Consider the following 82086-nt stretch of genomic DNA (forward strand, 5'->3'; position numbering starts at 1 on the left):
GCACTTTGTTTGAGATAAAGGAAACACAACGAGTATTACGAGTTGATGTTGACTTATCGTAAATAAAAAGTGTGAAGAATTGTAGGCGTTGGGAGCTGATGCTGGATCAGCTAAGAAAAGCGAGGCGAACGTTCAGCGACGTAAAACCTTATAACACTTTGAACTAAGATAAAGGAAACACGAGAAGCTATGCGAATCGATGTTGACTTATCGAAAGTGAAAAGTCTATAGGTTTCTAGTCGCTGTGAGCCGCAGCTGGATCAACTTAGAAAAGCTGAAGCAATTGGTTAACGGTGTAAAAAAAGAAACCCGATTTCGTTTAACGAAATCGGGTTTTACTTTGCCTCGTAACCATATTGCTCCATTTCTTTATAAATTGTTTTTAAACGCGGATTACCTTCTCCAACAATTTCTCCTTCAACTGTAACGACAGGATAAAATAAATCTTCTTCAACAATCCTTTCCGAAAACTCCTTATCCTTGTCCATTTCTGGATTAGTAAAATCAACGTAGCGAATGGTAAAAGGTTGCTCTGGATATTTCCTTTTTAATGCTGCCTCAAGCCACTCATAAGTTTCTTTAGATGAAGGTAGATGAATACAACTAGGACACAGTTGATTAGCACCATAAACGATGACTTCGACTTCTTTCTTCAAACAAACTCACTCCCAATTCAATTCATTAGAACTTATACTTCCATCATACATAAATATTAAGCATGACAATAGATTTTTTTTCACTTAACGCTTATAATAACAATATGAAAGGAGTCGATTTAACCATGAAAGAACAAGTAGCAGAAGTGTTAGATAAGCTCCGTCCTTTCCTTCTACGTGACGGGGGCGACGTAGAGCTAGTAGATATTGAAGATGGCATTGTAAAATTACGTTTATTAGGTGCTTGTGGAAGCTGTCCAAGTTCAACAATCACTTTAAAAGCTGGTATTGAACGTGCACTTCTTGAAGAAATTCCTGGAATTAAAGAAGTAGAACAAGTATTCTAATAATAATCCCTTCCTAATCTTTAATTAGGAAGGGATTTTTTATTCCACTATCGTTTTTCCTTTACTTCCTTGCAATACTGCTAAGATATTTTCAACAGCTAACTCCCCCATTTTCCATCTAGTTGCAACTGAGGCAGAGCCAATATGCGGTAGTGCAACTACATTTTTTAAAGATAATAATGGATGTGTTGTTTGTATAGGCTCTTTTTCGAAGACATCTAGTCCTGCCCCTGCAATTTCTTTATTAACTAATGCCTCATAAAGAGCTGCTTCATCAACAACAGCACCGCGGGAAACATTAATAAAAATTGCTGTGTCTTTCATTTCCTTAAACACAGTTGCATTAAATAACTTTACCGTTTCTGAAGTTAAAGGTGTTAAGCAAATAATATAGTCGCATGAAGAAATAAGATCATGAAAGGATAAATAAGTTGCACCATATTCCGCTTCTGCATGTTCATTTCGTGATCGATTATGATAATAAATATCCATGTCAAAGCCTTTTGCCCGTTTAGCTACAGCTTGTCCAATTCTTCCCATTCCAACAATACCAAGTTTTTTTCTAAATAAATCTTGTCCTGCTAGTAAAAATGGACTCCAATTTATCCACTTGCCCTCTTTTACATATTGTTCAGCTTCACAAATTCTCCTTGCAGTAGCAAGCATTAAGGCAAAAGTTAATTCTGCCGTTGAATTTGTAAGGACATCCGGTGTATTGCACACTGTAATATCATTTTTTTTCGCAGCTGCAACGTCAATGTTGTCATACCCAACGGCCATGTTTGCGACAACTTTTAAATGAGGTGAGGCTTCGAGTAGACTTGCATCAATTTGGTCTGAAAGCATTGTGAGCAAGCCACTCGCTTTTTTTGCCTTCTCTTTCAGCTTGTCATATGGTATTGGTTGATCGTCATGCGGCCACATTTCAATTGTTGCAACTTGTTTTAATGGCTCTAATAACTCTTCTGGTAGTTTTCTCGTAATATAGACAAACGGTTTTTCCAACGTAATGTTCACCTCAACTTTTAGCTTTTCATCCATTCAATAATTGGTATTTGTAATTGTTCCGACGGCAAACCAACGTCATCATAAAAAGACATAAGATTTCTTTCATAGTTTACCATTTCAGATAAATTTTCTCGAAGTAATGAAGCATACTTCTGTTTAGTTTCATTCGTTGTTGCACTATAATATCCTTCAATATATTGATAGTAATCTACCGGAAACAATAATCGAGCATATAAAAAACGCCAAGCAGCTTTTGATAATGGCATTTGTTTTTCATAATCATTAATAAAACGTAAACAATTATTTTTTATTCCATTCTCCTTATACATATCTTTTCGGATAAATTCAGCAATATCTCTCGTAGGTTGGTCTACAATCCATTTTGTAGGCAGTTTTACGTAATTGCCTCCGCAATTCCAAGTATCCGCTGAAAAACGCTCATGACATATTGTAGGAGGTGGGAAATTTGATACCCCTTCCTCTCTCTCAATTTCAGCAATGTATTGCAATGCATTTTCTGTTAATCCTAAAACATATGGAAATGTTTCAATGAAAATATTATCCATATCACCTTTAGATGATTCCTTCTTACACTCTTCGTACCAATTTTCCAATTGCTCCATACGGCGTAGCCAAAACGTTTTCCAACTTAAGTAGTAATTTAATGAAGTCTTAGCATAAGGATAGCCAATTGTACGTTTGTGAAAAATGCCCAATTCTCTCCCTATGCTCAGGTCATCCATTCGATTTCTTTTCTCTGGTAAACGTAATACGGCATAGTAAGTCTCTTCACCAGCAAAAAATAATTGACCTCTTATTGTCCGCTCTATAGGTGCAAAGCTACTATCACCTCGATTATAAAGCAAATGCATATACTGTGTTAGCTCCGTCATTTCTTTTCCACCTAATGGCGCAATTGGTGCTACTATATACGAATTACCATTGGCAACAAATCCATCGTAATTACCTACTTTGATACGCTTTTCACAATGCAATTTATATTGCTCATATAAGATTCTTTCAAGCATTAAATTTCCTCCTAACGAATAGAAGCATAATCTCTACACAAAATAAAATTATGGTACATAAATCTAATTACCTTATGAAAATATATGGATAGTTTCCATCATATATTCGTTTGCATAAGATAAATACAAGTCAAATAAAGATAGGTGAAAAATAAATGGAAGAAAAGAAAGTAACGTTAATTGATTCGAAAGCTAGGGAATGGTTAGAAGAGCGTGGTGTAAGCATAGATGATATTGCTGATTTAGTATATTTTTTACAAGTGAAATATCATCCCGAGTTAGATATTGAGACTTGTAAAGAAAACGTGGAACGAGTAATTTCAAAACGTGAAGTGCAAAATGCTATCTTAACCGGTATTCAACTTGATATTTTAGCCGAGAATAATAAATTAGAAGAGCCGTTACAAAGTATTTTAGCAAGAGATGAAAGTTTGTATGGTGTCGACGAAATAATTGCTTTATCGATTGTCAATGTGTATGGATCTATTGGTTTTACAAACTACGGTTATATCGATAAATTGAAGCCAGGCATCTTAGAAAAACTGAATGACAAAAACTCTGGTAAATGTCATACATTTTTAGATGACATTGTTGGAGCAATTGCTGCTGCTGCTTCAAGTAGGCTAGCTCATCGCCTCGGAACAGAGCGAGATGAAATGTTATAAGAAAAGCTGAAGCTCCCGCTTAGCGCCATAAATTTTGGAACACTTTGTTTGAGATAAAGGAAACACAACGAGAAGTTCGAGTTGATGTTGACTTATCGTAAATAAAAAGTGTGAAGAATTGTATGCGCTGGGAGCTGAAGCTGGATCAGCTAAGAAAAGCTGAGACGACTGTTCAGCGACGTATGAACTGGAATACTTCGATTGAGATAAAGGAAACACGGTGAGCTAAGCGAACCGATGTTGACTTATCGTAAATGAGAAGTATGAAGTTAACTAGTCGCTAGGAGTCGAAGCTGGATCATTGAAGAAAAGCTGAAGCTCCCGCTTAGCGCTATTAAAACTAAAACATTCAAAAAAATAAAGCCCCTTCATGGAAGGGGCTTTTTGTTCTGTCTATTCATCAAACTTCCATTCATTTAACGATTGAATTTCAAACGTTGGCATTTTTTCTACACTACTTAAATGTTCTTTTGTCGTTACACCTGTATAAACTAACAGTGTATCTACTCCTGCATTTATACCAGCCATAATATCTGTCGCATAATTATCGCCAACCATGATCGCTTCTTCTTTTCGTACGTTTAGTTGTTTTAATGCCTGCTCAATCATTATAGCTTCCGGTTTTCCAATGTAAGTAGGAGTTACTCCTGTTGAATAATGAACTACTGATGTAAGTGAGCCATTACCCGGTAAAAATCCTCGCTCTGTTGGTAAAGCTGCATCAGGATTTGTTGAAAGGAAAGTTGCTCCTTTTCTAACCGCTAAACATGCTTTCGCAAATTTCTCATACGTCACTTCGCGATCAATTCCCATAACTACGAAATCAGGGTTTTCATCATCGAATACAAGTCCCTTCGCAGTTAATGCATGCTCAAGCCCTTCTTCACCTATCATATAGACAGAAGCGCCCTGTTTTTGATCGGCAATGTAGCTAGCAGCTGCCATACTAGACGTAAGCACTTCTTGCTCTAATGCTGGAATATCAAAATCATTAAGCTTTTTAGCGACATTTTCAGGTTTAGCCGAAGAATTGTTTGTCACAAATAACAATGGTAAATTACGTTCTTTGATTAGCTTTACAAAGTCTGATGCTGCTTCTATTTGTTGTTCCCCTAAATACATCGTTCCATCTAAATCTATGAGATATGCTTTATATGGCATTATTCTTTGCCTCCATTTGCATCAGGAATAAAAGCAGAAACTGGACCGAGTTCATCCGTTAAATATCTTCTTACATCGACAGGAAAATCTGTCAACGCCTGTTTAACCTTGCTTAAAGTAGTTATAAGCTTCTCGTGGTTAATGCCATGATAACCATAAATGAGCTCTTTCCGTAATGAAATAAGTTCTTTTAAATGATCAGATGCATCACTTGATACAACTGACTCGTCACGGAGAATTTCTACAATATCTTCATAACTACCTGGGTCACGCATAATAAAACCATCAATCATCGCGTTACCTACATCAATGATTGCCTCAATTATCATATGAACCGCTCGTTCAATTGCTAATTTTTCAATGTTTGCATTCCACTCTTTTTTGCCATCAATCACTTGATTAATCTCTTCAATGTAAAGTAAACTTTCTTCAATTTTCTTTCGATCAACAAAGTACAAAGCTTTTCCTCCTACGTTGACATATTAGGCATTTTATTTGGTCTTGCATAATAAAAACCTTGGGCTAAAGGCACATTATTTCTTTTTAAGACAGCTGCCTCGGCTTTTGTTTCAATACCTTCAGCAACGACAATTGCTTGAAGTTCTTTTGCTATCCCTAGAAGTCCCTTTAACATTGTTTCTTTAATTTTATTCGAGTCAATATTTTCAATGACTGACCGATCGATTTTAATAATATCTGGCATTATTTCAGAAATCGTGTGCAAACTGGCATACCCAGCACCAGTATCATCAACAGCGAAGCGAAAGCCTTCTTTTCTTAATTGCTTCACATTAGTAAGTAAATTAGGGACTACATCGATTGACTCACGCTCTGTAATTTCAAACACGAATTGTTCTGGTTTAATATTTGAATACTTCTTAAATAAATTCATGACGTCCTTATAAAACCTATCGTCTCCTAAAGTAATTGGAATAAGGTTTATAAATACCGATTCTCTACAATTTTTATCAATAACTTGTTGGAAAGATTTTTCTAATACAATCAACTCTAGCTCATATAAAAGGTTCATTTGTTTAGCTATTGTGAAAAGCTTAAGCGGGTTAGTTAACTCTCCGCGTTCTGGACCTCTCGTTAAAATTTCCCATGCATGGATCGTGTCAGTTTGAATGTTTATTATTGGTTGAGCGAGAAGTTCTATATTTTTCTTGGAAATAAGATCATTTATTTCAAAATTCATTTCCGAGTACTCTGAACTTACTCTTTTTAAAGCAATTAATCTTGCTTGACTATATGCTTTTTGTATTGAAGCATTAATATCATTACTTTGTTCGACAAACATAAATCCTGGTTGTAAATCATAACCAGTTATATTTTTTATTATTTCACTTAATTTATTTAAGCGTTCATCTACTTCAATTAGAAATGTTTGCGGGGCATTTACTCTTAATAATAAAAGGAAGTCACTGCCACAAGCACTATTTACATATAAAATTTCATCTTCTGTAAAGTGTCGCTTAATGATTCCACTAAAAACATCTATGAATTCTTTATTCATTGCTAGCAATTGTTCTTCAATTATTTCATCAACAGTTAAATCATTATTACTGTGGACATTAAATACAACGGCTACAACGTTTTGCTTCTGTTTGAATGTAGATTTGACTACTTCTTCACTTATATTGCGGAATTGGAAATTAGGCGGAAAAAAGCGTAAAGAATTTTTACTTTTAAATATATTTAAGTAGTGCTTCAGTTGTTGCAAAATATTCACTCCAAAAAGGATATAATTACTTAATCGTATTTCATTTTACCACATCCTATAAATAAATCGGCATTACATAGTTAATTTAGTTTTATGCTTTCATGTTTTTTTGCTATCATGGATAAAGTAACAATTATTTATTAGGTAAATTCGAGAGGAATGAATATAAAATGTCGGAACTATTTTTTCTATATGATGAAGAGGAACAAAACAAAGTAAGGTATGTAAGTTTTATGGGGGACAATCATCGATTTGACTTAGCAATTGTTGAATCAACACGTCATTATGGTAAACGTTTAGTACTTGATATCCAAGGTGGTCGCTTTGCAATTATTGGCCGTGATGATTTAGAAGAGCCTGGTTATTTAGAACATGCTTATCAATTGAGTGAAGAAGATGCGGAAGAATTGCGTTCATTCTTGGAAGAAATTTGTTAATAGCATAATTGCATAGGTAAATGCCTCTGTCGAGAAACTAATGGTATCGATGGAGGTGTTTTTTTATGCCAAAAGAAACAAAAGAATATACAGACTTTTCTAATGTTGAGGATATGCGAAACTATATATTACCAGAGGATTTACCTGAAGGTCCTTATGGATCACCGAGAAATGAAAAGCTAGGAAAAAGTACGCCTTGGGAAGAAGGGCAACGTTATTACAGTGCCTTTAACTATGAATTTAAATCACTCCATCAAGACATCCCAAGAAAATTTCCTGGTGCGCACCCGACGCACGATGACCCTGAAAAAAATGAAGAACCACCATATACTTCGAAATAAGAAAAGCTGAAGCTCCCGCTTAGCGCCATAAATTCTGGAGCACTTTGTTTGAGATAAAGGAAACATCGAAAAGGAAAGGCGACTGATCATCAACGATGGAACTGGAATGCTACGAATGAGATAAAGGAAACACAAAGAGAAGTTCGAGTTGATGTTGACTTATCGTAAGTGAGTAGCATGAAGTTCACAAGTTGATAGGAGCCTTTTCTAGACATCACTTCACTGATTGATGTTGACTTATCGTAAATAAAAAGTGTGAAGAATTGTAGGCGTTGGGAGCTGAAGCTGGATCAGCTAAGAAAAGCGAGGCCGCTCAGCAACGTATAACCTTTGCTTAAACAGAAAGCCCTACCGTCTATATTTTTTACGGTTGGGCTTTTTCTTCTGTCTCTTCAATTGTCGTTTCTTTAGTATCTGCTTTGCCAATTTTCTTCAAAACAAAATAAGGACAACCAAAATTACAGTACTCATAAATGTACTCACCGATTGCATTTTTCTTATTCTCATAAGTAGAATTTTTGTTTTCATTTTCATAAAAACCACGTAAGCGAAGCTGATTATAACCCCAGTCACCAACTATATAATCATACTTATTTAAAATATCGGAGTATCTTTTTTGAAAATCTTCTTCTTTCCAACCATCACGGTAATCGTTAATTATTTCATATGTAGTACCGTTTATTTGAATCATCTCTTATCACCTCATCGTTCATTTCTATTTTATCATATCTCCTGCCAATATTTTGCACGTTAAAGGATTATTTTTGTGGAAAACCTAAAGAGGAGGAGGGATTATATTGAAATATGGTGCATTAAAACTATTTGGTTTATCTTCCGTCCTTTTAATCGCTGGCTGTAATGCAAACTTTTTAGATGCCAACGAGAGTGCTTACCATGACACTGGTGATGGATTAGTTTCTGTAGATGACCGTAATGAGGATTACAATCCAATTAATATTACCAGCATGGAAGACAAGGATAATGCGCGTTTTGGTTATGTAAGGGTGCAAAAAAGCCCTATCGCCAATGAAAATAACGCAGAAAATGTTATTCCATTTATCATTGACCGAGAAAAAGCCGCTTATGCGATAAGTAAAATGGCCACTTTACTCCCAAATGTAACTGATGCTGCAACACTTGTTACCGATGAGGAAGTATTAGTTGCATATGAAACAGAAGGTGAAGTAGACCGTTTCTTAGTTGCTGACCAAGTAAAGTTAACTGGTCTATCGTACCTACCAGGATGGTACCACGTATACGTTTCCGACGAGCCTGGGATGATTAAAGAAATTGAAAGTTATTCTCAGCTTGATGCATCAACTAAAAATATCGACGGCTATCTTCAAACTGTCATAAAATCCATGTTAAAAGCCCCACAAGGTCGAGATATGGATGATAACCGTGATGCAAATAACAGAAGCATGTATGAAATGGATGAAGACCAAGGAAATACCGATAATGGCTATATGGATATGGATAGATATTATCCTGGTATGACAGATAAAAATAAAGGGTATAACGATATACCTCAAAACACTAATAACTAATTTTGTTAACAAAAACCAGACTCTTTAGGAGTCTGGTTTTTCTTACATATTTTGTTGGGCAGCGCCGACTTGTTCATCAGCATGATACGAAGAACGAACGAGTGGACCTGATTCACAATGTTTAAACCCTTTAGAAAGAGCAATTTCTTTTAATTCTTGGAATTCATCAGGATGATAATATTTTTGAACTTTAATATGCTTTTTAGTCGGCTGTAAGTATTGACCAATAGTCATGATGTCGACATCATTTGCACGTAAATCATCCATTGTTTCAATAATTTCTTCTTTTGTTTCACCAAGACCAATCATAAGGCTTGATTTTGTAGGAATTGTTGGGTCCATTTCTTTTGCACGACGTAAAAACTCTAATGATCTCTCATATGTTGCACGTGCACGCACTCTAGGTGTTAATCGCTTCACTGTTTCAATATTATGGTTCATAATATCTGGTTTTGCATCCATTAGCATTTGTAAATTTTCAATTTTACCATGCATGTCTGAAGGTAATACTTCAATCGAACATGTAGGTAACTTTCTACGGATTGCTCGGACAGTTTCAGCAAATACTTGTGCACCGCCATCTTTTAAATCATCACGTGCAACTGCAGTAATTACGGCATGTTTTAAATCCATTAATTTAACTGAGTCGGCAACACGTTCCGGTTCTTGTAAATCTAGCTCTGTCGGAAGACCGGTTTTAACAGCACAAAAGCGACATGCGCGAGTACAAACATCTCCTAAAATCATAAATGTAGCAGTTTTTCTAACTGCCCAGCATTCATGAATGTTCGGACATCTTGCTTCTTCACAAACTGTATGTAAATTCTTTTCACGCATCATTTTCTTTAAGTCAGTGTAATTTTTATTCGTATTTAATTTGATTTTAAGCCAATCAGGTTTACGCAAATGTTCTTCTTTTTTAGCCATAATAAATCACTCCATTACGTATAAGCGAATAATGATTTCCACTCATAACTGTAACATAAACAGCTAATTACAACAAATAGATTGCGTTTTTCCAATTTTTAACCATAATGATTTTTTATTTCTACCACAAACTATAAATACGTATGAGACATTGAAGGGAGAATTCGCCTTGCTATATAGAACATGGATATTATTGCTTGCTTTTTTGCTAGTTGCTATTCCTTGCATACCTTCTCCGTCCTTTGCAGAGGAAGAGGATGATAAGCTACGCCTTCAACTTTATAAAACAGTAGGAGCATTCACTGCGGTTCCGTGGTATTATTTAGCCGCAGTCGATCGGTATGAGCGAAATGTTCGAAACTCTCGAAGAGATATACCAGATATAAAAGAAGGCATTAGTATTTATTACTCACCAGACGAATGGGCTGGTGCACTAAATCCTAACCAAGAGGATACAGATCCATTTTCAATTCAATTATTTGGTGGAGTTGGAATGGATGGAAATGGAGATGGAAAAGCCGATCGTACAAACAATGAAGACGTTCTTTACACATTTGCCTATTTTTTACAAGCTTATGGTGCAAATGAAGAGGATATAAAAATTGGCTTATGGGATTTTTATCAGCGAGATAAGACTGTAAGTATGATTGTTGGCTTTGCAAATATTATTAATCAAACTGGAAAAATCTCATTTGATGAACGCCGCTTTCCTCTCCCACTTCATGCGAATTATAGCTACCGCAGTACTTGGGGCGATCGTCGCGGGTTTGGTGGCTTAAGAATACACGAGGGTACAGATATTTTTGCTGGCTACGGTGTTCCAGTTCGCGCTACAACACACGGTTTTATTGAAATGAAAGGTTGGAACAAATTTGGTGGTTGGCGAGTTGGTATTCGTGATATGAACAATGTGTATCATTACTTTGCTCACTTAAGTGGCTTTGAAAAAGGACTTGAAGTTGGAAAAATAGTGAAACCAGGTGATGTCATTGGTTATGTTGGTAGTTCCGGATATGGAAAGCCAGGAACACAAGGGAAATTCCCTCCACACCTCCACTATGGTACGTATCGTGACAATGGGATAAGTGAATGGTCTTTTGATCCTTATCCATATTTACGATCATGGGAGCGAATGGAACGTAGATCAAGAAGATAATAAAAAAGGTATTCAGAGCACACACAATGCTCTGGATACCTTTTGTTATTAACTGAGTTTTCGTAGGATAAGAACAGTAAAGATAAATACCGCGAATGAAATTGCAAGTGCTAGCATTACTGATGCTGTGAATCCTAAAACGATGTATCCGACCATCGAAATTGCCGCAACCATTAATGCATATGGAAGTTGCGTAACAACATGGTCAATAAGCGGACTACCTGCTCCTGTTGATGAGAGAATTGTTGTATCTGAAATTGGTGAAGCGTGATCTCCAAATACTGAACCTGCCAACACAGCAGCAAGCATTGGGAGGATTAATTCTATATTTGTCGCTCCAGCAATTTCTCCTGCAATTGGTAACATAATCGCAAAAGTTCCCCAAGATGTACCTGTTGAAAATGCCATTACTCCTGCTAAAAGGAACACGATGACTGGTAAATAAGCAATATTTAATGAAGTTTTACTTACAAGCCCTGATAAATATTCTCCAGTACTTAAGTCACTAATTATTGTCACTAAAATCCACGCAAAAATTAGAATGATTGAAGTAGGAAGCATTGATAAAATTCCAGTATATAATCCTTTACCAACCTTATCGACTTTATTATCAGTAACAAGTAATAAAATAACAGTTAGAATTGTACTAACTAAGCCTCCAAACAGTAATGAACCAGTAACATCAATATTTTCTGCAACGTTTAACGCAGTAATTGGACCTTCTTCTATAGCATTAATCCCTGTCCAAATCATTGCTAATAGTGTAGTAACAATTAAAGAACCAAATGGCAGTAATAAATGAAAGACACGCCCGTTTTGATTTACCTCTTCTTGCGGCCTAGGTGCGTCAGCTTTTGAAGCGTCAAACATGATTCCTTCATTCAGTGCTTTTTCTTCATGCTTTTTCATAGGTCCGATATTTAAATTAAAAATTGCTACTGCAAATACAAACAAAATTGCATAAATGAAATAAAAGTTCATTGGAATCATTTCAATAAATGCTGAAAATGCTTTAATATCTGTTAAGCCTTGCGTTGTTAATACACCACCAATTGTACCGATAATAACTGCACCCCAGCTTGAAATAGGTGTTACAATACAGATTGGTGCTGCCGTAGAATCGACGAAATAAGCTAATTTTGCTCTAGAAATTTTATGCTTGTCAGTTAAAGGTCGAACTACATTCCCGACTGTTAATGAATTAAAATAATCATCGATAAAGATTATTAACCCTAAGAATATTGTTAAAAGTTTTGCACCTCGGCGTGTTTTCACACGTTCCATTGCCCAATCTCCGAATGCTCGAGCTCCTCCAGAAATTGTAATAAGTGCCGAGATAATTCCTAATAATAACAGGAATAATAAGATATATAAATACCAAGTGTCTGTTAAGATTGCATATGCTAAATCGTAAACATATTTAACTCCTTCGATTACACTAAAATCTTTTACTAATAAAAGACCTGCAACTACCCCTGATCCTAGTGATAGTAAAACTCTTCTCGTAATGACAGCCATCACTATTGCAATAACTGGTGGTACTAATGAAAAAATTGTTCCTTCCATGTTTCTTCCCCCTAAAAAATTTGTATCTGATCGTGATGTATGAAGGGTACTACGCTTTTTTGGCAAAAATAAAAAAGGTAAAGATAGAAAATAACTATCCATTACCTTTTGTAACGTCGTTATCCTCCATCTGATCAGTAGTGCATCATTACTAACACTTAACTTAGTAATGACAGTGTTGCACTTGTTCAATGCAACCCCAGCAAAGGTAGTGTGGACCACTAACTCACTTCGGCAAAGAAACCTTTCCGTGATGATCATCGTTGTCATTCTCACATCACTTACTCATTTTCATTGCGCCTCTACCTCATCAAGATGATAAGGCCTTTATTCAATTAGTTTTAAGTTTACATAGAGTATTAATAAAAAGCAATAGAAATGTTTAACAATTATTACTCATCTTTTTCTTTTTCTTTTTCTGTGTCAATAATAACTCCAGGCAAACTTGGTGAACCACTATTAGAGCCGTTGTTATAAAATTGTGGTACACGCCCTGAAACAATACGCATACCGACTGGTATATCTGTCGTTACTTTTGTTTCTTTCGTTGCAAACGGAATGACTATTTTAACTTTCACTTCAATATGAACGAATATTTCGACATAAACATTATTAATACCATATTCAGTAAGCTTTGCATATAAATCTGTATCCACACTTCCAATTGGAGTGAACTGAACAGGAATTCTTGGACCTAAGTTTGCTAGTAATGAGTTATTTGTAGCTTGACCAAGAGGTATTTCGTAAACAATTCCTTTTGGACGTGGTCCAGTAGTTTCTATATCAACATCATCTGCAACTCCTAATTGGTCTAACTCTCCATTCTCAACTCGTTTTAAGTTATTTTGCACACGAATGGTTGCTTCTGATAAAACCCGTTGAAAAGCAGTCGTGTTCCAGTCTATCGACGTGATCATTCCTTCATTGTCAGTTGATACTACCGTTAACTCTGCTGTATCAATACCATCAGCAACCTGCTTACTGATAGCATCATTAATCGCTGCTGTTGCAATCTGATTAATCCGAGATTCTGCTACTCTGATTAATGTTGGCTTTATACCTTTTTCTATTAGCCATATTCCTTGTGCAGTTAATAAAATAAAAACGACACACGTAAAAATAAATACATAACGAAACGGGATCGGTCCCCGCTGAGGCTTACCAAAGCGTCTCAAGCTTATCCCTCCTCTACATGCTATATGTATGAGGGATAAGACGAGATTATGGCTAATCCTAAAAATTTTGTAACGGTCATTCAAAATCAATCAAAGATCTAGTTATCAAAAAAAGCCTGAGAATTTCCTCAGGCTCCTTCTATGTTGTTTTATTTAATTACACCATTTTTAAAAGAGCGTCTTTTCCTTTCATTCCAACTGTTATGCCTAGTTCTTCAGCTTTATAAGTTACCGATTCTAGCGGCGCTTCAAGTAACTGCTCGATTGTCCGTACGCCAACAGCACGCCCTGCAATAATTCCTCGATCTTTCAACTTTTCATTTAATAAGCCAACATCTAATGCACCACACATAATGTAACCTTTATCATTTGTTACCGCCATGAAGTTTGTCTTTGGTAATTTTACAGTGATTGCATTAAACTGCTGTCCCTCAATGACAAGAGGACTTAATTGAATCATGCTTCCTTCCACGCTCCTTTCTCTCTTATCAACTTATGAGAGAAAGGGAAAATCGTTACTTATCAACTACGTTTTTCAACGCCCATTCTAAAACATCTCTTAATAGTTCCGGCATAAAATACTTTTTATGTTTCGCATGACGTATTTCAGGATATAGTCGCCCAAATGTAAACATATCAATCGTAGATAATGTATATATCCTTTTATAATCAATTGGTTCTCCTTCTACGAGGATATCTGTTATATGGCTCTGTCCATCCGCAAGAACTTCCGTTTTAACATCGACTCCTGAAAATGCCATTCTCCCCATTACTTTCCCGCGGAAACCAAGACCTTTTACTTCTAAGTTTTCCATTCTAGACGTTCTTGCTTGAGCAATAACTTCCTTTAATTCATATCCAGTTAATCTTACATTACATGGATTAATAGGATGTGGACAAATACGATGTAAATCTGCGGCAGACACGACACCTTTCGATAATGGTTCTAATAGTACTCCTGCATTAACCATGGCTATATCACCGTTACACCAATCTTTTAATGCATGTGCCAAAAGATCAGCAAAAGGATTATCGGCATACCAATCGAGTGATAAATCATTGTTTAACTGAAGAATTGGCTCATTTAGTTCCTTGGAACTTTTCTCAAGTAGTTTCTGCAATAAGTCATTTGCGAGCTTATTTACTTTGTACTCCGTTACATCAATTACAGAAGCTTTTTTTTGTTGAATCGATTTTGTCTTTTCATCTATAGTTAATGTCACATGTCCGACAAAGCTACCGTGTTTCCCACATTGTGTAATTAACGTTTCATTGACGCGTTCTCCTGTTTCTAAAAGTTGATGTGTATGTGCACCTAAAATCAGATCGATTTTTGGAAACTGAGCAGCTATTTTACGATCTTCGTCTAAACCTAAATGGGATAGAAGTATAAAAGCGTCCGCTTTATCTTCTAGCTCGTGTAACAATTCCGTCAATGCATTAATTGGATCGATAACTTTCATCCCAAGCAATTCATAAAAAAGGTAATAAGGTGCTGTTAAGCCAATAACAGCAACCTTTACATTTTGTTTTGTAGTGTGAATTGTATAGGTAGTAGTGTTAGGTAAAGGCATGTTTTCACTCGTCTTTACATTCCCTAATAAAACAGAAAAATTTGCATCATCATATAAAGTGAAAAGTGCTTCTTTACTAAGTGTAATACCTTCATTGTTCCCGATCGTTACTGCGTCATAGCCAGCATCATTTAATAAAGATACATTATCTTTCCCTAGTGTTGCTTCAGCGATTGGGTGTGAACGATCAATAAAATCACCAATATCAAAAACTAATACATCTTCATCGTTTTCTTCAAAGTAACTGCGTTTTCCTTTTAAAACGTAAGCAATCTTTGGCCAGTTATTAAATTGACTATGAATATCATTCGTATGAAAAATATGGAGTTTATGCATGTTTACCCTTCTCCTCTATGCTAAAACAAATCTAATTGCCTTGGCGCTAAGCCTTCATATTCAATATTTAACATATCGATAAGTTCTTTGGCATTGTCAGCAGCATCGCCGCCAGAATTATTGTTAAATACAATGTAAATGTCTTTCGATTTCTTTTGCAATTGCAAGATGTTTTCTTTCCATTTTAGAAGTTCTTCTTCATTGTAGCGATATAAAAACCGTACTTCTCGCCAATTCTCTTGTCCACTACTATTCCAACCGTGAACATTACGTCCATGGAAGCGAATAAGTGTTTTTTCTTTATTTGTAGGGTGTAAAACAGTAGGGATGGAACCCTTGCCGGCTTGCGGTTCATCACATATGCTATGAATCCACCCTGCCTCTTCCATAAAAGCGAGTGTACGGTCATAATACTTTGGGGTAAACCATGATTGATTGCGAAATTTAAGTGCTAATGGCAAGTCGTGTAAAGCTTTTTTATAAAATTTTAATGTATCAACATTTTTCTTTTGACAATCAAACCATGGTGGAAATTGAAATAATATCATTGCTAGCTTTCCACTATCAACTAAAGGCTGAATTGATTGCCGATAGGCATTCACCATTTCCTCTTTTGATGAAAAGGGTATATCCCCTCACATATGTTCAGTCATCCCTTGATATACTTTAGCGATAAACTTAAAGTTGTCAGGTGTTTCATTAACCCATCTTTCGTAGTTCCTTACTGGTTGGATAGCATAAAATGATGCATCAATTTCTACTATCGGAAAATGTCCCGCATATGTATTTAATTTATCACGTGGTGGGAGACCTTTCGGATATAAATCATCATGGTCGCCCCATCCTGTAACTCCTATAAAAATACTCATCGAAAAACATCCTTCATATTATGTATATATCTTCCTATATTATATACAGAAAAAGAAAAGAGTGAAAACGTTTGACGTTTTCACTCTTTTAACTTTGCTATTATCCGATAGAACCTTCCATCTCGAACTTGATTAGACGGTTCATTTCAACTGCATATTCCATAGGTAATTCACGAGTGAATGGCTCAATGAAGCCCATTACGATCATTTCAGTTGCTTCTTGCTCTGAAATACCACGGCTCATTAAGTAGAATAACTGCTCTTCTGATACTTTCGATACTTTAGCCTCATGTTCAAGTGAGATATTGTCATTGAAAATCTCATTGTAAGGAATTGTATCTGAAGTAGACTCATTATCCATAATTAACGTATCGCACTCAACGTTTGAACGTGCACCTTCCGCTTTACGACCAAAGTGAACGATACCACGATAAGTAACTTTACCACCATGCTTCGAAATTGATTTAGAAACAATTGTTGAAGACGTATCTGGTGCTAAGTGAATCATTTTCGCTCCAGCATCTTGGTGTTGTCCTTTACCAGCTAATGCAATGGATAACGTTAAACCACGAGCTCCGCGACCTTTTAGGATTACCGCTGGATATTTCATTGTTAATTTAGAACCGATGTTACCATCAATCCATTCCATTGTTGCATTTTCTTCACAAACTGCACGCTTTGTCACTAAGTTAAATACGTTGTTCGCCCAGTTTTGAATTGTTGTATAACGGCAATAAGCATCCTTTTTAATTACGATTTCTACTACTGCACTGTGCAGAGAGTTTGTCGTATAAACTGGTGCTGTACATCCTTCTACGTAGTGTACAGAAGAACCTTCATCAGCAATAATTAGCGTACGCTCAAATTGCCCCATGTTCTCTGAGTTAATACGGAAGTATGCTTGTAATGGTGTATCACACTTAATACCTTTTGGTACGTAAATGAATGATCCACCTGACCAAACTGCTGAATTTAACGCTGAGAATTTGTTATCCGCTGGAGGAATAACTGTTCCAAAATGTTCTTTGAAAATCTCTTCGTTTTCTTTTAGTGCAGTGTCAGTATCTTTAAAAACGATACCTAAGTCTGTTAAGTCTTGTTTCATGTTATGATAAACAACTTCAGATTCATACTGTGCTGATACACCAGCTAAATACTTTTGCTCAGCTTCAGGAATTCCAAGTTTGTCAAACGTACGTTTAATTTCATCCGGAACTTCATCCCATGATTTCTCTGAACGCTCTGACGGCTTTACGTAATACGTAATTTCATCAAAATTTAATTCAGCCATATCGCCGCCCCATTGAGGCATAGGCATTTTATAAAATAGTTCTAATGATTTTAAACGGAAGTCGAGCATCCATTGTGGCTCAGCTTTCATTCTAGAAATTTCTTCAACGATTTCTTTCGTTAAACCTTTTTTAGAACGGAATATAGATACGTCTTTATCATGAAAGCCATATTTATAATCTCCGATTTCAGGCATTTTTTTCGCCATGCTAATTCCCTCCTAATTGTATTAAGAGAAAGTTCTCTTATCTACATTATTCTTCGTTCGTATCAATACCTTTTTCCATTGCTTTCCAAGCTAACGTTGCGCATTTAATTCGAGCGGGGAATTTGGCTACGCCTTGTAAAGCTTCAATATCACCAAGGTCTATATCATCATTATAATCTTTTCCAAGCATCATGTTCGAGAATATATCAGATAAGGCTAAAGCCTCTTCTACTGTTTTCCCTTTTACTGCTTGAGTCATCATTGATGCAGACGATAAGCTAATGGAACAACCTTCACCTTCAAATTTCGCATCGGTAATTTTCCCGTCTTCTACTTTAAGTTGTAGCTCGATACGATCTCCACAAGTTGGATTATTCATTTCTATAGAAACTCCATCTTCACCGATTTTTCCACGGTTACGAGGATTTTTGTAATGATCCATTATCACTTGGCGATACAATGTATCTAAATTATTATTCAAAGACATGACCGAAATACTCCTTTGTTTTTATGAGGTTTTCAACTAATGTGTCAACCTCTTCCTCTGTGTTGTATAAGTAAAAGCTTGCCCTTGCAGTGGCAGTTACGTTTAACCACTTCATTAGTGGTTGAGCACAATGGTGCCCTGCTCTAACAGCTATACCTTCAGCATCTAGTACTGTTGCAACATCATGAGGATGGACATCATCTAAGTTAAATGTCACAAGACCGGCACGTTCTTTCGGCCCGTAATATTCAAACCCATCAATTGTAGATAGTCGTTCAATCGCATAGTTTGCTAAATGATGTTCATGTTTGGCAATAGCATCTAAGCCTACTTGCTCTAAAAAGTCTATTGCCGCTCCAAGTCCGATTGCACCAGCGATAATTGGTGTTCCACCTTCAAACTTCCAAGGTAACTCTTTCCAAGTTGACTCTTGTAATCCTACAAAGTCAATCATTTCTCCACCAAATTCAACTGGTTCCATCGCTTCTAAAAGCTTCTTTTTCCCATAGAGTGCCCCAATACCTGTCGGCGCACCCATTTTATGCCCTGATAACGCGAAGAAGTCACAATCTAAATCTTGTACATCAATCTTCATATGTGGCGTGCTTTGCGCTCCGTCTACAACCATTACAGCACCATTTTTATGGGCAATTGCAGCAATATCTTTAATCGGGTTAATACAACCTAATACATTGGAAACATGCATTACTGAAACAATTTTTGTCTTTTCTGTTACAGTAGCTTCCACATCTGGTAAAGCAATTGTTCCATCTTTTTGTAGAGGGATATATTTTAACGTCGCACCAGTAGCCCTTGCCACTTGTTGCCATGGAATAATGTTACTATGGTGTTCCATCGGGGTAATGACAATTTCGTCACCTTCAGAAAGATTTCCTTTCCCATAGCTTTGGGCAACAATATTTAAAGCTGTTGTCGTACCGCGAGTAAAGATAATTTCTTCAGTAGCATTAGCATTAATGAACTTTCGAACCTTTTCACGGGCACCTTCATAGCCATCTGTAGCTAATGTTCCTAATGTATGCACACCACGGTGTACATTAGAATTATATTTCTTATAATAATTTGAAATGGCATCAATAACCTCAATTGGCTTTTGTGAAGTCGCAGCGCTGTCTAAGTATACAAGTGGTTTTCCGTTAACCTCTTGATCTAAGATGGGAAAATGCTTGCGAATTTGTTTAACATCCATTACTTAACTTTCCTTTCGATTACTTCCACTAGTCGTTCACGAACTGAATCGATTGCAAGTTCTTTTACAACTGGTGCAAGGAATCCACGAATAATTAAACGTTCTGCATCATTTTTGCTAATCCCACGGCTCATTAAGTAATAAAGTTGCATTTCATCCACTCTACCTACAGAAGCTGCGTGACCTGCTGTTACGTCATCTTCGTCAATTAGTAAAATTGGGTTTGCATCTCCACGAGCTTTTTCACTTAACATTAGTACACGTTGCGTTTGTTCTCCATTCGCTTTTTGTGCACCATGCTCGATTTTAGTAATACCATTGTATATCGAACTAGCTGAATCCTTCATAACACCATGGTTTAAGATGTTACTATCAGAATTTTTACCGTAATGGAATACTTGTGAAGTAAAGTTTTGCTTTTGTTCACCACGACCTACAGTAACTGTTTTAGTATCTGTATGTGATCCATCACCGTGTAAATGAATTGTATTATCAGAAATAGTGTTGCCGTCATTCATTTGCCCAAGAGCCCATTCAATTCTACCGTCACGACTAACGATTCCACGACGATAAATTAAAGCAGTAACATCTTTGCCGAATGTATCAACCGCTCCGAATAATACGCGGGCATTGTCTCCTGCATAAACCTCAGCGATAATGTTTGCTACAGCAGATGTATCTGCATTTGAAGTGTAGTTTTCAATATAAGTTACAGAGCTATTAGCTTCAGCAACAATAATGACATGATTAAATAATCCAGCGCCATCTGTTTCAATACTGTAAATAGCTTGAAGTGGTACATCTACTTCAACATTTTTAGGAACATATAGGAATGTTCCACCATTCATTAATGCTGCATGGAGCGCAGTCAATTTATTCTCATCGACTTTTACGCCATCCATTAAGTACTTTTGTACAAGTTCTCCATGGTTCTGAACAGCTTCTGCTAGACTTGTAAAGATAACACCTTTATCCTGAATTGTTTTTGACACGTTCGAATAAGAAAGTGTTGTATCACGATGAACAAGTACATTTGTACTTTCATTTTCTTCACCAATTAACCCTTGAATATCTGTAGGAAGCTCAGATAGTGAACTAACTGTTGCGCTTTTGATATCATGGTTAAATTGTGTGAAATTCCAATTATCTATTTTAGTTTTTTCCGGTTTAGGTAGTGGAAGTGTTTCCGCTCCTTGAATACCACGATCTCGGAGATCAGTTAGCCAGCTCGGCTCATTGTTCTTCTTTGAAAGCTCCGAAACGTATGCTGCGTCGTATTGATTTTTTGTATCTAATGACATAATAATCCTCCTTACCGCTTACGCTTCTTGTCCTACTGTTTCATCTTCAATGCCGAGTTCTTCTTTCACCCAATCGTATCCTTCTGCTTCTAAACGATGTGCTAATTCTGCACCACCAGATTTAACAATACGACCTTGCATCATTACATGAACGTGGTCAGGAGTAATGTAGTTTAATAAACGTTGATAGTGAGTAATAATTAAGCAACCGAAGTCATTGCCACGCATAGCATTTACTCCATTTGAAACTAATTTTAATGCATCGATATCTAAACCAGAGTCAATTTCATCTAAAATTGCAAACTTCGGCTCAATCATCATCATTTGAAGAATTTCATTACGCTTCTTTTCTCCACCTGAAAATCCTTCATTTAAATAACGTTGTGAAAAAGACTCATCCATTTCTAATTCAGCCATTTTCTCATCCATTTTACGGATAAACTTCATTAATGAAATTTCATCGCCTTCTTCGCGACGTGCGTTAATTGAAGAACGCAAGAAGTCAGCATTAGTTACACCTGAAACTTCACTTGGATATTGCATTGCTAAAAATAGACCAGCTTTTGCACGCTCATCTACTTCCATTTCTAAGATATCTTCGCCATCAACGAATACTTTACCTGAAGTAACTTCATAACGTGGGTGACCCATAATCGCTGAAGCTAACGTAGATTTACCTGTACCGTTAGGCCCCATGATTGCATGGATTTCTCCACCTTTTATTTCTAAATTAAATCCTTTAATAATTTCTTTACCATCAATTGAAACATGAAGATCTTCAATCTTTAAATGTGGTGTTGTCATTCCAATACCTCCATAACATCTTTATACATTATTTTAAATAGATTTCCTATTTGTCCATTCTCAATCTATTCTCATTCTAATCTTATACTATATTAAAACTGTAAGCAACAGATTGAAATTATTATTAACAATAAGGATAGTTTTAGCTATATGTAATCCCTTTAAACTTCGAAAAATAAGAAAAAACCAGTTAAAAAACTGGTTTTTCCTTTTATAAACCAATACGGTTAAATACATTGCGTTCTAATTCGGAAACAATTTGGCGGCTTTTTTTATAGTCTTGTTCGCGTTCTCGCTCCACTTGCATTCGGACATCCAACTTTTGCTTGTACTCCTCATATCCAAATCCATGTGTTTGATGCATAGCTTTCTCCATATCACCTGTGTAATTCAGGTCAAGATCGCTGATAGCGAATCAATCCTTTCTTGTCTTTATATTTAATACATAAATATACTAACACGCTCCAATTTTTACCACAAACAGGAATAACAATTGTTTTGCTAAATGATTCATCATTGGTACGTTGTAACACTCACTACCACTTTTAGTCTTACAATTGCTATAAAATACAATCTAATACTTCCATATCCTTCATTATTGCTGAATTGCTTGTCCTAATTTTTCAATTGATTTAATTCAGTTATAGACTCTTGTACTAAAGTAACAGCTTGACTCATCGCTGCTCCCCCACCAAATGCAGCTGTAACGCCTACTGCTTCTAAAATTTCTTCTTCACTTGCCCCATTATCCAGACATCCTTTAGTATGATAAATAATACAATATTCATCTTGTGAGTAGATACCTATTCCTAATGCAATTAAATGCTTTTCTTTCTTTGATAATTTTCCTTCTTTAAAACAAGCTTCTGTAAATGCATTATACTTACTTGCTATGTCTGGCATCTTCTGTGTAAAAGTACCTAGTCCTTCTTTATACTCGTGTAATGCAAGCTCCGTTGAATTTCGAAATTCTTCCATACTAATTCACTCCTTTTGCAATGTTTACAACGATTAGTATTCGTTTCTCCTTCCAACTCTATCCGAAAATAAAAAAAGAGAATGCAAAATCGCATTCTCCTCTCTGCATTATTGAATTAATCTTCTTCTCTTTCATCATGTTCGTCATCATCTTCATCTTCATCTTCATCTTCATCTTCATCTTCATCTTCTTCATCGTGATCCGAATCATCATGCTCGTCATCTCTATCCTCTTCGTCATTAGAGTGACCTGAATCATCAACAGTTCCGTTTACAGGATCACTACCTTCATCTTCATTTTTTCCCTTTTTTTTATCTTTTTTTTCCTTGTCTTTATTATCATCTTCACAATATTCTTCAAAATATTCTTCTTGTTCTTCTGTTAGTTGAAGTAAATTACTTAATGCTGTGCAATTTATCGGCGGAGCTTGACCTTCGCTTCCATCATTTTCATGATTTTCTTCATTTTCTTCGTTATCGCTTTTATCTTTTTCTTTATTTTTATCTTTATTATTGTCTTTTTCTTTATTGTTACCTTCATTTTCACGATCAGCTTTTTCTTGTTCTTGCTTTTCCTTCTTAAGCTTCTCAAGTAAAGCTATACGGTCTTTTAGTTCTTCTTTTAGAAGTTTCACAGGCTTTGTTTTCGCTTCATTAAGAGTTAAATTACTTCCCTTTTTATTTGCTTCCACAAGCGCAATATATCTTCCTAAAGATAGTCCTTTTCCATTCGCTTCTTCAAGCGCCTTCTTTTCTGCATGAACATACGTTACTTGCATCTGTGCAGTATCAGGTATGTTCGTGACTTGCTCCATTAGATTGCTTTCAAAGTTAGTATTGTTAGGACTATCAACAACTGTCGTAGCAATTAATAAATCTTTGTTTGTATTCAAATAGCCTTTTTCTTTTGCTATAACTAGTATATTGGCCATGAAATCTTGAACATTCATTTGTTCATACTTCTTTGGATTAGTGATCAACTCACTAGCATCATCATTGAGCATCTTTATCGAGAGTACTTGCATATCTTCGTTAATTGACACTTCAATACTAGGATTAATATCAACACTAATAATTGCCATAACCTTGTTATTTGTAGAGACTAGTGGATAAAATTGTGTCGCTAACACTGTTATTAGTACCATCATTGCGGCTAATGCTACTTTTGGGAACAGGTGAATTGACCAGGCAGGATTCGTTTTCGTTTCAACATTCGGCAATAATAACTCTTCTCCGATTATCGGATTTTTCCCTTTTGGGAAAGTTATTTTCTCAAATGTTCCGTCTGGTTTTAAAATTACTGCTTTTTGTTTTTTAACTTCCATAACTATTCCGCGCTCCATTTTAGTCCTCCTTTCCTACTTATAATCGATATACGAAGCTAAGGCAGTAAACTTGCCGATATATATTAACGCTATCGCTATGATATATTTTCGATTACGTTCAATCGTTTTTCGACTGCAGTCGACGTGCTCTAATAAGTCTTTAATCGGCAACTGTTTTCGCTCTAATAAATAATTCGAAAACACTTCTGATTTTGCGACCATTTTAGCAATATTAATTGCATTTTCTCTTGCATCGATATGTTTTGGACATTCCTTACTTAAAACAGCAAAGGAAATTTTAAAGTCTATTAGCATATTGCGATATTCTTCAATTTCATGCATTCGCATCTCTGCTTGCTTTTCTTGGTCATATTGATCTAGTGCTGCTTTTTTCTCCGCATAACTTTCCTCACTACGATCTTCGTCCTCATTTTCATCTCGCTCTAAATAAATATTGCGATTTTGTCGCTCTTCTTTTCGGATATGGTCGATTAATCTGCGTTGAATTACCATGTTTGCAAATGTTAAAAACTTAGCACCTTGGTCATCTGTATATTGATCTATCGCTTCATTGAAAGCTAGTAAACCGATACTATATTCATCCATAGAATCATTAATGTATCGCTTACATACTTTGGAAGCAACCTTCTTAATAAAAGGTCGGTATTGCTGGATAAAATCATTTCGTAAATCTTCATTACCTTTTTGTATTTCTTTTATTTTATTTTCTACGGCTTTATCTTTTAAGCCACTTATAATTGATTTAATGTTGATTGAACTCATTTTTACACCTCAATTCCTCTCTAATGTCAGAGGATGCATTTATCAAAAGTATAACTAGTACAAATAGTTATATCATGAAAAACACTCAATTTATGATACATTTTATTTACAATTTGTATAATTGTTTTATTTTTGTAAAGAAAAATATATTTTCTTACTTTATATCTATAATTTACCTTAAACCAATAACTTAGGAAACTAATAAATATATTGTTATCATTTCTATTATAATAAAGATTACTCTAAACTTAATCATTAAATGCAAAAAAGCTTGGATCATTAGCCCAAGCCTTGTAGATTTTTTATACAATTATTCAACGATTAATTTTGCTGTCATTTCCATATGGCCTGTTCCGCAAGCAATGCTACAGCGGATGATATATTCACCAGGCTCTAGATTCGCACTGTCAGTACCTTCTCCTTGAATATTAATATCTGTTCCATCAATCGTAATCCCGTGGTGACCGGTTGTGTTTTTTAAAGCGATTGTGATATCACCTGCTTTTGCATGATATTCATCTTGATTAAAGTCCCAATTGCTTGCTTCAATCGTAACATCTGCTTCTTTGTTAGAATCACTACCTCCACATGCTGCTAAACCTAACGTAAACATCGAAATTAATGCAAATATTAAAAGTTTTTTCATTTTCTTTTCCCCCTAAAATTAATAATATTTTATTATTTTTTACCACAAGTTATTAAACCCTGGTGACCCTGGAGGAGCATGTTCAATCATATTTATCACTGGGATTGTATAGGCAACCAAAATTAAAAATACCGTTACCCCAATCCACAACTTCCAATTTTCTAATAATGCTGGAGCTTTTTCAGATTCTGCCGCAGCTTCACCAATTGGAAACTCTTCTGATCCTTTTGGAGCAAAAAATGCTAAATAGCTTAATAAACCTAGCAATAAGATGATTGCAATAAATAAGATCGATCCACCGACAGCCATTGCAACTTTATAGGACATCCAACCGACAGCATCTGGGTGATCGCCGTATGTTGTGTAAGCAGTTCGTCTTGGTGCTCCAAACAAGCCAACGACATGCATTGCACCGGACATAAAGAACATTCCTATAGCCCACAAAATGGTTTGGATATTTCCAAAAAGGTGTACCTTTTTCGGAAGTGTCCTTCCTGTTAAGTGTGGAATTAACCAATAGGAAATTCCGAAAAATGTTAAGGCAACGGAAGAAGCTACTGTTAAATGGAAATGACCTGTAACCCAAAGTGTATTATGAACAACTTGATTCATTTGGTTACTTGCATTAATGATTCCCCCAGCTCCTGCAGGGATAAAGATTAACATTCCAACCATTGGTGCAAAAAATCTTGCATCTTTCCACGGTAACTTTTTAAACCATCCGAATAATCCTTTTGCGCCTTTGGGTCGACCAGTCAATTCAAAAGTTGCAAACAGTGAGAAAGCCGTCATTAATGATGGGATAATTACCATGAATGTAAGTACTACTTGTAGGAACTTCCAAAATGGCGAAATTCCCGATTCTAATAGTTGATGATGAAACCCAACTGGTATTGAAAACAGTAAAAACATTACAAAAGATAGTCTTGCTAATGCATCACTAAAAATCTTTCCACCAATAATTTTGGGAATAATGACATACCAGCAGATGTATGCAGGTAATAACCAGAAATAAACTAGTGGGTGCCCAAAGTACCAGAACAGCGTTCGACTTAACAAAATATTAATCGTATCAACCCAGCCAAACGACCATGGAATAAATTGCAGAAGGACAGAAGCTGCAACTCCTAACGTTGCGATTAGCCATAACAGCATTGTAATTACCGCCATAAAGCTAAGTAATGGAGATATCTCTCCTTTGTTTTCCTTCTTCCAATGATAGTATTGTTGGAAAATAGCAAATCCAGATAACCAGCTTCCGACAACTAGTAATGTAAGTGCAACATAAAACCAAGGTGACGCTTGTAATGGCGCATAAAATGTATAGAGTACAGTCGCTTTATTCAGTAAAACTAAAATAACTCCTAAAATAGTTCCCGCTGTCATTAGTAAAAAACCAGACCAACCTAGTCGTCTTGCTTTTACTGTCAGCGTTCCTGTTGTTTTACTTAGCCCAGCAATTAAAAAACCAATAATAAAAAAAGTAGTAAAGACTAGGCCAAGCAAAACACCGTGTGCAGTTAATAGTTGATAATATCCAATTCCAGCGGGCAATGTGATGGATCCACTTCTAACTAGTGTTTGAAGTAAGCCAGCAACTGCGCCTAAAAATAATGCGACAAAGGCTATAACTAAGTGGACTAGACTTAGATGAGCATCTTGACGGCTTATTGCTTTTTCGATCATTGTTCAACCACCTCAATTCTTGCACTCATCGCTTGATGGCCAATGCCACAATATTCATTGCATAAAATGAGATATTCGCCAACCTCATTAAAAGTATGCGTTATTTTATTAACGTGTCCCGGTGTAATCATCATGTTTACATTCGTATGTGGAATTGCAAAGCCATGAACAACATCCTTACTAGTTACGATGAATGTCACCGTTGCACCTTTTGGTATCTTCACATTTCCTGGTGTAAAAGCAAAAGCTTCAGAAATCATGACAAGTTCATATTTCTTTTCCCCAACTTTAAAAAGACCTGGATTATTAAAAGGTGCTGTTTCATTTACTTTTTGTGGATCTAATGTTTCATGTGCACTTGGTGGAGCATGCCCTCCTGCAAACGCACTTACTCCGACAATGGTTAAAAATAGTACAAGTGCACTAATGCCGATGGTCAGCCATATTTTTTCATATTTATGAAAATGCATATCCTTTCCCCCTACTAACAACTACATTCTTGAGATAAACAAGAAATAGACGGTCAACCACGATAGAACAATAAAACCTCCTAAAGCTAAAACCGACAAAAATGTACCTTTCAATTTCTTGTCATTTTCACTTTTCACTTCAATATTTGTTTTCTCTGATAATTTAGTAAGCTTATTTTCCATTTCCTAGCTCCCTTCTTTTATTGCTTATTGTCATTGTAGGTGAGATAAAAGTTTTATTCTGTGAGGAAAATCACGCTTAAAGAATTAAATGAAAGAATTAAAAAAGCTTATGATGAATAATCATCATAAGCGGCATATACTTGCGGGACATCCTTCGCAATGGCAAATTTCTTTTAAATATTCTAAGTTTAATATTGTTAAGTAACCATTTTTATAGTCAATCGCTTTATCCTTTTTTAATTGGCTTAGCATTCTGTTAACTGTTTCTCTCGTAGAACCAATTAAGCTTGCTATTTCAATATTGGTAAAGCGTTTATTAATTACAATTTTACTACCTGTTTGTTCTCCAAACGTATTTGTCATCCGAATTAACGTAGATGCTAACGCTCCATTTTTCCCAAAAAACATTAAATCTCTTAGTTTTAACTGTGTAAATTTTTGCATATGGCCCATCCAACTAATAAACTCAATGGCCACATCACCGTTCTGCCAGAGGAGGGATTCTAAATCTTCTCTTTGAATAACACCTACTTCACACTCAGTCAAAGCTTCAGCACTAAAGGTACATACTTGATCTTTGGAGCGGTCCATTTCTCCAAACAAATCACCAGGTTGAAAATAATATAAACTTAAATCTTTTCCATCATCTGTCATTTTCGTTAATCTCACAGTTCCGCTTACTAAATAGTATAATTTCTCTGCCTTATCGCCTTCCCAGTATAAATATGAATCTTTCTCAACCTTTTGCTTATACATGATTAACTCTAACTTTTGAAATGAATCGTTGGAAAATGATAATGTATTATGTTTAAAGTTCTCTGCCTGATTTAATGGACATGGTGTACTCATATAAAACCCCTCCTCCGTATGCTTAAGTACAATTATACAGAAGTTCAGCATTATATATGTGACATAAATCACACAAATTATTCAACTCATATAAAAAAGGTGTGAGAAATGTAACAGAAGCTTAAACATTTATCCTATATGATTACATTATAAATTCTTTGAGAGGGGGTACATAAATGCTTACAGGTGTTATATTAGCTGGAGGGAAAAATGATAAGATAAAAGGTCGGTTAAAACCCTTGATACCAATGGGAAATACTATTTTATTATTCATTCAAATTAAAGAAATGCGCAAGATATGCAATGAAATTATTTTAGTAACGAATGAGCCGAGAAAGTATTTACCTTACTTGCCTAGTGATGTCAGGGTCATAACTGATTATTATAAAGACGTTGGTCCGATAGCAGGTATCCATGCAGCATTGAGTTTGTCAAAAAATGAAAACATATGGGTTGTCGGAAATGGAATGCCTTTTATCTCATTTAAAGTTGCTTTAATTATGATGAAACACAGTAATAACACCACAAACTTAGCTGTTATACCAACAAAGAATCTCCAACCGTACTTGCTTCATAGTATATGGAATAAAAACGCTTTATCATTGATCGAATACACGATTGAAGAATATAAGGGTGACTACACAAAATTAGTTTGCCATCAACATATTCACCCTATTTACGAAGCTACATTAATAAATGATTATAAATTGGATACTTCCTTTTTATATACGATTGATACTACAGGTGACTATAAGAAAGCGATGGATATCCTATTGCAAAGGAATTTAAATTTTATTAGTTCCTAAAAAAACAGCCACGACCGTCGTCGTGGCTTAATCTTTACTCTGCTTTTAATAAGCTATATAAATAATCGACAGATTGAAAGGCGTAAACTTTTTCTTTCACTGTACCTTCAGAAAAAACAATGAGACATGGAACACTTTCAATATTATATGCACTGGCAATTTCTGAAGCTGTATTTATATTGCATGATGCGATTTTCATATTTGGGAGCGTCATTTCAACTATTTCTAACATTCGTCTTCCAACTTTGCACGTTCCGCATAGTGGTGTATGAAAAAATATTGCACTTTTTTCTTTTTTCACATAGTCTAAAATTTCATTTGGTTCAATTTCATTCACTTATATTCTACTCCTTAACTAACCCTTCAATCATAATAAAGCGATCATCCTTTGGCGTTGGATTTCCTCGCCCGTCTTTATTACTCGTTATAATGTATGTTTTCTTATTTTCAATGTAAATATCTCGAATTCTTCCTACACCCGAGAAAAGTGATTCGACTGTTTTCTCCTCAACATTAAATGCAAGGATTTGCGATCCCCTTAACGTAGCGACATATAATTCTCCATTTTTATAAAACATACCTGCTGGCGCCCATGTTTTACTCCCAGAATGAAATAAAGGAGTTATCATTTTAGGTCTCTTTTCATTGCCTTTAATAATTGGCCAGCCATAGTTACCACCTGGAACTATTTCGTTTATTTCATCAAAACCAATTGGTCCATGCTCACTTGCATAAAGCTTCGTTCCCGTTTCATTCCATGCAAGACCTTGGGGATTACGATGACCATACGAATATACATATGATCCTCGGTATGGATTATCGTTAGGAACTTGTCCATTTAAAGTCATTCGTAGAATTTTCCCTGCAAGACTATTTAGATTTTGCGCACTATTTTTTTGCGCAGCATCTCCTGTTGTAACATAAAGCATGCCATCTGGACCTATTTTTATTCTACCACCATTATGAATAACCGCTCCAGGAATTCGGTCTAATAATGTAGCTGTTTCAATCCATTCATTTGCTCTTCTTTCTACTTTTGCTACAGAATTAAAGATACTACTTCCATCTATGTAAGTATAATAAATAAAACCTTCATTTGTGGAAGATGGCGCGAGCTGAAAACCAAGCAAGCCACCTTCTCCTTGTTGTGATAATTGTTTTTTAAAGTTAACTTTCAGCCGGCTTACATTGTTCCCGGAATTTTCAACAATAAAACCTGCTCGTTCTGTTATATAAAATGTATTACCGACCTTGGCTATTTCCCATGGTACTTGGAGGTTGGTTATTACATTTCTTTGTTGTTGTGGCAAAACATGATTTGGGAAGGTTGTTAGAAATAGTAGTGTAATCACTAGTAATTTTAGCTTCATATTATATCCCCTTACATGTAATAAGTTTTATTTACTAGAAAATTCGCAGATAAGAGCAAGCGTGCTAAATATTCAAATGGCGTTGTCGCTACCTCACGATACATTTTATCAATATATAAATGTTCCGCATTAGGAAACTCATGCAAAAGTTGTTTGCGGAGTTTTGCTCCCGCATCATCTGCATCTGTTAATATATAAACATCTTTACCTTCTAGTTCATCAAAAAGTTCCTCTAATTTATCTATGCTTAATGTACCGTTCGTACAGATAATTTTTACTGGTTCGTTGATCAGTTTCTCTAGTCGTTTTTTATCCGACTTCCCCTCGACAACGATTACTTTTTCTTCATGAGAAATCATAGAAAGCTCCCCTTAACGAGATAAAATTATGTTTTATTATTAGCTAGTGTATGCAAATTTATTGATGATGACTTACCATTTGTCTACAAAACAAAAAAACAGTGAGGAAGTCCCCACTGTTAACACCAGCCTTCATCACAGTTTTCAACATAGTGATCCACATTTTGCACTGGTTCTTCTTCTTTATAAAAACGATGGTTTTCATACATAAACCCTTTAGACATTTCACAAGTTTGCATTTTTCCATCCATTTTCATGTGACCAATCGGCTGATCGTCACAAAATAAGTGAATACAGTCTTCATCAAACTTTCCGTAAACATCTGCAGTAATATCTAATTTCGCCATCATTTCACTTCCTTTCGGTCAATTTTAATATAACCGAAAAAGAAATTTTCTATGATATGTGATTAATCTTCGCTAATCATTGTTTCATAAGCTTCAGCAGTCATAAGCTTATCAATTTCAGAAGGATCTGAAAGTTCAACAACGATCATCCAAGCTTTTTCATATGGAGATTCATTAACGAATTCTGGAGAATCTTCAAGGTTTTCGTTAATTTCCACTACTTTACCACTAACAGGTGCATAAAGCTCAGATACAGTTTTTACAGACTCAACACTTCCGAAAGGCTCATCTGCTTCAATATCGTCACCAATTTCAGGTAACTCTACGAATACAATGTCACCAAGCTCAGATTGTGCAAAATCAGTGATACCAATTGTTACTTTATTACCATCAACTTTTACCCACTCATGTTCTTCTGAATAACGTAAATCTTTAGGTGTGTTCATCGTAATCCCTCCACGTATGTAGTCATTTTTAAGAATATTCAAATATGATTTTATTTCAATTTCTATAGTAGTATATCCTGCTTAAGATGGCAAATTATGCTTTCCATTTTTCCGCAAAATTTTCTTCTTTAAATCCAACGGTTACATTTTTGTCATCTGTTACAATCGGTCGTTTCATTAACATCCCATCAGAAGCTAATATTTCAAGTAATTCTTCCTCGGAAGCTGTTCCTACTTTGTCCTTTAAGCCTAGTTCACGATATTTTTGACCACTTGTATTAAAAAACTTCTTCAACGGTAATCCACTTTTTTTATAAAGCTCCGTTAGTTGTGCTTTTGTTGGTGGATTTTCAACAATATGTATTTCATTATAATCTACATTATTATTTTCAAACCATTTTTTTGCGTTCCGACATGTACTACACTTCGGATAGCTATAAAAAGTTACTGCCATGGATGTCACACCTTTCTTTATCAATAATGCATTTATTATATCATTTTTTCATTTTGTTATTCACTTAAAAGAGATTGGGAATACAAAAAGAAGAGGCTGGGACAAAAGCTTTCTACTCATTGAAAAAAAACGAACTATTCAGATGTATATTCTGAATGAGTTCGTTTTTTATGTTGCTAACGAATAATATGATGCTCCGTCAAAATACTTCGCTTTCCACGGGCACGGCCTCAGCCTCCGCGTTCGTACCTCACTATGGGTCTTCGGACTCGTGCTTTTCCCGTAGGAGTCTACGTATTTTGACTACGATTACTTTCAATGTTCGGCTTTTGAATAGCCACTTTTGGTTTTGTCCCAGCCACTTTACTATTTCAAACTAAATATTTATTTGATTTTAAGAGTAATGAAGCAATTTCTCTTTTAGTGGATATGACATTCATCGGCTCATATCTTGTTAGTTTACGAAGTGCCGAAAGCATCATTCGCTTCATATCGCCTTCTTCTGTTGCCAAAATGATTTGTTTTGCAAATCGTTCGATTCGGTCCATTGATTCTTGGCAAAAGACTTCAGTATACTTTATTTTCAAGTCCGCATTTTCACCTTTATTTAATTCCTTTTCAGCACGTAGAAGGCAGGACTCCATTGCATAAATTTCACTAACAATGTCAGCGATGTTCGCCAGTACTTCTTGTTCTCTTTCTAGCTTTTCCCCATACTTTTGTACTGCTAATCCTGCTGCCATTAGGAATACTTTCTTTGACATCGATACAATCGCTTTCTCCCGTTCTAAAGGAGAATCTCCAGGTTGCTCTGGCATCATCATTAATAGTTCTTCTTGTAAGGCAGTTGCCTTTTCCATTAATGGTAATTCGCCTTTCATCGCTTTACGCATTATTGTAGCTGGAACGAGCAAACGATTAATTTCATTCGTCCCTTCAAAGATTCGATTTATCCGTGAGTTACGGTATATCGTCTCTACTTCATACTCGGACATAAAGCCGTAGCCACCGTGGATTTGCACCGCTTCATCAGCAACAAAATCGAGGGCTTCAGATGCAAACACTTTATTTAAGGAACATTCTAGCGCATAATCAGCGATTGCTTTAGCAGTTTCCTGTCCATCTTCTAGTTGTTCTTCACTTAAACGACTTAAGCTATCTTCAAAAAGGCCAACTGTCCGATAAACAGAACTTTCCGTTGCATACGTCTGAATCGCCATGTCTGCAAGCTTTTGTTGTATGATCGTAAACTTCGCAATCGGCAATTTAAATTGCTGTCTTTCATTTGCATATTGTGCGGATATTTCAATTGCTCGCTTGCAACCGCCGACACAGCCAACTGCTAGTTTATAACGACCAATATTTAAGATATTAAAGGCGATAATATGTCCTTTCCCTATTTCCCCTAGGACATTTTCTTTCGGGACAACGACATCTTCAAGGATTAGCGTTCTTGTTGACGACCCTTTAATTCCCATCTTCTTTTCTTCAGGTCCTGTAGAAACTCCTTGCAAATCTCTCTCGACGATAAATGCAGTAAATTTATCGCCATCTATTTTTGCATAAACAATGAAAACGTCAGCAAAACCTGCATTCGTAATCCACTGTTTTTCACCATTTAAGATATAGTGCGTTCCTTCATCATTTAATTTGGCTACTGTTTTTGCACCTAGTGCATCTGACCCTGACCCTGGCTCAGTTAGGGCATATGCAGCTATTTTTTCCCCACTCGCTAAATCTGGTAAATATTTTTTCTTTTGTGCTTCGTTACCGAAGAATACAATTGGCAGTGAGCCAATCCCAACATGAGCACCATAGCTTAGTGAAAAAGATCCTGCCAGTGCGAACTTTTCGGTAATGATTGACGAACTAATTTTATCTAAGTCAATTCCGCCATACTTTTCTGGAACATCTGCTCCAAGTAACCCAAGTTCTCCAGCCTTCTTTAAAAGCTTTAAGGATAAATCAAATTGATGGTTTTCAATCTCCTCTATATGTGGAGCTACATCTTTTTGTATATAATCTTCGGTCGTTTTGCCTATCATTTTATGTTCTTCAGTAAACTCTTCCGGAGTATATATTCTATCACTAGAAATATCTTCAACTAAGAAACTTCCACCTTTAATGACATTACTTTTTGTTTCAGCCATTTCCATTCCTCCCTCTTTCTCAAATTATGAAGGTAATAATTCAAACACTCCTGCTGCACCCATACCTCCACCAATACACATTGAAACTAAACCGAATTGAACATTTCTTCTTTTCATTTCATGAATAAGTGATAATGAAAGCTTCGTGCCAGTACAGCCGAGTGGATGACCTAATGCAATTGCCCCACCATTTACATTCACAATATTTTCATCTAAATTTAGTTCGCGCATAACTTGGATAGATTGAGATGCAAATGCTTCATTTAGTTCAATTAGCCCGATGTCCTCTAATTGCAAGCCAGCTAATTGCAAAGCTTTAGGGATTGCTTTCACTGGTCCAACGCCCATTATTTCTGGTGGAACACCCGCAACGGCAAACGAACGGAACTTCGCGATTGGTTTTAAGCCGATACCTTCTGCAAACGTTTTTTCCATGATTAATGTTGCTGCTGCACCGTCACTTGTCTGAGATGAATTCCCAGCAGTAACCGTCCCTTTTACATGGAAAGCAGGTTTTAATTTTGCTAATGCATGCATATTTGTATCTGGTCGAACCCCTTCATCAACAGAAACGACACGCTCTCTCTCAGTTAGTTTCCCGTCATTATTAAACGATCGTTCAATAACTGTTACCGGCACTATTTCTTCATTAAAAAGATTAGCAGCTATCGCTTTTGCCGCTTTTTGATGACTTCCGATGGCAAAAGCATCTTGCTCTTTTCGGGATATTTGATACCTTCTAGCAACCTCTTCTGCGGTATGCCCCATTCCCATATAGTACTCTGGCATTTCTTGTACAAGTGCTCTGTTTGGTTTAATGACATGGCCACCCATAGGAATTAAGCTCATCGTTTCCGTTCCACCAGCAATAATGGCATTTGCTTGACCGAGCATAATTCTTTCTGCACCGTAAGCAATTGTTTGTAAACCTGATGAACAATAACGATTGACAGTAACAGCTGGAACATCACTTTTTAGTCCGGCTCTCGCTCCAATCATTCTCGCAACATTTAACCCTTGTTCCGCTTCTGGAATTGCACAACCAATAATGAGATCATCAATCTTCCCATCATAGCCATCTGCTCTTTTTAAAGTTTCTCTGACGGCGATTGCTCCTAAATCATCCGGTCTCATATTGCGAAACGAACCTTTATTCGCCTTACCAACTGGCGTTCTACTTCCTGCAACTATGACTGCTTCTTTCATAGATTCTTCCCTCCTTACTCTAGTTTCTTAATGGTTTCCCTTTAACAAGCATATGGTGCATTCGTGCTTGTGTTTTCGGTTCACCTACTAAACTTACAAATGCTTCACGCTCTATATCTAATAAATATTGTTCATCTACTTCAGATCCTTCTGGGACATAACCACCAGCTATTACATACGCTAGCTTTTCAGCAATCTTTAAATCATGATCAGAAATGTAGCCAGAGTTGTGCATCGTTTTTGCCCCCATTAGCATGACAGCATATCCAGCTTCACCGACAACAGGTATTTTGTTTCGTTGTGGCGCCTGATATCCTGCCTCCACTAGAGAGAGTAGTTTACTTTTCGCATCATGGATTAAAAAATCATTGTTAAAACTTATGTCATCTCGTTCGCGAACATAGCCAAGCTTCCTCGCCTCATGACCCGACTTAGATACTTTCGCCATCGCGATTGTTTCAAACGTTTTATTAGCAGCTTCTTGGAGGAATGCTCCCGATTTTTTCGGCAAGTTTTCAATTTGTCGAATATAAAGTTCCTTATTTCCCCCACCACCAGGAATAATTCCAACACCTGTTTCGACAAGTCCCATATATGTTTCAACTGACACTTGCATACCAGCACAAGGTAAGGCAACTTCTGTTCCACCACCGAGCGTCATTCCGTAAGGTGCAGCAATAACTGGCTTTTCATTATATTTAACCTTCATTAGCGCGTTTTGAAATTGCCTCACGACTAAATCAATTTCAAAAAAGTTCATGTCTTGCGCTTCCATTAAGATCATCATAATATTTGCACCAACTGAGAAATTAGTGCCGTGGTTTCCAATTACTAAACCTTCATAGTTTTTATTTACTTCATCTAGTGATTTTGAAATCATTTGCATAATATCTAAGCCGATGGCATGGCTTTTTGTCGTAAACTGTAAGCAGGCAACACCATCTCCGATATCGACTAAATTTGCACCGGAATTTTTTTGGATGATTGGATTTCTTGTTAAGTAAACAATTTTCTTATTTTCTTTCTTTTGCTGCCATGTCCCCTCTGGAGATACGTGCTCTAATTGGCCATCTGTCTCACGGTAAAAAGAATTGTGACCATTAGCAAGCATTTCTTTTACCCATTTAGGAACGATAGCACCTTGTTCTTCCATTTTTGCAACAGACTTTGCAACACCTATTGCATCCCACGTTTCAAAAGGACCCATTTCCCAACCAAAGCCCCATTTCATCGCTTGGTCGATAGCTACAATATCGTCTGAAATTTCATTTACTTTTTTTGCCGAGTAAAGTAACGTCTGCATTAAAATATTCCATGTTAGCTGTCCAGCTCTGTCATCTGAGTAAATTAAAGCTCTTAACTTATCTTTTTTTGATCCGACCTTAGGTAAGTTTGCTTTTAACTTCTTTTGCGGCTCATACTCAAGTGTTTCAGGGTTTATTTCAAATATTTCTGAACCACTGTTTGATTTCTTTTTTAAATAAAAACCTTGACCTGATTTACTTCCGAGCCAATTATTTTCTACCATTTTTGTCATAAATGATGGCACATGAAATACTTCTTTTTCATCACCTTCAAGTGCTTCATACATGTTGTTAGCAACATGTAAAAATGTATCTAAGCCGACTACGTCAAGTGTTCGAAATGTTGCACTTTTTGGCCGACCTAATAGCGTCCCAGTGACAGAATCTACTTCACCGACAGAATAGCCGCCAGCAAGCATTTCTTGCACAGTAATCATTAAACCGTACGTTCCGATCCGATTTGCAATAAAGTTCGGTGTATCTTTACATATAACGACACCTTTTCCCAGGAAATTTTCTGCAAAATCCCTCATAAACTGAACTATTTCATGATCTGTGTCTTTTGTTGGAATAATTTCAAGAAGTTTCAAATATCGTGGTGGGTTAAAAAAATGTGTGCCTAAAAAATGTTTCTTAAAGCTTTCAGAGCGTCCATCAATCATTGCATTTACTGATATTCCCGACGTATTGGAACTAACAATCGCCGTTTCTTTTCGATACGCTTCAATATTTGCAAAGACTTTTTTCTTTATTTCCAGATTCTCAACAACCACTTCAATAATCCAGTCTGCATCTGCAAGCTTTTCCATATCGTCCTCAAGGTTGCCGACAGATATTAATGACACGTTTTCTTTTACTGTTAATGGTGCAGGATTTTGCTTTAATAATTTTTTCTTCGCATCATCCACAATTCTGTTCCGAACGCTTTTATCATCTAGTGTTAATCCTGCCTTTTTTTCTTCCGCTGATAATTCATTCGGTATGATATCTAGCAATAAAGTAGGAATTCCTGCATTTGCTAAATGAGCAGCAATACCCGATCCCATGACTCCCGAACCAATGACAGCTGCTTTTTTTATCGTTAAGGTCACCAGACACTCCTCCTTCACACAAAATGAATAGCCATTCATTTTTTATTCGGACTACTATTCCATACATATGAAGCAAGCTTCATATTTAGAAATAAAGATTGTAAAGGTTGGACAATTTAATTAATTTAATTTTTAAAACAAATAAAAAAGAGCTCGAAAATCAAGCTCTCCATTTCTAACTATTTCAACTGTCCAATATAAAGTAATTCATTTGGATCAGCATTGTCTAAATTACCATTCATGATGTTATTTAAGTCCTGTAACGCACTTTGCAAGGGAGTTACTTCCCCTTTTTGATTTGTAATTGGTTCTGCAATAAAAAACGGTTGTGTTAAGTACGCTTCTAAACGCACTCCTCTATAAAAAGTCTTTTTATCTTGCTCTGATAGCTTTTCCATTCCAAAAGCATTAATGAGAAAGCGCAGCTCACGATAACGGCGTAGTAGCTTTTTTGCTTTTTGCTGTGTGTCCATATGTATTTTATCGACATGCGCACCTTCTAAAGCAATGGAAGTAGAAAGAACGGGATTAATTGCAGGATAAATCCTCCGCGAAACTAATTCAGCATCAAATTGTAATAATGTATCTAAAGGTCCATAAGGTTCCTCTTCATCAACTGCATCTCCACGTGGATCTACAAGAAATGTAGTAATGGGCTGCAAGTTGCTCGCTTGTAACTTTTCTTGAAAAGAATATATCTCTCCTGTTAAAACAGTAGTACGGTCTGCCCCTAATAACACTTCTTTTTTCTTACCAATATTTTTAATGTAATCATACGCTTCATCTAATGATTTACATACATATTCCGCTTCATTTTCTACATCTTCCACACCAAGGCTGGCTTCCTTTGGCTTCACCCATACTGTTACAAATTTATCTTGTCTCATTCGATGAAAAATTTCGCCAAGTACTACTAGTTGTCCCATAGCAGGACGCGCTACAAAGCCTACCGTTCCTCCCTTAACAATTGGTGCAAAAACATCGATTAATTTAATTCCAGTTTCGATTATTTCTCCACCTTGCCCGCGAATTATTAATTCATCTAAACTACAATCCGCAAGTTCTGCAAGAGCTACTAATGTTTTCACTTCAGCTCGTTCGATTGGTATTTTTCCAGTAGTAAGGTTGGAAACCGTCGCTGGGCGAAGTCCAACTGCTTTCGCTGCAGATGTAATATTAGGCACTTTTCGCTTTAATAAAGCAACATTTAATTTAATATCATCCATTTTTTTCACTCCTAATCAGCCGTTACGTTACTTTTTATCGTAATACACCGTACGCTTCAATGCAAAATTAAAAAATCATTGTTCGGTGAGTTCTTGTTTTATTCTAATTTTGAAACTCAACTCGTTCATGTATAGCCCATTCGTTTTGATCTGGGTCATAGCGAAGGACATAAGATAAGTCGATATAATAGGTGATTCCTTCTCTTTCAGAAAAGTAGCTCTCTTTGACACTGACGACAGCACTATATTTTCCTTTAGCGTTAGAAAAAATTTGTGGAGGATTGTTTTTTATTTCGAAATTTACTAACTTCCAATTTAATCGCTTAATAGAGTTAAAGAAGATTTCAATATTACTATTAAACTCCTCTGTTATATTTTTAACTATGTTTAAGTCATGATTTTCTATCGCCTCTTCCCAACTGTTTAAAAATTTTATAAGCGATTCATTAATTTGTATAGCTACTGTGTCATTAACTGGGTCTATGCCAGCAAAAGTTTTCCACTCATGGTATGGCTTTCCTTCTGAAATGATAAACTCTTCTGTTTGAAAAGTTCCCCAAGGAAATTCTTTACTATAATAAATCGAAACAGAACCATCTAGCGGAATAGGATTAAGCGTTAACGCATTGTTTCCCACTTCGGCTTTCACTTCTTTTCCGTTTATGTAATAGGTGACATCCGACCAAACTGGCATTATATCAACACTACCTACTTTTAAATACTTTTTATATATTCTGTTTGCATCAACTTCTGATACATCCAGTTGGAAAGAGTGTGTAAACGATAAATAATCTGTCTCAAAGAACGCTTTAATAATATGAATTCCAGGCACAACAGGAATAGTTGTTTTTTTCTCATTTGGATTAATTTGAATTTCCTTTCCATTCTTAATCGTTATTTTCTTTAGACCTTCCGGGTAGGTTACTTCCATATAGTAAGGGTGAAAAACTAGAACATAGTTTTCAAAGAGGCCTAATTTAGTATCTTTAACTAATGAAAATAAATCATGCTTGCCTTCTTGTTTAATGGCCGAAATTATTTCATCTTGTAAACTATTATCTTTTATATATTGTAAAATTTCTTTTGTTGTTCCCTCATTTATAGAGAGATCTTTTTCACTCGAAAAAAGCAAGTCATTTAAGGCCTTTACATTCTCATTTTTTATTGCTTCTTCAAACTTGGAAATTGTTTCTTCTTTTCCATCATTAAAGGAAGTAAATAAAAAGAAAGAACAGAGTATTATTGCTAAAATTATGCTTGTCTTTATTTTCGGGCTATTTATATATGTACTAATCTTCATGGGAGCTCTCCTTTATTTCGAAAGAGAAAAAATTTAATTCCCCCTCATAATATTCCTTATATTACCATCATATAGAAGTCCTACTATTCCTTCAATGCAAAAGAAAAGAGCACAGCTATGCTGTGCTCTAAATAAAATTATATGAAATATAAATAAGGATAATTATACTAGAAATGACTGCAAGAATAATTACTAATGGTTTAGAAGCAGTAAAAGTTTGATTATTAATATCTCTTCGCTTCATTAAATAACTTATAGTGGCTAGAATGATAATACCTACACCTATTACGCCCGAAAATACACCAATAATAACTGCTATTAAATCACTTATTTTTGCTATTGAAGTACCCATAGTGAAGTGCAGATTTGAAAATAAAAAACCGACTCCTATAATTGCAATAGCTGTGCGGACCCAGGCTAAAAAAGTGCGCTCATTCGCCAAATGTTGTTGGATATATTTTGAATCTACGGTTGCCTTTTTCTCTTTCTCCATCCATCATCACCTCATATAACTAAAAAGGAGACTCGAATATAAGTCTCCTTCATTTATCTCTAGCTTACCAGTTCTTCCAATTCACCTGACTCTAAATGGAAAAGGTAGCCAACTACATCTACACCTTGTCCATACTTTTTGTAAATTGGATGATTTTTAACATTCTCCACTTGCTTTAAAACATTCAGTTTTGAAAGCTCTTCAGAAGTGAGATGTTCGTTGCCTTCTTTTTTTGCAAAACTTTCTTTAACTTTACTTAACCAATGAACTAATTCTTCTTCATCATTGTTATCCCAAGCTGCCGCTACACCGCCACAATTCGTATGCCCTTTAATGATTACTTTTTTCACTTTTAAATGAACAAGTGCATAATAAAGACCAGTTGCAAAACTTTCATCATCTTGCGAAACTTGATTAGCAACGTTACGATGAACGAATAAGTTTCCTAATGACATATTCGTCACAACAGATGGGCTCACGCGAGAGTCAGAACAAGCAAGGACAAAATAGTCTGGAGACTGTCCTTTACTTAGCTCATCAAAGTATTTCGAATCCTCTTACTTCATATTTTCTCTAAACACTTTATTACTTTTAATAATATCGCTCATGCAGTTAACCCCCTTTAGCGAATTGCCTCAATTGCTTGTTTTACACTAATAAAGCTAATTTTATCGCCATACTTTTTCGTCCAACCAGCTCTTTCAACAACTTCATGAACTGGGCGTTTCATTCCGGCAATAAAGAATTCAATGCCTGCATCTTCATATTGATGTACTAACTCTTCAAGTTCATGAATGGCTACTGCATCAATCGAGTTAACTGCTGTAAAGTCTAATAGAACTTTCTTTACAGATTTCTTCTCATTAATTGCAGTTCGTAATTTCTCTTCAAAGAACGCCATATTAGCGAAATAAAGTGATGCATCAAGTCGATAAATTAAAATGCCTTCATACGTTTTCGCATGTGGATAGTTTTTAATATTTTTATAAACATTTTCTTTTTCAAGATATCCAAGTTCTGCGGTATGAGGATATGCACTTCTCCAAATGAATAAAAGTAAAGATACTGCAACACCAACTAAAATTCCTTGCTCAATCCCGAGTGTAAGTGTTGCGATGAATGTAATTAACAATGTCCAGCCATCTGCTTTTTTCACTTTAAATAAATGTATTGCTTCTTTCACATCAATTAGTCCAAATACCGCAACCATAATAATTGCAGCTAATACTGCCTTCGGTAAGTAATAAAATAACGGTGTAAAGAACATTAAAGAAATAATTACAATTACTGCTGTAATAATTGTTGCAAGCCCCGTTCTCGCTCCTGCTTGGTAATTTACTGCTGAACGAGAGAAACCACCTGTGACAGGATAAGCTGAGAAAAATGAACCAATAATATTCGCTAATCCTAGACCGTTTAGTTCTTGATTTGAGTTAACTTTATATTTCTCTTTTGATGCAATTGCTTTTGCCACCGCGATAGATTCCATAAATCCGACAAATGAAATCGTTAAAGCTATCGGTAATAACGCCATAATCGCTTCAAGACTCATAGCTGGTAAGGAAAATTGCGGTAACCCCATTGGTACTTCTCCAACTATTTTTACTCCTTGATCTTTCAAGTTCAGAAAGCTGACAAGTAAAGTTCCTCCAACAACTACAACTAACGGTGCAGGAAACTTTTTCATTTTCATTTTAAAGAATAATAAGATTGCAATACTTGTGATACCAATAAGTAATGTAAGCACATTTGTGTCTGTAATATTTTTAGCAGCTTCACTTAACGTCAAAAAGACGGAACCTCGCGGAATGTCTATTCCTAGTAAATGTTTTAACTGACTTAAGCCAATAATTAATGCAGCTCCTGAAGTAAACCCACTAATTACTGCATGTGATAAAAAGTTAACTAAAAAGCCGAGGCGAAACAATCCCATTGCTAGTTGGATGACTCCGACCATTAATGCCAGTAACAGAGCTAAGGAAACAAATTCTTCTGTACCTGGGTCTGCTAATGCTGATACACCTGTAAATACGAGTAAAGAAACCATTGCTACAGGACCAACTGCTAATTGTCTTGAGGATCCAAACAATGCGTAAATGATTAGAGGAATTGTTGAAGCGTATAAACCGATTACTGGTGGTAATCCCGCAAGCATTGCGTATGCCATCCCTTGTGGTATTAACATAATAGCAACGATTAATCCAGCTGAGAAATCTCCTTTAAGATCTTGCTTTTGATAATTTTTTAGCCAGCCAAATGCTGGTATGAATTTTTTTAGCACGAGGAGCACTTCCTTTCAAACAATGAGTGAGAGGGTACAATCTTATCGTACCCTCTACCCTATATTTATTATCCTTTTTTTACCCAAAACTTTAGAACGCCATCTTCTTCAGTATCCTTTACTAATTCATGGCCGCCAGATTTTGTCCAAGCTGTTAAGTCATTCTTTGCACCTTTATCTGTTGCATGAATTTCTAAAATTTCACCTGTATTTAGTTCTTCAATTGCTTTCTTCGTTTTTACGATTGGCATTGGACATGCTAAGCCTTTTGCATCTAACACTTTTGTTGCTTCCATCATTAATGACCTCCTAAATTTTATTAACGTACCGCACAACGGTTTGGTCCGATTTCCATTTCACGTTGTTTTTCTGTGTCTGGGTTAATTTTCCCCATATTCGTTTCGCGAATTTCTTGATAAGCATTTGGTTGTGGTGGTAAGTTTTCTGTTACCATTTTTCTGAACTCATTCTCATCTTCAATATTTAATCCGTGGTTTTTCGCAAATAATGTTCCTAACTTTTCTGCAACAGTTCCATCTTCATTTAACTCGTCAATAATCATGAAATGTGCTGGCAGTACGATTAGTTCTTCTGAAAGTGCACGGTAGCGTTTGTATAATGATTCACGTAAGTCCGCTACCCAGTCTTCTGCTTTTCCTGCTAAATCAGGGCGACCGATTGAATCGATAAATAAAATGTCTCCAGATAATAAATAACTTTCATCGATTACAAATGATGTTGATCCAATTGTGTGACCTGGTGAGTATAGTGCATGAATATTAATCGTAGTGTTCCCTATTGTTACATCGTTACCATCTTCTAATGGTTCATATTCAAATACAACATCTGTTGCATCCTTCGGTGGTAACCAATATGTTGCACCTGTTTTTTCTGCAATGATACGTCCACCTGAGATGTGATCAGCGTGTAAGTGAGTATCAAATACGTGCGTCACTTTTAATCCTTTGCTTTCTGCAAAGTTTACATAAACATCAGCCATACGAGTAGAGTCAATAATTGCAGCTTCCCCATTTGAAACGACCATATAAGATAAGCAACCTTTACCGATACGTACGAATTGGAATAACTCGCCACCGTCCTTTAAGTCACCCACTTTAATTGGTTCTAAATGTTCACTCCATGCCTTCATTCCACCCTCTAAATAAGAAACATTTAAGCCTTTTTCTGCTAACATATCTGCAACCATCATTGATGACCCTTCTTTTGCACATACAACTAAAATTTCTTTGTCAGCTGGAATTTTATCCATAATACCTTCGACACCATCAAGTAATTCAAAATATGGAATGTTGTAGTAGTTAAAGTTTTCCCCTTCAATTTTCCAGTCTTTAAAATCACCTTCATTACGTACATCTAAAATGAATAATTCGTCTTTGTTAATTACCTTTTTCGTTACTTCTTTTGCAGTCATTGGTTTAATAGTCATATTCTTCTTACCCCCTACGGTATAATTTTATTTAAAAAAATTTGTTTTTATTTTTGCTTTTTTATTTTTATAATGACTTTTCTGTTGGACCTTCCCATTTAGCCATGCCTGGAAGGACATTTGAAACATTCGCAAATCCATTTTCAGCTAACTTTTGTGCTGCTAAATCACTTCTATTGCCAGTTCGGCATACAACATAAATTTCATCATCTTTATTTAATTCACTTAGTCTTTCTTCTAACTCACCAAAAGGAATAGAAATCGCTCCTGTAATATGATTGAACGCATATTCTGCTTGCTCACGAACATCAACAATTGTGATATTTTCGCTTGCTTCAATTTTTGCTTTTATAGCATCGTTATCGATGGTGCGATCAAATTTCTTTTCTTCTTTTTCTTCACTGTTACCTTTGCGTAAATAATGTTTTAAAATACCGTCTTCTTCGACTGTACCGATATATTCATGTCCTCCATTTTCAGACCAAGCTTTAATATCTGCTACAGAACCTTTGTCTGTAGCTTCTACTAACATTACTTTTCCCGGTTCTAAATCATTCATTGCCTTCTTTGTTTTAACGATTGGCATTGGACATGCTAAACCTTTCGCATCAACAACTACATTCACTTTAATTTCATCCATACTATTACCTCCAAGTTACCCAATATGGTATATTATTAATTAAAAAAATATTACTCAACTGATCCTTCCCAAGCAAGCATTCCGCCTGTCATGTTAATTACGTTAAAGCCTTGGTTCTTCAAAAACATAGTTGCTTGACCACTTCTACCGCCTGAACGACATACCATAATATATTCTTTTGATTTATCTAGTTCATTCATACGAAATTCAATTAAGTGTAATGGAATATTTGTGACACCAGGAATTTTACCTGCTGCAATTTCATCAACTTCACGAACATCAATAAGGTTTAGTTTCTTACCTTTTTTTAATGCTACTTCTACTTCTTTTGCTGTCATTTCTTTCATATAACAACACTCCTTCTAAGTAAGTTTTTTGAGGGAGAATAACTCCCTCATTTAAATTTAATTAGATAAATAAGTTTACGTTACCGTCTTCTGCATCCGCTAAATAAGCAGCTACACCAGCGAATTCAACGCCGTCCATAATCTCTGATTGGTCAAATCCTAGTAAGTCTACAGTCATTTGACATGCTACTAGTTTTACATCTTGCATTTTTGCCATATCTATTAATTCAGATACAGGCATTACATTATGTTTTTTCATTACTTTCTTAATCATTTTTGGTCCCATTCCAGCCATGTTCATGTTAGAGATTGCCATTTTTTCTGCACCTTTAGGCATCATTTTACCAAACATCTTTTCTAAGAATCCTTTTTTCACTGTAATTGGTTCATCTTTACGCAGTGCATTTAGTCCCCAGAATGTATGGAAAATTGTTACCTCATGATCGTATGCTGCAGCACCATTTGCAATAATGTAAGCTGCCATTACTTTGTCGTAATCACCACTAAATAAAACTATCGTTGTTTTTTTCTTTTCAGCCATTGTAATTCCCCCTGTTGTTTTTTATACCTTCATAGGTATTATTTTCCTCAAAAAATTTTATCCTTTGATAATCCAGAACTTTAATACGCCATCTTCTTCAGTATCTTTTACAAGTTCATGTCCACCAGATTTAGCCCAAGCTGATAAGTCATTTTTAGCACCTTTGTCAGTTGCATGGATTTCTAGAATCTCACCTGTGTTTAATTCCTCGATTGCTTTTTTCGTTTTAACGATCGGCATTGGACATGCTAAACCTTTTGCGTCTAATACTTTATTTGCATTCATATATATAACCTCCGATTTTTTTAATCATACCCACTAGGGTATAATACATTTGAAATTTTTTTGTGTCAAGTCAATTTATTATTGTCTTAACATCCTTATTCGATACCTGTGTAGGTATCTTAACATCTGTGATTTAGTTTGTCAAACTACTTTTTAATATAATTTTTATCTTGCTTTTACTAATAATTGAACTGCTTCTTCTACTAATCCAGAAGTTTCTTTTCCATTTGCAACTTGATCTCTAACACATTGTTCTAGGTTAGTACTTACGACAATACCAATTGTACGGTCAATTGCTGTACGAATTGCTGACAATTGCGTAACGACATCTTTACAATCTTTTTCGTCGGCCATCATTTTCAAGATACCTCTTAATTGCCCTTCTGCTCTTTTCACTCGATTTTGAATTTGAGCATTGTACTCCATAAAACCCCCTCCATTCATTTTATTTTAATTTTATCTATATAAGCTTTCTATTATTTAAAGTCAAAGTTTCGTGATGCTGTGCTGCTTACAATTCATAGTATATACCCCATTAGGTATATTGGTCAAATGGAATTTACAGGAAATTGCTGTTTATATATTTGTACTATATCAAAGTGTCTTCTATCTATATAAGGAATATAAAAAAGGCAGAGTATAATACCCTGCCTTCGAACGTTTTCAACTATTAACCTTTAAATACACCTTTTAAAACAAACAACACATTTGCAGGTCGTTCAGCTAAACGACGCATGAAATAACCGTACCAGTCTTTTCCGTAAGGTACATAAACACGCATTTTATAACCATCACGTAATAGCTCTTCCTGTTTCTCAACACGAATACCGTACAGCATTTGGAATTCAAATTGGTCATTTGGAATGTTGTTATCTTTTACAAACTGCTTTGTCCAATCAATTATTTGATCATCATGTGTTGCGACTGCTGTGTAGTTACCATTTAACATATGAATGCTAATAATCTTCTTAAAGTTTTCATCTACGTCTGCCTTTTCAGGAAATGCTACTTCAGCTGGCTCTTTATAAGCACCTTTTACTAATCGTAAGTTAGGTTTAAATTCATTTAAATCTCTTACATCTTGTTCCGCACGGTAAAGATAAGCTTGAATTACTGTACCAACATTATCGTAATCTTTACGTAGTTCACGTAAGATGTCGAGCGTTTTTTGACAACGAGGCTCATCTTCCATATCAATAGTAACGAACATGTCGTATTTTTTTGCAACATCTAAAATGCGTCTCATATTTTTAAGTACAAGCTCATCACTAATGTCTAATCCCATTGACGTCATTTTTAAAGAAAGCTGTGAGTTTAATTTGTGCTTGGCAATACCTTCGATCGCATGAATACACTCATCAGCCATTGCGTTTGCTTCATCTATATGGTTAACGAATTCTCCTAAGTGATCAACTGTCACCGCGAAGCCTTTTTCGTTTAACTTTTTAATTGAATCTACAGCCTCTTCAATCATATTACCTGCTACGAAACGTCCAGCCCCGAAGCGAAGTCCGTACCTTTTTGCTAATGCCGTAAAAAATTTGTTTTTAGATAAAAACAGAAAGAAATTTCTCATTAATTGTTCCATTATTTTTCCCCCTAAAAAAAAGATAGATATATAAGCGTTTTCAGTACATGCAAACTATCTGTATTTTAACACCTTTCGACTAATTATGATAATAAAAAAATTATTCAAAAAATAATACTTTTGTTGCTCCTTATTATAGAAAAAAAGTAATAGCTTCTAGTTTATCTATTTTTAAATATTTCTTCTAATATTTCCATTATATATTCATGCATAATTAATGTAGGAAAAGGTCAACTTAAATCTGATAAGGATTGTAAAGGAGGCTTACCTATGCAGCAACAACAGCAAAATATGAACGAGCAAAATCAACAAGGAATAATGCCACAACCACCGGCAATTATGACAGGAAAAGACCATTTATACTGTCAAGATATGCTTTCATGGAACCTTTTGGCTATGAAAAAAGCGCATTTTTTTGCAGAGCAATGTCAAGATCCAGAAGTAAAGCAAGCAATTGAACAAGCTGGACAAATGCATCAACGTCACTATCAAATGATACTTGGACACATCCAAAAGCATATAGCAACTAATAATACAGGTATGAGCCAGTAAGGGGGGAACGTAGTGAATAATCAAAACCAACAACAAAATGCGCAAAAAATACAAAATCCAGAGTCACAAGTACCTAAGACTCCGCAAATGAATGACCGTGATTATATTAATGATGTTTTAGCAACTGAAAAGTATATGACTTCAAGCTATAGTATCGCGTTAAATGAAGCTAGTCATGATCAGCTTTATCAAGACCTATCAACTATTTGTAATGAAACGCAACAATGTCAACGTGACTTATATAATATGATGTTTAAGAAGGGATGGTACGGAGTAGAAGCGGAGCAAACACAAAAGTTACAGCAAACGCAACAGCAGTTCTCCGGCTATTCAAGCCAGTTCCCTTACAATAATAACAGCAACATGCCAATGCAATAAGAATTAGATGATGTAAATGAAAAAAGACTGGGACAAAACAAGCCGCAAGAAACCTTTAAAAAGTTGTTCGGCACTTGTGTCCCAGCCTTTGTTTTTTAAGCAGGTTTAACAAAGCGAATCAATTCATCGATACTCCAAACGATAATGGAAGCTAACATAGAAGCTACTATATAAAAGTTTCCTCCTATTATGTAAGATAAAAGGATTCCGAAAAAGAAGCCAAAAAAGAGGTGAGAGGCAAGTGCTTTTAATAACCTTTCCTTGCCCTGTTTGTTTTCTAATATAAAATCCGAAAGAGCTGTTATAGGCATGCCTAATACAAGTAATATTGGGCTACTAAATGCAAGAATGAATAAAAACAAACCTAAACCGAAAACATTGTATCCACCATCTAACACTACTATTAAGAACGTTAATAATAATGCAGTTACGAAAGAACTAATAATAAAAACAAATAGTTTCCTTAGAAACATATACCCCAACCCCTAGTCTCCTCATTGATAATCTACTAAACTGCTTTATTATTGAAAATAATTTCCCACTTCTATATTACCACTAAATTACAATTACTATATTAATAATTTATTTTGAAAACAGGTGAATTTGTTTTGGTGTTGAATTATAGTAGAAATGGATTGGGTAAGGAGTTGAAAACATGGCAAAAGTTATTAAATCATCTAGCCAACTTATTAATGACTATCAAAGCCTAAGGAAAAGAAATTTCTTTTGGCTAATCGTTCTTATTGGATCTATTATTACTTTTCCGTTTATCCAATTTACTGGTTTAACAATATTTATTGCAATTATTATGCTAATGGTTCGCAATAAACAAACTCAAATTATGAAAGCTGGCGTTAAAGGGGAAAAAGCCGCAACAAAGGTTTTCAAGAAATTATCCGATGACTACACTGTTTTTCATGATCTTACTGTTACCTATAATGGAAAGCAAAGTCAGATTGATCACGTCATCGTAGGACCGACAGGAATATTTATTGTCGAAACGAAAAATATCAATGGAAAAATTACTATGTCAAATGTTGAAAATAAATGGCTTATTATGAAAACTGGTAGAAAAGGTGGAGTTTATTCAAAAACGATGTACAATCCTGTCAAGCAAGTAGGTACACATGTATATCGCCTTTCAAATATGTTACGAGATAATAACGTTCATGCTTGGGTGCAAGGAATTGTTTATTTTTCCAATGAGGATTCCATCGTTTCAATTGAAGGACTTGAAGAAATAGATATTCCTATCTTTAGCGCGAGGAATAAAGGGTCTAATAATCTATTAAAGTATATTAAAATGAATAGAACTGAAATTAGTAAGGCGAAACAAGTAAATGCGATAAACGTATTAAAGAAAGTAATCTCATAAGAGGCTCGGCACAAAGCACCGTGTATTTATATCCCAGCCTCTAATGTAGTTATACTAGCCATTATAATCAAAATACTCGTATAAAAGCCATTTATTTTGTGCCATATCATAATAAAAGCGAAGTTCAATAATATTTTCAATGCCATTTTCATACGTCTCTTTTATTCCTACACCTGCTTCGTAATATTCTTTCTGTTTTGGAAATGGGTACATATTCACTTGAACTGGATGCATGACAAAAATGTAAATTTCATAAAAATATACACTATTTAACGTACCAATTGCTTCATTTCTTATCTCCTCTAACCTCTCTTGTAATTGATTGTGAACGATAAAGGAAGTATTTTCAATGTTTGAAATATCATTTGTTTCGACGGATTTTAACCAACTTCTAACAAATGTGTTTGCTACTTCAGATACATCTTTTTTCACTTTATCATTTTCAAGATTTAGGTATATTTGCACATTTCTACGATCAACTGATACTTCTTCAGATGTAATCGTCCCCCATGGGAACTCTTTTTCAATAGCAATCATTATGCGTCCATCTGAAGGAAGACCGTGTACTTTTTGCGGTGACTCACTTATCGTAATATCTGTCGCTTGCCCATTAACTATTAATGAACTGTCGACACTATTTGTGTAAATAAAAATATAATCTGTACTTATAGTCAAGGGCATAACATTATTTTCTTTAGCTAACAATGGTATTGCATTAACACTAGTACTTTTTAAAAATTCCCCCTGATAATCGGTTTCATGCTTTGAAATTAATTTATAATTACCTGGCATTAACGGAACACTACGAATAACACTTTCTCCATCAACCTTTAACTTTCCCACACCAACAATTTCAATTTCTTTGACATATTCATCTTCAATGTCAAAATCTATGTAGATAGGTTGCACTGCAAATTCATACGCTTCAAAAAAAAGCCACTTTTTTTGTGTGCTAATTGAAAGCAATGGGTGATTCGTTCCTTGCGAAACTGCTTCTAGTAAACTGTCTTTATCTTTCGGTAAGGTGTCTAAGTGGGTAAGAAACCTTTCGACATTTTCTTTTGTCATTTCTAATTTAGAATCTTCCGATGTAAGGAGCTGTTGCAACACAGTGACATCTCCAGTTTCAATTGCATTCTGTAAGGATGTAAGTGACTTTTCTTTTTGTACCATTAAGCTCGATACTGAAAAGAAGAGAGAAAGCAATCCCGCAATTATTACTATAGGTATAATTTTCGTCTGTAAATTTTTAGCTGATTTAATTATCACAACTTCACCTTTTCTTTAATTATATAAATCGTATTCTCTGACTTCATCATACACGTACCATTTCCCATCTTGCATATCGTAGTGTAAATAGTATTGAAATACGGGATGATATCTATCTATGTTATACCTTTCAGATGTGAATCCAGAAGTATGATAATATTCTTTCTGCTTAAGTAACAAATCCTTTTTTTCTTCTACTTCTTCTTTGGATAATGTAATTAGTTCCCTTTCTGACACTGACAAATTCCACACATTTATTTCTTCTAATCTTGTAACTCCATAACTATAAAATTCTTTTATCCTTCCCCCTAAATGCTCTCTCATTTTCGGAGTTACGTGCTTCAAACGGGTTGGATCATTGTTATTAAATGCTACTTGCCAGCTTTCTCCGAATTCAACCATCACCGAGTGAATTTCCTGAACCATTTCTTCATTTAAAGGATTTAAACGTACGCGTTCAATATTACTAAGTATCTTTACTTCAGCTGAAGTATATTCTCCCCAAGGAAATTTCTTTTTCACTGAGATGGCATACGTTCCATCAGTAGGAATTCCATAAATTTTCTTCACTCTATCATTTGTATCGACGATAATATTAGTCGGTTTGCCATTAATTAATAATGTTCCTCCGTATGCATCATAAGCTTGGAACTCAATGTATCTAGTTTTCACTTCTTGCTTCACTATATGATGTTGATTGGCAGTTGTTCTAAATACTGGAATTGACAACTTACTTTTATACACTGGTCCATATTCCGTCACATGTGTCACATATAATTGATGAGCTCCTGGCATTAATGGGCTACTTCTAACTTTATCTGCCCCATTAGGTATTAAGTTTTCTATCCCGACAATTTCTATTTCTTGAATGTGCGGGTCAATTGCCATTTCAATATAAAATGGTTTAATGGCAAAAACGTACTCTTCAAAGAAATACCATTTTTTCTTCGTGGTAATAGCGAGTAAATGGTGTTCTTTTCCCTCTCTTATCGCTTCGAGTAATGTCTTTTCCTCAATTTTATATCTCTCTAAGTAGCCTAAAAACATCTCGATATTCATTCTAGACATCTCAAGTTCTGAATCCGTTGAAGTAAGTAGCTTCTGAAGCACCTCTACATCATTATTAAGAAATGCTTCTTCAATTGTTGCTAGCGACTTTTCTTTCGCAACAAAGAGTGAAGATACAAAAAAGAAAATGGATAGTAAAAAGATAACAACGATTGAATACAAAAGCGCGTTCTTTCGTTTGAAATTACTCCTTGCAGTTATCAAAATTAATCTCCTCCAAAGTAGACTACTGTGCTTGCGAAGCTAGGTTAAATACCCTAAATACATACCATTGTTTTTGTGTTAAGTCATAATACATCGTGCACGCATATAATCCCATTCCATTTTCGTCTATAATATGGCCAGCGAATGTACTATAGTATTGTTCTTGCTTTGGTAAGCCGTATTCATTGTTTATTTCATGATTAGTAAATTCGTGAATATTTATATCATTGCTTTGGTCAAATAATCTAATAACTATCTTCCCTTTACCTGCATAATCATTAATAATTTCCTGAAATGTAGTTCTCATATATGGGGTAACATGTTTTAATATCGATACATCTTTCTTTTGAAAAGCTTCATTAAAACTTTCACTAAATTCTTCTGTTGCTAATTTGATATCACTTTTCACTTGTTCATTAACTGGAGAAAAGTAAAAACCTATTCTTCTTCTGTTGACTTTTTGCTCTTCTGAGATAACTTCTCCCCATGGGTATGATTTTTTAAAAGCAATTTTTGTTGTTCCATCAGTCGGAATACCATATATTTTTTTGTTTGGTTCATCTAATATAATGTCTGTTTCTTTTCCATTTAGTAAAACAGTTGCCCCTAGTCCATTATATATATCTAGCGTTACAGATTGAGTTTGAACTTTCGCATTTACAATTCTCTGATCATTCGCCAGTACCGGGGTAACGACAATCTCTTTTTTTGTTTTATAGTTTGATATATATTCTGTCTTGTAAGTAACGTTAATTTCATATGTTTTTGGAAATAATGGACCACTTTTAACCTTGCCGTCTGTTTTAATATATAGCGTTTCCACTCCTGTAATTTCAATCTCTTCTATATACTCATCTACTTCGAATTCAATATAATAAGGGTTTATTACAAAGGCATATTCTTCAAAGAAGAGCATTTTTTTCTTAGTTTTTATCGAAAGTAATTCGTGATTTTCTTTTTTAGTAATTGCGTCTAGTAAACTTTCCTTGTCTTTCTTAAAATTATCTAAGTATGATAGTAGAATCTCTACATTTTCCTTCGTGATTTCCATATTAGGATGTTCTGATGATAACAAGCTTTGTAACTGATCTACATTACTTGTTATTAATGCTTCTTCTAACATGGTCAATGATTTTTCTTTAGCATTCATCATCGTAGTAATGAAAAAGAAAACAAGTAATAGGAAGAGGGTAACAAAGATTTTAACGATTGTTTTATTTGAAATGCTTTTTTTTATATAGTTAATCTCTATCATTCCTTTTTGTTTTTATTATGAGAGAATTTTTGAAGGTGGTAGTAATTTTGATTATTGACCAAGCAGACTCTAATCAAAGAAGTAGCTATATAATGGTAAGCTTTCATAATTAACGACATACCAAGTTTCTTCTTCTTCATTAAACACGAGGTAATAACGCTCATATCTATCTATTTTTTTGCCAGCATATTTATACTTTTCATTTGTTCTCACTATAGCTGCAATTCCTTGTTCGGCAAATTGATAATCTTGTATTACTCTTACATCTTCAACTGAAAAACGATCAAGCTCTACATCGGTAGGGATGTCATGCTGCTCCATTAAGCTTTCTTCTGCAAGAATACTTTCTTGGTACATATGTTTTAACATGGTAGCGTCTTTTTTCTGCCATGCTTTCAAGACACTTTCTGCGTATTCTGTAATGATTGAAGTTATTTGACTAGTAATCTGGGTATTGGCTGCTTCGAGATTAATATATTCTTTACGATTAATGATTGGAATTTCAGGAGATACTACTTCTCCCCACGGAAACTTTTTTCCTACTGCAACAGTAACAGAACCGTCAAATGGAACAGGTCCATATAGTTTTCCTGAATAATTACTAAATTTTATTTCTTCTCCAGTATCTTTTCCGTTAATGTAGATGGTTACATCATCAAAATTACTATCAAGTGTAATAAAGCTTGTCGATTCAAGGTTAATATAAAAATGCTTTGATCGATGTGTTGGATCTAAGTTAATCGTTTGTTGTTCGGTAAAACTAATATCATCGTTCGTAAGAATATGAAGCTTAACTACTATTATTGCTGGAATCATCGTTATTTTTTTATTTGGTGCTAAAAGTTGACCATTCCATTCTATCGCTTCTATGTAATCTTCCACTCTAAAAGTCACTTCAATAGGTTTAATTTTTACGACATATTCCTTTTTAAAAGTTGATTTTTCTTCTTTTATTATTGTAAATGCGGGGTGGTCTAACGTTGCTGTATCGCGTTTTTCATTTACTTCTTTAATAAACAGTTGAAAGTCCGACTCACTACTGTACAAATAATCGATAAACGCAAGTAGTTCAGCATCAGAGTATATTTGACTTGAAGAAGCTAAAACAGATTGCAACAAAGTAACATCTTTCTTTTCGTACGCTTCAATAAGTGTATCAATCGCTTTATCTTTCGAAACAAAACTACTTGTCATTGTCATTATTATAAAGAAACTACTAAGTATGATAGCTACCATTACAAATCTATTATTTCTAAAATGTTTCATTTATTCTTCCTTTCCATGTATCCCTAGAAATTAGACGACATAACGTGATGTTAAGTTTCAATAACATGTTTTTACACTTCGAGTATCTTTTTATCTTAAAAGGTAAAAAAATAAGTCACATAATATGTGACTAAAGAATCTTTGTGTATATTTTACCATATTTTAACTATACTAGTTTGCAATTATTTGGCTTTATTATTTCGATGTTCTTGATTTAGTTTTTGAATTTCAAGAATCGCATTTTTAATATTTTCTTTCCCTTCAGGATATTGCTCATTCCAATGCTTCACTAATGCTGGCATAGACTTTGAAATATACGTATAAAGTACCCAACTTTCAACTTTCCTCTTTAACTCTGGGTTAGCTTCTCCTAAAAGTAACTCCGTATATTTTTCAACTAAACCATCCATTTGCTCTTCTAGTTGATCTGTCATAATTATCCCCCTCCAAATTCAATTCCACCTTATTTACAATAGCACTAATTGAGGTAGGAAACAAAAAGAAAACAAGGCAAAATTCTACCTTGCTTTCCTATTTCGTATTGTTTTCCGCTAATTTCAAATAATGCTCTGCAGCTTTTTGCCACTGGATGATTTGTCTCAATTGATTGCGAGATTTTCTTGGTATATTTCTTTCCATAATCTCTATGCCATCAACAACACCTTTATCTTGTCTTTGCGCGTTATTAATACAAGAGGTTAACGTTTTGACAACCGTATCTGATTTATCACCATTTAATATCCGAATGACTGATCCGACCGCTGTAACACGATGATAAGACGCAGGAACTAAATGCTGATGCATCTTCCCATTTCCTTTTAAATCCTTCGTTTCGTCAATATGAAAAAATTCACTACTTAAAGCACAAACCATCTGCTCCGCATAAAGACTGTAGTATAAGTTCATATAGACTTGTTGCCACTTTGGTGCTCGGTAGTCATAACTTTGAGGTGCATAGCTATTATATCCGTAATACAAATTCTTAACCTCCATTTCAATACATAGTCAACTGCCTATGTATTAATGTATGCAAAGGTAAAAAAACGGTTAATCTTTTAAAAATTTATGTTTTCTTTGTTATATTTTATTTCTGAAAACAGATAGAAAAGCCTTTCCATTTACTTTAATTACTTCAACATCTGTTAAGCACGTATAGGTTTTGTTTGAAGCTTTCTTTGTTATCACACCTAGTCCACCAAATCTATCCTCTTCGCTAAATATCTTTAATATTCTTTCCCTACCATTTCTCTGTTTACGGGATTGCTTTATTAAGCCAGTAGTAATTATATATAAGTTCTTATCATTGTCTCCCTCACATAATATGACATCCCCTTTTTTGTATTGAATAACTTTATGATGTTTTGATATTTTAAATAATTGTTTTTCTGTAAACATTGGAAATGATGTTTTAAGCCAATCATTGTAAGAGGATCTTAATTGAAGAATGAAAGCGATAGTTAAAGGGAGTGTTTCTAAAATATTATAGATAAAATGGATTTCAGCTCGTATAAAAGGTAACCCCCCGAGTATTAATCCACCTTGGGAAAGTAAACCAGGATCACCACTTACACCGGTTGTTAAGTAAACCCACATAATATAAGAATGTTCGAATTGGTGCCATAACACTGCCACTGCGTTTATCCATAAGAAGATGTTTTTAGGAAACTTTTTTATTAAAAGAATGTTAAAAATTAATAATGCCGTATTCCATATAAAATGTATCCATTCTTGATCAAGTGCTCCAAAAATGCCATGGGCGTGTTCAGGTGGATAATATAAAAAATGAATTTGAATTATTTGTGCAATATGCTCCACAAAATGTCCACCTTGCATAAGGACAGTCATGTAAAATATCGTATACCATTTGTAATGTTTGTAACACCACTGCGCTTCAAACGCAAAGATAAATATCCATGGTGCTATCATCGTTAAAGCAATAAGCCATAAATGCCAACCATCTATTATACCTATTACTAATGCTCCAATTGTTGAAATTACAGATAAAATTAATATATTTAACGGAATACGTTTAAATTTCACAAAGTCTAGTAAAGTTTTTATATTCAATCACTCATTTCTAGTTAAATTTTCAATCCTCCTTTATTTTATTAGTCGGACAAGCCCTATGTTCGTCCAATTTTCTCCAAAAAACCAGCAAATTCATTGATTCTTTACATTTCTTTTAAAACTATTACCTTTTTGACAAAAGGAGAAATTAGATATCCGAAGGCAACTCCTATAACATTTAGTAGAAGGTCATCAATATCCAAACTTCCTCTTCTTGTGAAAAATTGCATGCATTCAATCAGCCCAATTACGCCGGTCGCTGTTAGTAACAGTTTTGTCATTGTTGCTTTTCCACTTACGTAGTAATAGTAAATGCCAAATGGAATAAATAATCCAATATTCGCGCTTATATTATAAAATGAAATTAAAAAATCTTGCTGTTCATACATGTAATAACGAATCGTATTAAACGGATATAAGTTATACATCCGCTCGCTATGTAGCGATGGCCTAAAAAATAGTAGAATGAATAGCCCTAAGGAATAAAAGGTAAATAAAGCATGAAAAACTTCTTTTGATAAAGTAATCTTTTCCTTTTTCAGCAAGTAAATAAAAAATACAACTAGACTAGAATAACAAAACCAGAGTACGAGCAAAACAGTATAGTGTAGGTACAATGTTAGTTCCGTCAGTACTGGTAAAAATCCGAGGAATACAATTTGAGATAGTATTATAATAAGTAAAATCCCTTTATTCATAGCTTTCATCCTTACTTAGCAATTTTATATATGTACGTTTTCACTACTGATATTCGCATTCTCTTTTTTTATTAATAAGACAAATGAACTCGCTAACAAGCAAAAAATTCCAGCAAGAATAAATGCCCATGTGTATGAATTAAAAAGCTTATAAAATAATCCACCCGCAAAAGCAGCTACCGCTCCTCCGACTTGATGAGACGCAAAAATCCAACCGTAAACAATTCCACTCTTTTCAACTCCAAAAACTTGTCTTGTAATATTAACTGTTGGCGGAACTGTCGCAATCCAGTCTAATCCATAAAAAATTGAAAAAATGATTAAAAGCGTGAATGAACCTTTCATCAGTGCGAATGGAAGTAATACGAGAGAAGCTCCTCTTAATAAGTAATACCAAAATAATAGCCAGCGGTTATCATAACGATCAGAAAGCCAACCAGAAATTGTTGTTCCGATAATATCAAAAATCCCCATAAAAGAAAGTAAGGATGCTGCAGCTACAACTGTAATACCAAAACTAAAGCAATATGCTATAAAATGTGTCCCTATTAAACCACTTGTCGATAAACCACAAATAAAAAAACTTCCTGCCAATAACCAAAATTCCTTCACTCTTAACGCGTCTTTTAATGTTTTAAAAGCAATGGTTATTGGATTATTTTTATTTGTTTTTGCTGATCTATTGCTTCCTTCTGTACGTCCATACGGAAGAAGACCAATTTCCTGTGGCGTGTTTCTCATAAAAAGTATAATGATAATAAACATGAAACTACTGACTATTAAGATTAAGCTAATAGCCCAACGCCACGAATAATTTTCTACGATATATGCTAGCAAAGGTAACAATATTAATTGCCCTGTCGCAGTACTTGCAGTTAAAATTCCGAGTGCCAAGCCTTTTCTTTTTTCAAACCAGTAATTTGCAACATACGGACTTAACACTGTTAAAAAAAGACCCGAGCCTAATCCGATAATAATGCCCCATATAATAATTAGATGCCAAGATTGGTCCATAAAATATGTGAGAAAAACACCAACTATCAATGTCATCATGGCATAGACCATCATTTTCTTTAAACCAAGCACTTCTATCAAAGCTGCCATAAATGGTCCTGAAAATCCATATAAAAATAAACTTAAGGCAAAAGCCAAAGAAATCATTGAACGGTCCCAGCCAAACTCTGCTTCAAAGGGGACAATAAAAACTCCAGAGGAAGAACGTATAATCCCTGCAATTATTATTGAAAAGAATGTTATAACTAATATAAACCAAGAAAAATGAATGCGCTTCAATTCAATCACCAACAATTCAAATGGAATAATAATTTATTAACCTACTAAGTACTATGATTAAAACAGAATAAAAAGACAATAGTAAATTTAATAAATTCCCTTTTTAAAAATTGAATGGTAATTAACAGGATATAGGGAGTCGAAAATTGAATTGGTGAGATAAGAAAGGTGATTTGTGTTTTAGTAAAGTAATAATTGTTTATTATAGCGGAGTACTATGTTAAACAAACGGAACAGAGGGACTGTTCCGTTATTGCGAAGTCTTTTCAAAACGAATTTCATACACTTCTTCTGTCTTTGGGTTAAATATAACGTGCACAATGATATCTTCTTTTTTACCATTACTTTTCAGTTGAAAAGAGAAAGATTCCTCGACCTTTTCAGAAGAGATTTCTTTCCGACCATTATAGGTATATTCAGTAACTCCACTGTCCTTATAAACAATTTGCGTTACTTTAATGGCAATTTCACCCCATTTTGCATAAGGCTTTTGAGCCTGAACAGCATTAGGAGCTATAACTGCAAATAATAATATACTTAATAAACAACATACTTTAAGTAATTTCAAAGTGAACTACCTCCTTTTTTATAAAGTTCATATCTGTCTTTTAAACGTTAATGTTAATATTGGATTATATAAGATAAATTATACAATTTGTATCCTCTCATTAATAAATTAAGAAAAAGAGGTGAGGACTTGGTTTGGGATAAAAAGACGTTACTACTTAGCTTACCCTATAAGTGTATTGCTTTATTTATAACATCTATCCTCAGCATTACGCTGTTGAAGGTTTTTAATTGGGACGTTCCAATATCAACAGAAACTTATTTGGGCTCTGTCCTCTTCGGAATGTTTTTCGGTGTATTTTTAGGCATTCCTTTTTCTTACATCATTGAATTTATTTTATATTTTATTAAAATTAACGATAAACTTTTCTATAGTATAATACATGTATTTCTCCACACTATTGCAGGGTCCTTTTTACCGATAATCGGTAACATGTTTGGCTTCTTAACCGCTCTTCTTTATATATTATTACTTCAGAAATACTATAAAGCCTTTGCAGTCATCATCCTATTAAATGTTAGCACTACCATTATTCTTTTACTAATTTAGACCATTCAAAAGTTGCTGTTTTATCAGCAGCTTTTTTCATTATTTTTTGACGGCTAAATACCATTAAATACCACCCGTAATCAAGACTAAAAATAGCCCATTAAAACAATATTAACTAATGATTGAACTAATTTTATAAAAGGAGGGAAGACGATGAGTAAAAAATGGGTAAGTTCTATCTTAGTTGGATCTTTAGTAGCCCTAAACTTAGTAGGATGTAATATGGGCGATGATGATATCGGTCCAGACGATGATCACATTACACCTGTCAGATATAATAATGATGACAATCTAATGGATAATGATCTAATGGATGATGATTACCAAAGAGATATTCGTCAGCCTGGTGAAATGGATACGCCATTCAACATGGATGAAGAAGAGCCTGATTTAGATGAAGAACCTTCTGAGCAAAGAGAAGATAGAAGAGATTATTAATATAACAAAGCCCTCCTTTAGCAATGCTTTTAGGAGGGCTTTATTTTATTATTTTTTCAATTCTGGATTCATGTTATTTAAGTTATTCATGTTATTCGTGTTATTCATGTTAAGATTTTTAATTGGTTGCTTTTGTTCTGGCGTTATTTCGTTAGCAAATTCATTAAATGACGGTTTTAATGGTTTCAAATTCATGTTGCCATTTTGTATTTTGTTTTGAACATTACTTGCGATTTGTTGTATAGGATCAAAAATTCGATTCTGTTTACTTTTATTCGCTTTATATGCGGTAAAAGCTGCCGAAGCAAGGAGACCAATGATGGAGTATATGATTGTATTTCTATTGCTTTTTCTTTTAGTAAACATGTTTAACATTGACAAGGAATTTCTTTTATTAAATAACGCTGATAACCATCCTATATAATTCATTTTAACTAACCTCCTAATAAAATTTGCGTCACTACTCTTAGTGTCTGTAAAGATAACCGCATTATTATTGGAAATTTTTAAAATAAAAAAGAACTTACCAAATGCGGTAAGTTCCTATATCTTTCATTATTTGCTTATGTATGGTGGAGACGGTGGGAGTCGAACCCACGTCCAAAGGCATTGCCACTTAAGCTTCTACGTGTGTAGTCGATATATTGGCGTTTCGCAATCGCATTTGCCTATCGACAGGCGTCAGCGATGCTAGCCTGATTGAGCTCTTCCTTAATCCTCAGGCGGAGGATGTCCGGCGTATCCCACTGAAATGGGCCCTGACCCCGACTACATGGGCGATAGCGAGAAGGGCAGCTACGTTTATTAGGCAGCTAAAGCGTAATTATTTTTGCCAGTTATAGGCTTTGACGTTTTAACGAGGCCGATCCCCTCGACACGCAACTTAAGCTCAAACTACCCCTGTCGAATCCGTAACGCCCCCAGGATAGTATATAAGCTGTAATCGCTTATGAAGTTGTGATGTTGCTGACTTACAAACTTATTATAGCATATGCATTCGCGAAAGTTAAATGACAATTTTTGTAATTATTCTTTTTGACGATCGCGGAATGCACGTTCAATTTCACGTTTTGCATCTTTTTGTTTTAGGCTTTCTCGCTTATCGTAATTCTTTTTACCTTTAGCTAAGCCAAGTAAAATTTTTGCAAAACCATTTTTAATATACAGTTTTAATGGTACTAATGAATAGCCTTTCTCTTTTGTAACACCTAAAAGGCGGCTTATTTCTTTTTTCTTCATTAGTAATTTACGAGTTCTGAGCGGCTCATGGTTATGAATATTTCCTTGTTCATATGGTGAAACGTGCATATTGTGCAGAAATAGTTCCCCATTTTGAATTCTTGCAAAGGCGTCTTTCAATTGCACTCTGCCACCGCGAATTGCTTTAATTTCCGTACCTTTTAAAACGATCCCCGTCTCAAACGTTTCTTCTATAAAGTAATCGTGGGATGCCTTTTTGTTTTGGGCAACCACTTTCGATTCATGCTTTGCCATCGGCTCTCCCCTCCTCTAGTAGCGCATTGTTCATAATTTTACATAATAATTCTAAGAGCGTCAAATAGAAGCTCTATAATAGAGCTTCTATTGTTTACCGCGCTTTCTTCGTTTCTTCTTTGCTGCTTTATAAAATGGCTCTTTGCCACCTTTTTTCGGACTATTTTCCCCTGGCTTATTGCCTTGTTTATTTCCTTTGTTTCCATCCTTATTGCGGCCTTGGCTTTTTCCACGTTTTCTGGAATCACCTTTCGTTTGAATTACTTTCGGGCGATCCTCTCGTTTTTTGCGGTTACTACCTTTCATGCCGACTACTTCAAAATCAATTGCCCGCTCTTCCACATTAACATTCGTGACACGAACAGAAATTTCATCTCCAATACGGAACACATGTCCAGTTCTTTCACCGATCATTGCATAACTTCGCTCATCATATCGGTAATAGTCATCTGTTAATTCTGTAACATGTACAAGTCCTTCTATTGTATTCGGAAGTTCAATAAACATACCGAAATTCGTTACAGAACTTATTATTCCGTCAAACTCTTCACCAACTTTATCTTCCATGAACTGTGCTTTCTTTAAGTCATCTGTTTCTCGTTCTGCATCAACAGCACGGCGTTCCATTAAAGATGTATGACGTGTAATATCAGGAAGCTTCGCTTTCCAATAGCTTTGCGTCTCTTCACTCATCTTTCCTTCAAATAAATACGTTCTAATCAGGCGGTGAACGATTAAATCTGGATAACGGCGAATCGGCGATGTAAAGTGTGTATAAAACTCTGTTGCTAAACCAAAGTGACCTAGGCTTTCCGGATCATACTTTGCTTGTTGCATAGAACGTAGCATCACTTTACTAATGACAGCTTCTTCAGGTTCCCCTCTCACTTCCTCTAACATTTGTTGAAGTGAGCGTGGGTGAATTTCATTCCCTTTCCCTTTGATCACATAACCGAAGTTTGTAATAAATTCTAAAAAGCGTTGTAGCTTCTCTTCCTTCGGATCTTCATGAATTCTATATAAGAAAGGAACTTTGAGCCAATGGAAATGTTCAGCTACTGTTTCGTTTGCAGCTAACATAAATTCTTCAATTAAACGCTCAGCTACTGATCTTTCACGAAGGACTATATCAATTGGGTTACTATCGTCATCAACCATTACTTTTGCCTCTGTAAAATCAAAGTCAATTGCACCACGGTTCATGCGTTTGTTCCGCAATACTTCAGCTAGCTCTTCCATTAGTTGAAACATTGGAACTAACGGTTCGTAGCGCTCGATTAATGCCTCATCTTTATCTACTAGAATAGCTCTTACATCACTGTAAGTCATACGCTCAGTCGTTTTAATGACACTAGCAAAAATATCATGGTTTACGACTGTTCCACTACTATCTATTTCCATTTCACAGCTTAATGTTAAGCGATTTACTTTCGGGTTTAAACTACAAATTCCATTGGAAAGGCGGTGAGGAATCATCGGAATAACACGGTCGACTAAATACACACTCGTTCCACGTTCAAAAGCTTCTATATCAATAGGTGATCCTTCCTCAACATAATGAGTTACATCAGCAATATGAACACCTAGCTTGTAATTACCATTTTCAAGTCGCGAAATAGAAATTGCATCATCTAAATCCTTTGCATCTGCACCATCGATTGTGACAATAGTTTCGTCGCGCAGATCGCGTCTACCTTTCATCGCTTCTTCAGGCACTTCATCAGGAACATTATTTGCTTGCTCCATCACATCCTCAGGGAATTCCCTCGGTAGACCATGTTTATAAATAACAGAAAGTATATCAACTCCCGGGTCATTTTTATGACCAAGAATTTTAATAACTTCCCCTTCAGCACTCATCTTTCCTTCAGGATATTTTGTTATTTTCACAACAACTTTATGACCTTCCATTGCCCCATTACTTGCTGCTTTTGGAATGAAAATATCATTTTGTATTTTTTTATTATCAGATATAACGAAACCAAAATGCCTACTATCAGAATAAGTACCGACGACCTCAGTAATCCCTCGTTCAATTATTCTTTCGATAGTCCCCTCAGGTCGAGCACCTGAAGATTTTATACTTACCCGAACTAAAACAATATCACCATGCATTGCACTTTTTAATTCTGAAGCTGGAATAAAAATATCAGAATGTCCTTCTTCCTCAACTTCAACAAAAGCAAACCCTCTAGCGTTTCCGATTACTCTCCCACGCATTAAACTCATTTTTTCTGGTAATCCATAGCGGTTGTTTCTTGTACGAACGATATATCCTTGTTCTTCCATATGTACAAGTGTTTGTACGAAATCTTTAAATTCATGTGAGCCTTCTATCCCAAATGCTTCCTCAAGCTCTTGTACAGTTAGGGGCTTATATGTTTCTTCTTTCATGAATTTTATTAATTGTTGAATTCTTTCATTTTCCATCTATAATCTTCCCTCCTTACTAATTATCAAATCACTATTTTGTCCAATCTAAGCTTTCTAAGAATGAGTAAACATCTTCATGTAATTGCTCTTTTTCTTTACCTAATGTAATGACATGTGGAGATTGTTCATACCACTTTAAATCCTTTTTCACGCTTTCAATGTTTTTATAAATAAAACTTGCGTCATCAGGATTAATCATTTCATCATGTGTAGATTGAACGACAAAAGTCGGACCATAAATTAAATCAATTGAATTACGGACTTCTTTTAGAAGATTTGCCAGTAAATGTAACGTTCTCAATGGCGTTTCTTTAAAATGTTTCAATTCTTCATTTATTTGTTCCGAGCTTTTCTTTTCACGAGATTTATATTCTCTTGCATATTCCGTTACTCCATTTTGCATTTTTTCGATATCTAGGTTCATTGGGGCACACATCGGCACAATACCTTTTATAGGTACAGTGTATCCTAATTTCAAGGAAAATACCCCTCCAAGAGATAGGCCGACTACAGCTATTTCCTCATATCCCAACGACTTTAAATAGTCATACCCAGCCATGACATCTTGCCAATAATCATCAGGTCCTGTAGTAACTAATTGTTCTGGTGGCACACCATGCCCTTTATATTGTGGTGCATGACATGTATAACCTTTTTTTTGCAAAAATCTACCGAGCATACGAACATCAGCTGAACTACCTGTAAAACCATGTAAAAGTAACACCGCTCGATTTCCTTCTTCTGCCGAAAATGTAAATGGCTTAGGTGCAATAATTTTCATAGATGACATATACCTCTCTTTTAGCTAAATACGTTTATTTTATTAGTTTATGCAACTAATGCACACACTATCTATAATTTAAACTTTGCTATAATTACAAAATAGTAAAGGTAAAACTTTCCATATTATTTAACCAAAAGAAAAACAGCAAGAATAAATCTTGCTGTTTCTTTTACTGTTTACGCAAAATATGCGACAGCGATTGCAAATACAAAGAATAAGACAGCTAACACTGTTGTAACACGGGCAAATACCGCGTCAATTCCGCGAGCTTTCTTTTGTCCGAAAAGCTGTTCAGCTCCACCGGAAATTGCTCCAGATAGTCCAGCACTTTTTCCTGATTGCAATAAAACAATTGCGATAAGTGCAAGTGAATCAATAACTAAAAGCGTTGCAAATAATGTATACACTATGGCTCCTCCTTATGAAAAGAAACACTTTACGATAATACTAATTTACCATACCGTGCCATTCCTTACAAGATAAAAAATCCTCCGTAAGGGAAACGGAGGATTTTATTATTACTTAATATTGTAAAATGCACTCATTCCGCCATACTTGCTAGTAAGACCTAAGTAATCTTCAATACGTAATAATTGATTGTACTTAGCTACACGATCAGTACGTGAAGGAGCACCCGTTTTAATTTGGCCTGCATTTGTTGCAACAGCGATATCAGCAATCGTGCTATCTTCTGTTTCTCCACTACGGTGTGAAATTACCGCTGTATAGCCAGCACGTTTCGCCATTTCAATTGCATCGAATGTTTCCGTTAACGTACCAATTTGGTTTACTTTGATTAAGATAGAGTTTCCTACTCCGTTTTCGATACCTTCAGATAACTTCTTCGTATTCGTAACAAATAAGTCATCACCAACTAATTGTACTTTATCTCCGATACGTTCTGTTAGTAATTTGAAACCATCCCAATCATTTTCATCTAAACCATCTTCAATTGAGATAATTGGATATTTCGCGCAAAGCTGTTCATAGTAGTCAACCATCTCTTCAGAAGTGTAAACAACACCTTCACCTGAAAGGTGGTATTTTCCGTCTTCTTTATTAAATAGCTCAGAAGCTGCAACGTCCATTGCAAGTTTAACTTCTTCACCTGGTTTATAGCCAGCACCTTCGATGGCTTCCATAATTGTTTGAAGAGCCTCTTCATTTGATCCTAAGTTCGGCGCGAAACCACCTTCATCACCAACTGCAGTGTTATAGCCTTTATTCTTTAAGACTGCTTTTAAGCTATGGAAGATTTCAGTTCCCATACGAAGTGCTTCTTTAAAGTTTTCCGCACCTACAGGCATAACCATAAATTCTTGGATGTCTACATTGTTGTCTGCATGTTCCCCACCATTGATGATGTTCATCATTGGTACTGGAAGTGTTCTAGCATTAAAGCCACCTAAGTATTGATATAAAGGAATTTCTAAGTAATCAGCAGCAGCACGAGCAACAGCCATTGAAACACCTAAAATTGCATTGGCACCTAAGTTACCTTTGTTTTCTGTTCCATCAAGTTCAATCATCGCTTGGTCAATTGCAGCTTGATCAAAAACTTCATAGAAGTCTTCAATTTCAGGAGCAATCTTCTCATTTACGAAGTCAACCGCTTTAAGAACTCCTTTTCCTAAGTAACGAGACTTGTCGCCATCACGTAATTCTACCGCTTCATATTCTCCAGTAGAAGCACCGCTTGGAACTAATGCGCGCCCAAAAGCACCTGATTCTGTATAAACTTCAACTTCAACTGTTGGATTCCCGCGAGAATCTAATACTTCACGTGCATAAACATCTGTAATAATTGGCATAATTTCTTCTCTCCTTTTAATTTTCCTTAATTAATGAATTTCCTGTCATTTCCTTCGGTTTCTCTACTCCAAGTAAAGAAAGGACTGTTGGAGCTAAATCACCTAAAATACCATCTTCTCGTAAAGTGATACCTTTTTTAGTTACGATGACTGGTACTGGGTTAGTCGTATGCGCTGTCATCGGCTTATCGTCATCAGTAATGACTTGATCGGCATTACCGTGGTCAGCAGTGATGACGGCAATTCCACCTTTAGCTTCAAGAGCTGCCGTTATTTTTCCTAAACATTCATCGACAACTTCAACAGCTTTAATTGTCGGTTCTAGCATACCAGAGTGCCCAACCATATCAGGATTAGCAAAATTTAAAATTATTGCATCATGGTTATCGTTTTCAATTTCAAATAACAATTTATCTGTAAGTTCATAGGCGCTCATTTCAGGTTGCAAGTCGTATGTTGCAACTTTCGGCGAGTCAATTAAAATTCTTTCTTCGCCAGGGAAGGCATCTTCTCGACCACCACTAAAGAAAAATGTCACATGAGGATATTTTTCAGTTTCAGCAATACGTAGTTGCTTTAACCCGTTTTGTGAAAGAACTTCTCCTAAAGTATTATCTAAATTTATAGATTTAAACGCTACATATCCTTTTACCGTCTCACTAAAATGGGTCAAACAAACGAAATGTACATTTTGTGGGACGTTCTCGCCGCGATCAAATTCCCTAAAGTCTTCATTTGTAAAGACGCGAGAAATTTGGATTGCACGATCAGGACGGAAGTTAGCAAAGATAATTGCGTCGTTATCTTTAATTGTAGCAACTGGCTTATCACTATCATCTACAATAACTGACGGAAGAACGAATTCATCATAGATACCTTTATCATATGAATCTCTTACACATTCTGTAGCACTTTTGTATGTAAGTCCTTCTCCATGAACCATGGAATCATACGAACGCTTCACTCTATCCCATCGTTTATCACGGTCCATTGAATAATAACGTCCAGATATTGTAGCAATTTTCCCAATGCCTAGTTCATCCATTTTCTTTTCCAATTGATTAATGTACGTTTGTGCAGATTGTGGACCAACATCTCGACCGTCAAGAAAACCATGAATGAAAACATCTTTTAAGCCTTGGTCTTTCGCTAACTTTAAGAGAGCAAAGAGGTGGTTAATATGACTGTGAATACCGCCGTCCGATAACAACCCAAACAAATGTAACGCCGATTTTTTTTCTTTTGCTGCATTCATTGCTTCAATAAACGTCTCGTTGTCAAAAAAATCTCCATCACGAATCGATTTATTTACTTGCGTTAAACTTTGATAAACAATGCGGCCAGCTCCGATATTTAAATGACCAACTTCAGAATTCCCCATTTGCCCTTGAGGAAGGCCTACAGCTTCACCACACGCCGTTAATGTTTCGTGTGGATATTCATTCCATAGCTTATCGAAGTTCGGCTTTTTCGCTTGTGCGACAGCGTTGCCTTTTGTGTTTTCACGCAGAGCAAAGCCATCTAAAATAATTAGTGCAACTGGCTTCTTAGCCATGGTTTACCGCCTCCAACAATTGAAGGAAGGATTGTGCCTCAAGACTTGCGCCACCAACTAGTGCACCATCGATATTTGGCATAGCCATATATTCTTTAATGTTTGCAGGTTTTACACTGCCACCATATTGGATTCGTACCTTGTCAGCAACTTCTTGCGAGTATAAGCTTGCAACTTTTTCGCGAATTTCTCCGCATACGTGATCAGCATCTTCAGCTGTTGAAGACTTGCCAGTTCCAATCGCCCAAATTGGTTCATAAGCAATAATTGTTGTTGCAACTTGTTCTTCAGTTAACCCAGCAAGGGCTTGTTCCACTTGATTTGAAACTACTTCCGTCGTCTTGTTTTCTTCACGTTCTTCAAGTGTTTCACCTACACATGCAATTGGGTTAAGGTTGTATTTAAATGCTGCATGTACTTTTTTATTTACTGTTTCATCAGTTTCTGCAAACATTTCTCTTCGCTCAGAATGTCCAATAATAACATAAGGAATTTTGCAATCTTGTAAAGCTAGTGGACTAATTTCACCAGTAAATGCACCGCTTTCTTCGAAGTGCATCGTCTGAGCTCCAATTTTCAATTCACTGCCTTCAGCTTCCATCACAAGCGATGGTAAAAATAGCGCTGGCGCACAGATGACTGAATCTACTACTTCACTTTTAGGCATAAGTCCCTTCACTTCTTCTACAAATTTCTTAGACTCTCCTAATGTTTTATTCATTTTCCAGTTTCCCGCAATAATCGGTTTACGCAATTTTGTCACCTTCCTAATTCAAGCTTACTTATCATTTAGTGCTACTACACCTGGTAATTCTTTACCTTCCATAAACTCTAAGGAAGCCCCACCACCAGTTGAAATGTGATCCATTTTATCTGCAACATTGAATTTCTCAACTGCAGCGGCTGAATCTCCACCGCCAATTACTGTATATGTATTTGTAGCATTCGCTAATGCATTTGCAACAGACCTCGTACCATTAGCATAGTTACTCAGTTCAAACACGCCCATCGGTCCATTCCAAATAACTAATTTTGATTCTGCTATAACTTTTTCGTACGTTTCGATAGTCTTAGGTCCAATATCTAATCCCATATAGTCTGAAGGTATATTTTCGATATTAACAACTTTTATGTTTGCATCATTTGAGAACTCGTCAGCTGCAATAACATCTTCCGACATTAAAAGCTTAACCCCGTTTTCTTCTGCTTTCTTAATAAAACGTAAAGCTGTTTCAATTTTATCTTCTTCAAGCAATGAATTTCCGACTTCGTATCCACGTGCTTTTATAAATGTATAAGCTAAACCGCCACCAATAATTAAGTTATCTACTTTATCAAGCAAGTTATCGATAACGTCAATTTTATCTTTTACTTTTGCTCCACCGATAATAGCTGTAAACGGTCGGTCAGGAGTTGATAATGCACGACCTAGTACATCTAACTCTTTTTCCATTAAAAGTCCAGCTACCGCAGGGATATATTGTGCTATACCAGCAGTAGAAGCATGGGCACGATGAGCCGCACCGAATGCATCATTCACATAAATGTCAGCTAAGTCAGCAAATTGTTTCGCTAGTTCAAGATCATTTTTTTCTTCACCAGCATAAAAACGAACATTTTCTAACAGTAAGATTCCACCGTCAGACAATTGGCCAATGGCTTCATTTACTTCTGCGCCATAAGCTTCATCCGTTTTTAATACTTCCACATTTAACAATTGACTTAGTCGCTCGGCAACTGCATCTAAACGCAATTCTTCAACAACTTGTCCTTTCGGGCGACCTAAATGACTTGCTAAAATCACTTTTGCTCCACGTTCTGTTAAGTACTGAATTGTCGGCAATGCCGCTCGAATTCTCGTATCATCAGTAATGTTTCCATCTTTCATTGGAACATTAAAATCTACTCGACAAAATACCTTTTTCCCACTAACATCTACGTCACGAATCGTTTTCTTGCTCATTAAAAGGACCCCCTATCTAGTATGTAAACATGAAAGAGAGGAGAAAGGAATGTTTCCCTAGTCTCCCCATTATATTCCAAACTTATTATAACCCTTTTTGAGCAATAAAGTCGACTAAGTCAACTACTCGATGTGAGTATCCTGATTCATTGTCGTACCAAGATACAACTTTAACCATATTACCTTCCATTACTAATGTTGAAAGAGCATCAATCGTTGAAGAATATGGTGAACCATTGTAGTCACGAGATACTAATGGCTCATCACTATAAGCCATAATTCCTTTTAAGTTTCCTTCTGCCGCTTCTAGTAAAGCTGCATTTACTTCTTCTGCTGTAACATCTTGACCAACTTCAGCTACTAAATCAACAAGTGATACATTAGGTGTCGGTACACGCATTGCCATTCCATTTAATTTACCTTTAAGTTCAGGTAATACTAATGAAACTGCTTTAGCTGCACCCGTTGTAGTTGGGATAATGTTTTCTGCAGCAGCACGTGCACGGCGGTAATCTTTATGTGGTAAATCTAAAATTTGTTGATCATTTGTATATGCGTGAACAGTAGTCATCATTCCACGACGGATACCAAATTTATCATTTAATACTTTAGCAAATGGTGCTAAACAGTTTGTTGTACATGATGCATTAGATATCACATGATGGTTTGCTGCGTCATATTGCTCATGGTTAACACCCATAACAACTGTAATATCTTCATCACTAGCTGGTGCCGAGATAATTACTTTTTTCGCTCCTGCTTCTAAATGCTTTGCAGCATCTGCGCGTTTTGTGAAACGTCCTGTTGATTCTACAACAACATCTACACCTAAGTCTCCCCAACCTAATTGTGCTGGATCTCTTTCTGCTAAAACACGAATTTCTTTCCCATCAACTACTAACGTGTTTTCATTTACTGTTACATCTACTGGTAATGTACCGTGCACAGAATCATACTTTAATAAGTGTGCAAGCATATTAGCATCTGTTAAATCATTTACTGCCACAATTTCAATATTTTTATTCTTTAATGCTGCTCGTAATACATTTCTACCTATACGTCCAAAACCATTAATACCAACTTTAACTGTCATAACTAATTTCCTCCTATTTTTAAAAACATTTATTTTAAGGCTAATAATTGTGTAGCAACGCCTTCATCGATTACTAGTACATCCGTATATCCCATCTTTATGTAAGCCTGGATAGCTGCAACTTTAGAACTTCCACCAGCAACAGTAATGACTCTTTTTTCTTTTGTAAGATCATCCAACTGGATACCAAATGTATTAATTCGATGAATCACATCACCATTTCCATCAAAGTAGTAACCAAACGCCTCACCGACCGCATCTTGTTTTTCAAGAATTTCAATCGTTTCATCAGATGCTTTCCTTCTCTTCGCCATTTTTTTTGCATCACCAATTCCATGTATTATGATTGTTGATGATTGGATAAGGGAAAGTATTTCTTTCACATGTTTTTCTTTAATTAACATGTCATACGTTTCATCACTTACTTCGTCAGGAACGTGAAGTAAATGGTACTCACTTTCTGCACCGTTAGCCATTTGTGAACAAATCGTATTCGCTTCAAATTCGACTCGCTCTCCAAGACCACCTCGTGCAGGAACAAAAACCATTTTTCGATGTTTAGGATCAGGCTTCACCATTTTAGAGACATTACCTAGCGTTGTCCCACCAGTTACTGCAATAATGTTTTCTTCTTTTAAAGAACGCATTAACGCTTTAGCTGCAGCTTCGCCTAACTCTATTTTCACTTCATCGCTTTCGTCACAATCGCCTTCTACTATGTTGACTTCTTTTACGTTTAATTTGTCCTTTAACCTATTTTCTAACCCTATTATTCCCGTTTGTTCTTTAATAATTTGTTCAAATACATAAAGAACTTCTTTCCCTGTTTCTGTCATAGTCATTCCTGATGGCGCAATTTTAATTAACCCTTCATCTCTTAACATCTCTACATCTTTTCTTAAAATACGCTCTGTTATATCTAATTTTTGAGCTAAACTTCTTCTCCCAACAGGTTGCATTGAACGAATGTACTTTAGTAATTGATGTCTTCGATATAAAGTTCCGATATGCTCGGGTAATAATTTTTCTATTGCAGAGAATAATTTCATATAAAGCTCCTTTACAAAAAAGGGTTGGTCACTTTTTGTCCCATAGGTTAAATTATGTCCCATTTAACGCAAAAAAATACAACCTTTTGGCTACCTATATTGTAGCAAGGTTGTATAGAATATGCAATGAAATAGACTGAATTTTCACAGTAAGCGCTTTCTTAGCGTATTATATGAAATGATTCCACAATCGATTTCATCTTCACCAACTGCAATAACTGGTATCTTTATTTGATACTTCGCCAGCAGTTCGTCATCTTGATAAATGTCTATTACCTCTATTTGAAAAGGTTCCTCTAATTGTACTTTCTCGAGCAGCTTCAACCCCTTTTCACAAAGCGGGCAATTTTCTTTTGTGTAAAATGTTACTACTTTCATTACTTTGAACTCCTATCTTTCTTTTCTCATGGACGAAGATGATATGCCAAGTTGATTGCGATATTTAGAAATGGTTCTTCTAGAAATATCTAACCCTTCGAGCTTCATAACATCAACTATTTGTTGATCAGAAAGTGGGTTTTCCTTATTTTCTTCTGCTATCAACTTAATTAATTGCTTTTTAACAACAAACGAAGAACTATCTTTTCCTGACATGTTCTTTATTTTAGAAGTAAAAAATGTCTTTAATGGATATACTCCATGATTTGTTTGTACATATTTATTCTTAACAGCCCTACTTACTGTTGATTCATGGATTGAAATCACTTCTGATACTTCTTTCATTGTTAGAGGAACTAATATATTTGGGCTTTCTATAAAAAACGTCCTTTGTTTTTGAACAATTATTTCCATGACATTTTGAAGCGTAGTTTTCCGTTGCGAAATACTTCTAGCAAGCCAGCGATAATGCTGTAATTGTATTTTTATATAGTCGGAAGCTTCAGGGTGACTTGTTAAATCCATCTCATAATGCTGATTAACACTTATTTTGGGCAGTAGATGATCATTTAAAACAATAATTGGATCTTCTGAGTCAGCGATTACTTGAAAATCCGGAATAATATAATTAGGTTTTTCACCATAGCCACTCGCGGGGTTTGGATTTAATGTTTTAATAATAGCAAACGAATGTTTAACTTCTTCAACTGAAACAGCTAAGTCTTTAGCAATTTTATCCCAATTTTTCCTAGCTACATCTTCTAAATGATCTTTGACCATTATTTCCGCGATCGGGAATTTTCTATTTTTCCTTTTAAGTTGCAATAGGAGACATTGTTGCAAGTTTTCCGCACCTATTCCAGCTGGATCGAATTGCTGTAAAATTTCTAATGCTGCTTTTATTTTTTCTATCGGATACTTTAATGTTTCAGCGATTTCTGTAAGCGAATCAACAATATATCCTTTATCATTTAAACTCATAATTAAGTAGTTTATAATTTCTTTTTCTTCCAGTTTGACATTGAAGTCTATTAATTGTTGAAGCAAATAAGAACTTAATGTTAAATCTTCAGAATTAATGCCATCAATATTTTTATATTTCGACGTGCTAGTTACATACGTTTCGCTTATTGCTGACATCCGGGGTTCTTCAATATCTATTAGTGGATTATCCATGGCTTGTTCTTTAATAAATTGTGATAAGTCCATCGTAGAATATTGTAGTAACTCAATTGCTTGGCGTAATTGATTTGTTAACGCTAACGTTTGCCTTTGCGTTTGAAATAAACCAACTTTCATCTTTTTCACTCCCCCTATTATCATACACTATATAAGGATAGGAAGTAGAGTGGTTAATGATTGGAAAACTAAATCTTTACGATTCGTTTGACGAGACGAAAAACCTTGAAACTTAGGTCGGTAATAATTATAATAAATGAAGTCACTTAACATTTGCGCTCGTAGCTCAGTCGGATAGAGCGGTGGTTTCCGGTACCACGTCTGCCGGGGGTTCGAATCCCTCCGAGCGCGCCAATTACTTAGACTTAATAGGCTTTCCTAATGGAAAGCCTTTTTTATATTACTAGAAAAAAGGTGAACGGCGACTTTGAAGAGTGCTATAGTTAATCTCTTAGTTTTAATCATAAATTTATTATTTACTATTACGATTGGACTCTTTTTATTATGGAGTACATTATCTGTGTATACTTTGTTTTTCTGGTCGCTTATAGGAATTGTTAGTTCAATCTATTTTGCATTCTTCTTGAGAAGGTTTTCAAATTGGTCTGAATTTATGTATAAGATCCTATTACACGGCTGTTTCGTATTTTTTCTTTTATTTCTTTTAATCTTAATCCAAAATTTCACTTCATTTTTAAGCAACTTTTTTTGATTGAAATATAATAAATAAAAGCTCTGAGTTTTTTAACTCAGAGCTTTTTGTATTTATTATAATGATTAATTTATTCTTCTTCTTGTTCTTCTTCTTCTTCTTCGTCTTCTTCTTCATCATCTTCGTCTTCGTCTTCGTCTTCGTCTTCGTCTTCATCATCTTCATCGTCTTCTTCGTTATCGCTATCTTTTTTCTTTTTGTCTTTATTTTTGTTTTTGTCTTTATTTTTGTCTTTACCTTTTGCTTTTCCGTTATTTTCTTTTCTTTCTTCGCTATCTTCTACTTCTTCTTCTTCTTCTTCTGAACTATCGTCATCTTCTGATGAATCTTCTTTATTTTTATTTCGCTTTTCTTCTTTTTCTAGTGCTTTATTAGATTTTCTTTCTGCTTTCTTTTGTTCTTGCTCAAGCTTTTTAAGAAGCCACGCTTTTGCCTTAGCGTTATCTTCTTCAAGTTCCGTTAATTCTTCCATAAGCTCATCTTGTAACTCTTCTTTTTCTTCGTTAAATTTTTCTTCTAACTCTGCCATTTTTTCTTTGAATTCTTCTTCAGTTAAATCTCCAGCTTCATACTTAGCTTTTAGTTCAGCAATTTTATCCTCATACTTCTCATAAAGTTCTTCAGACTTTTCAACTGCTTTTTCTTCTAATTCAGCACGCTTTTCTTCTAAGTCTTCTGTTCTCTTCTCATATTGAGCTAAACGTTTCTCTACTTTTTTCATTGCTTTTTCAATATTCTTTGCAATTTCCTCTTTAGCTTTTTCACTTTGTACTGTTGCCATAACAGCTGTTAATGCTTCCATGTTTGTTGCAATTGCAACATCTATAACGTTTACATCATCATTTTCTTCTTCCGTTACAACTTCACCGTTCTCGTCAGTTGTTTCTTCTCCACTATTTTCTTCGGTCTCTTCAGTTAATGCCAATACTTCATCTTGTGCTTTTAACGCTTCATCAATTACTTCTTTCGCTAACTCTTCTTCGCCTTCTTTAATTAACTCTCTTGCTTCAGCAATACGTTCTGCTGCTATTTCTGCAAGTAATTTAGCTTTCTCCATATCATCAAATGTAAGAGCTACTTGAATGTTTTCAAAAACTTTGTCTAAGAAGTAAAATAAGTCCCCAGGTTTTAAACCACTATCCACATTTTCGTCTTCTGTTGTTTCTGTATCAGTCTCTGTTGTTGTTTCTGTATTCGTATCAGTCGTTGTTTCAACTGTAGTATCTTCATTTGTTTCTGTCGTTGTATCATTACTTTCCTCTGTCGTCGTTTGACCGTCTTCATTGCCATTTGCAAACGCTTGAGGGACACCACCAAATCCTGTTGATAACGCTAGTGCTAATGCTGTTGTAATTGAAATTTTCTTAATCTGCTTTTTCAATTTCTCTCACCCCATAATTTTTTTGTTTTTTTGCCTGTTACTTTATGTTTCGGAAATTATTCATTTTGTTTGGGGGTGGGAGTAAATTATTTTTACAAAAAGATAATTCATTGCGCTTTCATTGCATAACATAATATGTAGTTTAATTTTTTGGATACTAGGGAAAGATGTATAAAGTTTGAAGAAGGAAATAAAGGTAGATCAAAAGAATATACATAAAAACAGACATATAATTTGACCTATCTTGACCTTAAAAGGTATGATAAAAAATGAAAGTATTAGTATTTATGAGGAGGTTATATACACATGAACTTAATCCCTACGGTTATTGAACAAACAAGCCGCGGAGAACGTGCTTACGACATTTATTCTCGTCTATTAAAGGATCGCATCATTATGCTTGGAAGTGCAATTGACGATAATGTTGCGAACTCAATTGTTTCACAATTACTTTTCTTAGCAGCAGAAGATCCTGAAAAAGATATTAGCTTATATATTAATTCACCTGGTGGATCAATTACAGCAGGTATGGCAATATATGATACGATGCAATTTATTAAACCTAAAGTATCTACAATTTGTATCGGAATGGCTGCTTCAATGGGTGCATTCCTTCTTGCAGCTGGTGAGCCAGGAAAGCGAATGGCATTACCGAATAGCGAAGTAATGATTCACCAACCATTAGGTGGCGCGCAAGGTCAAGCTACAGAAATTGAAATTGCTGCAAAGCGTATTTTGTTCCTTCGTGAAAAGTTAAACCAAATTTTAGCTGATCGTACTGGTCAATCAATGGACATCATTCAAAAAGATACAGAACGCGATAACTTTATGACAGCTGAAAAAGCAAAAGAATACGGATTAATTGATGAAGTAATTTACCCATCAAAATAATGATTAAATAAAAAAAGTTCGAGAGCTACTTATTGCTCTCGAACTTTTTTGCTTATTTATTCTCATTTAAAAATGCTACTAATTGTTCTAAAGCTTGGTCTTGATCTTCACCATCTGCAGCAATTGTTACTTCTGTTCCTTTACTTACTGCAAGACTCATAATTCCCATAATACTTTTCGCATTCACTTTTTTACCATCTTTTTCTAATGTGATTTCTGCCCCAAAGCGATTTGCTTCTTGTACAAACATTGCAGCTGGGCGTGCTTGTAAACCTGTCTCTAATCCAACAATTGTTTTTTGTTCTACCATGTGTAACAACTCCTTTTAATATGGTTCTATTTTCTCACCTAAACGAATCTTTTCAGCAAGTTCATCGATTTTGCGTAGTCGGTGATTGATACCTGATTTACTTATTTTAGTTCCTGTAACCATTTCTCCAAGTTCCTTCAATGTAACATCCTGATGCTTGACTCGCAGCTCAGCGATTTCTCTTAAACGTTCAGGAAGAACTTCTAAGCCAACTTCTCTTTCAATAAAACGGATATTTTCCACTTGTCTTAAAGCAGCACCAATTGTCTTATTTAAATTAGCAGTTTCACAATTAACGAGTCGATTAACCGAGTTACGCATATCGCGGACTATTCGAACATCTTCAAAGCGTAGTAACGCTTGATGTGCTCCCATAACGTTTAAAAACTCAGTAATTTTTTCGCCCTCTTTTAAATATACAATGAATCCTTTTTTTCGTTCTAATGTTTTTGCATTTAACTCAAATGTGTTCATCAGTTCACAAAGTGCTTCATTGTGTTCTTTATATAAAGAGAAAATTTCTAAATGGTATGAAGACGTTTCCGGATTATTTACTGAACCACCAGCTAAAAATGCTCCTCGCAAATAAGATCTTCGACAACACTTTTTCTTTGTAAAGGAAGGTGATATTTTACGATTAAATATAAAGGTTTCATTCATTATTTCCAAGTTAGAAAGCATTTTTCTAGCGTCATTAGATATCCGAACAATATATACGTTATTTTTCTTCAAGCGCATTTTTTTACGAACTAATAACTCTACATGTATATCATACACTTTTTTTATTAAAGTATAAATCCTTCTAGCTATCGCGGCATTTTCAGTTGAAATATCAAGAACAATTTGCTGGTTACTAAAGGAAATAGAGCCATTCATCCGTATTAAAGCTGCCAGTTCGGCTTTAACGCAGCACTCTTTCACTTCTATATTTGTTAACTCTTTCTTTGTTTCTGAAGCGAAAGACATCTCCTCCACCTCCCTTATAATTTTATATTAAGGACAGTAGTATACTTGAAAGCTTTTTTGCATCATGACGGATTAATCCATCATGATAATGCATAATTTTATCACTAATAACTTCTACTGAAAATGATTTAAGTCTATTTTCATCATATGTTACAGCACGTTGACCCTTAGCACCATAAACATCAATTAATTCATGAGGAATATCTCCACTATTTACAATAATTGCATCAATGAAGTTTGAACCAAGATGATCTTGTAATGCTTGCAAATGGTCACTTGCTTTATAACCAATTGTTTCTCCAGCTTGAGTCATCACATTACATACATAAACTTTTTTTGCTTTTGCCTTCATAATTGTATCTGCAATTTTTGGCACTAGAAGACTAGGTAAAATACTTGTATATAAACTTCCTGGTCCAACGACAATTAGATCAGCATCATTTATTTCACGCAAGCTTTCTGGAAGTGCTTCAATTTTATTAGGCTTTAAAAATACTTTTTTTATTTTCTTTTCTACTAAAGGAATTTTAGATTCACCTTCAACAATTGTCCCATCGTCCATTTCTGCACATAAAACAACACGTTGATTGGCTGCCGGAAGCACTTTTCCACGTACATTCAGTACTTTACTTACTTCCTGTATTCCCGTAACGAAATCACCAGTAATGTTTGACATTGCAGCTAATAATAAATTCCCTAATGAGTGCCCTACTAGACCTTCACCACTTTTAAAGCGGTGTTGGAAAAGCTCTTCAACTAGAGGTTCAACTTCTGATAATGCTGCTATGACATTTCTAATATCTCCTGGTGGCGGAATTTTCAACTCTTCTCGTAGGCGTCCTGAACTACCTCCGTCATCAGCTACTGTTACAATTGCAGTAATATCAACTGGTAATCGCTTTAAGCCCCTAAGTAAAACTGATAATCCCGTTCCCCCACCGAAGACAACAACTTTAGGGTTTTTAAAGTTTTCCATTTACTCTTTCAACCCTTTTTCATGATCACGGTGGGCAATTTCCGTATGATATTCATTTCCAAAATGTTTGTAGATGACTTCAGCTAGAGTAACGGAGCGGTGCTTCCCTCCTGTACACCCAATCGCAATGACGACATTACTCTTCCCTTCACGTTGGTATTGCGGTAGGACAAAGGCTAGAAAGTCGAGTAACTTATCAAGAAATTTTTGAGTCTCTTGCCAACGAAGTACATAGGAAGACACTTCTTCATTTAATCCTGTTAATGGACGTAAGTGCTCTATATAGTGTGGATTTGGTAAAAAACGAACATCAAATACAAGATCAGCATCTATCGGAATACCATGCTTGAATCCAAATGATAAAACGTTCACTGTAAATGGTGGTGCATCATCAATTTCCTTATAGTACTCAATAATTTTTTCTCTAAGCTGAATTGGCTTTAAGCTTGTTGTATCAATGATTCGATTAGCTTTACCTTTCAAATCTTCCATTAGTTCTCTTTCTAAGCGTATACCTTCTAATGGTGTTGATGCTAATGGATGTGAGCGGCGTGTTTCTTTATAACGGCTTACTAGCTTTTCATCTTTTGCATCTAAAAACATAATTTGCGGTGTCATTCGCTCGTTTAATGAAAGTTCACTTAACACTTGGAATAACGAATCAAAAAACTCTCTGCCACGAAGGTCCATTACAAGTGCAACCTTATTCATCGATTGGCCAGATTCGCCGACTAATTGGACGAATTTTGGTAAAAGCGACGGCGGCATGTTATCAATACAAAAGTATCCTAAATCTTCAAAACTTTGGATAGCTACCGTTTTACCCGCACCTGACATTCCTGTAATAATGACAATTTGAATATCGTTTGTTTCCATTTCTCCATCTCCCCCATTGCCAATTAATTCTATCTATTTATGAAGTTGGATCTAATCGATAACTAAGTAGTTTAAAGTCAGATGTATACGTGAAATTACCGTAAATAATTCCTGTTCCTTTAAGTACATAATCAATTATATGATAATCTCCTGGAGCCATAGGTAAATCTTTAATATCTTCAATCGAATGCCAAGAAATTTTCCCTTCCGATGACTCACTTAGATTTTCTCCATCATGGTCTTCAGCCAAAAATGTGAACATCATCCATTCAGAAATGAATTCATCATTATCTTTTATAGTAAAGGTGAACACACCTTTTAATTGTGGATTTTTCAAATATATCCCTGTTTCTTCGCGATATTCTCTAATAACAGTATCACGAACCGACTCACCAGTTTCCATTTTCCCTCCAGGGGCAACGTACCAACCACGGCGAGGTTTTTGTAACATCAAAACTTCGTTTCCTTTTTTCAATACACAATTCGTAACTCTTTGCACGTTCTTCACCTCTTCTTATAAAGTATACTATTATTTCCAACCATAGAAAAGAAGGAAAGGCTGAAGCTTTCGTTTAGCGACGTATGAACTGGAGCATCTTGAATGAGATAAAGGAATCACGAAAAGTGGCACTTTTCGATGATGACTTATCGTAAATGATAGATGTGAAGTTGCAATAGTCGTTGTGAGCTGTAGCTAGACAATAAAGAAAAGCGAGGCGAACGTTCAACGACGTATAAGCTGGAACACTTTGTTTGAGATAAAGGAAACATCGAAAAGGAAAGGCGACTGTTCATCAACGATGGAACTGGAATACTACGAATGAGATAAAGGAAACAC

General features: G+C 35.3%; 91 protein-coding genes, 1 tRNA gene, 1 other RNA gene, 1 pseudogene and 1 riboswitch. Of the genes and pseudogenes, 13 read left to right on the plus strand and 81 right to left on the minus strand.

Going from position 1 to position 82086, the window contains the following annotated elements:
* Positions 1 to 335: 335 nt before the first annotated feature.
* Complete coding sequence (locus CIB95_RS14020; RefSeq protein ID WP_094926170.1) at positions 336 to 656, minus strand: YuzD family protein; 321 nt, start codon at positions 654 to 656, stop codon at positions 336 to 338.
* Positions 657 to 718: 62 nt separating this feature from the next.
* On the opposite strand from CIB95_RS14020, the gene CIB95_RS14025 reads away from it, so the two are divergent.
* Positions 719 to 1003 (plus strand): NifU family protein, encoded by a 285-nt coding sequence (locus CIB95_RS14025; RefSeq protein WP_233144151.1) that lies wholly within the window; start codon positions 719 to 721, stop codon positions 1001 to 1003.
* Positions 1004 to 1042: 39 nt separating this feature from the next.
* Here CIB95_RS14025 and CIB95_RS14030 read toward each other — a convergent pair whose 3' ends face one another.
* Together CIB95_RS14030 and yutH are read right to left on the minus strand one after the other, a co-directional pair.
* Positions 1043 to 2008 (minus strand): 2-hydroxyacid dehydrogenase, encoded by a 966-nt coding sequence (locus CIB95_RS14030; RefSeq protein ID WP_094926172.1) that lies wholly within the window; start codon positions 2006 to 2008, stop codon positions 1043 to 1045.
* A 20-nt stretch (positions 2009 to 2028) separates the two neighbouring features.
* The gene (gene yutH / locus CIB95_RS14035) at positions 2029 to 3039 is read right to left on the minus strand and encodes a spore coat putative kinase YutH (protein WP_094926173.1); all 1011 of its coding nucleotides are present in this window, start codon (positions 3037 to 3039) and stop codon (positions 2029 to 2031) included.
* Between the two features lie 155 nt (positions 3040 to 3194).
* Between yutH and CIB95_RS14040 the strand changes: the two genes are divergently transcribed.
* On the plus strand, positions 3195 to 3704 hold the full coding sequence (locus CIB95_RS14040; RefSeq protein ID WP_094926175.1) for a phosphatidylglycerophosphatase A family protein: 510 nt from the start codon (positions 3195 to 3197) through the stop codon (positions 3702 to 3704).
* Between the two features lie 393 nt (positions 3705 to 4097).
* On the opposite strand, the gene CIB95_RS14045 is transcribed toward CIB95_RS14040, so the two are convergent.
* From CIB95_RS14045 to CIB95_RS14055, 3 genes are read right to left on the minus strand one after another with little or no spacing between them, the layout of a single operon-like run.
* Complete coding sequence (locus tag CIB95_RS14045) at positions 4098 to 4865, minus strand: TIGR01457 family HAD-type hydrolase (RefSeq protein WP_094926177.1); 768 nt, start codon at positions 4863 to 4865, stop codon at positions 4098 to 4100.
* Entirely contained in the window at positions 4865 to 5323 is a 459-nt protein-coding gene (locus CIB95_RS14050) for a DUF86 domain-containing protein (RefSeq protein ID WP_094926179.1), read from the minus strand. Before CIB95_RS14050 ends, CIB95_RS14045 begins: the two co-directional genes overlap by 1 nt.
* Before the next feature lie 11 nt (positions 5324 to 5334).
* Entirely contained in the window at positions 5335 to 6588 is a 1254-nt protein-coding gene (locus CIB95_RS14055; protein WP_094926181.1) for an EAL domain-containing protein, read from the minus strand.
* A gap of 170 nt (positions 6589 to 6758) precedes the next feature.
* On the opposite strand from CIB95_RS14055, the gene CIB95_RS14060 reads away from it, so the two are divergent.
* The gene (locus CIB95_RS14060; protein ID WP_094926183.1) at positions 6759 to 7025 is read left to right on the plus strand and encodes a DUF3055 domain-containing protein; all 267 of its coding nucleotides are present in this window, start codon (positions 6759 to 6761) and stop codon (positions 7023 to 7025) included.
* Between the two features lie 65 nt (positions 7026 to 7090).
* Entirely contained in the window at positions 7091 to 7366 is a 276-nt protein-coding gene (locus CIB95_RS14065) for a cytosolic protein (protein ID WP_094926184.1), read from the plus strand.
* A gap of 364 nt (positions 7367 to 7730) precedes the next feature.
* Here CIB95_RS14065 and CIB95_RS14070 read toward each other — a convergent pair whose 3' ends face one another.
* A complete protein-coding gene (locus CIB95_RS14070) occupies positions 7731 to 8057 on the minus strand; it encodes a YutD family protein (RefSeq protein ID WP_094926186.1) in 327 nt (108 codons plus the stop codon).
* A gap of 106 nt (positions 8058 to 8163) precedes the next feature.
* Between CIB95_RS14070 and CIB95_RS14075 the strand changes: the two genes are divergently transcribed.
* On the plus strand, positions 8164 to 8913 hold the full coding sequence (locus CIB95_RS14075; RefSeq protein ID WP_158217646.1) for a YhcN/YlaJ family sporulation lipoprotein: 750 nt from the start codon (positions 8164 to 8166) through the stop codon (positions 8911 to 8913).
* Between the two features lie 42 nt (positions 8914 to 8955).
* Here CIB95_RS14075 and lipA read toward each other — a convergent pair whose 3' ends face one another.
* Positions 8956 to 9840: a lipoyl synthase gene (gene lipA, locus CIB95_RS14080; protein ID WP_094926189.1), complete on the minus strand. Its 885-nt coding sequence runs from the start codon at positions 9838 to 9840 to the stop codon at positions 8956 to 8958.
* Positions 9841 to 10009: 169 nt separating this feature from the next.
* Here lipA and CIB95_RS14085 point away from each other — a divergent pair, with 169 nt between their 5' ends.
* Positions 10010 to 10996, plus strand: coding sequence for a M23 family metallopeptidase (locus tag CIB95_RS14085; RefSeq protein WP_094926191.1), 987 nt, complete (start codon positions 10010 to 10012; stop codon positions 10994 to 10996).
* 48 nt (positions 10997 to 11044) lie between these two features.
* Here the strand turns inward: CIB95_RS14085 and CIB95_RS14090 are convergent, their stop codons facing one another.
* The 19 genes and pseudogenes from CIB95_RS14090 to CIB95_RS14180 all read right to left on the minus strand — a co-directional run bounded on the left by CIB95_RS14090 (position 11045) and on the right by CIB95_RS14180 (position 28736).
* Positions 11045 to 12562 (minus strand): Na+/H+ antiporter NhaC family protein, encoded by a 1518-nt coding sequence (locus tag CIB95_RS14090; protein WP_094926193.1) that lies wholly within the window; start codon positions 12560 to 12562, stop codon positions 11045 to 11047.
* Between the two features lie 130 nt (positions 12563 to 12692).
* Positions 12693 to 12875: riboswitch (Lysine riboswitch) on the minus strand.
* A gap of 79 nt (positions 12876 to 12954) precedes the next feature.
* Positions 12955 to 13737, minus strand: a complete 783-nt coding sequence (gene yunB, locus CIB95_RS14095) for a sporulation protein YunB (RefSeq protein WP_094926195.1) — start codon at positions 13735 to 13737, stop codon at positions 12955 to 12957.
* A 157-nt stretch (positions 13738 to 13894) separates the two neighbouring features.
* Positions 13895 to 14197, minus strand: a complete 303-nt coding sequence (locus tag CIB95_RS14100; RefSeq protein ID WP_094926197.1) for a YunC family protein — start codon at positions 14195 to 14197, stop codon at positions 13895 to 13897.
* Between the two features lie 55 nt (positions 14198 to 14252).
* The gene (locus tag CIB95_RS14105; RefSeq protein WP_094926198.1) at positions 14253 to 15647 is read right to left on the minus strand and encodes a bifunctional metallophosphatase/5'-nucleotidase; all 1395 of its coding nucleotides are present in this window, start codon (positions 15645 to 15647) and stop codon (positions 14253 to 14255) included.
* A 20-nt stretch (positions 15648 to 15667) separates the two neighbouring features.
* Positions 15668 to 16516: pseudogene (locus tag CIB95_RS14110) on the minus strand (DUF72 domain-containing protein).
* A gap of 100 nt (positions 16517 to 16616) precedes the next feature.
* On the minus strand, positions 16617 to 18014 hold the full coding sequence (sufB, locus tag CIB95_RS14115) for a Fe-S cluster assembly protein SufB (protein ID WP_094926200.1): 1398 nt from the start codon (positions 18012 to 18014) through the stop codon (positions 16617 to 16619).
* A 46-nt stretch (positions 18015 to 18060) separates the two neighbouring features.
* Complete coding sequence (sufU, locus tag CIB95_RS14120) at positions 18061 to 18501, minus strand: Fe-S cluster assembly sulfur transfer protein SufU (RefSeq protein WP_094926202.1); 441 nt, start codon at positions 18499 to 18501, stop codon at positions 18061 to 18063.
* The gene (locus CIB95_RS14125; protein ID WP_094926203.1) at positions 18488 to 19711 is read right to left on the minus strand and encodes a cysteine desulfurase; all 1224 of its coding nucleotides are present in this window, start codon (positions 19709 to 19711) and stop codon (positions 18488 to 18490) included. The genes sufU and CIB95_RS14125 overlap by 14 nt, the downstream gene beginning before the upstream one ends.
* Positions 19711 to 21012 (minus strand): Fe-S cluster assembly protein SufD, encoded by a 1302-nt coding sequence (gene sufD / locus CIB95_RS14130; RefSeq protein ID WP_094926205.1) that lies wholly within the window; start codon positions 21010 to 21012, stop codon positions 19711 to 19713. The genes CIB95_RS14125 and sufD overlap by 1 nt, the downstream gene beginning before the upstream one ends.
* A gap of 18 nt (positions 21013 to 21030) precedes the next feature.
* Positions 21031 to 21816, minus strand: a complete 786-nt coding sequence (sufC, locus tag CIB95_RS14135) for a Fe-S cluster assembly ATPase SufC (RefSeq protein ID WP_094926206.1) — start codon at positions 21814 to 21816, stop codon at positions 21031 to 21033.
* A gap of 211 nt (positions 21817 to 22027) precedes the next feature.
* Positions 22028 to 22180 (minus strand): hypothetical protein, encoded by a 153-nt coding sequence (locus CIB95_RS14140; protein WP_332893361.1) that lies wholly within the window; start codon positions 22178 to 22180, stop codon positions 22028 to 22030.
* Positions 22181 to 22431: 251 nt separating this feature from the next.
* Positions 22432 to 22794, minus strand: coding sequence for a carboxymuconolactone decarboxylase family protein (locus CIB95_RS14145; protein ID WP_094926210.1), 363 nt, complete (start codon positions 22792 to 22794; stop codon positions 22432 to 22434).
* A gap of 116 nt (positions 22795 to 22910) precedes the next feature.
* Positions 22911 to 24137, minus strand: coding sequence for an anti-sigma factor domain-containing protein (locus tag CIB95_RS14150; protein ID WP_094926212.1), 1227 nt, complete (start codon positions 24135 to 24137; stop codon positions 22911 to 22913).
* Positions 24138 to 24152: 15 nt separating this feature from the next.
* Positions 24153 to 24902, minus strand: a complete 750-nt coding sequence (gene sigI, locus CIB95_RS14155; RefSeq protein ID WP_094926214.1) for an RNA polymerase sigma-I factor — start codon at positions 24900 to 24902, stop codon at positions 24153 to 24155.
* Positions 24903 to 25212: 310 nt separating this feature from the next.
* On the minus strand, positions 25213 to 25548 hold the full coding sequence (locus CIB95_RS14160) for a cupredoxin domain-containing protein (RefSeq protein WP_094926216.1): 336 nt from the start codon (positions 25546 to 25548) through the stop codon (positions 25213 to 25215).
* A 39-nt stretch (positions 25549 to 25587) separates the two neighbouring features.
* A complete protein-coding gene (locus CIB95_RS14165) occupies positions 25588 to 27234 on the minus strand; it encodes a b(o/a)3-type cytochrome-c oxidase subunit 1 (RefSeq protein WP_094926218.1) in 1647 nt (548 codons plus the stop codon).
* A complete protein-coding gene (locus CIB95_RS14170) occupies positions 27231 to 27704 on the minus strand; it encodes a cytochrome c oxidase subunit II (RefSeq protein ID WP_094926220.1) in 474 nt (157 codons plus the stop codon). Before CIB95_RS14170 ends, CIB95_RS14165 begins: the two co-directional genes overlap by 4 nt.
* A 21-nt stretch (positions 27705 to 27725) precedes the next feature.
* The gene (locus CIB95_RS14175) at positions 27726 to 27887 is read right to left on the minus strand and encodes a cytochrome c oxidase subunit 2A (protein ID WP_094926222.1); all 162 of its coding nucleotides are present in this window, start codon (positions 27885 to 27887) and stop codon (positions 27726 to 27728) included.
* 123 nt (positions 27888 to 28010) lie between these two features.
* Complete coding sequence (locus CIB95_RS14180) at positions 28011 to 28736, minus strand: Crp/Fnr family transcriptional regulator (RefSeq protein ID WP_094926224.1); 726 nt, start codon at positions 28734 to 28736, stop codon at positions 28011 to 28013.
* A 176-nt stretch (positions 28737 to 28912) separates the two neighbouring features.
* On the opposite strand from CIB95_RS14180, the gene CIB95_RS14185 reads away from it, so the two are divergent.
* Positions 28913 to 29542, plus strand: coding sequence for an NTP transferase domain-containing protein (locus CIB95_RS14185; protein ID WP_094926226.1), 630 nt, complete (start codon positions 28913 to 28915; stop codon positions 29540 to 29542).
* A gap of 34 nt (positions 29543 to 29576) precedes the next feature.
* Here the strand turns inward: CIB95_RS14185 and CIB95_RS14190 are convergent, their stop codons facing one another.
* From CIB95_RS14190 to CIB95_RS14300, 22 genes are all read right to left on the minus strand, one after another.
* Positions 29577 to 29879: a thioredoxin family protein gene (locus tag CIB95_RS14190; RefSeq protein WP_094926228.1), complete on the minus strand. Its 303-nt coding sequence runs from the start codon at positions 29877 to 29879 to the stop codon at positions 29577 to 29579.
* Positions 29880 to 29886: 7 nt separating this feature from the next.
* Positions 29887 to 30912: a PQQ-dependent sugar dehydrogenase gene (locus CIB95_RS14195; RefSeq protein ID WP_094926229.1), complete on the minus strand. Its 1026-nt coding sequence runs from the start codon at positions 30910 to 30912 to the stop codon at positions 29887 to 29889.
* 11 nt (positions 30913 to 30923) lie between these two features.
* Entirely contained in the window at positions 30924 to 31271 is a 348-nt protein-coding gene (locus CIB95_RS14200; protein ID WP_198949211.1) for a toprim domain-containing protein, read from the minus strand.
* A 119-nt stretch (positions 31272 to 31390) separates the two neighbouring features.
* Positions 31391 to 31621 carry a DUF2553 family protein gene (locus CIB95_RS14205; RefSeq protein WP_094926230.1) on the minus strand — a complete coding sequence of 77 codons (231 nt, stop codon included), beginning with the start codon at positions 31619 to 31621 and terminating at the stop codon, positions 31391 to 31393.
* 59 nt (positions 31622 to 31680) lie between these two features.
* Positions 31681 to 32064 carry a glycine cleavage system protein GcvH gene (gene gcvH / locus CIB95_RS14210; protein WP_094926232.1) on the minus strand — a complete coding sequence of 128 codons (384 nt, stop codon included), beginning with the start codon at positions 32062 to 32064 and terminating at the stop codon, positions 31681 to 31683.
* 94 nt (positions 32065 to 32158) lie between these two features.
* Entirely contained in the window at positions 32159 to 32518 is a 360-nt protein-coding gene (locus tag CIB95_RS14215; protein ID WP_094926234.1) for an arsenate reductase family protein, read from the minus strand.
* A gap of 371 nt (positions 32519 to 32889) precedes the next feature.
* Entirely contained in the window at positions 32890 to 34668 is a 1779-nt protein-coding gene (locus CIB95_RS14225) for an acyl-CoA dehydrogenase family protein (RefSeq protein WP_094926237.1), read from the minus strand.
* A 24-nt stretch (positions 34669 to 34692) separates the two neighbouring features.
* Positions 34693 to 35874 carry an acetyl-CoA C-acetyltransferase gene (locus CIB95_RS14230; RefSeq protein WP_094926239.1) on the minus strand — a complete coding sequence of 394 codons (1182 nt, stop codon included), beginning with the start codon at positions 35872 to 35874 and terminating at the stop codon, positions 34693 to 34695.
* Positions 35875 to 35893: 19 nt separating this feature from the next.
* A complete protein-coding gene (locus tag CIB95_RS14235; protein WP_233144158.1) occupies positions 35894 to 38224 on the minus strand; it encodes a 3-hydroxyacyl-CoA dehydrogenase/enoyl-CoA hydratase family protein in 2331 nt (776 codons plus the stop codon).
* A gap of 224 nt (positions 38225 to 38448) precedes the next feature.
* Entirely contained in the window at positions 38449 to 39495 is a 1047-nt protein-coding gene (locus CIB95_RS14240; RefSeq protein WP_094926243.1) for an ATP synthase beta subunit C-terminal domain-containing protein, read from the minus strand.
* A 103-nt stretch (positions 39496 to 39598) separates the two neighbouring features.
* Positions 39599 to 40795: a TcaA 3rd/4th domain-containing protein gene (locus CIB95_RS14245; protein WP_094926245.1), complete on the minus strand. Its 1197-nt coding sequence runs from the start codon at positions 40793 to 40795 to the stop codon at positions 39599 to 39601.
* Positions 40796 to 40922: 127 nt separating this feature from the next.
* Positions 40923 to 41288, minus strand: coding sequence for a YidH family protein (locus tag CIB95_RS14250; RefSeq protein WP_094926246.1), 366 nt, complete (start codon positions 41286 to 41288; stop codon positions 40923 to 40925).
* A 59-nt stretch (positions 41289 to 41347) separates the two neighbouring features.
* Positions 41348 to 41743 (minus strand): carbonic anhydrase, encoded by a 396-nt coding sequence (locus CIB95_RS14255; protein WP_233144152.1) that lies wholly within the window; start codon positions 41741 to 41743, stop codon positions 41348 to 41350.
* Positions 41744 to 41910: 167 nt separating this feature from the next.
* Positions 41911 to 43569 (minus strand): SulP family inorganic anion transporter, encoded by a 1659-nt coding sequence (locus CIB95_RS14260; protein WP_094926248.1) that lies wholly within the window; start codon positions 43567 to 43569, stop codon positions 41911 to 41913.
* A gap of 68 nt (positions 43570 to 43637) precedes the next feature.
* Complete coding sequence (locus CIB95_RS14265) at positions 43638 to 43865, minus strand: sulfurtransferase TusA family protein (protein WP_094926325.1); 228 nt, start codon at positions 43863 to 43865, stop codon at positions 43638 to 43640.
* Between the two features lie 23 nt (positions 43866 to 43888).
* The gene (locus tag CIB95_RS14270) at positions 43889 to 45016 is read right to left on the minus strand and encodes an MBL fold metallo-hydrolase (protein ID WP_094926250.1); all 1128 of its coding nucleotides are present in this window, start codon (positions 45014 to 45016) and stop codon (positions 43889 to 43891) included.
* A 67-nt stretch (positions 45017 to 45083) separates the two neighbouring features.
* Positions 45084 to 45656, minus strand: coding sequence for a sulfurtransferase TusA family protein (locus CIB95_RS14275; protein ID WP_094926252.1), 573 nt, complete (start codon positions 45654 to 45656; stop codon positions 45084 to 45086).
* Positions 45657 to 45706: 50 nt separating this feature from the next.
* Positions 45707 to 46003, minus strand: coding sequence for a rhodanese-like domain-containing protein (locus tag CIB95_RS14280; protein WP_094926254.1), 297 nt, complete (start codon positions 46001 to 46003; stop codon positions 45707 to 45709).
* A 61-nt stretch (positions 46004 to 46064) separates the two neighbouring features.
* A complete protein-coding gene (locus CIB95_RS14285) occupies positions 46065 to 46544 on the minus strand; it encodes a DsrE/DsrF/DrsH-like family protein (RefSeq protein ID WP_094926256.1) in 480 nt (159 codons plus the stop codon).
* Between the two features lie 57 nt (positions 46545 to 46601).
* Positions 46602 to 46829: a sulfurtransferase TusA family protein gene (locus CIB95_RS14290; RefSeq protein WP_094926258.1), complete on the minus strand. Its 228-nt coding sequence runs from the start codon at positions 46827 to 46829 to the stop codon at positions 46602 to 46604.
* A gap of 165 nt (positions 46830 to 46994) precedes the next feature.
* The gene (locus CIB95_RS14295) at positions 46995 to 47255 is read right to left on the minus strand and encodes a metal-sensitive transcriptional regulator (protein ID WP_094926260.1); all 261 of its coding nucleotides are present in this window, start codon (positions 47253 to 47255) and stop codon (positions 46995 to 46997) included.
* A gap of 244 nt (positions 47256 to 47499) precedes the next feature.
* The gene (locus CIB95_RS14300) at positions 47500 to 48417 is read right to left on the minus strand and encodes a proline dehydrogenase family protein (RefSeq protein WP_094926262.1); all 918 of its coding nucleotides are present in this window, start codon (positions 48415 to 48417) and stop codon (positions 47500 to 47502) included.
* Between the two features lie 270 nt (positions 48418 to 48687).
* On the opposite strand from CIB95_RS14300, the gene CIB95_RS14305 reads away from it, so the two are divergent.
* A complete protein-coding gene (locus CIB95_RS14305) occupies positions 48688 to 48969 on the plus strand; it encodes a hypothetical protein (protein WP_094926264.1) in 282 nt (93 codons plus the stop codon).
* An 87-nt stretch (positions 48970 to 49056) separates the two neighbouring features.
* Positions 49057 to 49347: a spore coat protein gene (locus CIB95_RS14310; RefSeq protein ID WP_094926327.1), complete on the plus strand. Its 291-nt coding sequence runs from the start codon at positions 49057 to 49059 to the stop codon at positions 49345 to 49347.
* Between the two features lie 95 nt (positions 49348 to 49442).
* Here CIB95_RS14310 and CIB95_RS14315 read toward each other — a convergent pair whose 3' ends face one another.
* Positions 49443 to 49820, minus strand: a complete 378-nt coding sequence (locus tag CIB95_RS14315) for a hypothetical protein (protein WP_142296520.1) — start codon at positions 49818 to 49820, stop codon at positions 49443 to 49445.
* A gap of 182 nt (positions 49821 to 50002) precedes the next feature.
* Between CIB95_RS14315 and CIB95_RS14320 the strand changes: the two genes are divergently transcribed.
* Positions 50003 to 50722, plus strand: coding sequence for a nuclease-related domain-containing protein (locus CIB95_RS14320; RefSeq protein WP_094926268.1), 720 nt, complete (start codon positions 50003 to 50005; stop codon positions 50720 to 50722).
* Positions 50723 to 50776: 54 nt separating this feature from the next.
* Here CIB95_RS14320 and CIB95_RS14325 read toward each other — a convergent pair whose 3' ends face one another.
* The 10 genes from CIB95_RS14325 to CIB95_RS14370 all read right to left on the minus strand — a co-directional run bounded on the left by CIB95_RS14325 (position 50777) and on the right by CIB95_RS14370 (position 60410).
* Positions 50777 to 51991, minus strand: a complete 1215-nt coding sequence (locus tag CIB95_RS14325) for a TcaA 3rd/4th domain-containing protein (protein ID WP_094926270.1) — start codon at positions 51989 to 51991, stop codon at positions 50777 to 50779.
* A 15-nt stretch (positions 51992 to 52006) separates the two neighbouring features.
* Positions 52007 to 53263 carry a TcaA 3rd/4th domain-containing protein gene (locus CIB95_RS14330; protein WP_094926272.1) on the minus strand — a complete coding sequence of 419 codons (1257 nt, stop codon included), beginning with the start codon at positions 53261 to 53263 and terminating at the stop codon, positions 52007 to 52009.
* Between the two features lie 22 nt (positions 53264 to 53285).
* Entirely contained in the window at positions 53286 to 54518 is a 1233-nt protein-coding gene (locus tag CIB95_RS14335) for a TcaA 3rd/4th domain-containing protein (RefSeq protein WP_094926275.1), read from the minus strand.
* A gap of 69 nt (positions 54519 to 54587) precedes the next feature.
* Positions 54588 to 55784, minus strand: coding sequence for a TcaA 3rd/4th domain-containing protein (locus CIB95_RS14340; protein ID WP_094926277.1), 1197 nt, complete (start codon positions 55782 to 55784; stop codon positions 54588 to 54590).
* 182 nt (positions 55785 to 55966) lie between these two features.
* Positions 55967 to 56218, minus strand: coding sequence for a DUF2573 family protein (locus CIB95_RS14345; RefSeq protein WP_094926279.1), 252 nt, complete (start codon positions 56216 to 56218; stop codon positions 55967 to 55969).
* A 97-nt stretch (positions 56219 to 56315) separates the two neighbouring features.
* The gene (locus CIB95_RS14350) at positions 56316 to 56762 is read right to left on the minus strand and encodes a hypothetical protein (protein ID WP_233144153.1); all 447 of its coding nucleotides are present in this window, start codon (positions 56760 to 56762) and stop codon (positions 56316 to 56318) included.
* A 99-nt stretch (positions 56763 to 56861) separates the two neighbouring features.
* Entirely contained in the window at positions 56862 to 57851 is a 990-nt protein-coding gene (locus CIB95_RS14355; protein ID WP_094926281.1) for a Crp/Fnr family transcriptional regulator, read from the minus strand.
* Between the two features lie 104 nt (positions 57852 to 57955).
* Entirely contained in the window at positions 57956 to 58549 is a 594-nt protein-coding gene (locus CIB95_RS14360; RefSeq protein ID WP_233144154.1) for a VanZ family protein, read from the minus strand.
* Positions 58550 to 58573: 24 nt separating this feature from the next.
* Positions 58574 to 59842, minus strand: a complete 1269-nt coding sequence (locus CIB95_RS14365; protein ID WP_094926285.1) for an MFS transporter — start codon at positions 59840 to 59842, stop codon at positions 58574 to 58576.
* Between the two features lie 250 nt (positions 59843 to 60092).
* Positions 60093 to 60410, minus strand: coding sequence for a DUF3889 domain-containing protein (locus CIB95_RS14370; RefSeq protein ID WP_094926287.1), 318 nt, complete (start codon positions 60408 to 60410; stop codon positions 60093 to 60095).
* Between the two features lie 702 nt (positions 60411 to 61112).
* Here CIB95_RS14370 and CIB95_RS14380 point away from each other — a divergent pair.
* Complete coding sequence (locus CIB95_RS14380; protein ID WP_094926291.1) at positions 61113 to 61397, plus strand: hypothetical protein; 285 nt, start codon at positions 61113 to 61115, stop codon at positions 61395 to 61397.
* Positions 61398 to 61445: 48 nt separating this feature from the next.
* Here the strand turns inward: CIB95_RS14380 and CIB95_RS14385 are convergent, their stop codons facing one another.
* The 14 genes from CIB95_RS14385 to rpoN form a co-directional block, all read right to left on the minus strand.
* Positions 61446 to 61826 (minus strand): hypothetical protein, encoded by a 381-nt coding sequence (locus tag CIB95_RS14385; protein WP_094926293.1) that lies wholly within the window; start codon positions 61824 to 61826, stop codon positions 61446 to 61448.
* Positions 61827 to 61967: 141 nt separating this feature from the next.
* Positions 61968 to 62319, minus strand: a transfer-messenger RNA (tmRNA) gene (gene ssrA / locus CIB95_RS14390).
* Positions 62320 to 62423: 104 nt separating this feature from the next.
* Positions 62424 to 62891, minus strand: coding sequence for an SsrA-binding protein SmpB (gene smpB, locus CIB95_RS14395; RefSeq protein WP_094926295.1), 468 nt, complete (start codon positions 62889 to 62891; stop codon positions 62424 to 62426).
* 87 nt (positions 62892 to 62978) lie between these two features.
* Positions 62979 to 65321, minus strand: a complete 2343-nt coding sequence (gene rnr, locus CIB95_RS14400) for a ribonuclease R (RefSeq protein WP_094926297.1) — start codon at positions 65319 to 65321, stop codon at positions 62979 to 62981.
* 34 nt (positions 65322 to 65355) lie between these two features.
* Positions 65356 to 66105 (minus strand): alpha/beta hydrolase, encoded by a 750-nt coding sequence (locus CIB95_RS14405; RefSeq protein ID WP_094926330.1) that lies wholly within the window; start codon positions 66103 to 66105, stop codon positions 65356 to 65358.
* 179 nt (positions 66106 to 66284) lie between these two features.
* Positions 66285 to 66515, minus strand: a complete 231-nt coding sequence (secG, locus tag CIB95_RS14410; RefSeq protein ID WP_094926298.1) for a preprotein translocase subunit SecG — start codon at positions 66513 to 66515, stop codon at positions 66285 to 66287.
* 111 nt (positions 66516 to 66626) lie between these two features.
* Positions 66627 to 67919: a phosphopyruvate hydratase gene (gene eno / locus CIB95_RS14415; protein ID WP_094926300.1), complete on the minus strand. Its 1293-nt coding sequence runs from the start codon at positions 67917 to 67919 to the stop codon at positions 66627 to 66629.
* Positions 67920 to 67935: 16 nt separating this feature from the next.
* Positions 67936 to 69474: a 2,3-bisphosphoglycerate-independent phosphoglycerate mutase gene (gene gpmI, locus CIB95_RS14420; protein ID WP_094926302.1), complete on the minus strand. Its 1539-nt coding sequence runs from the start codon at positions 69472 to 69474 to the stop codon at positions 67936 to 67938.
* Positions 69467 to 70228, minus strand: a complete 762-nt coding sequence (tpiA, locus tag CIB95_RS14425) for a triose-phosphate isomerase (RefSeq protein WP_094926303.1) — start codon at positions 70226 to 70228, stop codon at positions 69467 to 69469. Before tpiA ends, gpmI begins: the two co-directional genes overlap by 8 nt.
* 24 nt (positions 70229 to 70252) lie before the next feature.
* Positions 70253 to 71437 (minus strand): phosphoglycerate kinase, encoded by a 1185-nt coding sequence (locus CIB95_RS14430; RefSeq protein ID WP_094926304.1) that lies wholly within the window; start codon positions 71435 to 71437, stop codon positions 70253 to 70255.
* 85 nt (positions 71438 to 71522) lie between these two features.
* Positions 71523 to 72530: a type I glyceraldehyde-3-phosphate dehydrogenase gene (gene gap / locus CIB95_RS14435; protein ID WP_094926305.1), complete on the minus strand. Its 1008-nt coding sequence runs from the start codon at positions 72528 to 72530 to the stop codon at positions 71523 to 71525.
* 29 nt (positions 72531 to 72559) lie between these two features.
* Positions 72560 to 73579 (minus strand): sugar-binding transcriptional regulator, encoded by a 1020-nt coding sequence (locus CIB95_RS14440; RefSeq protein ID WP_094926306.1) that lies wholly within the window; start codon positions 73577 to 73579, stop codon positions 72560 to 72562.
* A 144-nt stretch (positions 73580 to 73723) separates the two neighbouring features.
* The gene (locus CIB95_RS14445) at positions 73724 to 73957 is read right to left on the minus strand and encodes a glutaredoxin family protein (protein ID WP_094926308.1); all 234 of its coding nucleotides are present in this window, start codon (positions 73955 to 73957) and stop codon (positions 73724 to 73726) included.
* Positions 73958 to 73969: 12 nt separating this feature from the next.
* A complete protein-coding gene (gene rpoN / locus CIB95_RS14450; protein ID WP_158217647.1) occupies positions 73970 to 75256 on the minus strand; it encodes an RNA polymerase factor sigma-54 in 1287 nt (428 codons plus the stop codon).
* 155 nt (positions 75257 to 75411) lie between these two features.
* Here rpoN and CIB95_RS14455 point away from each other — a divergent pair.
* Positions 75412 to 75490: transfer RNA gene (locus CIB95_RS14455), tRNA-Arg, on the plus strand.
* A 428-nt stretch (positions 75491 to 75918) separates the two neighbouring features.
* Here the strand turns inward: CIB95_RS14455 and CIB95_RS16260 are convergent.
* Complete coding sequence (locus CIB95_RS16260; protein WP_158217648.1) at positions 75919 to 77229, minus strand: DUF5667 domain-containing protein; 1311 nt, start codon at positions 77227 to 77229, stop codon at positions 75919 to 75921.
* A gap of 306 nt (positions 77230 to 77535) precedes the next feature.
* Between CIB95_RS16260 and clpP the strand changes: the two genes are divergently transcribed.
* Positions 77536 to 78120: an ATP-dependent Clp endopeptidase proteolytic subunit ClpP gene (clpP, locus tag CIB95_RS14465; protein ID WP_094926311.1), complete on the plus strand. Its 585-nt coding sequence runs from the start codon at positions 77536 to 77538 to the stop codon at positions 78118 to 78120.
* A 52-nt stretch (positions 78121 to 78172) separates the two neighbouring features.
* Here clpP and CIB95_RS14470 read toward each other — a convergent pair whose 3' ends face one another.
* The 6 genes from CIB95_RS14470 to CIB95_RS16465 form a co-directional block, all read right to left on the minus strand.
* On the minus strand, positions 78173 to 78430 hold the full coding sequence (locus tag CIB95_RS14470; RefSeq protein WP_094926313.1) for an HPr family phosphocarrier protein: 258 nt from the start codon (positions 78428 to 78430) through the stop codon (positions 78173 to 78175).
* A gap of 15 nt (positions 78431 to 78445) precedes the next feature.
* Complete coding sequence (whiA, locus tag CIB95_RS14475) at positions 78446 to 79396, minus strand: DNA-binding protein WhiA (protein WP_094926315.1); 951 nt, start codon at positions 79394 to 79396, stop codon at positions 78446 to 78448.
* 22 nt (positions 79397 to 79418) lie between these two features.
* Positions 79419 to 80372 carry a gluconeogenesis factor YvcK family protein gene (locus CIB95_RS14480; protein ID WP_094926317.1) on the minus strand — a complete coding sequence of 318 codons (954 nt, stop codon included), beginning with the start codon at positions 80370 to 80372 and terminating at the stop codon, positions 79419 to 79421.
* Positions 80373 to 81248: an RNase adapter RapZ gene (gene rapZ, locus CIB95_RS14485; RefSeq protein ID WP_094926319.1), complete on the minus strand. Its 876-nt coding sequence runs from the start codon at positions 81246 to 81248 to the stop codon at positions 80373 to 80375. It lies immediately after the preceding gene.
* 37 nt (positions 81249 to 81285) lie between these two features.
* Positions 81286 to 81756 carry an 8-oxo-dGTP diphosphatase gene (locus CIB95_RS14490; RefSeq protein ID WP_233144155.1) on the minus strand — a complete coding sequence of 157 codons (471 nt, stop codon included), beginning with the start codon at positions 81754 to 81756 and terminating at the stop codon, positions 81286 to 81288.
* A gap of 137 nt (positions 81757 to 81893) precedes the next feature.
* Positions 81894 to 82086: hypothetical protein (locus CIB95_RS16465; RefSeq protein WP_233144156.1), on the minus strand; the 193-nt coding region annotated here is incomplete at its 5' end.

Source organism: Lottiidibacillus patelloidae (assembly GCF_002262935.1).
GTDB classification, from domain to species: Bacteria; Bacillota; Bacilli; order Bacillales; family SA5d-4; genus Lottiidibacillus; species Lottiidibacillus patelloidae.

Excerpts from the sequence above, each read along its gene's own strand:
- CIB95_RS14025 (WP_233144151.1), top strand. The coding sequence starts at position 719 with ATGACAATAGATTTTTTTTCACTTAACGCTTATAATAACAATATGAAA.
- yutH (WP_094926173.1), bottom strand. The coding sequence starts at position 3,039 with ATGCTTGAAAGAATCTTATATGAGCAATATAAATTGCATTGTGAAAAG.
- CIB95_RS14040 (WP_094926175.1), top strand. The coding sequence starts at position 3,195 with ATGGAAGAAAAGAAAGTAACGTTAATTGATTCGAAAGCTAGGGAATGG.
- CIB95_RS14045 (WP_094926177.1), bottom strand. The coding sequence starts at position 4,865 with ATGCCATATAAAGCATATCTCATAGATTTAGATGGAACGATGTATTTA.
- CIB95_RS14060 (WP_094926183.1), top strand. The coding sequence starts at position 6,759 with ATGTCGGAACTATTTTTTCTATATGATGAAGAGGAACAAAACAAAGTA.
- CIB95_RS14065 (WP_094926184.1), top strand. The coding sequence starts at position 7,091 with ATGCCAAAAGAAACAAAAGAATATACAGACTTTTCTAATGTTGAGGAT.
- CIB95_RS14070 (WP_094926186.1), bottom strand. The coding sequence starts at position 8,057 with ATGATTCAAATAAACGGTACTACATATGAAATAATTAACGATTACCGT.
- lipA (WP_094926189.1), bottom strand. The coding sequence starts at position 9,840 with ATGGCTAAAAAAGAAGAACATTTGCGTAAACCTGATTGGCTTAAAATC.
- CIB95_RS14090 (WP_094926193.1), bottom strand. The coding sequence starts at position 12,562 with ATGGAAGGAACAATTTTTTCATTAGTACCACCAGTTATTGCAATAGTG.
- CIB95_RS14100 (WP_094926197.1), bottom strand. The coding sequence starts at position 14,197 with ATGATTCAATTAAGTCCTCTTGTCATTGAGGGACAGCAGTTTAATGCA.
- CIB95_RS14105 (WP_094926198.1), bottom strand. The coding sequence starts at position 15,647 with ATGCATAAACTCCATATTTTTCATACGAATGATATTCATAGTCAATTT.
- sufB (WP_094926200.1), bottom strand. The coding sequence starts at position 18,014 with ATGGCGAAAAAAATGCCTGAAATCGGAGATTATAAATATGGCTTTCAT.
- sufU (WP_094926202.1), bottom strand. The coding sequence starts at position 18,501 with ATGTCTTTGAATAATAATTTAGATACATTGTATCGCCAAGTGATAATG.
- CIB95_RS14125 (WP_094926203.1), bottom strand. The coding sequence starts at position 19,711 with ATGGATGTTAAACAAATTCGCAAGCATTTTCCCATCTTAGATCAAGAG.
- sufD (WP_094926205.1), bottom strand. The coding sequence starts at position 21,012 with ATGTCATTAGATACAAAAAATCAATACGACGCAGCATACGTTTCGGAG.
- sufC (WP_094926206.1), bottom strand. The coding sequence starts at position 21,816 with ATGACAACACCACATTTAAAGATTGAAGATCTTCATGTTTCAATTGAT.
- CIB95_RS14140 (WP_332893361.1), bottom strand. The coding sequence starts at position 22,180 with ATGCATCAAACACATGGATTTGGATATGAGGAGTACAAGCAAAAGTTG.
- CIB95_RS14145 (WP_094926210.1), bottom strand. The coding sequence starts at position 22,794 with ATGGAAGAATTTCGAAATTCAACGGAGCTTGCATTACACGAGTATAAA.
- CIB95_RS14150 (WP_094926212.1), bottom strand. The coding sequence starts at position 24,137 with ATGGAGCGCGGAATAGTTATGGAAGTTAAAAAACAAAAAGCAGTAATT.
- sigI (WP_094926214.1), bottom strand. The coding sequence starts at position 24,902 with ATGAGTTCAATCAACATTAAATCAATTATAAGTGGCTTAAAAGATAAA.
- CIB95_RS14160 (WP_094926216.1), bottom strand. The coding sequence starts at position 25,548 with ATGAAAAAACTTTTAATATTTGCATTAATTTCGATGTTTACGTTAGGT.
- CIB95_RS14165 (WP_094926218.1), bottom strand. The coding sequence starts at position 27,234 with ATGATCGAAAAAGCAATAAGCCGTCAAGATGCTCATCTAAGTCTAGTC.
- CIB95_RS14170 (WP_094926220.1), bottom strand. The coding sequence starts at position 27,704 with ATGCATTTTCATAAATATGAAAAAATATGGCTGACCATCGGCATTAGT.
- CIB95_RS14175 (WP_094926222.1), bottom strand. The coding sequence starts at position 27,887 with ATGGAAAATAAGCTTACTAAATTATCAGAGAAAACAAATATTGAAGTG.
- CIB95_RS14180 (WP_094926224.1), bottom strand. The coding sequence starts at position 28,736 with ATGAGTACACCATGTCCATTAAATCAGGCAGAGAACTTTAAACATAAT.
- CIB95_RS14185 (WP_094926226.1), top strand. The coding sequence starts at position 28,913 with ATGCTTACAGGTGTTATATTAGCTGGAGGGAAAAATGATAAGATAAAA.
- CIB95_RS14195 (WP_094926229.1), bottom strand. The coding sequence starts at position 30,912 with ATGAAGCTAAAATTACTAGTGATTACACTACTATTTCTAACAACCTTC.
- CIB95_RS14200 (WP_198949211.1), bottom strand. The coding sequence starts at position 31,271 with ATGATTTCTCATGAAGAAAAAGTAATCGTTGTCGAGGGGAAGTCGGAT.
- CIB95_RS14205 (WP_094926230.1), bottom strand. The coding sequence starts at position 31,621 with ATGATGGCGAAATTAGATATTACTGCAGATGTTTACGGAAAGTTTGAT.
- gcvH (WP_094926232.1), bottom strand. The coding sequence starts at position 32,064 with ATGAACACACCTAAAGATTTACGTTATTCAGAAGAACATGAGTGGGTA.
- CIB95_RS14215 (WP_094926234.1), bottom strand. The coding sequence starts at position 32,518 with ATGGCAGTAACTTTTTATAGCTATCCGAAGTGTAGTACATGTCGGAAC.
- CIB95_RS14225 (WP_094926237.1), bottom strand. The coding sequence starts at position 34,668 with ATGGCTGAAACAAAAAGTAATGTCATTAAAGGTGGAAGTTTCTTAGTT.
- CIB95_RS14230 (WP_094926239.1), bottom strand. The coding sequence starts at position 35,874 with ATGAAAGAAGCAGTCATAGTTGCAGGAAGTAGAACGCCAGTTGGTAAG.
- CIB95_RS14235 (WP_233144158.1), bottom strand. The coding sequence starts at position 38,224 with ATGGGATCGGGTATTGCTGCTCATTTAGCAAATGCAGGAATTCCTACT.
- CIB95_RS14240 (WP_094926243.1), bottom strand. The coding sequence starts at position 39,495 with ATGGATGATATTAAATTAAATGTTGCTTTATTAAAGCGAAAAGTGCCT.
- CIB95_RS14245 (WP_094926245.1), bottom strand. The coding sequence starts at position 40,795 with ATGAAGATTAGTACATATATAAATAGCCCGAAAATAAAGACAAGCATA.
- CIB95_RS14250 (WP_094926246.1), bottom strand. The coding sequence starts at position 41,288 with ATGGAGAAAGAGAAAAAGGCAACCGTAGATTCAAAATATATCCAACAA.
- CIB95_RS14255 (WP_233144152.1), bottom strand. The coding sequence starts at position 41,743 with ATGTCATTAGGAAACTTATTCGTTCATCGTAACGTTGCTAATCAAGTT.
- CIB95_RS14265 (WP_094926325.1), bottom strand. The coding sequence starts at position 43,865 with ATGGAAGCAACAAAAGTGTTAGATGCAAAAGGCTTAGCATGTCCAATG.
- CIB95_RS14270 (WP_094926250.1), bottom strand. The coding sequence starts at position 45,016 with ATGACTATTAAACCAATGACTGCAAAAGAAGTAACGAAAAAGGTAATT.
- CIB95_RS14275 (WP_094926252.1), bottom strand. The coding sequence starts at position 45,656 with ATGGATGAAATTAAAGTGAATGTAGTTGTTGATGCGAAAGGTTTAGCA.
- CIB95_RS14280 (WP_094926254.1), bottom strand. The coding sequence starts at position 46,003 with ATGAAAGAAATGACAGCAAAAGAAGTAGAAGTAGCATTAAAAAAAGGT.
- CIB95_RS14285 (WP_094926256.1), bottom strand. The coding sequence starts at position 46,544 with ATGGCTGAAAAGAAAAAAACAACGATAGTTTTATTTAGTGGTGATTAC.
- CIB95_RS14290 (WP_094926258.1), bottom strand. The coding sequence starts at position 46,829 with ATGAATGCAAATAAAGTATTAGACGCAAAAGGTTTAGCATGTCCAATG.
- CIB95_RS14295 (WP_094926260.1), bottom strand. The coding sequence starts at position 47,255 with ATGGAGTACAATGCTCAAATTCAAAATCGAGTGAAAAGAGCAGAAGGG.
- CIB95_RS14300 (WP_094926262.1), bottom strand. The coding sequence starts at position 48,417 with ATGGAACAATTAATGAGAAATTTCTTTCTGTTTTTATCTAAAAACAAA.
- CIB95_RS14305 (WP_094926264.1), top strand. The coding sequence starts at position 48,688 with ATGCAGCAACAACAGCAAAATATGAACGAGCAAAATCAACAAGGAATA.
- CIB95_RS14310 (WP_094926327.1), top strand. The coding sequence starts at position 49,057 with ATGAATGACCGTGATTATATTAATGATGTTTTAGCAACTGAAAAGTAT.
- CIB95_RS14315 (WP_142296520.1), bottom strand. The coding sequence starts at position 49,820 with ATGTTTCTAAGGAAACTATTTGTTTTTATTATTAGTTCTTTCGTAACT.
- CIB95_RS14320 (WP_094926268.1), top strand. The coding sequence starts at position 50,003 with ATGGCAAAAGTTATTAAATCATCTAGCCAACTTATTAATGACTATCAA.
- CIB95_RS14335 (WP_094926275.1), bottom strand. The coding sequence starts at position 54,518 with ATGATAGAGATTAACTATATAAAAAAAAGCATTTCAAATAAAACAATC.
- CIB95_RS14340 (WP_094926277.1), bottom strand. The coding sequence starts at position 55,784 with ATGAAACATTTTAGAAATAATAGATTTGTAATGGTAGCTATCATACTT.
- CIB95_RS14345 (WP_094926279.1), bottom strand. The coding sequence starts at position 56,218 with ATGACAGATCAACTAGAAGAGCAAATGGATGGTTTAGTTGAAAAATAT.
- CIB95_RS14360 (WP_233144154.1), bottom strand. The coding sequence starts at position 58,549 with ATGAATAAAGGGATTTTACTTATTATAATACTATCTCAAATTGTATTC.
- CIB95_RS14380 (WP_094926291.1), top strand. The coding sequence starts at position 61,113 with ATGAGTAAAAAATGGGTAAGTTCTATCTTAGTTGGATCTTTAGTAGCC.
- CIB95_RS14385 (WP_094926293.1), bottom strand. The coding sequence starts at position 61,826 with ATGAATTATATAGGATGGTTATCAGCGTTATTTAATAAAAGAAATTCC.
- smpB (WP_094926295.1), bottom strand. The coding sequence starts at position 62,891 with ATGGCAAAGCATGAATCGAAAGTGGTTGCCCAAAACAAAAAGGCATCC.
- rnr (WP_094926297.1), bottom strand. The coding sequence starts at position 65,321 with ATGGAAAATGAAAGAATTCAACAATTAATAAAATTCATGAAAGAAGAA.
- CIB95_RS14405 (WP_094926330.1), bottom strand. The coding sequence starts at position 66,105 with ATGAAAATTATTGCACCTAAGCCATTTACATTTTCGGCAGAAGAAGGA.
- eno (WP_094926300.1), bottom strand. The coding sequence starts at position 67,919 with ATGCCAATTATTACAGATGTTTATGCACGTGAAGTATTAGATTCTCGC.
- gpmI (WP_094926302.1), bottom strand. The coding sequence starts at position 69,474 with ATGGCTAAGAAGCCAGTTGCACTAATTATTTTAGATGGCTTTGCTCTG.
- CIB95_RS14430 (WP_094926304.1), bottom strand. The coding sequence starts at position 71,437 with ATGAGCAAGAAAACGATTCGTGACGTAGATGTTAGTGGGAAAAAGGTA.
- gap (WP_094926305.1), bottom strand. The coding sequence starts at position 72,530 with ATGACAGTTAAAGTTGGTATTAATGGTTTTGGACGTATAGGTAGAAAT.
- CIB95_RS14440 (WP_094926306.1), bottom strand. The coding sequence starts at position 73,579 with ATGAAATTATTCTCTGCAATAGAAAAATTATTACCCGAGCATATCGGA.
- CIB95_RS14445 (WP_094926308.1), bottom strand. The coding sequence starts at position 73,957 with ATGAAAGTAGTAACATTTTACACAAAAGAAAATTGCCCGCTTTGTGAA.
- rpoN (WP_158217647.1), bottom strand. The coding sequence starts at position 75,256 with ATGAAAGTTGGTTTATTTCAAACGCAAAGGCAAACGTTAGCGTTAACA.
- clpP (WP_094926311.1), top strand. The coding sequence starts at position 77,536 with ATGAACTTAATCCCTACGGTTATTGAACAAACAAGCCGCGGAGAACGT.
- CIB95_RS14470 (WP_094926313.1), bottom strand. The coding sequence starts at position 78,430 with ATGGTAGAACAAAAAACAATTGTTGGATTAGAGACAGGTTTACAAGCA.
- whiA (WP_094926315.1), bottom strand. The coding sequence starts at position 79,396 with ATGTCTTTCGCTTCAGAAACAAAGAAAGAGTTAACAAATATAGAAGTG.
- CIB95_RS14480 (WP_094926317.1), bottom strand. The coding sequence starts at position 80,372 with ATGGAAAACTTTAAAAACCCTAAAGTTGTTGTCTTCGGTGGGGGAACG.
- rapZ (WP_094926319.1), bottom strand. The coding sequence starts at position 81,248 with ATGGAAACAAACGATATTCAAATTGTCATTATTACAGGAATGTCAGGT.